General features: G+C 38.5%; 114 protein-coding genes, 2 pseudogenes and 3 riboswitches (1 of these 119 running past the window's edge). Of the genes and pseudogenes, 90 read left to right on the forward strand and 26 right to left on the reverse strand.

Annotation, left to right across the window (positions count from 1 at the left end; all coding sequences use genetic code 11):
- From HCH28_RS05475 to HCH28_RS25390, 4 genes and pseudogenes are all read left to right on the forward strand, one after another.
- Positions 1-96: the final stretch of a lipoate--protein ligase family protein gene (locus HCH28_RS05475; RefSeq protein ID WP_009370193.1), read on the forward strand. It extends 735 nt beyond the left edge of the window; 96 of the gene's 831 nt are visible here — the last part of the coding sequence; its start codon lies beyond the left edge, outside the window; it ends in the stop codon at positions 94-96.
- Positions 97-296: 200 nt separating this feature from the next.
- Positions 297-1,094, forward strand: a pseudogene (locus HCH28_RS05480) (ribonucleotide reductase N-terminal alpha domain-containing protein); the annotation flags it as partial.
- Between the two features lie 408 nt (positions 1,095-1,502).
- Positions 1,503-3,275, forward strand: a pseudogene (locus HCH28_RS05485) (vitamin B12-dependent ribonucleotide reductase); the annotation flags it as partial.
- Between the two features lie 411 nt (positions 3,276-3,686).
- Entirely contained in the window at positions 3,687-3,812 is a 126-nt protein-coding gene (locus tag HCH28_RS25390; RefSeq protein ID WP_081456929.1) for an IS3 family transposase, read from the forward strand.
- A 115-nt stretch (positions 3,813-3,927) separates the two neighbouring features.
- Here HCH28_RS25390 and HCH28_RS05495 read toward each other — a convergent pair whose 3' ends face one another.
- The gene (locus tag HCH28_RS05495) at positions 3,928-6,888 is read right to left on the reverse strand and encodes an S-layer homology domain-containing protein (RefSeq protein WP_221680149.1); all 2,961 of its coding nucleotides are present in this window, start codon (positions 6,886-6,888) and stop codon (positions 3,928-3,930) included.
- 459 nt (positions 6,889-7,347) lie between these two features.
- On the opposite strand from HCH28_RS05495, the gene HCH28_RS05500 reads away from it, so the two are divergent.
- From HCH28_RS05500 to HCH28_RS05525, 6 genes are all read left to right on the forward strand, one after another.
- The gene (locus HCH28_RS05500; RefSeq protein ID WP_221680150.1) at positions 7,348-7,824 is read left to right on the forward strand and encodes a hypothetical protein; all 477 of its coding nucleotides are present in this window, start codon (positions 7,348-7,350) and stop codon (positions 7,822-7,824) included.
- Between the two features lie 487 nt (positions 7,825-8,311).
- On the forward strand, positions 8,312-9,238 hold the full coding sequence (locus HCH28_RS05505) for an alpha/beta hydrolase fold domain-containing protein (RefSeq protein ID WP_221680151.1): 927 nt from the start codon (positions 8,312-8,314) through the stop codon (positions 9,236-9,238).
- A gap of 400 nt (positions 9,239-9,638) precedes the next feature.
- On the forward strand, positions 9,639-10,106 hold the full coding sequence (locus HCH28_RS05510; RefSeq protein ID WP_370635312.1) for a LytTR family DNA-binding domain-containing protein: 468 nt from the start codon (positions 9,639-9,641) through the stop codon (positions 10,104-10,106).
- 10 nt (positions 10,107-10,116) lie between these two features.
- Positions 10,117-10,584 carry a DUF3021 domain-containing protein gene (locus HCH28_RS05515; RefSeq protein ID WP_221680152.1) on the forward strand — a complete coding sequence of 156 codons (468 nt, stop codon included), beginning with the start codon at positions 10,117-10,119 and terminating at the stop codon, positions 10,582-10,584.
- A complete protein-coding gene (locus tag HCH28_RS05520) occupies positions 10,574-11,299 on the forward strand; it encodes an ABC transporter ATP-binding protein (RefSeq protein WP_221680153.1) in 726 nt (241 codons plus the stop codon). The genes HCH28_RS05515 and HCH28_RS05520 overlap by 11 nt, the downstream gene beginning before the upstream one ends.
- On the forward strand, positions 11,296-12,030 hold the full coding sequence (locus HCH28_RS05525; protein ID WP_221680154.1) for an ABC transporter permease: 735 nt from the start codon (positions 11,296-11,298) through the stop codon (positions 12,028-12,030). Before HCH28_RS05520 ends, HCH28_RS05525 begins: the two co-directional genes overlap by 4 nt.
- A 35-nt stretch (positions 12,031-12,065) precedes the next feature.
- Here HCH28_RS05525 and HCH28_RS05530 read toward each other — a convergent pair whose 3' ends face one another.
- Entirely contained in the window at positions 12,066-13,037 is a 972-nt protein-coding gene (locus tag HCH28_RS05530) for a DUF1385 domain-containing protein (protein WP_050779473.1), read from the reverse strand.
- 112 nt (positions 13,038-13,149) lie between these two features.
- Here HCH28_RS05530 and HCH28_RS05535 point away from each other — a divergent pair, with 112 nt between their 5' ends.
- The 13 genes from HCH28_RS05535 (at position 13,150) to accC (ending at position 21,845) form a co-directional block, all read left to right on the forward strand.
- Entirely contained in the window at positions 13,150-13,575 is a 426-nt protein-coding gene (locus HCH28_RS05535; protein ID WP_221680155.1) for a hypothetical protein, read from the forward strand.
- Positions 13,576-13,697: 122 nt separating this feature from the next.
- On the forward strand, positions 13,698-14,132 hold the full coding sequence (aroQ, locus tag HCH28_RS05540; protein ID WP_221680156.1) for a type II 3-dehydroquinate dehydratase: 435 nt from the start codon (positions 13,698-13,700) through the stop codon (positions 14,130-14,132).
- Between the two features lie 2 nt (positions 14,133-14,134).
- A complete protein-coding gene (locus tag HCH28_RS05545; RefSeq protein ID WP_221680157.1) occupies positions 14,135-15,196 on the forward strand; it encodes a M24 family metallopeptidase in 1,062 nt (353 codons plus the stop codon).
- Between the two features lie 17 nt (positions 15,197-15,213).
- Positions 15,214-15,771, forward strand: coding sequence for an elongation factor P (gene efp / locus HCH28_RS05550; RefSeq protein ID WP_004231115.1), 558 nt, complete (start codon positions 15,214-15,216; stop codon positions 15,769-15,771).
- Between the two features lie 194 nt (positions 15,772-15,965).
- Positions 15,966-16,973: an NAD(P)H-dependent flavin oxidoreductase gene (locus tag HCH28_RS05555; protein WP_221680158.1), complete on the forward strand. Its 1,008-nt coding sequence runs from the start codon at positions 15,966-15,968 to the stop codon at positions 16,971-16,973.
- A 90-nt stretch (positions 16,974-17,063) separates the two neighbouring features.
- Positions 17,064-17,273, forward strand: a complete 210-nt coding sequence (locus tag HCH28_RS05560) for a hypothetical protein (protein WP_012295089.1) — start codon at positions 17,064-17,066, stop codon at positions 17,271-17,273.
- Between the two features lie 5 nt (positions 17,274-17,278).
- The gene (locus tag HCH28_RS05565; protein ID WP_221680159.1) at positions 17,279-17,656 is read left to right on the forward strand and encodes a hypothetical protein; all 378 of its coding nucleotides are present in this window, start codon (positions 17,279-17,281) and stop codon (positions 17,654-17,656) included.
- Between the two features lie 12 nt (positions 17,657-17,668).
- Positions 17,669-18,580 (forward strand): stage III sporulation protein AE, encoded by a 912-nt coding sequence (locus HCH28_RS05570; protein WP_004231121.1) that lies wholly within the window; start codon positions 17,669-17,671, stop codon positions 18,578-18,580.
- Between the two features lies 1 nt (position 18,581).
- A complete protein-coding gene (locus HCH28_RS05575) occupies positions 18,582-18,725 on the forward strand; it encodes a hypothetical protein (protein ID WP_004231124.1) in 144 nt (47 codons plus the stop codon).
- 62 nt (positions 18,726-18,787) lie between these two features.
- Positions 18,788-19,207 carry a hypothetical protein gene (locus HCH28_RS05580; RefSeq protein ID WP_221680160.1) on the forward strand — a complete coding sequence of 140 codons (420 nt, stop codon included), beginning with the start codon at positions 18,788-18,790 and terminating at the stop codon, positions 19,205-19,207.
- Complete coding sequence (locus HCH28_RS05585) at positions 19,208-19,762, forward strand: SpoIIIAH-like family protein (RefSeq protein WP_004231131.1); 555 nt, start codon at positions 19,208-19,210, stop codon at positions 19,760-19,762.
- Between the two features lie 200 nt (positions 19,763-19,962).
- Positions 19,963-20,463 (forward strand): acetyl-CoA carboxylase biotin carboxyl carrier protein, encoded by a 501-nt coding sequence (gene accB, locus HCH28_RS05590; RefSeq protein WP_221680161.1) that lies wholly within the window; start codon positions 19,963-19,965, stop codon positions 20,461-20,463.
- 14 nt (positions 20,464-20,477) lie between these two features.
- Positions 20,478-21,845: an acetyl-CoA carboxylase biotin carboxylase subunit gene (gene accC, locus HCH28_RS05595; protein ID WP_004231135.1), complete on the forward strand. Its 1,368-nt coding sequence runs from the start codon at positions 20,478-20,480 to the stop codon at positions 21,843-21,845.
- 183 nt (positions 21,846-22,028) lie between these two features.
- Here the strand turns inward: accC and HCH28_RS05600 are convergent, their stop codons facing one another.
- Positions 22,029-22,436, reverse strand: a complete 408-nt coding sequence (locus HCH28_RS05600; protein ID WP_221680162.1) for a hypothetical protein — start codon at positions 22,434-22,436, stop codon at positions 22,029-22,031.
- Between the two features lie 103 nt (positions 22,437-22,539).
- Between HCH28_RS05600 and HCH28_RS05605 the strand changes: the two genes are divergently transcribed.
- Together HCH28_RS05605 and HCH28_RS05610 are read left to right on the forward strand one after the other, a co-directional pair.
- A complete protein-coding gene (locus tag HCH28_RS05605) occupies positions 22,540-22,866 on the forward strand; it encodes a nucleoside triphosphate pyrophosphohydrolase (RefSeq protein WP_221680163.1) in 327 nt (108 codons plus the stop codon).
- Between the two features lie 111 nt (positions 22,867-22,977).
- Positions 22,978-23,388: an Asp23/Gls24 family envelope stress response protein gene (locus tag HCH28_RS05610; protein ID WP_004231142.1), complete on the forward strand. Its 411-nt coding sequence runs from the start codon at positions 22,978-22,980 to the stop codon at positions 23,386-23,388.
- Positions 23,389-23,480: 92 nt separating this feature from the next.
- On the opposite strand, the gene HCH28_RS05615 is transcribed toward HCH28_RS05610, so the two are convergent.
- Positions 23,481-24,650, reverse strand: a complete 1,170-nt coding sequence (locus HCH28_RS05615) for an MFS transporter (RefSeq protein WP_221680164.1) — start codon at positions 24,648-24,650, stop codon at positions 23,481-23,483.
- Between the two features lie 129 nt (positions 24,651-24,779).
- Positions 24,780-25,682 carry a MerR family transcriptional regulator gene (locus tag HCH28_RS05620; RefSeq protein ID WP_004231145.1) on the reverse strand — a complete coding sequence of 301 codons (903 nt, stop codon included), beginning with the start codon at positions 25,680-25,682 and terminating at the stop codon, positions 24,780-24,782.
- A 385-nt stretch (positions 25,683-26,067) separates the two neighbouring features.
- Between HCH28_RS05620 and nusB the strand changes: the two genes are divergently transcribed.
- The 15 genes from nusB to HCH28_RS05695 all read left to right on the forward strand — a co-directional run bounded on the left by nusB (position 26,068) and on the right by HCH28_RS05695 (position 41,439).
- Complete coding sequence (nusB, locus tag HCH28_RS05625) at positions 26,068-26,451, forward strand: transcription antitermination factor NusB (RefSeq protein ID WP_004231146.1); 384 nt, start codon at positions 26,068-26,070, stop codon at positions 26,449-26,451.
- A 31-nt stretch (positions 26,452-26,482) separates the two neighbouring features.
- Positions 26,483-27,337, forward strand: coding sequence for a bifunctional methylenetetrahydrofolate dehydrogenase/methenyltetrahydrofolate cyclohydrolase FolD (folD, locus tag HCH28_RS05630; protein ID WP_221680165.1), 855 nt, complete (start codon positions 26,483-26,485; stop codon positions 27,335-27,337).
- A 129-nt stretch (positions 27,338-27,466) separates the two neighbouring features.
- Positions 27,467-28,282: an undecaprenyl-diphosphate phosphatase gene (locus HCH28_RS05635; RefSeq protein WP_221680166.1), complete on the forward strand. Its 816-nt coding sequence runs from the start codon at positions 27,467-27,469 to the stop codon at positions 28,280-28,282.
- Positions 28,283-28,512: 230 nt separating this feature from the next.
- Positions 28,513-29,871: an exodeoxyribonuclease VII large subunit gene (xseA, locus tag HCH28_RS05640; protein ID WP_221680167.1), complete on the forward strand. Its 1,359-nt coding sequence runs from the start codon at positions 28,513-28,515 to the stop codon at positions 29,869-29,871.
- Entirely contained in the window at positions 29,868-30,101 is a 234-nt protein-coding gene (gene xseB, locus HCH28_RS05645; RefSeq protein ID WP_008179899.1) for an exodeoxyribonuclease VII small subunit, read from the forward strand. Before xseA ends, xseB begins: the two co-directional genes overlap by 4 nt.
- Positions 30,102-30,104: 3 nt before the next feature.
- Complete coding sequence (locus HCH28_RS05650) at positions 30,105-30,986, forward strand: polyprenyl synthetase family protein (RefSeq protein WP_221680168.1); 882 nt, start codon at positions 30,105-30,107, stop codon at positions 30,984-30,986.
- A gap of 163 nt (positions 30,987-31,149) precedes the next feature.
- Positions 31,150-33,051, forward strand: coding sequence for a 1-deoxy-D-xylulose-5-phosphate synthase (gene dxs / locus HCH28_RS05655; RefSeq protein ID WP_221680169.1), 1,902 nt, complete (start codon positions 31,150-31,152; stop codon positions 33,049-33,051).
- Positions 33,051-33,869: a TlyA family RNA methyltransferase gene (locus tag HCH28_RS05660; RefSeq protein ID WP_221680170.1), complete on the forward strand. Its 819-nt coding sequence runs from the start codon at positions 33,051-33,053 to the stop codon at positions 33,867-33,869. The genes dxs and HCH28_RS05660 overlap by 1 nt, the downstream gene beginning before the upstream one ends.
- Positions 33,870-33,969: 100 nt before the next feature.
- On the forward strand, positions 33,970-34,419 hold the full coding sequence (ahrC, locus tag HCH28_RS05665) for a transcriptional regulator AhrC/ArgR (RefSeq protein ID WP_004231170.1): 450 nt from the start codon (positions 33,970-33,972) through the stop codon (positions 34,417-34,419).
- Positions 34,420-34,452: 33 nt separating this feature from the next.
- A complete protein-coding gene (gene recN / locus HCH28_RS05670) occupies positions 34,453-36,144 on the forward strand; it encodes a DNA repair protein RecN (RefSeq protein WP_221680171.1) in 1,692 nt (563 codons plus the stop codon).
- 122 nt (positions 36,145-36,266) lie between these two features.
- Positions 36,267-37,214: a SpoIVB peptidase S55 domain-containing protein gene (locus HCH28_RS05675; RefSeq protein ID WP_009370207.1), complete on the forward strand. Its 948-nt coding sequence runs from the start codon at positions 36,267-36,269 to the stop codon at positions 37,212-37,214.
- Between the two features lie 385 nt (positions 37,215-37,599).
- Positions 37,600-38,391: a sporulation transcription factor Spo0A gene (gene spo0A / locus HCH28_RS05680; RefSeq protein ID WP_016993890.1), complete on the forward strand. Its 792-nt coding sequence runs from the start codon at positions 37,600-37,602 to the stop codon at positions 38,389-38,391.
- Between the two features lie 298 nt (positions 38,392-38,689).
- Positions 38,690-38,869 carry a hypothetical protein gene (locus HCH28_RS05685; protein WP_221680172.1) on the forward strand — a complete coding sequence of 60 codons (180 nt, stop codon included), beginning with the start codon at positions 38,690-38,692 and terminating at the stop codon, positions 38,867-38,869.
- Between the two features lie 277 nt (positions 38,870-39,146).
- Complete coding sequence (locus tag HCH28_RS05690) at positions 39,147-40,718, forward strand: flagellar assembly protein A (protein WP_048392301.1); 1,572 nt, start codon at positions 39,147-39,149, stop codon at positions 40,716-40,718.
- Positions 40,711-41,439, forward strand: coding sequence for a glycerophosphodiester phosphodiesterase (locus tag HCH28_RS05695; RefSeq protein WP_221680173.1), 729 nt, complete (start codon positions 40,711-40,713; stop codon positions 41,437-41,439). Before HCH28_RS05690 ends, HCH28_RS05695 begins: the two co-directional genes overlap by 8 nt.
- Before the next feature lie 47 nt (positions 41,440-41,486).
- On the opposite strand, the gene HCH28_RS05700 is transcribed toward HCH28_RS05695, so the two are convergent.
- Positions 41,487-41,723 carry a DUF2627 domain-containing protein gene (locus HCH28_RS05700; protein ID WP_004231186.1) on the reverse strand — a complete coding sequence of 79 codons (237 nt, stop codon included), beginning with the start codon at positions 41,721-41,723 and terminating at the stop codon, positions 41,487-41,489.
- A 387-nt stretch (positions 41,724-42,110) separates the two neighbouring features.
- On the opposite strand from HCH28_RS05700, the gene HCH28_RS05705 reads away from it, so the two are divergent.
- From HCH28_RS05705 to HCH28_RS05750, 10 genes are all read left to right on the forward strand, one after another.
- Complete coding sequence (locus HCH28_RS05705) at positions 42,111-43,205, forward strand: Leu/Phe/Val dehydrogenase (RefSeq protein WP_048392303.1); 1,095 nt, start codon at positions 42,111-42,113, stop codon at positions 43,203-43,205.
- A 181-nt stretch (positions 43,206-43,386) separates the two neighbouring features.
- Positions 43,387-44,814 (forward strand): dihydrolipoyl dehydrogenase, encoded by a 1,428-nt coding sequence (gene lpdA, locus HCH28_RS05710; protein WP_221680174.1) that lies wholly within the window; start codon positions 43,387-43,389, stop codon positions 44,812-44,814.
- Positions 44,815-44,900: 86 nt separating this feature from the next.
- Positions 44,901-45,917, forward strand: coding sequence for a thiamine pyrophosphate-dependent dehydrogenase E1 component subunit alpha (locus HCH28_RS05715; protein WP_004231196.1), 1,017 nt, complete (start codon positions 44,901-44,903; stop codon positions 45,915-45,917).
- Positions 45,917-46,900, forward strand: a complete 984-nt coding sequence (locus HCH28_RS05720) for an alpha-ketoacid dehydrogenase subunit beta (RefSeq protein WP_221680175.1) — start codon at positions 45,917-45,919, stop codon at positions 46,898-46,900. Before HCH28_RS05715 ends, HCH28_RS05720 begins: the two co-directional genes overlap by 1 nt.
- A 170-nt stretch (positions 46,901-47,070) precedes the next feature.
- A complete protein-coding gene (locus tag HCH28_RS05725; protein WP_221680176.1) occupies positions 47,071-48,405 on the forward strand; it encodes a dihydrolipoamide acetyltransferase family protein in 1,335 nt (444 codons plus the stop codon).
- A 120-nt stretch (positions 48,406-48,525) separates the two neighbouring features.
- Entirely contained in the window at positions 48,526-50,229 is a 1,704-nt protein-coding gene (locus tag HCH28_RS05730) for a methylmalonyl-CoA mutase family protein (protein WP_221680177.1), read from the forward strand.
- Positions 50,226-52,379, forward strand: coding sequence for a methylmalonyl-CoA mutase (scpA, locus tag HCH28_RS05735; RefSeq protein WP_004231201.1), 2,154 nt, complete (start codon positions 50,226-50,228; stop codon positions 52,377-52,379). Before HCH28_RS05730 ends, scpA begins: the two co-directional genes overlap by 4 nt.
- A complete protein-coding gene (gene meaB, locus HCH28_RS05740) occupies positions 52,379-53,476 on the forward strand; it encodes a methylmalonyl Co-A mutase-associated GTPase MeaB (RefSeq protein ID WP_221680178.1) in 1,098 nt (365 codons plus the stop codon). The genes scpA and meaB overlap by 1 nt, the downstream gene beginning before the upstream one ends.
- 161 nt (positions 53,477-53,637) lie before the next feature.
- The gene (locus HCH28_RS05745) at positions 53,638-54,078 is read left to right on the forward strand and encodes a BrxA/BrxB family bacilliredoxin (protein WP_004231203.1); all 441 of its coding nucleotides are present in this window, start codon (positions 53,638-53,640) and stop codon (positions 54,076-54,078) included.
- 152 nt (positions 54,079-54,230) lie between these two features.
- Entirely contained in the window at positions 54,231-55,241 is a 1,011-nt protein-coding gene (locus tag HCH28_RS05750; RefSeq protein WP_009370217.1) for an aromatic acid exporter family protein, read from the forward strand.
- 22 nt (positions 55,242-55,263) lie between these two features.
- On the opposite strand, the gene prli42 is transcribed toward HCH28_RS05750, so the two are convergent.
- The gene (prli42, locus tag HCH28_RS05755; RefSeq protein WP_009370219.1) at positions 55,264-55,359 is read right to left on the reverse strand and encodes a stressosome-associated protein Prli42; all 96 of its coding nucleotides are present in this window, start codon (positions 55,357-55,359) and stop codon (positions 55,264-55,266) included.
- A gap of 125 nt (positions 55,360-55,484) precedes the next feature.
- Between prli42 and mce the strand changes: the two genes are divergently transcribed.
- From mce to HCH28_RS05790, 7 genes are all read left to right on the forward strand, one after another.
- Complete coding sequence (mce, locus tag HCH28_RS05760; protein WP_004231207.1) at positions 55,485-55,898, forward strand: methylmalonyl-CoA epimerase; 414 nt, start codon at positions 55,485-55,487, stop codon at positions 55,896-55,898.
- Positions 55,899-55,903: 5 nt separating this feature from the next.
- Entirely contained in the window at positions 55,904-57,451 is a 1,548-nt protein-coding gene (locus HCH28_RS05765) for an acyl-CoA carboxylase subunit beta (RefSeq protein WP_009370220.1), read from the forward strand.
- 106 nt (positions 57,452-57,557) lie between these two features.
- A complete protein-coding gene (locus HCH28_RS05770) occupies positions 57,558-58,511 on the forward strand; it encodes a hypothetical protein (RefSeq protein WP_221680179.1) in 954 nt (317 codons plus the stop codon).
- Between the two features lie 732 nt (positions 58,512-59,243).
- Complete coding sequence (locus HCH28_RS05775) at positions 59,244-60,359, forward strand: M20/M25/M40 family metallo-hydrolase (protein WP_048392312.1); 1,116 nt, start codon at positions 59,244-59,246, stop codon at positions 60,357-60,359.
- A 25-nt stretch (positions 60,360-60,384) separates the two neighbouring features.
- The gene (locus HCH28_RS05780; RefSeq protein ID WP_221680180.1) at positions 60,385-60,873 is read left to right on the forward strand and encodes a chemotaxis protein CheW; all 489 of its coding nucleotides are present in this window, start codon (positions 60,385-60,387) and stop codon (positions 60,871-60,873) included.
- A gap of 221 nt (positions 60,874-61,094) precedes the next feature.
- The gene (locus HCH28_RS05785; RefSeq protein WP_221680181.1) at positions 61,095-61,832 is read left to right on the forward strand and encodes a hypothetical protein; all 738 of its coding nucleotides are present in this window, start codon (positions 61,095-61,097) and stop codon (positions 61,830-61,832) included.
- A gap of 146 nt (positions 61,833-61,978) precedes the next feature.
- Positions 61,979-62,329, forward strand: coding sequence for a cyclic-phosphate processing receiver domain-containing protein (locus tag HCH28_RS05790; protein WP_221680182.1), 351 nt, complete (start codon positions 61,979-61,981; stop codon positions 62,327-62,329).
- Positions 62,330-62,419: 90 nt separating this feature from the next.
- On the opposite strand, the gene HCH28_RS05795 is transcribed toward HCH28_RS05790, so the two are convergent.
- The 3 genes from HCH28_RS05795 to HCH28_RS05805 are packed head-to-tail and all read right to left on the reverse strand — an operon-like array spanning position 62,420 to position 66,343.
- Entirely contained in the window at positions 62,420-62,893 is a 474-nt protein-coding gene (locus HCH28_RS05795; RefSeq protein WP_221680183.1) for a hypothetical protein, read from the reverse strand.
- Positions 62,859-65,000, reverse strand: a complete 2,142-nt coding sequence (locus tag HCH28_RS05800; RefSeq protein WP_370635318.1) for a site-specific integrase — start codon at positions 64,998-65,000, stop codon at positions 62,859-62,861. The genes HCH28_RS05795 and HCH28_RS05800 overlap by 35 nt, the downstream gene beginning before the upstream one ends.
- Before the next feature lie 2 nt (positions 65,001-65,002).
- On the reverse strand, positions 65,003-66,343 hold the full coding sequence (locus HCH28_RS05805) for a tyrosine-type recombinase/integrase (protein WP_221680184.1): 1,341 nt from the start codon (positions 66,341-66,343) through the stop codon (positions 65,003-65,005).
- A 370-nt stretch (positions 66,344-66,713) separates the two neighbouring features.
- Positions 66,714-66,803, forward strand: a riboswitch (cyclic di-GMP riboswitch).
- Positions 66,804-66,846: 43 nt separating this feature from the next.
- On the opposite strand from HCH28_RS05805, the gene HCH28_RS05810 reads away from it, so the two are divergent.
- Positions 66,847-67,728: an amidase gene (locus HCH28_RS05810; RefSeq protein ID WP_255600746.1), complete on the forward strand. Its 882-nt coding sequence runs from the start codon at positions 66,847-66,849 to the stop codon at positions 67,726-67,728.
- Positions 67,729-67,773: 45 nt separating this feature from the next.
- Here HCH28_RS05810 and nspC read toward each other — a convergent pair whose 3' ends face one another.
- From nspC to HCH28_RS05825, 3 genes are all read right to left on the reverse strand, one after another.
- Complete coding sequence (gene nspC / locus HCH28_RS05815) at positions 67,774-68,913, reverse strand: carboxynorspermidine decarboxylase (RefSeq protein WP_221680185.1); 1,140 nt, start codon at positions 68,911-68,913, stop codon at positions 67,774-67,776.
- Positions 68,910-70,139: a saccharopine dehydrogenase family protein gene (locus HCH28_RS05820; RefSeq protein WP_048392314.1), complete on the reverse strand. Its 1,230-nt coding sequence runs from the start codon at positions 70,137-70,139 to the stop codon at positions 68,910-68,912. The genes nspC and HCH28_RS05820 overlap by 4 nt, the downstream gene beginning before the upstream one ends.
- Positions 70,140-70,595: 456 nt before the next feature.
- Entirely contained in the window at positions 70,596-70,802 is a 207-nt protein-coding gene (locus tag HCH28_RS05825; protein ID WP_221680186.1) for a hypothetical protein, read from the reverse strand.
- A gap of 202 nt (positions 70,803-71,004) precedes the next feature.
- Between HCH28_RS05825 and HCH28_RS05830 the strand changes: the two genes are divergently transcribed.
- The 3 genes from HCH28_RS05830 to HCH28_RS05840 all read left to right on the forward strand — a co-directional run bounded on the left by HCH28_RS05830 (position 71,005) and on the right by HCH28_RS05840 (position 74,298).
- Positions 71,005-72,717 carry a methyl-accepting chemotaxis protein gene (locus tag HCH28_RS05830; protein ID WP_221680187.1) on the forward strand — a complete coding sequence of 571 codons (1,713 nt, stop codon included), beginning with the start codon at positions 71,005-71,007 and terminating at the stop codon, positions 72,715-72,717.
- Between the two features lie 105 nt (positions 72,718-72,822).
- On the forward strand, positions 72,823-73,551 hold the full coding sequence (locus tag HCH28_RS05835; protein ID WP_255600748.1) for a tetratricopeptide repeat protein: 729 nt from the start codon (positions 72,823-72,825) through the stop codon (positions 73,549-73,551).
- A 114-nt stretch (positions 73,552-73,665) separates the two neighbouring features.
- Positions 73,666-74,298, forward strand: coding sequence for a LysE family translocator (locus HCH28_RS05840; protein WP_004231229.1), 633 nt, complete (start codon positions 73,666-73,668; stop codon positions 74,296-74,298).
- Positions 74,299-74,328: 30 nt separating this feature from the next.
- On the opposite strand, the gene HCH28_RS05845 is transcribed toward HCH28_RS05840, so the two are convergent.
- On the reverse strand, positions 74,329-75,378 hold the full coding sequence (locus HCH28_RS05845) for a Cj0069 family protein (protein WP_221680189.1): 1,050 nt from the start codon (positions 75,376-75,378) through the stop codon (positions 74,329-74,331).
- 160 nt (positions 75,379-75,538) lie between these two features.
- A complete protein-coding gene (locus HCH28_RS05850) occupies positions 75,539-76,456 on the reverse strand; it encodes a DMT family transporter (RefSeq protein ID WP_221680190.1) in 918 nt (305 codons plus the stop codon).
- A 106-nt stretch (positions 76,457-76,562) separates the two neighbouring features.
- Between HCH28_RS05850 and HCH28_RS05855 the strand changes: the two genes are divergently transcribed.
- Positions 76,563-77,456: an AraC family transcriptional regulator gene (locus HCH28_RS05855; protein ID WP_221680191.1), complete on the forward strand. Its 894-nt coding sequence runs from the start codon at positions 76,563-76,565 to the stop codon at positions 77,454-77,456.
- Between the two features lie 98 nt (positions 77,457-77,554).
- Positions 77,555-78,598, forward strand: a complete 1,044-nt coding sequence (locus tag HCH28_RS05860) for a beta-carotene 15,15'-monooxygenase (protein WP_221680192.1) — start codon at positions 77,555-77,557, stop codon at positions 78,596-78,598.
- 337 nt (positions 78,599-78,935) lie between these two features.
- On the opposite strand, the gene HCH28_RS05865 is transcribed toward HCH28_RS05860, so the two are convergent.
- Positions 78,936-79,400: a hypothetical protein gene (locus HCH28_RS05865; RefSeq protein ID WP_221680193.1), complete on the reverse strand. Its 465-nt coding sequence runs from the start codon at positions 79,398-79,400 to the stop codon at positions 78,936-78,938.
- Positions 79,401-79,539: 139 nt separating this feature from the next.
- Between HCH28_RS05865 and HCH28_RS05870 the strand changes: the two genes are divergently transcribed.
- The 6 genes from HCH28_RS05870 to HCH28_RS24930 all read left to right on the forward strand — a co-directional run bounded on the left by HCH28_RS05870 (position 79,540) and on the right by HCH28_RS24930 (position 84,040).
- Positions 79,540-79,722: a DUF4177 domain-containing protein gene (locus HCH28_RS05870; RefSeq protein WP_221680194.1), complete on the forward strand. Its 183-nt coding sequence runs from the start codon at positions 79,540-79,542 to the stop codon at positions 79,720-79,722.
- A 193-nt stretch (positions 79,723-79,915) separates the two neighbouring features.
- The gene (gene bioD, locus HCH28_RS05875; protein WP_221680195.1) at positions 79,916-80,623 is read left to right on the forward strand and encodes a dethiobiotin synthase; all 708 of its coding nucleotides are present in this window, start codon (positions 79,916-79,918) and stop codon (positions 80,621-80,623) included.
- Complete coding sequence (gene bioA, locus HCH28_RS05880) at positions 80,604-81,980, forward strand: adenosylmethionine--8-amino-7-oxononanoate transaminase (RefSeq protein WP_221680196.1); 1,377 nt, start codon at positions 80,604-80,606, stop codon at positions 81,978-81,980. Before bioD ends, bioA begins: the two co-directional genes overlap by 20 nt.
- A complete protein-coding gene (locus HCH28_RS05885) occupies positions 81,973-82,566 on the forward strand; it encodes a biotin transporter BioY (RefSeq protein WP_221680197.1) in 594 nt (197 codons plus the stop codon). Before bioA ends, HCH28_RS05885 begins: the two co-directional genes overlap by 8 nt.
- Entirely contained in the window at positions 82,563-83,558 is a 996-nt protein-coding gene (bioB, locus tag HCH28_RS05890) for a biotin synthase BioB (protein WP_048392330.1), read from the forward strand. Before HCH28_RS05885 ends, bioB begins: the two co-directional genes overlap by 4 nt.
- A gap of 359 nt (positions 83,559-83,917) precedes the next feature.
- Positions 83,918-84,040 (forward strand): hypothetical protein, encoded by a 123-nt coding sequence (locus tag HCH28_RS24930; protein WP_004231260.1) that lies wholly within the window; start codon positions 83,918-83,920, stop codon positions 84,038-84,040.
- A gap of 43 nt (positions 84,041-84,083) precedes the next feature.
- Here HCH28_RS24930 and HCH28_RS05895 read toward each other — a convergent pair whose 3' ends face one another.
- On the reverse strand, positions 84,084-84,680 hold the full coding sequence (locus HCH28_RS05895) for a LysE family transporter (protein ID WP_369579343.1): 597 nt from the start codon (positions 84,678-84,680) through the stop codon (positions 84,084-84,086).
- Between the two features lie 104 nt (positions 84,681-84,784).
- On the opposite strand from HCH28_RS05895, the gene HCH28_RS05900 reads away from it, so the two are divergent.
- Positions 84,785-85,339 carry a helix-turn-helix domain-containing protein gene (locus tag HCH28_RS05900; protein WP_221680198.1) on the forward strand — a complete coding sequence of 185 codons (555 nt, stop codon included), beginning with the start codon at positions 84,785-84,787 and terminating at the stop codon, positions 85,337-85,339.
- 42 nt (positions 85,340-85,381) lie between these two features.
- On the opposite strand, the gene HCH28_RS05905 is transcribed toward HCH28_RS05900, so the two are convergent.
- Complete coding sequence (locus tag HCH28_RS05905) at positions 85,382-86,545, reverse strand: aminotransferase-like domain-containing protein (protein WP_004231267.1); 1,164 nt, start codon at positions 86,543-86,545, stop codon at positions 85,382-85,384.
- Between the two features lie 128 nt (positions 86,546-86,673).
- Between HCH28_RS05905 and HCH28_RS05910 the strand changes: the two genes are divergently transcribed.
- Genes HCH28_RS05910 through HCH28_RS05920 form a run of 3 tightly spaced genes read left to right on the forward strand, consistent with a single transcriptional unit; the run spans position 86,674 to position 90,135 of the window.
- On the forward strand, positions 86,674-88,071 hold the full coding sequence (locus HCH28_RS05910; protein ID WP_221680199.1) for an aminotransferase-like domain-containing protein: 1,398 nt from the start codon (positions 86,674-86,676) through the stop codon (positions 88,069-88,071).
- A 48-nt stretch (positions 88,072-88,119) separates the two neighbouring features.
- Positions 88,120-89,358 (forward strand): DNA polymerase IV, encoded by a 1,239-nt coding sequence (locus HCH28_RS05915; protein ID WP_004231271.1) that lies wholly within the window; start codon positions 88,120-88,122, stop codon positions 89,356-89,358.
- 24 nt (positions 89,359-89,382) lie between these two features.
- A complete protein-coding gene (locus HCH28_RS05920; protein ID WP_221680200.1) occupies positions 89,383-90,135 on the forward strand; it encodes an alpha/beta fold hydrolase in 753 nt (250 codons plus the stop codon).
- Positions 90,136-90,182: 47 nt separating this feature from the next.
- On the opposite strand, the gene HCH28_RS05925 is transcribed toward HCH28_RS05920, so the two are convergent.
- From HCH28_RS05925 to HCH28_RS05935, 3 genes are read right to left on the reverse strand one after another with little or no spacing between them, the layout of a single operon-like run.
- Positions 90,183-91,037, reverse strand: coding sequence for an SDR family oxidoreductase (locus HCH28_RS05925; RefSeq protein ID WP_221680201.1), 855 nt, complete (start codon positions 91,035-91,037; stop codon positions 90,183-90,185).
- A complete protein-coding gene (locus tag HCH28_RS05930) occupies positions 91,034-92,062 on the reverse strand; it encodes a polysaccharide biosynthesis protein (RefSeq protein ID WP_221680202.1) in 1,029 nt (342 codons plus the stop codon). Before HCH28_RS05930 ends, HCH28_RS05925 begins: the two co-directional genes overlap by 4 nt.
- 30 nt (positions 92,063-92,092) lie before the next feature.
- Positions 92,093-92,692 (reverse strand): glycosyltransferase family 2 protein, encoded by a 600-nt coding sequence (locus HCH28_RS05935; RefSeq protein ID WP_221680203.1) that lies wholly within the window; start codon positions 92,690-92,692, stop codon positions 92,093-92,095.
- A 258-nt stretch (positions 92,693-92,950) separates the two neighbouring features.
- On the opposite strand from HCH28_RS05935, the gene HCH28_RS05940 reads away from it, so the two are divergent.
- Entirely contained in the window at positions 92,951-94,039 is a 1,089-nt protein-coding gene (locus tag HCH28_RS05940; RefSeq protein WP_221680204.1) for a glycosyltransferase family 4 protein, read from the forward strand.
- Positions 94,040-94,157: 118 nt separating this feature from the next.
- Positions 94,158-94,598, forward strand: coding sequence for a GNAT family N-acetyltransferase (locus HCH28_RS05945; RefSeq protein WP_221680205.1), 441 nt, complete (start codon positions 94,158-94,160; stop codon positions 94,596-94,598).
- Positions 94,599-94,697: 99 nt separating this feature from the next.
- Here HCH28_RS05945 and HCH28_RS05950 read toward each other — a convergent pair whose 3' ends face one another.
- The 5 genes from HCH28_RS05950 to HCH28_RS05970 all read right to left on the reverse strand — a co-directional run bounded on the left by HCH28_RS05950 (position 94,698) and on the right by HCH28_RS05970 (position 101,012).
- Complete coding sequence (locus HCH28_RS05950; protein WP_221680206.1) at positions 94,698-98,198, reverse strand: S8 family serine peptidase; 3,501 nt, start codon at positions 98,196-98,198, stop codon at positions 94,698-94,700.
- Positions 98,199-98,377: 179 nt separating this feature from the next.
- Entirely contained in the window at positions 98,378-99,214 is an 837-nt protein-coding gene (locus HCH28_RS05955; protein WP_221680207.1) for an energy-coupling factor ABC transporter ATP-binding protein, read from the reverse strand.
- Positions 99,211-99,984, reverse strand: a complete 774-nt coding sequence (cbiQ, locus tag HCH28_RS05960; protein WP_221680208.1) for a cobalt ECF transporter T component CbiQ — start codon at positions 99,982-99,984, stop codon at positions 99,211-99,213. Before cbiQ ends, HCH28_RS05955 begins: the two co-directional genes overlap by 4 nt.
- Before the next feature lie 5 nt (positions 99,985-99,989).
- Positions 99,990-100,262, reverse strand: a complete 273-nt coding sequence (locus HCH28_RS05965) for an energy-coupling factor ABC transporter substrate-binding protein (RefSeq protein WP_009370241.1) — start codon at positions 100,260-100,262, stop codon at positions 99,990-99,992.
- Between the two features lie 3 nt (positions 100,263-100,265).
- A complete protein-coding gene (locus tag HCH28_RS05970; protein WP_004231293.1) occupies positions 100,266-101,012 on the reverse strand; it encodes an energy-coupling factor ABC transporter permease in 747 nt (248 codons plus the stop codon).
- 149 nt (positions 101,013-101,161) lie between these two features.
- Positions 101,162-101,346: riboswitch (cobalamin riboswitch) on the reverse strand.
- 250 nt (positions 101,347-101,596) lie between these two features.
- Positions 101,597-101,778, forward strand: a riboswitch (cobalamin riboswitch).
- Between the two features lie 146 nt (positions 101,779-101,924).
- Between HCH28_RS05970 and HCH28_RS05975 the strand changes: the two genes are divergently transcribed.
- From HCH28_RS05975 to HCH28_RS06045, 15 genes are read left to right on the forward strand one after another with little or no spacing between them, the layout of a single operon-like run.
- Entirely contained in the window at positions 101,925-102,296 is a 372-nt protein-coding gene (locus tag HCH28_RS05975) for a (2Fe-2S) ferredoxin domain-containing protein (protein WP_221680209.1), read from the forward strand.
- A 4-nt stretch (positions 102,297-102,300) separates the two neighbouring features.
- The gene (gene cobJ, locus HCH28_RS05980; RefSeq protein ID WP_221680210.1) at positions 102,301-103,968 is read left to right on the forward strand and encodes a precorrin-3B C(17)-methyltransferase; all 1,668 of its coding nucleotides are present in this window, start codon (positions 102,301-102,303) and stop codon (positions 103,966-103,968) included.
- Between the two features lie 14 nt (positions 103,969-103,982).
- Positions 103,983-104,990: a sirohydrochlorin chelatase gene (locus tag HCH28_RS05985; protein ID WP_221680211.1), complete on the forward strand. Its 1,008-nt coding sequence runs from the start codon at positions 103,983-103,985 to the stop codon at positions 104,988-104,990.
- Positions 104,987-105,748 carry a precorrin-6A reductase gene (cobK, locus tag HCH28_RS05990; RefSeq protein WP_221680212.1) on the forward strand — a complete coding sequence of 254 codons (762 nt, stop codon included), beginning with the start codon at positions 104,987-104,989 and terminating at the stop codon, positions 105,746-105,748. Before HCH28_RS05985 ends, cobK begins: the two co-directional genes overlap by 4 nt.
- 12 nt (positions 105,749-105,760) lie before the next feature.
- Positions 105,761-106,420 carry a precorrin-8X methylmutase gene (locus HCH28_RS05995; protein ID WP_004231303.1) on the forward strand — a complete coding sequence of 220 codons (660 nt, stop codon included), beginning with the start codon at positions 105,761-105,763 and terminating at the stop codon, positions 106,418-106,420.
- Positions 106,420-107,553, forward strand: coding sequence for a cobalt-precorrin-5B (C(1))-methyltransferase (locus HCH28_RS06000; protein ID WP_221680213.1), 1,134 nt, complete (start codon positions 106,420-106,422; stop codon positions 107,551-107,553). Before HCH28_RS05995 ends, HCH28_RS06000 begins: the two co-directional genes overlap by 1 nt.
- On the forward strand, positions 107,510-108,730 hold the full coding sequence (gene cbiE, locus HCH28_RS06005; RefSeq protein ID WP_221680214.1) for a precorrin-6y C5,15-methyltransferase (decarboxylating) subunit CbiE: 1,221 nt from the start codon (positions 107,510-107,512) through the stop codon (positions 108,728-108,730). The genes HCH28_RS06000 and cbiE overlap by 44 nt, the downstream gene beginning before the upstream one ends.
- The gene (cobI, locus tag HCH28_RS06010; protein WP_221680215.1) at positions 108,723-109,430 is read left to right on the forward strand and encodes a precorrin-2 C(20)-methyltransferase; all 708 of its coding nucleotides are present in this window, start codon (positions 108,723-108,725) and stop codon (positions 109,428-109,430) included. The genes cbiE and cobI overlap by 8 nt, the downstream gene beginning before the upstream one ends.
- A complete protein-coding gene (cobM, locus tag HCH28_RS06015) occupies positions 109,430-110,215 on the forward strand; it encodes a precorrin-4 C(11)-methyltransferase (RefSeq protein ID WP_221680216.1) in 786 nt (261 codons plus the stop codon). Before cobI ends, cobM begins: the two co-directional genes overlap by 1 nt.
- A complete protein-coding gene (locus HCH28_RS06020) occupies positions 110,208-111,329 on the forward strand; it encodes a cobalt-precorrin 5A hydrolase (protein WP_221680217.1) in 1,122 nt (373 codons plus the stop codon). The genes cobM and HCH28_RS06020 overlap by 8 nt, the downstream gene beginning before the upstream one ends.
- 11 nt (positions 111,330-111,340) lie before the next feature.
- Positions 111,341-112,708: a cobyrinic acid a,c-diamide synthase CobB gene (locus tag HCH28_RS06025; RefSeq protein ID WP_221680218.1), complete on the forward strand. Its 1,368-nt coding sequence runs from the start codon at positions 111,341-111,343 to the stop codon at positions 112,706-112,708.
- Complete coding sequence (locus tag HCH28_RS06030; RefSeq protein ID WP_221680219.1) at positions 112,701-113,339, forward strand: precorrin-2 dehydrogenase/sirohydrochlorin ferrochelatase family protein; 639 nt, start codon at positions 112,701-112,703, stop codon at positions 113,337-113,339. Before HCH28_RS06025 ends, HCH28_RS06030 begins: the two co-directional genes overlap by 8 nt.
- The gene (cobA, locus tag HCH28_RS06035; protein WP_221680220.1) at positions 113,336-114,103 is read left to right on the forward strand and encodes a uroporphyrinogen-III C-methyltransferase; all 768 of its coding nucleotides are present in this window, start codon (positions 113,336-113,338) and stop codon (positions 114,101-114,103) included. The genes HCH28_RS06030 and cobA overlap by 4 nt, the downstream gene beginning before the upstream one ends.
- A 33-nt stretch (positions 114,104-114,136) precedes the next feature.
- Positions 114,137-114,697 (forward strand): nitroreductase family protein, encoded by a 561-nt coding sequence (locus HCH28_RS06040; RefSeq protein ID WP_221680221.1) that lies wholly within the window; start codon positions 114,137-114,139, stop codon positions 114,695-114,697.
- A gap of 13 nt (positions 114,698-114,710) precedes the next feature.
- Positions 114,711-115,247: a cob(I)yrinic acid a,c-diamide adenosyltransferase gene (locus HCH28_RS06045; protein WP_009370255.1), complete on the forward strand. Its 537-nt coding sequence runs from the start codon at positions 114,711-114,713 to the stop codon at positions 115,245-115,247.
- Positions 115,248-115,343 lie beyond the last annotated feature (96 nt).

Raw genomic sequence — 115,343 nt, forward strand, 5'->3', positions numbered from 1 at the left:
TTAAAACCATTTACACTTTCTGAGGAGCAATTAGAATATGTCCGAGCTTTAGAAGAAAAAAAATATGCTTCAGATGAGTGGAACTTTAAAAAGTAAAAAATGGTATGAAAAAAATATTTTTTAACGTTCAATCCTAGTCATAACAAGTAGTTCTGAATCTATTAAAAAAAGCAAGAGTTGAATTAAAAAACTATATATAGTATCTTTTTTAAAGACATATACACAATATGTAGTGTTTAACAACACGAGATATTGTGTATTTATTTTGTAATGAAGAAAACAAGGGAGGCTAAACGATGGTACTCACAAATCATCAACCCGAAGTAAACAATCAATTTGAACAGTTAAACAAAGATATTGAACAATTCCCGCAGGTACACCCCGTAACATCTGATATGCATATTACACACAAAGGTGTATCGAGACTTGTCATGATCGATCGCTATTCGTTTAAAGACACAGAAAAGAAAACATTGAAAGCCGGCGACTTTGTTGTATTAACGGTAAAAGCTGATCCGAAATTTCCTGCACGTGGTTTAGGGACAATTCAAAAATTGGATATGTCTACAAAAACAGCAGAGATTTTGATTGAAGAAGATTATCGTAGCGCATTAGACGATCCGCAAGAGCAAGAAACGGGTGTGATTACGCGTTCAATTGACGTGTTAGAAAAGCCTCTTGAGATATTTTATGAACAAATTGCAAAACGAAATGCAACAGGCCTTGCTGCTGTTGAAAAAACACCAGAAAAACGCCAAGAGTGGTTTGAGAAATTTTATAAGCAATTAGTCTCTTTAAAATTCATCCCTGCAGGGCGAGTGATTTATGGAGCTGGTTCTGAAACAGATGTAACTTTCTTTAACTGTTATGTGATGCCATTTGTCGCTGACTCTCGTGAAGGGATTAGTGATCATCGTAAGCAAGTAATGGAAATTATGAGCCGTGGTGGCGGTGTAGGAACAAATGGTTCAACTTTACGTCCACGCAACACGCTAGCTCGTGGTGTAAACGGTAAATCATCTGGTTCTGTCTCATGGTTAGATGATATTGCGAAGCTGACTCATCTTGTCGAACAAGGTGGTAGCCGCAGAGGTAAGCATAATCTAGGTGCTTCTGCGTAAACAAACCTCGTGAATTGCTGGGAACTCTTTAACGGAAATATTGTCACTTTAATCGAGGTGGGAAATATGGATGTTTATGATGCGATACAACCACATGAAAATGTTAAAAAATGCATTATAAATGCACTGCTAGCTACAACGTAATCGGAAACGGTAAACGTGAATGCTTGAAAATAGCAGTGGGATAAAGACAATCAGCAGCCAAGCTCCTTTTAAAGGGGAAGGTTCAACGACCATCGAAAACACGCTAAGTTAGCGGAAGTGAGTAGAGTAGGAGTGAAGCCACTCCGAAGTGCGAGGGCATCTAATGAGATGTAAGATATGGTCTCAACTTCTATGGTGACATAGAGAGTGGGTGTAGCGAGCCCGCGTAAGAAATCGGCACAAATGATTATGCTAGCAGATTGGCATCCAGATATTGTGGAGTTTATTATTTCCAAAATGCAAAATCCACGTATTCTGCGTTACCTGATCGAAAACACAACGGATGAAACAATCATCCGTCTAGCCAAAGAAAAATTAAACTTCAAGCCACTTTCTATGCAAGAGGAAGCGATGTATCAAGGCATCGTGAATTATAAAAACATTGAAGGCTTAGGTGGATTTGATACAGCTATCATTCGTGAGGCTGAAAATAAATTACGTGATGGTGGCACGTACACTGTTCATAACCCAGAGTTTTTAACAGGTGCCAACATTTCTGTGACATTAACAAAAGAATTTATGGAAGCAGTTGAAAAAGACGCTGACTTCGAGCTTCGTTTCCCAGCCGTTGAAGAATATACAAAGGAAGAAATGAGCGTTTACAACACGAAATGGCATGAAGTTGGTGATGTTCGTGAATGGGAGAAAATGGGCTATAAAGTCCGCACATACCGTACAATTAAAGCAAAAGAATTATGGAATTTAATTAATGTATGTGCAACATACTCGGCAGAGCCAGGTATTTTCTTCATCGACAACGCCAATGACATGACAAATGCAAAGGCTTATGGTCAAAGTGTTGTAGCGACGAACCCATGTGGTGAGCAACCACTTGCACCATATTCTGTGTGTAACTTAGCTGCTGTGAATTTAGCACAGTTTGCGAATAAAGAAAATCAATCAGTTGATTACGAAGCACTACGTGAAACAGTTCGTGTTGGTGTTCGTATGCAGGATAATGTGATTGATGCGACACCTTACTTCTTAGAAGAAAATCGTGTACAAGCTCTTGGTGAACGTCGTGTTGGTTTAGGCGTTATGGGCTTAGCTGATTTACTGATTTACTGTGAAAAAGAATATGGTTCAGAAGCAGGTAATGCGTTAGTCGATGAAATCTTTAAAACAATCGCTGAAACTGCGTATGAGGCGTCTACAGAGCTTGCGAAAGAGCGTGGTAGCTTCCCATTCTTAGTAGGTGCTACAGACGAAGAAACAGCTCGTTTACGTAAAGCCTTTACAGAGACAGGCTTTATGCAAAAAATGCCTGCTCATATCAAAGAGCAAATTTTAGCGACTGGTATCCGAAACTCACATTTATTAACTGTTGCACCAACAGGGTCAACAGGAACAATGGTAGGGGTAGCAACAGGTCTTGAGCCATACTTCTCCTTCACGTACTATCGTTCTGGTCGTCTAGGTAAATTCATTGAAGTAAAAGCCGAAATTGTCCAAGAATATTTGAACCATCATCCAGAGGTAAATGAGCAAGAGCTTCCAGAATGGTTCGTTACAGCAATGGAGCTAAAACCAGAAGCGCATGCTGATGTGCAATGTATTATTCAAAAATGGATCGATTCCTCTATTTCTAAAACTGTAAACGCACCAAAAGGCTATACAGTACAGCAAGTTGAAAAAGTGTACGAGCGACTATATAAAGGTGGCGCTAAAGGTGGTACGGTCTATGTTGACGGTAGCCGTGATTCACAAGTACTTACACTAAAAGCAGAAGAAAATGATATGGATCAACTTTCATTTGAAGAGGAATTGGTTGAAGAACATACAAAACGTCCAGTCGTATTAGTAGATACGATTCAAGCGTTAGAGTCAACAACTGTTATTGGCTCAGACGTTGGGAATACATGCCCAGTATGCCGTAAAGGCACAGTCGAAGAAATGGGCGGCTGTAATACATGTACAAACTGTGGCGCACAGTTGAAATGTGGCCTGTAATTAATATTTTAAATTAATTTGTTGTGGCTTTGAAATAAAGTTGCGATCTATATAATTGCAAAGAAATACCTCTTTAGATATTTTATCTAAAGGGGTGTTTTTCATGTCTAACACAAACAGAACATCTAAAATTGGCTATATAACAAGAAGAATTTTTTTAGATGCAAATTACTTCAATTAAGAGACTTTTATTGAGCTACGGGGAAGCTTAGTCCAACCAAAAGAAGTGTTGTTAGATATATTAAATAAACTAAATGAAAATGATTTTGTGCAGCAATTCATTCAAGTTAGGGGTGGCACAATCAACATCATTTTATGGGTGATAACATTAAAGCAAAATAAGATTTTCCCAAGCATGTCTCGTAAAGCAACGTGTGCAGACAATGCGGCCATGGAGAATTCTTTGGCTAAATGTATTACGGAGAAGAATTAATATCCTACAAAACATTAAAGAAGAAAATAGAAAAGTATATCGATTACTATAATAATGATCGAATTAAACAAAAATTGGCCGGCATGAGTTCAGTATTTTACTGAACTTATGCCAGCCAATTAGCTGCATAAATAAAACTCTAACTTTAAGGAGTCACTACCAATACAAGCGGTCTAACATTTTTTCTTTTTGTTTTTAGCCTCTTGTATTTGGCTTTTTCTATTCTGAAAGCTGTTCTTTTCCAACTGTATCTTTTATATAAGAGTGAGAGTTTGCGGCTTCTTCAATTTCCTTGAATGCCCAATGTGTTGCTTTGACATCTGGGAAGCTTGGTTTTGTGACGCCGTTTAATGGACCACGTTCAAACATGCGATTCATCATTACGACTACTTGTGCACGTGTTAAAGCAGCATTTGGTGCAAAGCTTCCATTCTCAAGACCATTGATGATGCCTGCAGTACGGTTTGCTTCAATAATCCATTGTGCCCAGTGGTCTTTTGTATCCTTGAATGTAATCGCTGCTCCTTCTTCTACAGAAAGCTGTTTATAGTTGGCTACGACTGCCGCCATTTCAGCACGTGTGATGTTGGCATTTGTATGGAAGTTACCATTGTTATCACCATTCATAATGCCCTGTTCTTTTACAAAGGCAATTGCTCCTGCAGCACTATGGTTTTTGGCTACATCCTTAAACGGTGCTTTCTTCAATGCTTGTCCTTCTGTATAGCCTAAAATACGAGCCATCATGATCGCTACTTGTGCACGTGTAACATTCTTATCAGGACCAAATGTGCCGTTTGGGAATCCTTTAATATAAGCATCATGCTCGCTTACCTCTGGCTTTTCAAATTGAATAATGGTAAACGTACTGAACTTATCTACAGTGAAGCGTAGACCAAGCTCACCCTTTGCCATTGTGACGACTTCAGGAAAGACCACTTTTTTCTCACCATCTGAGTGTTCAATAAAGACGGCTAGTTGCTCTAAGAATCTTTGACGTGCTGCTGCTTCTGTTGGTACATTTACATCTCTTAGTGGTAGTGTTACTTGTACTGGACGACTTGGCATATTTGTTTCTATTGTCATTGGACGAGCTACCACACCCCAATCGTTACTTCGTAGTGTCTCCCGGACAACTTTTTCTACTTTAGCGCGTTCTTCAATCGCTTGACGCTCGCTTTCTTTCTTCACTGGTACTAAACGGAAGTAGAAGTTATCGTCAAGGCCTTCCATTGAGCTATGTGAAATTGCAATATGACCATTTACTGTTGAAATTTCTAGTGATAAACCATTGTCACGTAATGTTTGTAGAGATTGCTTTGGAATTTCTACTGTTACTTTATCCACCTCATCATTCACATCAGGAATGACGATACGTGCAATGTTATTGCCAATTTGTTTTGCTTTTTCTACAGTTTCTAATGCTTGCGATGGTGTGAAGTTGACGAAGTCTGTCATTTCACCATTGGCATGTTTAGTGCGCTCAATTTCCACTGTTGTTTTTTCAAGTGGATGGTTACCATCAATTTCTAATGCTACTTGGATTTTCGTTGTTGTCGAGCTTGGATTAGTTGTTGCAGGGATAGAATTTGGCGTCCATGTATCACCATTGCTACTTGATTTTTGAACCGTAAAATTAATTTTATATGTTTTTGTTGTAAATCCATCTTCTGCTGTGACAACAATTGTTGTTGTACCTGGTAAACTTGTTGCATTCGTCACAACAGCACTCGCTTTATCCTTATCTGCGACAGTCGCCATTACCTTAGGAACCATAGTAGTGTATGACGGTAATTCAACATTGTATATTTCTTTTTGAGATTCGAACTCTGCTACAGATGAGGCGTTAATAGTTAGATTACTTAATGTTGCATTATTGCTTAAAGTTGGTGTTAAATTTTTAACCGTAAAATTAATTTTGTATGTTTTTTTTGTAATCCCATCTTCAGCTGTGACAACAATTGTTGTTGTACCTGGTAAACTTGTTGCATTTGTCACAACAGCATTCGCTTTATCCTTATCTGCGACAGTTGCCATTACACCTGGAACCGTAGTAGTACCTGCTGGTAATTCTACGTTGTATATTTCCCTGTGAGATTCAAACTCTGCTACAGTTGAAGCATTAACTGTTAAGTCTCTTAATGTTGCATTATTGCTTACAGTTGGCGTTGAATTATTTTCAACATCCTCTAAAGTCTGTTCAATATTGCTATCTAAACTATAAAAATACTCAACTGTTTTAGCTTCACCAGGTTTCATGTTACCAACAGCAAAAGTTAAACTAATCTGTGAATCATTTGTTGTTTCGGCTACTTTACCGTCATCATTAAATGCAGTTGGATCAAATGGGTTGGAACTATCAATGGATGCGCGTGATTTAGAATCTGTAGACATCAAAATCAATGCATTCCCAGTAATAGGACCCTTCGATAATACAACAGATTTAGCATCATTCGGATAGTTAAATGGAACCGAATTGATAGTATCAAAATTATCATTTTTATCCGCTTCAATATCAGGATCTACAGAACGCATATAACGTACATCTAAAAGTTCTCTATCTGTCATATTCGTCATTTTAACTGTAGCTTTAAAGAATTTATCATTTGCTTTAAATGAAACAGTTTGTTCTATTTTTAATGCACCATCAGATGTTACCCCACTCGTTTTTGCTACTAAATTATCTTCTGTCGATAAATCTTCATTAGTGCTCATTAGAATCTCCATAGATCCTAAAGCATTTGCATTTAAAAATAATTTTGTGCTATCATCATTTTCTTTATAACCAACATAAAATCCTTCGTATGGACTTCCAGGTAAGAAATAATCGCCACTACTCATTGCTTCCCCACTATCAAACCCATCAGAATCTACTGTAAATCCTAAATTTTCACGTCCAGTAGGATGGAAACCTATTGGGGCTGCACTTTCCGTTCCAAACGAACCACCTTTTGAAATCCCCATCTCAATATATTTTCCTCCAAGGAAGATATCATCACCAACTTTTTCATGTCTCGCATAGGAAACATTTTCCGGAACTATCATCTCTTCAGGTTGAGATTCTTCCGGCGCTATCGGCTCTTCAATTTGTGATTCTTCTGCTCCTACAGAATTTACAGGAAACAAGCTAAGTAATAACATACAAATTGTCATTATCAATAATTCTTTGCTTTTTTTCATAACTTTTTCTCCTTTCCGAATAGGATAATGCCTCGTTTTATATTTTTTTATAATGAGGATTCATTAACAAAGTTATTATAAATAAACAAACTCTCAAATAACTCTCAAAAAAATAATGAATTTTCCTATTTAGATAGAAGAGTTTTACAAGTCTTTAATAAATACATTTAATCCATACTTATATTTGAATATGTAATCTTTTCGTGTTATTCAATAATTTATCAGATTTTTTAATTATTAAAACAATCATGAAAAATAAAAAAAGAAATCATTTCGATTGCTACTCCTTGTTTTTTTTGAGGGAATAGAGAGAGCCTATCATCTAGCTAGATTTGTAGAACGAGATGATTTTTTTGGATATTTATGTTAAATTCACTATAATGTATGTGGAGCAGGTTAGTTTATTGATTTGCTTAGATATTTTGAGTTTCATTTATTAAAGCTTAAGGAGACAAGCATATGACGTTATATTCTGTCCTAGTGGCGAACAGTTCTTTACAAACAGTTGATTGTACAGGAATTGCTGAAATAACAGTAAGAGAATTAAAAAAATTATATCCAATTACAGAGAGTACACCAACACAGCCGTGGCATCTGATGGATGATGATGCACGAGTTTTACATGCAGCAGATGAATCGGCTTTTGGAAATTTGAATATATTCCAATGGAATAATCCACCTTATGACTTAGGGCTTTATAATGAAAAATCCTTTGTATACGGCATCGAGGGAAATTGGGGTCCTCAATTTTTAGAAGATTTTTTAAGTTATTTGAAGGAACATATACAACCAGAGCAAGGAGCTGAATTAATTAGGTTTTGGGCAGGGGATTATGATAAAAAACTAAAAAGCCGTCGTATTACGATGGAAGACCTTGAATTGCATCACCTTGAAAGCTTAAAGAACGAGGAATACATACGTGTCGCTTTTGTATAGCTAACTCTGAATGATGGAACTCCACATAATAGATGCAGAGGAAAATCAAGCGTTATCAGAAGATGAGGTAGAAATTTATCAAAAGAAGTAGATAAATTATTTCAGGATGATTAATCTTAACTATCTACATGTTATCAAGACAAAATTGATTAGCCTCATTCACAGAGTGGAAGAGGTTAGAAAAGGGTATAGGTATAGTTACTCGTCTCAAATTAAAATCCAATAATATAGCGGTAGTTGGATGGAATAGATACCTAATCGAAAGCTGTCATTTTGTTTCAAAATGGCAGCTTTTTGACAACAGGAAGGTCTTTTTATTTGATGATAGATTTTGGAAGGAGTATTCTTCAAAATGTGGAATTAAAATAAAGTTCGATAAAAAAATGCATTTTACCATCATCGATACTCAGTTTTAGTGGTTTGGCACATCACTTTATTAATCATTACATGTTTGGAAACAGAATGAACAATAAAAGGAGAGAAAAACATGAGTATAGAAATTTTTAATGGAGAACGATCTGTAGAGAGTGTGCAATTTGAAAAATTATTGTTTTCACAAAGTAATAAAAAGAGCTTTTCTAGTATTGAAAATGCTCAACAATTTATTAAGCAAAGAGGAACAGAAAATATTCACCCCTATGTGATTGGGGAGGATGTCAATCTTTTAAGCGATGTGAAGGAGCAAACATTTGAGGATATGCAGGTTTTTATTTTAAATGACCAAAAGTCTTCATCACAAATGGTGATTCTTTATATACATGGTGGAGCTTGGACAAATCAACCTTTAAATTTACACTGGTTGTTCATGGATAAAATGGCACAAGCCTTAAATGCAAAAGTTATTGCGCCTATCTATCCAAAAGTACCTCATTTTAACTATCAAGATACGTACCCAAAAATGCTCAGCTTCTATAAAGAGATTCTAGCATCTATTGAAAGCTCCAATCAATTAACCATTATAGGAGATTCAGCAGGTGGAAATATAGCACTCGGTCTAATACAACAGTTGAAGCGGGACAATCTTCCTCAGCCGCAAGATATTATTTTATTGTCGGCATGTGTTGATATGAGTTTAGAAAATCCACTTATTCAGGAATATGAAGAAAACGATCCCATGTTAGCTAGTGAAGGAATGGAAGTCATAACAAAGATATGGGCAGCTAATAAAGCTCTGAAGGACCCATTGATTAGTCCTATTTACGGTGATTTTCAAGGGATTAGCAAGATTACTCATTTTATTGGGACTCACGAAAGCTTATATCCAGATGCAATACAATTTGATGAAAAGCTAACAGACCAAGGTGTTGCGATCACTACCTTTGTTTATCCTAAGATGAATCATGTGTTTGTTGTGATGCCGATCCCTGAGGCAGTGGATGCTCAACAGAAAATTATAAATATCCTAAGTAAATAATTCACAGAAAAACGTGTTTTGACCCATTCAAAATACGTTTTTTCTATGTACATTTTTAGCAAGGTTTATTTATCTGTAGATGTTTGCAGAAATCGCAGAAGGATTTTTCAAAATCAGTTGGTGTCTCAAAACAATCAATCATTGCAATTGATTTGGGAAAATATTAGAGCTTACCTCCAATATTTTAAAAGCTCCCGAATATGATGGGTGTTTTTACTGCCTTGCTAGTAAGTAAAAAAACATTCTAAGTAAGCTAAACTTGTACGTTTAACCCCTTGGATAGGCCTATCTAGAGGGGAGTTTTTTTATTGTTCAAAAAAATCTTTTAAATTGACCACTTATTCCTTGATAACGACCAGTTGTCGATAATCCATTTACAACATGTATGGAAAAATTTATAGTGAGGCGTAGAAAGGACAGTGATCATATGAAGGTGGAAGTATCGATTGACCCTACATATAAAGAACCCAAAGTAATCATTCTCACAGATAAAATGACTGATGACATTGAGCATCTTATACAAATTATTACTACGACAGCGGAAAGCACTTTATTAGCTTTCTCCCATAAAGGTGTTGAATTGATCGATAGTAAGGAGATCGTGCGTATTTATACAGAGCAAAAAAAGGTTTGTGTCCAGAGTATTCACGGTGTTTATACGGTACGTTTGCGTCTTTATGAGCTGGAGGAAAAGCTCAATCCTCAAATGTTTCTCCGTATTTCAAATGCTGAAATAGTTAATCGCTACATGATCAAGCATATGGACATTAGTAGAACAGGTACAATCGGAGTTGAATTAAAGAATGGCACGAAAACATACGCTTCTAGGCGTTATGTAAGCAAAATAAAGAAGCAATTAGGAATCTGAGGTGATAAATATGCGAAAAGACATTTTAACACGTATTATTGGTGGATTTTTGATCGGTATAGTAATGGGACAAATTGTGCAATTCTTTGTCTCGAGGGGCATAGGGCAAGGAAACTATGTTTGGGTGGTGCCAGAATTTCGTACTTACTTTACAGATGAAATAAGTGCAATTATTACTCAAATTCTATTAACGGGTGTCATAGGCATTACCTTTGCTCTTGCAGCACTTATTTTTGAAATGGCTAGCTGGGGAATGTTGAAGCAATATTTCGTCCACTTTTTCATAACGGCAATGATTTGGATACCGATTGTAACGCTACTATGGATGCCAAAAACAATAGCGAATGTTTTTTCTCTCGTAGCCAGCTTTCTCGGAACTTATATTGTGACATGGGTTTTACAATATCGATTTTCACAGCGTGACATAGAAAAAATTAATGCGATTCTGACTAATCGAGGTGAAGAGCATGATGATTAACATAATAGATTTAACAAAGCTTTATAAAGAGCGTGTAGTCGTTAATCAATTAAATTTACAAATCCATCAAGGTGAACTTTTTGCTCTTTTAGGACAAAATGGCGCTGGCAAAACAACCATAATCAAAATGTTGTGTGGGCTCCTTTCACCTACAGAGGGGGATGCCACAATAGATGGAAAAAGCATTGTGCAAAATACACAGGCTGTAAAACAAGTGATTAATATTTCGCCCCAGGAAACGACGGTTGCACCTAATTTAACGGTATATGAAAATTTATTATTATTCAGTCAGATTTATGGCTTTGAAAAAGAAAAAGCACAACAACAAGTATATGACAAAATGGCCTTATTCGGACTGACACCACATCAGCATGACAAGGCTAAGACACTATCAGGCGGCTACCAGCGTCGTTTAAGTGTAGCAATGGCCCTAATGTCAAACCCAAAGGTATTGTTCCTCGATGAACCGACTTTAGGGATGGACATACGGGCAAGGAATGATGTATGGAACACATTGAAGCGCTTAAAAGGACATGTCACGATTATTTTGACCTCCCATTATTTAGAAGAGATAGAGGCTTTGGCTGATCGTGTAGGAATTATGCATCATGGACAAATATGTGCACTAGGAACGATACAACAATTGATCACTGAAACAGGCAAGCATTCTTTAGAAGAAGTATTCTTGGAAAAAACAGAGGAGGTGTTATTGTGAGGATAGCTGCGTTTGCAACAAGGAATCATAAAGAGATTGTCCGCGATCCAATCACTTTATTATTTGGTATAGGCTTACCAATCCTTTTATTAGGCTTGTTTTCTGTTATGCAAAAAAATATGCCACTTGCTTTATATGAAATGAATAATCTAGCACCAGGCGTCATTGTATTTAGTTTTTCTTTTCTCACACTGTTTTCAGGAATGTTACTAGGAAAAGATAAAAGCTCATCCTTTTTAATGAGGATTTTTGTTTCTCCTTTGTCTGCTGCTGATTACATTTTAGGGTATATGATACCTTTACTACCAATAGCCCTGCTACAAATTTTTGTTTGTTTAGCTACCGCCATGTTATTAGGGTTGCCATTTAATAAGTCGATCCTCTTTTTAATCCTTGTACTTCTAATGATCTCACCACTCTATATTAGTTTTGGTTTATTATTTGGGACATTATTTACAGATAAGCAGGTAGGAGGGATATTTGCCATCTTTGTTAATGTGACAACTTGGTTAAGTGGAACATGGTTCGAATTAGATATGATTGGTGGAACATTTCAAAAGATTGCGCAGCATTTACCTTTCATGCACGCAGTCGATGCAGCTAGGGCTATCCTACATGCAGAGTATGCTCATGTGTTTTATTCACTTATTGTCATCATTGGTTATACGGTAATTATGACAATTCTCGCCATCTTTATGTTTAAACGGAAAATGCAAGGCCGTTCAAAATGAAAAAAGGCAGCTCCGACGTTGGGCTGCCTTTTTGATTAATCATGATTTAATGTCGCAGCGATTTCAGGTTGCTGCTCTACTTGGCGTAGCATATTAAAGGAAGCAATCGCTACTTCTACTTGATCGTCCTTTGGTTCACGAGTTGTAAGTAATTGGAGCCATAAGCCAGGGTAGCCAAGGAAGCGTAGCACTGGAATATTACGGCAGGCATTTGTCGCTTGTAAGACTTCAAATGAGATCCCCAGAACAACAGGAATTAATAGGATACGATCTAAAATACGAAGCCACAGTGGATCTGTAGGCACAAAGAAATATAAAAACATACCGACGAACACTGTAAATAATATGAAGCTACTACCGCAACGATAGTGTAGGCGTGATTGAGCTTGAACATTTTTTACGGTAATGTCTAATCCAGCTTCATAGCAATTTATCACCTTGTGCTCTGCACCATGGTACTGAAATACTCGTTTAATGAGGGGCGTTAACGAGATAAAATATAAATAGGCTAGCAGTAATAATAGTTTAATACCGCTTTCTAGTAAAATTTGTCCCGTTTTTCCTTCAATCCATTTTGAGAAAAAATCAGCTATAAAAACAGGAATTAATGTAAAGGCAAATTTTCCAAATAAAAAGGAAAGAATACCTACTACAGCAACGCCTAGTATCATTTGAAGTTTAGAGCCTTCTTCTTTATGATCTTCCTCTTCACCAGGTGCCACATCATAACGATCCCCAGCAAATTGCATGTGACGAGAGCCTAAGCCAGCGGATTCAATCAGTGCGACCACGCCTCGTACAAATGGGATTTTTTTAAGCTTTTGTAAAAAAGGTTTTTGTACTTTTTTGAAATGATAATAATCAATGGAATCATCGTTACGACGAATGGCTGTAACAGTATGTTCCTTTCCTCCGAACATCACACCCTCTAATTGTGCTTGTCCCCCGTATACAGGTGAATTGCTCAAGGCTAACACCACTCTCTTTATATATTTCAACTGTACCATTGTACTAAATTTAGTGAAAAACCTCTACCGTTACGCATAGTAAATTTTCTATATGGCTACACTAAACGTACATTTTAGGAAATAATTAGTGTGCATAAAGGAGAGGTATATGATGAAAGTAGCGACAATTACAGCACTTGTCAATGCGCTTGTTTTAGCGCTGTGCTTAAAGGGTTTACATTATTTCCATCTCATTAAATGGCATCCGATAGGGTTTTATAAAAAATGGAATTGGTTTGAAGAAAGCTCTAAATTATTTCAATGGACCTTTTTTATTTTTCTACTATTTATTATCGGCTTATTTTTATACATGACTATGCGCTATGTATATATCATTCCAGCTGTCTTTTCTTCCCTTTTATTAGGTCTGTTGGTGACCATCACATTGGAATGGATTGCTTTAGATTTACCATTACAGCTTACGTCTTTTAAAAAACTGTCAATTCCCTTTATGGTGACCGTTATTTGTTTTTTACGTTTCTTGCTTGAAACCGCCAATTTCCATCAAAAGGAACATACAGCACAAAAACAAAGTTGAAGGTACAAAATATCCCCTTCGTTTAAGGGGGTATTTATGGCACCACTAGTTGAAATTAGTTGCTGAATGCATGGTGTATGATAAAATAAATGGCAAGTACATAGAAAGAGGCGAATAGAAGCGTGAAGTTATTATGTTTGAATGGACCTAACTTAAATCGACTTGGTAAACGAGAGCCACATATTTATGGACATGAAACATTGGATGATGTTCGAGAAAATGTTCAAAATCTTGCGGCATCTTTAGGTGCTACAGTTGAATTTCGTCAATCCAATCATGAAGGGATACTAGTAGATTGGGTGCATGAAGCAGAGGATGAAAAATATGATGGTATTATCTTTAATCCTGGTGCATATACCCATACAAGCATCGCATTGCATGATGCGATAGCAGGTATTTCCGTGCCAGTTATCGAAGTACATATTTCCAATATCCACAAACGTGAGGCTTTCCGACATCATTCCTATCTTGCTCCGGCCTGCCTTGGTCAAATTTGTGGACTAGGTACGAAAGGCTATGAACTGGCACTACGTACATTTATCGAGAGGGAGAATTGATTATGTTGAAATTACAAAAGCTACGTAAAGCACTTCAAGAACAAAGCATCGATGGTATTTTAATTACGAATGGGTACAACCGTCGCTATATGACAGGTTTTACAGGGACAGCAGGCGTAGCAATTGTGTCTCAAAATGATGCTGTATTTATTACAGATTTCCGTTATACAGAGCAGGCTGCTGCACAAATTCAGGACTTCCGTATTGTCAAGCATGATGCCACAATTATTGAAGAAATTGCTACTCAAGTAAATAATATGGGTATCAAATTATTGGGCTTTGAGAAAGATACTGTAAGCTATGGCACCTATGAACTGTATAAATCGAAGATTCAAGCAGATTTAGTGCCGATTTCTGGGCTAATTGAAAAAATTCGCTTGATTAAGACGGAACAAGAGATTAATATTATTAAGGCTGCGTGTGAAATTGCAGATCACGCATTTACACATATTTTAGGCTTCATCAAGCCTGGTAAAACCGAGCTTGAAGTTTCGAATGAATTAGAATTTTTCATGCGTAAACAAGGAGCAACTCAGTCTTCGTTTGACACGATTGTTGCGTCTGGTCTTCGTTCAGCATTACCACACGGCGTTGCAACGAATAAAGTGATTGAAAAAGGCGACTTTGTTACATTAGACTTTGGTGCGCTTTATAATGGCTATATTTCGGATATCACACGTACTGTGGCTGTGGGAGAACCATCTGAAAAATTGGTAGATATGTACAATACAGTCCTTGCTTCTCAACTGTTAGCACTTGAAAAAGTGGCTCCTGGATTAACAGGCATTCAAGCGGACGCGATTGCACGTGACTACTTAAAAGAAAAAGGATATGGCGAAGCATTTGGTCATTCTTTAGGACACGGTATTGGTCTTGAAGTACATGAAGGCCCTGGCTTATCGATGCGTTCTGATACAGTGCTAGAGCCAGGTATGGCCGTGACGATTGAACCAGGTGTTTACTTACCTGGAATCGGTGGTGTCCGTATCGAGGATGATATTTTAATCACAGAAACGGGTAATGAACTACTAACACATTCGTCAAAAGAACTCATTATTTTATAAACTTTGGAGGAACACAAATGATCTCAGTAAACGATTTCCGTACAGGTCTAACAATTATTGTTGATGGCCAATTATACCGCGTGTTAGATTTCCAACACGTAAAACCAGGTAAAGGTGCTGCATTCGTACGTTCTAAATTACGTAACCTACGTAACGGCTCAGTGAATGAAAAAACATTCCGCGCTGGTGAAAAAGTTGAAAAGGCACAAATCGATAATCGTAAAATGCAATATTTATATGCACAAGGTGACGAGCATGTATTTATGGACTTGGAATCATATGAGCAAACTGAACTAGCTTCATCTGCTATTGAGTATGAATTAAAATTCCTAAAAGAAAACATGGAAGTGCATATTCAATCTTACCAAGGTGAAATGTTAGGTGTTGAATTACCAAACACTGTTCAATTAGAAGTAACAGAAACAGAACCAGGAATCAAAGGTGATACAGCTTCAGGCGGTACAAAACCTGCTACTCTTGAAACAGGTCTAATCGTACAAGTACCATTCTTCGTTAACCAAGGTGACGTTTTAATCATTAACACGGATGAAGGTTCTTACGTTTCACGTGCATAATGATCAGCCTACTCTTTTCATTAAAGAGTAGGTTTTTATTTTTTTCTTATACATATACTGTCAAATCGTTCATTTAATGTGATAATAGATAGAAGCACTAGTTAATTTTTATTGAGGTACTATCAAATTTCTATCATCAGATAGATGGTTATTACTGGTAGAATCGTTTACAATCAGAGTAAGGAGTGAAAGGTATGTTACAAACAACATTTGATATGCGATATCCAATTATACAAGCACCAATGGCAGGTGTGACATCGCCTAAATTTGTGGCGGCTTGTGCTGAGGCAGGGCTATTAGGTTCAATTGGTGCAGGTTACTTAGATGGCGAACAAACCAAGCAGTTTATTCAAGAAGTGAAGAAGTTAACGACAAAGCCCTTTGCGGTCAATTTATTTGTGCAAGAAGAACCCAAAATTGATGTCGAGGTTTTACAACAAGCCAGAATGGCACTGCAACCTTTTTACGATGAATTAGGATTATCCCCTGTACAGAGCGTAACATCAAAGGAAGTTTTTGCAGGACAGGTTCAAGCTGTGATTGAAGAAAAGGTAGCAATTTGTTCATTTACATTTGGGCTGCCATCTCCAGCAGTTCTTAAACAATTAAAAGATCATGGCGTCTATACGATTGGTACTGCAACTACATTAGAGGAAGCCATACTAGTGGAGCAAGCAGGAATGGATGCGGTTGTATTACAAGGGGGAGAGGCTGGTGGTCATCGAGGCTCTTTTACTGACCCTTTGCAATTAATTCCATTACATGACTTACTACAACAAGTAGTGGGAAAAGTTGCGATTCCGATTATAGCTGCGGGAGGCCTTGTGACCAAAGAGGATATTCAAAAGGCACTTGAAAGTGGGGCACAGGCAGTTCAAATTGGGACGGCTTTACTAGTGGCAGATGAATGCGAAATTTCGCCACTCTATAAAAATGCTGTATTGGCATCAAAGGAACAACAAACGACGATTACGCTTGCATTTACTGGTAAACCAGCAAGAGGTTTAGCAAATGATTTTACGAAACGTATGGAGGATGCGACAGTAGCACCCTATCCGCTACAAAATTATCTAACGACTACCATTCGTAAGAAAAGTGCTGAGCAAGGTAATGCGGAATACTTATCCATGTGGATGGGTGAAAATAGTCATCTCATACAGCAAAAGGATACGGTCAAAAACATTGTAAGCAAACTAATATAATTTTTAATCGTAGAAGATCTCTATACATCTGTATAGAGGTCTTTTTTTTTGAAGAGCGACATATATTGCTGTACACGAGGGGGCGTAGGAATGGAATTACAAGACGTATTAAGAGTTGCTGGAGTGGGACTAGTCGTTGCGCTTCTTCATGTTTTCTTTGATCAAACAGGGAAGAAGGAGTTTTCATTTTTCCTCTTTTTCATTGCTTACTTATATATGACAGCAGAATTACTTCGATTTTTACGTCTATTCTTTAATGAGATTTTAACCTTCTTCCAATGGCTTACCTCATCCGGGTAATGTGAATGGAAATTGTCATCGTTGCTGTTGTCATGCTGCTTTTATTATTGCTGATAAAAGAAGTTATACAGCCACTCCATGCGCTAATCAGTGTGATGTTTTCTTTTTTGCTTTTTGGCATGTTGTTCTCGACACTTTTATTGCCGTTCACCAAACAATTGTTAGAAACACTTGCGTTTTTACCTTATGCGAAGGCTATTTTAATCAGTGCAAGTATGTTCTATGTCGGGCAGTGGGTGGCATTGCTTTTGGCAGAACATAATTATAAAGTGCTCGGGAACATCGTTTTTGCTGCTGTAAAAATTGTGATTTTGCTGTATTGGTTCAAAGAATTTCTGGCTGTTCTACAGGAGGTGTCGGCCATTTTAAAAAGGCTAAACTAAGGAGCGAAGCCATTGCAGGAGCAAATATTATCGTTTTTAATCGACCCATTCTTTCTCTTGCTCAAGATGACGCTCATGCTTTGCAGCTACGTCATCATCATTTTGATTGTGAACATGCTATTACCAGAGTTTGAAAAAGGGACAAGGATACTTTTTTTTCTTATCGTTTTAGCAACAATCGGTCCTGTTGTTGTCAACTCCTTTACATTAATCGATGAAATTGCACAAGGACTAGCCCATCTATTTACAGCATTTTATCCAATTCTTACATCGAGCTTTTTATTATCCAGTAGTATTACAGCGATTGCTTCCTGGCAGCCTTTTTTACTGTTTTTTGTACAAGTCCTCACCATTATCAGTAGTAAGTGGCTTATTCCTGGCGTGCTTTTGGCCATTGTCTTTGATGTATGCAGTGTGATTGTTAAGGAAATATCCTTTACTCGAATAGCTGAATTGATTCGATTTACGATTATGAGCATCGTGTCGGCCTCAGTTATTTGCTATGTCTTACTGATGACCGCAAGCGGTGTAGCAGCATTTAGTGTCAATGCGGCTGTAGCGGAGCCCGTCAAAAAATTAATTGAAGAAAATATTCCAGTTGTAGGTTCTTTTATTGTGGATAGTTTTTCGATGTTTCAGCATATGACTCAATTTACATCTTCTCTTACAAGTATTAGCGCCTTTATTGCGGTCATTACGGTGTCTTTTATCCCAACCGTGCAGCTTGTAGTTAGTGCCTATTCTTTGAAAATGCTTGCTGCTATTTTAGAACCGATTGCCTTTGATGATATTTGTAGACTACTAGATCAAGTTAGCAAATCGCTATTTACTTTATGTGCTGTATCATTTTTAATTGCTTTTTCATTTATGTTTTCTTGTTTTTTCCTCATTGTGTTCGTACAAGTCATGGCAGGGGGGAGATAGATTGATTCTTTTATTGGCATTGCTGTTTGTCTGTCAGATTTTTGTGTTTCTAACGGATGATAAGGAAATAATTTCACTGACAAAGTTGGTCATCACGTTAGTATTTTTGCAATTGCTATTAAAGATTCCATTTATCAATTCATAGGAAGAAACAAGCGTACATACACTTGAAAAAGAGAAGATGAAAGGAGGCAATGTACAAGTGATGTGGAAAAGACACGAAAAAAAACAACGTCATTAATGGTATTAATTTTGATAGCTGCCTCCGTGGGAATTTTCATCATTTTACCTATGTATCAAACGAATTCAACAAGCGACAAAGGTTCACCACTCACAAATGAAGAAAAACTTGAGCAAACCCTGAAGGCAATGGAAGGTGTTGGGGAGGTTAAAGTCTACTTTTATTATGGAGAGATGACAGATGATCAGGATGCCAATAAACTATTCAGCCAATATTTTCGAGGGACTGAACAAGGCACGAAAAACGTGACAGGAATGCTCGTTGTTTCAGAGGGTGCTTCCGATATCTTTGTAAAAAATGAAATTCGTGCTGTCGTCAGTCAAGTGATGCAATTACCGATTCATCGAATTATTATCGTTCCAATGGAAAATAAGGAGGAAAAGTAAATGCGCGTACGTAGAAGAACAGTTTGGTTTATGACATTATTAAGTTTAGTAGCAGTCATTTCAGTGTATTATTTGGTAGATCCAGCAAAGCAATTCAATGGTCTTACTATTTTTACAGATGATACACTGCAACAAACAGCTGTCACAGGTGTTACAGATCAGGAAGCAACAAATGATATAACACAAGAAGTATCTTCACCAAGTCACTTATTTGAAGAAATGCGTATGCAGGTTAGTGATGAGAGAAGCCAACTTCGTGAACAGTTAACACAAAAGATTGCCTCAGAAGAATATTCTGCCGAAGAAAAAAATGAGGCATACAATGAAATGGATGGCCTGATTAAACGTGAATCAGCGGAAGCTATGCTTGAGATGCTTGTAAAATCATTAGGCTACTCTGATGCGTTTGTACGTGCTGAGGGAGAAAAAGTGTCGGTGACAGTGATGGCAGAGGAATTGTCAAAAGCACAAGCAAACGAAATTATTTATCTCGTAAAAACAGAGATGGAAGGCGCAAATGATGTGCAAGTCAAGTTCAGTGCAAATAATTATTAAAAAATAAAGAAAAAAATAAATTTTTAGTTAATTTATAAAAGGTTGTTATATATCAGCTTCATGAAAAGGCTTTCGCTTAGTAAAGGAAAGCCTTTTATTTTGTTCATATTTACTTAATTTTCATTTAACTATTTCAAATTGATACGAAAAAATATAGAATAGTTATTGTAGTAGATTTTAATTCATAAGGAGAGTTAGAAATGTTCAAAATTCAAGAAATTCGTGAAATTATCAAATTAGTGGATTCTTCTTCAATTGACGAGTTTGTGTATGAAGTAGATGGCGCAAAAGTAAAACTTAAAAAGAATAATGTTGTTGTTACAGAAACTGTAGCACCTAAAAAAGAAGTAGTAGCCCCTGTTGTACAACAATCTGCACCAGCAGAAGCTCCAGCAGTAACACCTGCACCAGCGAAAGAAGAAGCGCCAGCACCAGCTGCACCATCAGTTAACGACCCATCGTTACATAAAATTGTATCTCCAATGGTCGGTACTTTCTATCAAGCACCAAACCCAGATTCTCCTGCATACGTAAAAGTGGGTGACAAAGTAGGGGACGAAACAATTGTATGTATCGTAGAAGCAATGAAATTATTCAACGAAATCGAAGCAGAAGTTCAAGGGGAAATCGTTGAAATTCTAGTTAAAGATGGCGACTTAGTAGAGTACGGCCAACCATTATTCCTTGTAAAAGCTGAGTAAGGAGTGCAAAACAAATGAAAAAAGTTTTAATTGCAAACCGCGGCGAAATCGCTGTGCGTATCATTCGTGCTTGTAAAGAGTTAGGCATTCAATCGGTTGCTGTGTACTCTGAAGCAGATGCTGACGCATTACATGTGAAGTTAGCAGACGAAGCTTATTGCATCGGACCGAAGCTATCAAAAGATTCTTATCTTAGCTTCCCAGCGCTACTTAGTGTAGCTGAAAAGACAGGTGCTGATGGCATCCACCCAGGATATGGCTTCGTATCAGAAAACGCTGATTTTGCTGAAGCTTGTGAAAACGCTGGCATTAAATTTATCGGTCCATCCTCTGATTCTATTAAAATTATGGGCATCAAGGACGTTGCACGTACAACAATGGAGGCAGCAGGTGTTCCACTTGTTCCAGGTACTGGTATTGTACCAGATATCGAAACGGGTAAAGAATGGGCTGCTAAAATTGGTTACCCTGTCATCATCAAAGCAACTGCTGGTGGTGGCGGTAAAGGGATCCGTGTAGCACGTACAGAAGAAGATCTTGTAAAAGGTATTGAAATTACGCAAAAAGAGGCTGCTGCAGCATTCGGTAACCCTGGCGTATATTTAGAGAAATTTATCGAGTACTTCCGTCACTGTGAAATCCAAGTTTTAGCAGATGGCTACGGTAACGTGGTACATTTAGGCGAACGTGACTGTACGGTTCAACGTCGTATGCAGAAGTTAGTAGAGGAAGCTCCATCTCCAGCCTTATCTTCTGAGCGTCGTGCTGAAATGGGTGCGGCAGCAGTAAAAGCGGCACAGGCATGTAACTATGAAGGTGCCGGCACGATCGAGTTTATCTATGACTATCAAGAGGACAAGTTCTACTTCATGGAAATGAACACTCGTATTCAGGTTGAGCACCCAGTAACAGAAATGATTTCTGGTGTAGATCTTGTACAACAACAATTAAAAATTGCATCTGGTGAGAAGCTTCCATTCACACAAGATGATATAAAATTAAATGGTTGGGCGATTGAATGCCGTATTAACGCAGAAAATGCCTATAAAAACTTCATGCCTTCAGCAGGAACTGTTGATACGTATATAACACCAGGTGGCTATGGTGTACGTATTGATTCTGCTGTCTATGCGGGCTATACAATCCCACCATATTACGATTCAATGGTAGCAAAACTAATTGTTCATGCGGATACACGTGAAGAAGCGATTGCAAAAATGAACCGCGCTTTAAGTGAATTCGAAGTATCTGGTCCTGGAATTAATACAACCATTCCATTCCACCAAGCACTAATGAACAATGACGTCTTCAAATCAGCGCAATTCAATACGAAGTTCCTAGAAGAGAACGATGTATTGGGCGTAGCAGAAAAAGTGAAGTAAGCGTTCGCAAGTTTAAACCTCCTAGCTTTTATTAGTTAGGAGGTTTTTTATGTCTAAGCATAAATAGATAGAGGACTTACTTGCAGGTAGAAAGATCAATCATAGAAGAAAATTGATCGTTATAGAAGCTAAAACCGTTACCAATTGAAGTAATCAATAGTAAAAGAATAGTGGTGAAAAGTACTAATTTATAGATAGAAGATCGTTATCGGGTGTTAACATACCATTCTTTGTTGAATAATCTCCTATGTTTCTGTAAAGCACAGCTGTCTTTATCGCATGGCCTTCTTTCGCAAATACAAGAAGGAAAATATCTTCCCGTACATCTAAACCACTGGTACTACCTCTAAACTGTATGTCCATTGTTTCTTCAATCGTATCTTTCGTTGTATAAGGTCCAAAAATTTGCGCTTTTTCCCAATCAAAATCCGTTAATTTATTTAGTGAAACTACTGTTGTACCACTATTTGCTTCTTCCATAATATTTTTCGCAAGCATTGTATCTTCACTAGCTCTATCCCCCAAAAATAAAAAAAGCATTGTAAACATGAGGACAACTCCACCGATACTAAACAACCATTTTTGTAACATACTCTACCTCTACTTTATCTCAAATCAATTCTATATTATAGAAAGAATACTATATAATAGAAGATAGTGATAGTAATCCCCCTGAAAAGGAGTTAAACAATGGATGCCTATATATAATAAGCTAGTGAGGGATAAAGTTTTAGAAGTAATGGAAGCGAAGGGTTTATCCTATCATGCACGCATTTTAGAACCTAGTGAGCTGATAAAGGCAATAAAAGCTAAAATGATAGAAGAAGCTACAGAATTTTACGAAGCCGAGGATAAAAAAGAAAGTGTTGAAGAGCTCGCAGATATACTGGAGCTCCTTCATATGGCTATCGGTGTGATAGGAGTAAGCATTGAGGAGCTAGAAGCGATCCGTGAACACAAGAGAAAAGCTCGTGGAGGATTTGAAAAGGGAATTTATTTAATCGATGTAGCGGATCAGTAAAGTCGGTTTTAAATTAAAACGGCTTTCGACAGCCAAACCTTCCTTTTTATAGTATAATAAATGTAAGTACAGCACTTGTTTGAGATGTGTAAGGGAAAGGATGATATTTGTATGGCAGAGAAAGTAGGACAATCTTTCGTACAACCAACACCTTCTGGTAAAGAAGAGCTTGGAAAAATTGAGGTAGCGGCAGAGGTGATCGAAGTTGTGGCTGGGATTGCTGTTAATGAAGTAGAAGGCATTGCTGCAACTCGTGGAAATATTGCGACGGGTGTCGTAGAACGTTTCGGTAAAAAAGTACACAATAAAGGCATTAAATCAGGTGTAACGGAAACTGGTGAAATTGCGATTGATGTATTTTGCTCTGTGAAATATGGATATGCCATTCCTAAGGTAGCAAAAGAAGTTCAAACGCAAATCCGTCAGGCTATTTTTAATATGACGGCACTAGAAACAGCAGAAGTAAATGTGCATATTACAGGTATTCACTTTGAAAAAGAAGAAACAGTAGTGCATGAATAAAAAAGAAAAGGATTGCCCGATGATGATTCGTTCATCAAAGGGCAGTCCTTTTTATATGGATTTCTCTAGGGTGTGGATGTGTATCGCTATTATTATAATTCTATATGCTTTGGCTTTCTCCAGAATAACGCAAGTATGACGCCAAGCACCAGTACGATTGTAGCAAAGTAGTATGGATAGTTCAGATTGATATCGAACAATACACCACCTAGGATCGGGCCAAAAATATTACCAAGACTTGTAAACATAGAGTTCATTCCACCAACAAATCCTTGTTCATTTCCGGCAATTTTTGATAAATACGAAGTAACAGCAGGTCGAATTAAATCGAAGCCTACGAAAATAAAGAATGTAACGAATAAGATGGCAAAATAATGACTCACGATCGTCATGGCGAATGTTAATACTGCTGAAAGGATTAGTGAGTAACGAATAACATTAATCTCACCCATTTTCTTTGTCAGCCAATCAAATAGTATTAATTGAGCTAGTGCACCTACAATACCACTTCCTGTAATAATTATGGCAATATCCGATGGTGTAAACGCAAATTTGTGATCAACGAACAAGCTAAACAATGATTCGAATGCAGCGAGGCCAAATGATAACACGAAAATAAGAATGAATGGTATGAAGTAGAGTGGACTAAACACACGCTTGACACTACCTAACATGGATGGTGCTGCTTCTTCATTGTCTGTAGCACGTGCTGGCTCTTTTAAAAACAGGAATGACAGGATAGCTGCGAACAGACCAAGTACCCCAGCTGCATAAAATGGGACACGTGTACCAATTTCAGCCAAAAATCCACCAATCCCAGGACCGATAATAAAACCTGTGCTAATGGCTGCACTCATATAGCCAAGTGCCTTAGGGCGCTGTGCCAATGTCGTAATATCAGCTATATAGGCGGTTACGGCTGGCATAATGAAAGCTGCACTCACGCCACCTAACATACGAGAGGCAAAAAGAATTTCAACAGAACGACCAAATCCAAATAAAAACTCAGAAAGCCCAAAAATAAAAAGACCTGCAACAATCATAACTTTGCGGCCAATAGTATCAACAAGCTTACCTGCAATTGGTGATGCAATTAGTTGTGTAATGGCAAAGGCCGCCACCATATAACCAACAACAGAACCAGAAATATGCAGTTCATTCATGATGGTTGGTAAAACAGGGATGACTAAACCGATCCCTAAAAAGGCAATGAAAAGATTAGATAATAAAATAGCTAAGGTTATATTTTGCTTCTTGCTCATAAACTTCTCCTTCTAATTGTTCGCGATACATGTTTTCAATCTACTAGAATAGAATATTTCCATGTAATACGATAAACCCTATAGTAACTATAGGGTCAAAAGATTTGTTTTTATTTTTTAAAATTTTTATCAGTTTGGGAGTTCTAGTAGAGAGTTATACGAATGCGCCACTAATTTTTCGGAGCATTTTTGTGTCTCTTGTTTTTGCCTAATCTTTAATTCTACTATAAATTTCTTTTCTTGTTCCATCGTGAGCGTTGCGGGCATGTATAGCTCATACACTTGCGACTCAAATAGTTCCTGCTGAGCCAATACATGATTTCTCAATTTTTCATAAAATGAAAAATAAGTATCAGGGTCGTAAATAAAGGCAATGCATACATATTTACCGCCAGGAATAATGGTTTGTTGTATGTTTGGTGAAAGCTGCGAAAATGTGCGCTCCGTTAATAGGGGAGTGAAAATAGCATCATAAATGATGTCATTGACATCTTTATAAGGCTCTAGTGGATAAATACAACCATAACGACTGTTTAAGACACTGCCTTCCTTTTCGATGATTTTAATTAAAGTGGCATAGTATGTACTGGTGCTCGATGTGGGTGTTAATTCAGTAGTGGTTACTTGAAGAACGGGCATTGCTTCCTCTATCTGCACATAAATCTCACCGAAGACTGGGATATCAATTTGCTCTTGTAATTGCTTTTTTGTTTTCAGTAAAGTATTTTTTGCTTCGTTTAAACGTGAAATTTTTTCATTGATGCGTAGCTCCTGCTGAGCTAAAAAATCAAGCAATTCCTCAGAGGTTAATCTAAGTGCTTTTTTTATATCATCGAGCGTCACGCCGATATATTTAAGGGACTTTATAATGTCTAAATAGAATAGCTGATTGCCTTTATAATATCGATAATTGGTGAAGGTATCGATATAAGCAGGCTTAAATAAATCAATTTGATCATAATAACGTAATGTCTGAACCGATAAGTTTGAAAGTTTGGCAACCTCACCTATCGTATAATAATGTTCCTTCATAAATGGCCTCCACTAATAAAAGCTAAAAAAGTTTCGAATAGCATCAAAACGAATTTTATGCTTGCAATCCACCTAGTAAAATAGGAGAGATTTACGTTCCTTCATTTGTTGATATTGTTCTTCTCTGTCAACCATTTTAAATGTTTTTTGCAGCTAGGACATATAGCTTCATGTTGCATTGTGACACCTCTTAAGTTTTTTCTTTATTATACCATTACGAACAGGAAACATTCATTTTTGAATACTACTATTCGTTGAGAAGTGGGCTTAAACAAAAAGTTCCTTGAAAAAGGTTCAGATTATTGAAAACTTGCTTGAAATCGTGTTTCTCATGTGATTTTATGCTATTATAAACCTTAATGCCACTTAAGAAGGAGAGCTTTACATGAAACGACATGAAGCACGCGAAAAAGCGTTGCAAGTTTTGTTTCAGCTAGACAATACGGATCTAACAGTTGAAGAAGCAATGGGCCATATTAAAGGTCAACCTACCAATGCTTTCTACGAAAAGATCGTGAATGGAACAGCTGAACATTTGGAGGAAATCGATGCTACATTAGAACAGCATCTTGAAAAGTGGTCACTTGCCCGTCTACCCAAAATTGAAAGAACGGTTTTACGTTTAGCTGTATATGAATTGTTATACATGCCAGAAACACCAAAAAGAGTAGTACTAAACGAAGCAATCGAGTTATGTAAAACATTTGGCGATGATAGTTCATCTAAATTCGTCAATGGTGTACTTTCTAAATTTACAGAACAAGAATAATGTGTTGAATTGGAAGGAGTAACGAAGGTTTATGTCAAGTGCAATTATTAATGGTAAAGAGATTGGTCAAGAAATTCGTAATGCTGTAGCAGAGCGTGTCATTCGTTTGAAAGAACGAGGATTGACACCTGGTTTAGCGGTTGTGTTAGTTGGAGACAACCAGGCATCAGCTACATATGTGAGAAATAAACAAAAATCTTGTGAAGCGATTGGTATGTTTTCAGAACTCATTAAATTACCAGAAGAGACAACGCAAGAGGAATTACTAGCACAAATTGAGCTTTTAAATCAACGTGAGGATATTCATGGTATCTTAGTTCAATTACCACTCCCAAAACATATTAATGAGGATACAGTCATTGCAACGATTGCTGTCGAGAAGGATGTCGATGGATTCTCACCTGTAAGCGTTGGAAAAATGATGCTTGGCCAAGAAACATTTTTACCTTGTACACCGTTTGGCGTGATGAAGCTTCTTGAGTATTCAGGAATTGAAATCGCAGGAAAGCATGCTGTAATCGTAGGTCGTAGTCATATCGTTGGTAAACCAATGGGACAACTACTTCTACAAAAGGATGCAACGGTAACCTATACACACTCTAAAACGCCAGATTTACCTTCATTTACAAAACAAGCAGATATTTTAATTGCTGCAGTTGGACGTGCAAACTTTATTACGAAAGAGCACGTGAAAGAAGGGGCTGTTGTTATTGATGTAGGCATTAATCGCGATGACAACAATAAATTATGCGGTGACGTAAACTTTGCAGAAGTAGATGGAATTGCGTCTCATATTACGCCTGTACCAGGTGGTGTAGGACCAATGACCATCACGATGTTACTATTCAACACAGTGCAAGCAGCTGAAAATACGCTTGCAAAATAAAAAACCTTTTGAAGAAAGTCATCTCAACATTGTGTGAGGTGACTTTTTTGTTGTGTAAAATCAGAACTTTTCTTCGATTTGGTCGTCTAATGTAACGTTTGGGACATACATACTGAGGAGGAGGTTTTTATGGAAAATATCGATATGATGTTAATTGTCAAGCATATCATTATTGGACTTGTCCAAGGCTTTACAGAGCCAATTCCTGTATCGTCGAGTGGACATGTAATGATTGCTAGCGAAATGCTGGGACTAGGTGAACAGGGTTTTACTTTTGCCATCTTAACAAATACAGCTTCGTTACTCGCTATTATGTATATTTATCGTAAGGATATTGTTCGTCTGATCATTCATTTTTTCCTTTACTTGAAAACTAGAGAAAAGCGGTATAACGCGGATTTTCGCTTTGCTCTCTACATTGTCATTGGTTCAATTCCTGCTGGCGTTTTAGGGGTGTTATTAAGTGATGTGATTGCAGATAACGTAAGTATGACGACGATTGCGCTCATGCTATTTGTGACAGGGACTGCATTATGGCTAATTCGTAATATGCGTGGCAAGAAGAACGATGCAGATTTACGTGCTAAAGATGCCATCATTGTAGGGTTGGGGCAAGCAGTTGCTTTAACACCAGGCATTAGCCGTTCAGGAGCTACGATTATTTCCGCCATAGCAGTAGGGATGAAGCAGGATACAGCCTTACGTTTTTCCTTTATGCTTTATATTCCTGTAAGTTTGGGTGGGGTAATCCTTGGCATTACAGATTTTTTAGACGAGCCGAATAAAGGTGCCTTAGCTCTTCCATATGCTGCCACTTTCTTGGCAACACTCATTATGACTTATTTTGCGATGCGTTGGTTTATGGGCATTATGAAAAGTGGCAAACTTAGCTACTTTACGTATTATTGTTTTATCGTAGGAACTCTTTTATTACTATTCTATTAAAATATAAAGTCTCATAACGTATGAAGTTATGAGGCTTTGTTTGTTATTTGTCATAATATACGGTTTCTAATAGTGAGAACGTGTAGGAATGTGTTATAGTTGTTTTTCGATAGAAGAAAGACAGTCATTTTTTCTACCGAAACTGCATTTTGGCACCTCAACGACTGCAAAAAATGTTATGATAGGTGTAGTTTTGTGAAAAACTTGATTTTAGTAAAGGAGCCGAAAACATGTCCTCTGCTTCTTATTTAACAGTAAAGGCGTTAACAAAATATATTAAACGAAAATTCGATGCAGATCCACATTTGCGTGAAGTGTATGTAAAAGGTGAATTATCGAATGTGAAAATTCATCAATCCGGCCATATTTACTTTACATTAAAGGATGATGGTGCCCGAATAGCTGCGACGATGTTTAAAACAGCGGCTACGAAATTAGCGTTTGAACCAAAGGAAGGTATGCAAGTATTTATCCGAGGGGATGTAAACGTTTACGAAGGCTATGGAACCTATCAGCTATATGTACAGGAAATGCAACCGGACGGCATTGGTAGCTTATTTGTTGCCTTCAATCAATTAAAAGAGCAATTACAAAAAGAAGGTCTTTTTAAACCTGAGTGGAAACAACCGATACCAAAATTTCCTGAAAAAATTGGTGTGCTCACATCAACAACTGGTGCAGCTATACGGGATATTTGTACAACCTTAAAGAGGCGTTACCCACTTGCTGAAATTTTGATTTATCCAACCCTAGTACAAGGAGCTCAGGCTGCACCGAATATTGTGCAAAATATTCAACGGGCTAATCAAGAGGCAAGCTGTGATGTGTTGATTGTCGGGCGAGGAGGAGGCTCCATCGAGGATTTATGGGCTTTTAATGAAGAAATTGTGGCAAGAGCTATTTTTGAAAGCCGAATCCCTATTATAAGTGCGGTTGGCCATGAAACAGATACAACGATCGCCGATTATGTCGCCGATTTACGTGCACCTACTCCAACAGCTGCTGCTGAGATGGCTGTGCCAGATCAGGCGGATCTCTACCAACGAGTGCTTACGCAGAAATCACAGCTTCATCAAATGGTTAGGTCGCAACTTATGGCAGAGCGACAACGTCTAAATAAGCTCCAACAGTCTTATCCATTGTCAATGCCAGAAAGACTTTATCGGCCTTTTACAGAAAGATTGGCACAGCTTGAGTCAGGATTACAGGCAGCAATGCAAATGAGCTTGATGAAAAAAGCTACCCAACTTCAACAATTACATAGTACGGTGGAGCAACATTCACCCAAAAAGGCACTTGCTTTTCATCAGAGAGAGCTTGAAGCGCGGATCCAACAATTATCACGTGCTACAACGTATTATGTGGCAAAACAGCAACAACAATTTGAGTCAACCGTTAGAACATTAGAAGCTTTAAATCCACTGTCTATTCTAACAAGAGGATTTACAGTAGCATATAAAGATCAGCAAATGATCAAATCATCCACTGAGGTGCAAAAGCAAGATCAACTGACATTGACCTTCCATGATGGAAAGGTTGTGGCTAAAGTGACGAATATCTTGCCAAAGAATGAGGGGGAATTGTTGTGACTGAAAAACAACAAACATTTGCAGAAGCCATGACGGCACTAGAAGAAATCGTTCGCCAGTTAGAACAGGGTGATGTGCCATTGGAAAATGCGATTGATTTATACAAGCAAGGAATGGAGCTATCAAAGTTTTGCCATAGTAAGTTGCAACATGCTGAGGAGCAGCTTGTATCAATTGTCCAAGAGACTGGTGAAACAACAGCATTTGATCCACTAAAGGGAGAGAATTAGGAAATGAATGAGCCATTAAAGTACTTTATTGAAAGCAATACACCACAAATTGAAGAGACGATGTTTTCGCTTGTTGAACAAATTGATGCACCAGCAGATTTAAAGGAATCTATGCTTTATTCATTAAAGGCAGGGGGTAAACGAATTCGTCCGCTTTTTGTGTTAGCGGTACTAGAGCTTTACCGTGAAAATCTTCAGGACGGTTTGATTGTCGGTTCGGTCATTGAAATCATTCATACGTATTCTTTAATCCATGATGATCTACCAAGCATGGATAATGATGATTTCAGAAGAGGCAAGCCAACAAATCATAAAGTTTATGGAGAAGCGCTGGCTACGCTTGCTGGTGATGCATTAAACACACTGGCATTTGGCATTTTAGCTCGCATGGATATCTCTGCTGAAAAGCGTATTGAACTTGTCCAATTGCTAAGCATTGCAGCAGGTGCAGAAGGCATGGTTGGTGGTCAAGTACTAGATATGGAAGGGGAGCAACGTCAGCTTAATTTAGCTGAATTGGAACAAGTCCATGTCAATAAAACAGGTGCTTTATTGCGTTTTAGTATTGAAGCGGGAGCCGTACTTGCAGATGTATCAGCACAAGACCGTGCTACATTGAAAGAATATGCGCATCATATTGGTTTAGCTTTCCAAATTCAAGACGATATTTTAGATATTGAGGGAACGACTGAAGAACTAGGAAAAACAGCTGGAAAAGATGTCGCTAGTGATAAAAGCACTTATCCAGCCCTCTTAACCCTAGAGGGAGCGAAAGAAAAGCTTGCTGAGCATTATCAACATGCCATTAACGCACTCGATCAATTACCAATAGATGTCAGCCTATTACGTGACTTTGCTGCTTATATCGTTCATCGTAAAAACTAAGAGAAAATCAAGGCGTTGAAGGAAAAGAATATGCTAGAATAGGTGGGAACGTTTGCAATATGTAAACAATGAAGTGTTCGTACTTTTAGCATATTGATAACACTGCTATAATGGTGGAAACACAATTGCGGTGAATATTTTATTGAAAAGGTGTGTGAGAAAGGTGGATTTAAATAAAATAACTAGTCCATCCTTTTTAAAAAACTTAAATAAGAAGGAGCTTGAGCAGCTTGCCCAAGAAATTCGTACCTTCTTAATCGAAAAATGTTCTGTCACAGGTGGGCATATCGGGCCGAATTTAGGCGTAGTTGAGTTAACGATGATGCTGCATAAAATGTTTGACAGTCCTAAAGATAAGTTTTTGTGGGATGTTGGCCACCAAGCTTACGTGCATAAAATTTTAACAGGTCGTGCGAGTCAATTTGACACACTACGTCAGTTCAAAGGGCTTTGTGGATTCCCGAAGCGCGTGGAGAGTGAACATGATGAGTGGGAAACAGGTCATAGCTCGACATCTTTATCAGCAGCCATGGGTATGGCAGCAGCACGTGATATAAAAAAAGAAAACAACTTTGTTATCCCTATTATTGGAGATGGGGCTTTAACAGGGGGTATGGCACTTGAGGCATTAAATCATATTGGCCATGCAAAAACAAATATGATTGTCATCCTCAATGATAATGAAATGTCGATTGCACCAAATGTTGGCGCATTACACAATGTTTTAGGTCGTCTACGTACAGCCAAGGAATACTCAAAAGCCAAGGAAGAGCTGGAGTCACTTATTAATAAGATTCCAGTATTAGGTGGAAAGCTTGCCTCTACTGTTGAACGCGTAAAGGATAGCTTAAAATATTTAGTAGTATCTGGTGTGTTTTTTGAGGAGCTAGGTTTTAAATATCTTGGTCCAATTGATGGACATGATTTTGAAGCGCTTGAAATGACATTATCACACGCGAAAAAAGTAAAAGGGCCAGTCCTTGTTCATGTGATTACGAAAAAAGGAAAGGGCTATAAGCCAGCCGAGGATGATACAATTGGGAATTGGCATGGAACAGGTCCTTATAAAATTGAAAATGGTGCCTTTGTGAAGTCTGAGACTACTGGACCCGCTTGGAGTAGTTTAATTGCTGAGACGGTTCGTAAAATTGCTCATGAAAATGAGCGAGTGGTAACGATTACACCTGCCATGCCTGTAGGTTCAAAGCTACAAGGTATTCAACAGGACTTCCCAAATCGTTTCTTTGATGTAGGGATTGCGGAGCAACATGCGGCAACGATGGCTGCAGGATTAGCTACGCAAAAGATGAAACCATTTTTAGCGATTTATTCTACGTTCCTGCAACGTGCATATGACCAAGTTTTGCATGATATTGCTCGCCCGAATTTAAATGTCTTTATTGGTATTGATCGGGCTGGTTTAGTGGGAGCAGATGGGGAAACACATCAAGGTGTATTTGATATTGCTTTCCTTCGTCATATTCCAAACATGACAATCATGATGCCAAAGGATGAGAATGAAGGGCAACATATGGTAAAAACAGCGATTGATTATGATGGTGGTCCAATTGCACTTCGTTATCCACGTGGTAATGGAATGGGTGTGCCATTAGATGATGAGCTGATAGCTTTACCAATTGGTAGCTGGGAAGTTTTACGTGAGGGCAAAGACGCATCTATTTTGACATTTGGAACAACGATTCCAATGGCAATGGCTGCTGCTGAAATGCTTGCGCAACAAGGAATCGATATTGAAGTGGTCAATGCTCGCTTTATCAAACCGATGGATGAAGACATGCTACACTGTATATTATCTAGTCAAAAACCGATTTTAACAATTGAAGAAGCTGTTCTACAGGGTGGATTTGGTAGTGGTGTATTAGAGTTTGCTCATGACCACGGCTATTTAAATGCGTTAGTTGATCGAATGGGCATCCCAGATCAATATATTGAGCATGGCAACGTAGATCAGCTACTCGCGGAAATTCATATGACAGCAGAAGATACGGTTGCACGTATGCACGTATTACTTCAACAAAAACAGCAAGTGGGTTTGAATAAATAATGACAAAACAACCAAAAGAACGAGTAGATATTTTACTTGTAGAGCGTGGACTATGTGAAACAAGAGAAAAAGCAAAACGGTCCATTATGGCAGGCCTTGTCTTTTCAAATGAAATACGAATTGATAAGGCAGGCGAGAAAATTGCCGTCGATGCACCGCTACAAGTAAAGGGCTCAGATTTAAAATATGTGAGTCGTGGAGGCCTTAAATTAGAAAAGGCGCTACAAATTTTTGATATGTCTGTAGAAGGGAAGCTAATGCTTGACATTGGCTCCTCTACAGGTGGCTTTACAGATTGTGCCTTACAACATGGAGCAAGACATTGCTATGCACTAGATGTTGGTTCAAACCAATTAGCATGGAAAATTCGCTCCGATGAACGAGTGACAGTAATGGAGAAAACGAATTTTCGCTATACAACGGCAGCCGATTTATCAGAAGGTTTACCTGATTTTGCAACAATCGATGTTAGCTTTATTTCGTTATCACTGATTTTACCGGTATTAAAAACATTATTGCTGCCAGGCGGGGATGTTATGGCTTTGGTGAAGCCTCAGTTTGAAGCTGGGAAAGATAAAGTAGGTAAAAAAGGAATTGTGCGTGATAAAAAAGTACATTTAGAAGTTTTGGAAAAAACAGCTGCAATGGCAACTGATATTGGTTTTGTAGTAAAAGATGCTTCGTTCTCTCCAATCACAGGTGGAGAAGGGAATATTGAATTTTTATTCCATTTAGTGAATCCTATTGGACAAGAAGTGCTACCTGCATATACAGCTTTTAATGCACTCGTTGAAGAAGCGCATAATACTTTAAAATAACACGTGCTCGCTTATAGAGCCGTGTTTTTTCTTGTGCTTTTTTGTGGAAAATGGTAGTGTGATTATACACATATACAATTATTTATAAGAGGTGATTTCGTTGAATAAAGGACAACGACATATACGGATTCGGGATATTATCGCCAATCATGAAATTGAAACACAAGATGATTTAGTCGATTTTTTAAAAGAAGCAGGCTATAATGTGACACAAGCTACAGTATCACGAGATATAAAAGAGCTTCATTTAGTAAAAGTACCATTACAGGATGGGCGCTATAAATATAGCCTACCCGCAGATCAACGTTTCAATCCAGTCCAAAAATTACATCGTGCATTAGCGGATGCTTTTGTAAGTATTGATGGGGCATCACATTTTTTAGTCATGAAAGCTCTTCCAGGGAATGCGAATGCCATTGCTTCCTTACTTGACCATTTAGATTGGCCGGAAATTTTAGGTACAATTTCTGGAGATGATACCATTTTAATTATTTGTCGAAATGAAAATGAGCGTGAAAATACAAAAAATCGTTTATTAGACATGCTATAAAAAATGGTTAATTTGATTTAGAGGTGACAATTTGTGTTAAGAGAGCTTAGTATTCGAAACTTTGCCATCATTGAGGATTTGACTGTCAGCTTTTTAGAAGGCTTAACAGTTCTCACTGGGGAAACAGGTGCCGGAAAATCCATTATCATTGATGCGGTGCATTTACTTGCAGGTGGACGAGGTAACACTGAATTTATTCGTCATGGCGCAAGAAAAGCAGAATTGGGTGGCTTATTTCAAATTTCGAGTTCAGTTCATCCTGTTCTGAAAAAGTTAGAAGAAGCAGGCATTGAAATAGAAGAAGATACAATTATTTTACGTCGAGATTTGAATGATACTGGTAAAAGTATTTGCCGAGTGAATGGTAAGCTTGTGCCTTTATCGGTACTAAGAGACATTGGGGCAAGTCTCATTGATATTCATGGCCAACATGAAAATCAAGAGCTAATGGATGAAAAGCAGCACATCAATTTGCTTGATCAATTTGCAGAAGAAGAGTTGTCGCCGATTCAAAAAACCTATCGAGCGCAATACGATGAATACCGTTTGCTCAAAAAAGACTTAGCTTCGATATCCATTGATGAGCAGTTGATGGCACAACGTATCGATTTGTATCAATTTCAAATTAAAGAGTTGGACGAAGCTAATTTAAAGTTAGGTGAGGAAGACGAGCTACTAGACGAACGCCGTCGTCTGATGAATTTTAATAAAATTTTTGAACGCTCTAGTGCAGCCTATGAAGCCATTCAAGGTGAAACAAAAGGGCTTGATTGGATCGGAACGGCAATGGGTGCTTTAGAAGATGCTGCAACGGTTGATGAGCAATTCAAAGAATCATCTGAGGCAGTTACAACTGCGTTTTATGCATTACAGGATGCAGCCTATCAGGTCAAAAATGTGTTAGATGAATTAGAATTTGACCCTGCGCGTTTAAACGAGGTTGAGCAGCGATTAGCGTTGTTGCAAACTTTAAAACGCAAATATGGTTCGACAGTGGAAGAGATCTTGGCTTATTATGAAAAAATTAAAAACGAGTTAAATGAGCTGTTGAATCGTGATGAGATTTTGCAGGTGAAAGAACGACGTGTGTTAGAGATGGAAGTTGTACTCAATGAGCTGGCTAGTGAACTTTCAACTGTACGTAAAGCTGCAGCCCAACAATTGAGTGAAGCAATTATGGCAGAGCTACGTGAATTACATATGGAAAAAGCAAAATTTATTGTCAATTTCGATGAATTACCCTATTTCGACGCAAATGGGAAAGATCAAATTATCTTCTACATTTCCACAAACGTTGGGGAGCCACCAAAGTCTTTACCGAAAATTGCATCAGGCGGAGAGTTATCACGAATGATGCTAGCATTGAAAACCATTTTCTCTTCTTCCAATGGAATTACTTCCATTATATTTGATGAGGTGGATACAGGTGTTAGTGGTCGTGTTGCGCAAGCGATTGCAGAGAAAATTGCCGCAATTTCTGTTAATTCTCAAGTTTTATGTATTTCACATTTACCTCAAGTTGCAGCGATGGCTGATCATCATTACTTCATCAAAAAAGAAGTCGAACATGATCGAACGTTTACTTCCTTATCAGAAATTGATCAAGATGCTCGTATAGAGGAAGTTAGCCGTATGATGTCTGGAACTGAAATTACAGCTTTGACACTACAGCATGCCACGGAGCTTTTAAAAATGGCAGATGAACGAAAAAAACAAATGCGTTAACCATTATTCCAGAAACAGTTTCAGCTGTTTCTGGCTTTTTTCATTTTGCGCAAATATTTACCGCTTATAAGAACGTCACAACAACACATAGTAAAAAGACAAAAATGAAAAGGAGGTGTCGTATGAATCGTCATTGGCGTCAATTAGTCATTTTGCCTATGCTCATCTTTTTATTAGTGATGCCTATACAAGCTTTAGCCGCCAAAAAGCTTATACCGATGGGCGAAGCAATTGGAATTCAACTTCAATTGTCACATGTATTTGTCGCACACGATGTACTGTTAGCTTCCAATCAGTGGATGAAAGGAGGCGCAGTTATTGAAAAAATAAACGATATACCAGTAAAATCCCTTGCTGATGCCAAGCAGGCTGTGGCAAAAGATGGCCAACAGAAATGGACGATCAATAGTGAAGGCCAACAAATTACATTGGAATTACAAAACCAAGAAGCAGAGCATGTCATTTCCTTTTTAAAAGATGAAACAGATGGAGTAGGAACACTGACTTATATTGATCCAGAGACAAAAAATTACGGTGCACTAGGTCATCAAATTGTCGATTCAACCCTACAAGAAGCCCCTGTTTTTAGAGCTGGCTCCATTTTTTTAGCTTCTATTCAGCAAATCCGAAAAAGCACACCAGGCCAACCAGGCTATAAAATTTCCTCCATTGAAAAGCATCAAGAACGTCTAGGTAGTATAGATAAAAATACTATTTATGGTATTTTTGGCCGCTGGGAAGACGGTTATCAACAAAGATTACCCAAAGCGATAGAAATTATGCATGAAAAAGATATAAAAACGGGGAAAGCTGAAATCTATACAGCCATTGAAGGCAGTAAGGTGGAAACCTTTTCAATAGAAATTACCAAAGTGGAAAATGAACGCCTTGAATTTATAGTATCTGACGAGAAGCTCATTGAAAAAACAGGTGGCATTTTGCAGGGAATGAGTGGCAGTCCTATTATCCAAGACGGTCGTTTTGTCGGAGCTGTGACACATATGTTTGTGGAGGAGCCGAAAAAAGGTGCAGCGCTAACAGTAGCGGAAATGTTAAGAAGGTCTTCATAAAAAGGTATGAAAGGTAAAAATCCGTTTAAATTTCCCCAGGCAGGACAAAAGCCGCGGGAAACTACACGGATTTTTTACCCTTATTTCATCGAAACCAACATGTATTTCCGATAATTTCCTGAAGAAGGCATGATATTTAAAAAAACTGTAGTTTTATCTACTAAATTTATCTAAAATAAGTTATAAGAGCATTCGACAAGTCGCGTCATTTAGCGTAACTTGTCGATATTAAAAGAAAGTATCGGACTACATACTCATTTTTGGAAATAGAAAAGGTTTTTAAAACAAAAATGTCGAAAATTCCACAGTGTGCCAAAAACGGCATTTAGGGGTTTAGGTTATCGCTTTGAGGTGTTCAAAGCAAGTCCAGAAGGAGGAATTGAAAATGACAAAGGTAAAAGTAGCGATTGCAGATGATAATCGTGAGTTATTAAAAACAATGGAGCAGTATTTTCAAGGACATGCCGAAATAGAAATTATTGCAACTGCTTCAAATGGAAAAGTATGTCTACAAATGCTTGAGGAATTTACACCAGATATTTTACTTCTAGATATAATAATGCCTCATCTTGACGGTTTAGCTGTATTAGAGTCCATGTATCAAAATGAAAAAATGTCATCAATTCAAGTCATTATGCTAACGGCTTTTGGCCAAGAGGATGTCATGAAACAGGCGGTGGATCTAGGAGCTTCTTATTTCATGCTAAAGCCCTTTGAATTCGACCAATTGGTACAAAAGATTTTACATTGTGCTGGACAGAAGGCGACACTTCCGAAAAAGACAAGCGTATTACAACCGACAGTACCTCAAAAATTAAATCAGCATCAATTAGACAGCACGATTACAGCCATCATTAAAGAAATCGGTGTACCTGCACATATTAAAGGCTACTCCTATTTGCGTGAAGCCATTCAAATGGTCTTTGAGGATATTGAATTATTAGGATCTGTGACAAAAATTTTATATCCAGAAATCGCCAAAAAATTTAATACGACACCATCCCGTGTAGAACGTGCGATTCGTCACGCCATCGAGGTAGCCTGGAATCGTGGCAATTATGAATCCATTTCGTCAATGTTTGGCTATACAGTCCATCACTTGAAATCCAAACCAACAAATAGCGAATTCATCGCTATGATCGCAGACAAAATTCGTATTGATATGATGGCTAGCTAGTACCGATATATATCATTAACATATACAGCAATTATACTTCGCATAGTATAGCGCCTTTTTAAATCTTATTGTTTAAAGGGGCGCTTTTTTTGTTACTTGAACAAATACTGTGGAAATTTCTGTGGCTGATCTTTAATATTGAAAGCGTTAAAAGAACGTCTAAATCAGCTAAAAATACACGATATATACATGAATAGTGAATTTAAAGTCATATTCTAAAGTTGAATAATTTGAGACCTTTTCACAAACTTATAAGTGGGTGATCACAATAAAAAGTATAAATTTCCAATTAGAGGGAATGAATTCACTCGAAATCACACAGATAACAGATGAGCTATTTGAGGTGCGTTTAGTATTCGATGGTAAAATAAGTATGCAATATATGAATCGACAGCAATTGATACAACTAGGATCTACTTTCCAAATTGAAAGTAATATCAATACGAAATTAGTTAAAAAGACCTATAAAGACCTATAGTTTAGTGGGAAGCGCCCCTTGATACCTGTACTTGGAAGATGATTTATTCAAAATAGCATGATGGAATTACTTTGAATTTATCGGTAATTTTAATAAAAAGCTCAAAAACAAACAATTTATTAGTATTAAATATCTACAATTTTTTAGAAAAAATAAAATATTGTCTTATATTTTAATGATTAAGTGGTACTATTTTCTTTCTCGGTAGTGACAATGGTCTCTAAACAAATGTAAGTGGATTGTATATACTTACATATAGAGGGAAGGAGGAGGTAGCTTGATTCTAGTTCGAAATGAAAACTTCGAAATTTCTGAGGAAAATGGCAAGGTATTTATGCTTACTTTTAGCGCAGGTTTCCCATTAAAAGAATTTGATAGCATCCTACGTAGTCATCCACGACTGAAATTATCTAATTTTTCAATTTTAAAAAATGTGTTATCAACCCAGAATACCAATCCTGTTGAAATTGGACGCTGGCTTCCGAACATTGAAGCAGAAGTGGCACGTGATAAGATGTCAGCCTCTGTTTTTATATATGAAACGCATGATTATATTCAAAATAATAAAGAAAAATTAACACAACAAATCCGAGAAACACTCAATGAAAATGGAATTATACACGGCATATTAGATTTTGATATATTGAAGGCTGAACCAGGAAAAGCATTCTTAATTGCTCAAGGCGAGCAACCTATAGCAGGAATAGATGCACAAATTACATATTTACCTAAACCCGAGAGAAAGCCAGTCATTCGTGAAGACGGTAAAGCGGATTACTATGATATGAATTTTATTTCGGAAATTTCAGAAGGCTCTTGGCTAGGTGAAAAGATCCCTGCTACATTAGGTAAACCGGGGAAAAATGTGCTAGGTCAAGAAGTTGCTGCTGTACCTGGTCGAGATTATCCTATCAAATATGATACAAAATCTGCCTATGAAGTGGAAGAAGACGGAAAAATCGTCATTCGCTCGAAAATTGCTGGCGTTTTAGATGATGTCAAAGGCATGATTGGTGTAAACAGGCACCTTCCTATAAATGGTGATGTTGGAGTAGAAACAGGAAACCTTGAATTTAATGGTTCACTTAGTATTAAAGGTACAGTAACAAATGGCTATACAGTTATTGCGACTGGCGATATTTCCATTGAAGGGGCTGAGGGTGTAAGCGGTGCTAAGCTTATTAAATCCATTGAGGGTGATGTATATATTCGTGGTGGCATCTTTGGGCTTGGTTCAACAGTGGTAGAAGCAGGTGGCAATATATTTGTTAAACATGTGAATGAAGCAAATTTATTTGCAGCTAATAGTATTCATATTGGTTTTTATGCACTAGGATCCCAGCTTTCTGCTCATTCGATATATGTGGATGAACGAAAAGGGAAAATTATTGGGGGACGTGCAGTAGCTAAAAATACGATTGTGACGGCCATTTCAGGAAACCGATTAGAGCGTCGAACAGATTTAATAATAGAAAGTATTAATAAGCAGGAAAATAACACCGTGATGCAGGAAAAAGCAGCACAGCTAAAACAATTGCAAACAGAGATTTCAGCACACGAGAATAGCATGAAAAATTTATTGCCTTTTCTCAATCAAATGTCCAAAGAACAATCAGCGTCATTTGAAGTAACAAAGCAAGCCTTAACAAAATTAAAGGCAGAAGCGATTACGTTAGATCGTGAAATAAAACTATTAATGGATGAAATGCGTCATGTAGGGAAAGAAGAGATTATTGTGACAAAAGAGGCCCACCCTGGAACTTATATTCAAATTGGCAGAAAATCATCTTTATTAAGCAAAATGACGAATGGTAAATTCCTGCTAGAATTTGGTGAGTTAAATGTCTAAGGCAGCCTTTATCCCCGTTTTTGCACATCGAGGTGCTTCTGCTTATGCATTAGAGAATACCTTTCAAGCTTTTGAAAAGGCATTAGAACTAGGTGCTGATGGGATTGAACTAGATATTCATTTCTCTAAAGATGGATTACCTGTAGTGTATCATGATCCACAATTATCGAGGTTAGTAGGCACCAATAAATTGGTGAGTGATTGTACGATGGAGGAGCTTCTGCGCTTTAAACTTGGCAAGCCTTGGAGACGTCTATTTTCGTCCTATAAAATGCCAGCGTTTGAGGCAGTTTTAGCATGGGCAAATATACAGCAGATGCCGTTAAATATTGAATTAAAATCAACGATCTTGGACAATACGAGTGGGCTAATTCATTTTCTTCGAGGCTTGGCTCTGCCAAAAGGTAGTCATTTTTCATCCTTTCACTATGAGCTTTTAGAGATCGTAAAAAAGCATAGACCTGAATTTGAAACGGCCCTTATTGCAACGAAAAAAATAAAATGGGATCTTCTAACTGATTATAAGGCGGCTGATAGTGTGCATATGCATAAAAGGTACTACAAACCAAGATACTTGGAGGCCTGCATTACAAGTGAAAAAGCATGTCGTTTTTATGCTATTGATGGGACAGAACCATTTTTAACCAATCCGCATCCTTCTGTTATTGGTTGGATTACGGATTATCCTGATAAAGTCATCACATCTCAGCAACGGGTATAAAAAGAGCTATCCAGTAAGTCTTGCATGACTTATTTGGATAGCTTTTTTTATTTTTTTTGGAAGCGTGGTGCTACTTTTCCGTTTTTTCGATCGCGATGCAGTAAAAATCCAGCGAAAAACCCAAAGCCTATGACGAAGAAAATAACACCAACTACAAATTGCAGCCATAAAAATGGGAATGGTGAAATGAGCTTACCAAATAATGTATCACGCATAAATTTAATGCCACCTGCAGCCATAAGACCTGGAATAAGCATTACAATAAATGCAGCTAAACGGGCCATGTATACCCCTCCTTATTCCTATGATTAATTTTACCTGTGGATGGGGGAATGTCAAGGAAGGGTATAAACCAATATAATATTTTTAGCTAATAACATGGCAGGACAGAAAGTAGCAATTGTAACAGAATGTTTAGAAAATTCTTACTTAAATAAGAATATGTAATAATAGTTGCGAAATTGTGAATTTGTCAGTATTGTAAAAATAAGTGGAGCAATATTATCCATTACTAAACAATTTCTTCTTTAAGTATTAGGGTCTAAACACCTACTACCGAATAGGAGCTCAGAATTTGCTGAGTGAGGACGCTATGGAGATTAGATTGTTAGATAAAACTTGATTGGATGGGCATTTGGGGATGCACTTTCCAAAGCAAAGGGGCGAGTTTCATGGAAATCTTCAAGTATATGGAAAAGTATGATTACGAACAATTGGTATTTTGCCAAGATGAAGCATCAGGGTTAAAAGCGGTTATCGCTATCCATGATACAACACTTGGACCAGCACTAGGTGGAGCACGTATGTGGACGTATGCGTCGGAAGAAAATGCAATTGAAGATGCATTACGTTTAGCACGAGGAATGACTTACAAAAATGCTGCAGCTGGTTTAAACCTTGGCGGTGGAAAAACGGTCATTATTGGTGACCCATTTAAAGATAAAAACGAAGAGATGTTCCGTGCGTTAGGTCGTTTCATCCAAGGATTAAATGGCCGCTATATTACAGCTGAAGATGTAGGTACAACAGTATCGGATATGGATTTAATCCATGAAGAAACAAATTATGTAACAGGAATTTCTCCTGCATTCGGTTCTTCAGGTAACCCATCTCCAGTAACAGCTTATGGTGTTTACCGTGGTATGAAGGCAGCTGCAAAAGAAGCATTCGGTTCAGACTCACTAGAAGGATTAAAAGTTTCTGTACAGGGTCTAGGAAATGTAGCTTACAAGCTTTGCGAGTATTTACATAATGAAGGGGCAAAACTTGTTGTAACAGATATCAATCAGGCAGCTATTGATCGTGTTGTTAATGACTTCGACGCGATTGCAGTGGCACCAGATGAAATCTATGCGCAAGAAGTAGATATCTTCTCACCTTGTGCATTAGGGGCAATTTTAAATGATGAAACAATTCCGCAATTAAAAGCGAAAGTGATCGCTGGATCTGCAAATAACCAATTAAAAGATTCACGTCATGGTGACTATCTACATGAATTAGGTATTGTCTATGCACCAGATTATGTAATCAATGCTGGTGGTGTTATTAACGTTGCGGATGAATTATATGGCTATAATCGTGAACGTGCAATGAAACGCGTTGATGGCATTTATGATAGTATTGAGAAAATCTTTGCTATTTCAAAACGGGATGGCATTCCAACATATGTGGCAGCGAACCGCTTAGCGGAGGAACGTATCGCTCGCGTAGCAAAATCTCGCAGCCAATTTTTAAAAAATGAAAAAAATATTTTACACGGTCGCTAATTTACACGGTTGATACAAGAAGAGAAGTCGCATTGTCGACTTCTTCTATTTTCAACAAGAAATTGGGGTTTTAATGAAGTGAAGCTAAAGTTTTTCTAAAGCAAGCACTGACTGTTAAAAAAATCACTTGGTTATTGTTTAATAGAATCCTTTAGCACTTTTCTCAATAGGGGGAATAAACATGGCTCAAAATTATGATGTTGTCATTTTAGGTGGAGGTACAGGTGGATATGTTGCAGCCATCCGAGCTGCTCAGCTAGGCTTAAAAACAGCCATTGTAGAGCGTGAACGTTTAGGAGGTACATGCTTGCATAAAGGCTGTATTCCAAGTAAAGCCTTACTCCGAAGTGCCGAAGTATATCGTATGGCTAATAAAACAGCTAGCGAATATGGTGTCGATATTGAAGGTGTGACATTACAATTTGACAAAGTTCAAGCTAGGAAACAAGCAATCGTTGAGCAATTAAGCCAGGGTGTGAATACACTGATGAAAAAAGGCAAAATAGATGTTTATCACGGTACAGGGCGAATTTTGGGTCCATCTATTTTCTCACCTATGCCTGGTACAATATCTGTAGAAATGTCCAATGGCGATGAAAATGAAATGCTTGTACCTACGAATGTTGTCATTGCAACGGGCTCAAAGCCTCGTGGTATGGCAGGGTTAACGATAGATGGGCAATATGTGCTGAATTCAGACCACGCATTACAGTTAGAAAGTTTACCAAAGTCACTGCTAATCGTTGGTGGTGGTGTTATTGGAATTGAGTGGGCATCTATGCTATGCGATTTTGGTGTATATGTAACAGTGGTAGAATATGGTCCATCCATTTTACCAGCTGAAGATGCGGACATCGTTAAAGAAGTGACGAAACAACTTGAGAAACGAGGAGTTCGTATTGTTACGAATGCTCGCTTAGATACAAATACATTCAAAATTGAAAATGATAACGTTTTCATTTCTGCGCAAGTCAATGACAAAGAAGAAGTTTTTGAGGCTGATAAACTATTACTTTGTGTAGGACGTGAGGCGAATACGCAAGGTATTGGTCTAGAAAATACAGAGATTGAAGTGGAAAATGGCTTTATTAAGGTGAATGGTTCCTATCAAACGAAAGAGTCTCATATGTATGCCATAGGAGATGTGATTGGTGGCTTACAATTAGCGCATGTTGCTTCTCATGAGGGGCTTTCAGCTATTGAGCATATAGCAACAGGGAAAACAGAGGCATTGGATGCACTAAAAGTACCGAAATGTGTTTATTCCTATCCAGAGGTTGCTAGCATTGGATTAACAGAAAGTGCTGCTAAAGAACAAGGATTTTCATTAAAGATTGGTAAATTCCCGTTTAAGGCCATTGGTAAAGCATTAGTAAATGGAGAGACAGAAGGCTTTGTCAAAATTATTGCTGATGAAGAAACAGATGATATTTTGGGTATTCATATGGTAGGGCCTCATGTAACCGATTTAATTGGTGAAGCATCCTTAGCAAAAGTGTTAGATGCAACACCATGGGAAATTAGTCAGGCAATTCATCCACATCCATCCTTAAATGAGGTGTTAGTGGAATCTGCTCTAGCAGTGGATGATCGCGCTATCCATTTTTAATTTTCTGAATTTCATAACTAACATATCCAAATGTGGGGATATAGGATAAGATAGTTATTTCTCTATAATACGAAAGGGGTGTTCGTATGCAAGATGTTCAAATCAAACATGAAGATTTAGGTTTGTCAAATGAAGATGTACTTGCTATGTTCGAAACAATGTTAATGGCTAGAAGACTAGATGAGCGTATGTGGTTATTAAACCGTTCTGGTAAAATTCCGTTTGTAATTTCCTGCCAAGGTCAGGAGGCGGCACAGGTTGGAGCAGCCTTTGCACTTGATAAAAGTAAGGATTATATTGCACCTTATTATCGTGATATGGGTGTTGTTTTACATTTTGGTATGACACCAAGAGAACTGATGCTATCTGCGTTTGCTAAAGCAGAAGATCCAAACTCTGGGGGTCGTCAAATGCCAGGCCACTTTGGTCAAAAGAAAAATCGTATTTTAACAGGTTCATCACCTGTTACGACTCAAGTTCCACACGCAGTGGGCGTTGCACTTGCAGGACGTCTACAAAAAGAAGATTTTGTTTCTTTCGTTACGCTTGGTGAAGGTTCATCCAACCAAGGAGACTTCCATGAAGGAGCGAACTTTGCAGGTGTGCATAAGCTACCAGTCATTATTATGGTAGAAAACAATCAATATGCGATTTCTGTGCCAGTAGAGCGTCAACTTGGCTGTGCAAAAGTATCTGATCGTGGGATTGGCTACGGAATGCCAGGAGTGACCGTGGATGGGAAAAATCCGTTACAAGTATATAAAGTGGTAAAAGAGGCTGCAGATCGTGCACGTAATGGGGAAGGTCCAAGCTTAATCGAAACGGTAACATATCGTTTAACAGCCCATTCTTCAGATGATGATGACCGTCAATACCGTACGGCTGAAGATATTGCAGAAGGCAAAGCAAAGGATCCGATTGTATTATTTGAAAAGTATTTAATGGATGCTGGCGTGATGACTGACGCGATACGTACTGAAATCGAAGAGCGTGTTATGGCAGAAGTAAATGAAGCAACTGATTATGCTGAAGCGGCTCCATATGCACAACCAGAGCATGCACTTAAATATGTTTATGCACCAGTGGACGGAGGTGACATGTAATGGCAGTAATGTCTTATATTGATGCGATTACATTAGCAATGAAAGAAGAGATGGAACGTGACGAACGAGTTTTCATTTTAGGTGAGGACGTTGGTCGTAAAGGCGGTGTATTCAAAGCCACTACGGGACTATACGATCAATTTGGTGAATACCGCGTGCTTGATACACCTCTTGCAGAAAGTGCAATAGCCGGTGTAGGTATCGGTGCTGCAATGTACGGTATGCGTCCGATTGCTGAAATGCAATTTGCTGATTTTATTATGCCAGCTGTCAATCAAATCGTCTCAGAGGCAGCCAAAATACGTTACCGTTCTAATAATGACTGGACTTGTCCAATGGTCATCCGCGCACCTTTTGGCGGAGGTATTCACGGGGCACTTTATCATTCACAATCTGTTGAAGCACTTTTTGCTGGTACACCTGGTTTGAAAATTGTCATTCCATCAACACCGTATGATGCAAAAGGTTTACTGAAAGCTGCTATTCGTGATGAAGATCCGGTATTATTTTTCGAACATAAACGTGCCTATCGTTTAATTAAAGGGGAAGTACCACTAGATGATTACACATTGCCAATTGGTAAAGCAGATGTAAAACGTGAAGGAGATGACGTGACAGTCATTACCTATGGTTTAGCAGTCCACTTTGCTCTACAAGCGGCAGAACGCCTAGCTGCGGATGGTATTTCTGCTCATATCCTTGATTTGCGTACAGTTTACCCTCTGGATAAAGAAGCGATTATTGAGGCTACAAGTAAGACAGGTAAAGTATTGCTTGTCACAGAGGATAATAAAGAAGGTAGTATCATGAGTGAGGTTGCTGCAATTATTGCGGAACATTGTTTATTTGAGCTTGATGCACCAATTCAACGTCTAGCGGGACCTGATGTGCCAGCCATGCCGTATGCACCAACGATGGAAAAATATTTTATGATTAATCCTGATAAAGTGGAACGTGCTATGCGAGAACTTGCTGCGTTCTAATAGATCACAACAAGGCTGAATGAAAATATAAAAGCCTCAGACGGAACAACAGATTTTGACTTTGCACATATGAAAGTCAAAATCTGTCTATATGCCTATCTACGTTTAATGTTTTTAGCGCTACATCAGGTACAATGACGCCTAGGCTTATTTGATGGGAGGAATAAAGGATGTCGGTTCAAAATATTACAATGCCACAGCTCGGCGAAAGTGTAACAGAAGGTACAATTGAAAAATGGCTTGTAAAGCCTGGAGATACAGTTAAAAAATATGATCCATTAGCAGAGGTTGTTACAGATAAAGTAAATGCTGAAATCCCGTCATCATTTGAAGGGGTTATCACGGAGCTTCTTGCGCAAGAAGGTCAGACATTACCAGTTGGAGCAGTCGTTTGCTCGATTGAAATAGCGGGAGAAGGTGAATTACCAGCACCGCCACCTGAAAAAAAATCAACGGTAAGTACGGCTATTTTAAATGCAGGTGTTCAAAAGAAACAGGAGGCACCACAGCAGGTAGCAGCTCCAGTATCTGCACCAAAAGAGGCACGTACGGGTAAAGTACGTTATTCACCAGCTGTTCTTCGACTTGCACAGGAGCATGATATAGCTTTAGACCTTGTAACAGGTACTGGCGAGGGTGGTCGTATTACACGAAAAGACCTGTTAAAGCTAATTGAAACAGGTAATATCCCAACGGCAAATGATGTAGCACAAGCAGCTCCAACCGTTCAAACGACATCAGCAGCTCCAGCACCACAGCAACAAGTGGAAAAAGCAGCTGCACCTGTACAACCTATTCATCCAGGAGATATCGAAATTCCAGTGACGAAGATCCGTCGTGCCATTGCGAATAATATGGTGAAAAGTGTACATGAAGCGCCGCATGCTTGGATGATGATGGAAGTGGATGTAACAGATTTAGTGACTTATCGTGATAGCTTAAAGAATGAATTTAAGCAAAAAGAAGGCTTTAATCTTACATATTTCGCCTTCTTTGTAAAAGCGGTTGCTCAAGCTTTAAAGGAATTCCCAATGCTGAATTCGATGTGGGCGGAAGATAAAATCATTCAAAAACATGACATCAATATTTCGATTGCAGTAGCAACGGATGATGCCTTATTTGTACCTGTTATAAAACACGCAGATGAAAAATCCATCAAAGGAATCGCTAAAGAAATCAATGAACTGGCTATCAAAGTTCGTACAGGGAAATTAGCAATGGATGACATTACTGGTGGTACATTTACAGTGAATAATACAGGTGCATTTGGCTCTGTTCAATCAATGGGCATCATCAATTACCCACAAGCAGCAATTTTGCAAGTGGAAAGTATTGTAAAAAAACCTGTTGTTTTACCAGGTGGAATGTTTGCTGCACGTGATATTGTGAATTTATGTTTATCATTAGATCATCGTGTGCTTGATGGACTTGTCTGTGGTAAATTCCTAAATAGAGTAAAAGAAATACTCGAAAATACAAATAAATCTTCAACGTCAGTCTACTGATGACTCGTCGGAAACCTGCTGTATAAGGGTTTCCGATTTTTTTTATGCTTTTCGAGTCGCAATTTGTCATGTAGAATAACAAATAGAAACTACTAAGGGGGGAAGCTGATTAGCGTCCGCATGTCAAACAACATGAAAAATATTGAATTTGAAATACCAGCCTATTCAGACTGGCAAGATGCAGCAATCAAAGCTTTAAAAGGGAAACCATTTGAGTCACTATTCACAAAAACAAATGAAGGTGTTACACTACAGCCGCTTTACACGCAAGAAAGTTTAGTAGCTAAGCTTGGAGAAGAGCTTGATTTACAAGTTGCCACAATTCGTTCCCTACAAAATGATCAAGTATTTCAGGTGGCACAACAAATTCACGCTGATTCAAGCGAAGCTTTTTTTGTACAGCTTGAGGATAGCCTAGCTCGAGGCAATGAAGTTATTACGATTGATAGCCGAGTGAGCTTTGCTTGGACAGAAGAAGTATTGGTCAAATTAGCATCATATTTCTCAGAATATTCGTTTAAAATTACTATTGAAAATTCAAAAGACCCGTTATTAGCAGTGTTCGACAACATTCCAGTAGATCAACAAGAAGCCATTAAAGGTTACATTATTTCAAAAGACCCTATCACTTTGACTGCATTTCCGAACGTGCGCTCAGTCAGTGCAGACACAACGGTTTATCATAATGAAGGTGCTAACGCTGTACAAGAATTAGCCTATGCACTTGCATTAGCAGCCAAATTTGCAGAACAAGAAGAAAGCTTTGAAGCGTTCTCGAAGAAATTCTTTGTGTCTTTTGCCATTGATACACAATTCTTTACGGAGATTGCAAAGCTACGTGCTTTTAAAGTACTTTGGAAAGCGTTCTCATCCGCTTATGGCGTAACAGATCATGTGAAAATCCCTACTGTTGCTGAAACATCATTAAGAAGCTTTTCTAAATTAGATGTGTATGTAAATTTATTACGCTCTTCAAATGAAGCGCTTTCTGGTTTAATCGGTGGTGCTGATCTCTTTACGGTTCATCCACATGACGTGTTAACGAAGCCTACGGATCAATCCATTCGTATCGCTCGTAATGTGTCATTAATTTTAAAAGAAGAAACAAATGTCTTAAAAGTAAAAGATCCAGCAGGGGGCTCTTACTTTATCGAGTCGTTAACAGCAGATTTTGTGAAAGAAGCATGGGCATTATTTTTAGACATTCAGGCAGCTGGCGGTATCGATGACTATACAGCCTCTGGCAAGCTTGCAGAAGAAGTGGAAGTATCCTATCAAAAGCGCATCAAAGCTGCCCAAACACGTAAGCAATCATTAATTGGAACGAATATTTATGCTAATCCAGCTGATATCCTTGAACAGGATACAAATCCATTATTTGCTGATATTAAGCGTATTGCTGCTCCATTTGAGGATTTACGTGCAGACATGACAGCAGCAAATGTGAAAACAGGTATTTTAGCATTAGGATCACTAAAAAGCTCTAAACCACGCGCAGATTTTGTAGCGGGCTTCTTAAACACAGTTGGGCTTGTACCAGAAAAAAGTGAGCCAGTGACAACTGTAGAAGAGGCAGTAGCTTGGCTGAAGGCAACAGAGGCTAAGTATATAGTGATTGCAGGCAGTGATGATGATACAAAAGCATTGGTATCGGCCATTTTAGCTGAGAAACCAGCGAATGTGCTTGTAGATGTAGCAGGCAAATTTAAAGACGAAGAAGAAGCATGGTTAGCCAATGGCTTAAACGGCTTTATTTTCGCAGGACAAAACATCATTGAAAAATTACAGTCCGTGTTTGCGAGCATGAAGGAGGTCCAACGATGAGCAAGCCAAATTTTAATGCAGTAGAAATAGAAAAGGTTTTAACAGCTGAAGCACCTCAAGCGTCTGAAGACAAGTTCATGACAAATGAGGGAATTGAAATTAAAGATATTTACACAAAAGAAGATATTAAAGAGGCTAAACATCTAAATGATGTGGCGGGGATTGCACCCAACACACGTGGGCCATACCCTACTATGTATGTAGCACGTCCATGGACGGTTCGCCAATACGCTGGTTTCTCAACTGCTGAAGAATCCAATGCCTTTTACAAACGAAATTTGGCTATGGGACAAAAAGGTCTTTCTGTAGCGTTTGATTTAGCAACACATCGAGGCTATGACTCTGATCATCCACGTGTAACAGGGGATGTAGGAAAAGCTGGGGTTGCGATTGACTCAGTAGAGGATATGAAAATCCTTTTCGATCAAATCCCGTTAGACCAAATGTCTGTTTCAATGACAATGAATGGTGCGGTATTACCTGTCCTTGCGTTCTATATTGTAGCAGCAGAAGAACAAGGGGTAACGCCAGATCAATTAGCAGGTACCATTCAAAATGATATTTTAAAAGAATACATGGTGCGTAATACATACATTTACCCACCAGCTATGTCAATGAAAATCATCGCAGATATTTTTGAATATACAGCGAAGTATATGCCGAAATTTAACTCTATTTCAATTTCTGGTTACCATATTCAAGAAGCAGGCGCAACAAATGACATTGAGCTTGCCTATACATTAGCAGATGGCTTGGAGTATGTACGAACAGGATTAAAAGCAGGTATTGATATTGATGCTTTTGCACCTCGCCTATCGTTCTTCTGGGCAATTGGTATGAACTATTACATGGAAGTTGCTAAAATGCGTGCAGCACGTCGTATTTGGGCACAAATGATGTCTACATTTAACCCGAAAAATCCAAAGACATTAGCATTACGTACGCATTCCCAAACATCTGGCTGGTCATTAACTGAGCAAGATCCATTTAACAATGTTGCACGTACATTAATCGAAGCAAATGCCTCTTCGATGGGACATACGCAATCCCTTCATACGAATGCACTGGATGAAGCGATTGCACTTCCAACTGATTTCTCTGCACGTATTGCGCGTAATACACAGTTATTTTTACAAGAGGAAACAGCGATGACAAAAGTTATTGATCCATGGGGTGGTTCGTACTACGTGGAGAAATTAACAGAAGAAATTACGAAATCTGCTTGGGCGTTAATCGAAGAGATTGAAGCGCTTGGTGGTATGGCTAAAGCGATTGAAACGGGACTTCCAAAAATGAAGGTTGAGGAAGCTGCAGCAAAACGTCAAGCGAAAATTGATTCTAAAACAGAAACGATTGTTGGCGTGAATAAGTATCGCTTAGCAAAAGAAGAGCCAATCGATATTTTAGATATTGATAATACAATTGTTCGTCAAAAACAAATTGAACGTTTAGAAGCGATGAAGGCAGCTCGTGATGAAGCGGAGGTTCAAAAACATTTAGCTCGCTTAACAAAGGCGGCTCAAGATGGAGAAGAAAACCTGCTAGCGGTGGCAGTGGATGCAGCGCGCGCTCGTGCTTCTTTAGGTGAAATATCTGATGCAATTGAAGCAGTTTCTGGTCGTCATAAAGCGGTCATTCGTTCGATCTCTGGTGTTTACTCTGCAAACTTCTCTGATGAGGAGCAAATTGCGGAAGTGAAACAAATGACAGAAGAATTCCTTGAAAATGAAGGTCGTCGTCCGCGTATTTTAGTTGCTAAAATGGGACAAGATGGACATGACCGTGGTGCAAAGGTTGTCGCAACTGGTTATGCAGATTTAGGCTTTGACGTAGATATTTCTCCATTATTTATGACGCCTGCTGAGGCTGCTCAAATGGCTGTTGAAAATGATGTTCATGTTATTGGTGTGTCTTCACTAGCAGCAGGACATAAAACATTGGTGCCTGAATTGATAGCTGAGCTTGAAAAACTAGGTCGTGAAGATATTATCATTATTGTGGGTGGTGTCATACCAGCACAAGATTATGATTTCCTTTATAATGCTGGTGCAGTAGCTATTTTCGGACCAGGTACAGTGATTCCTGTATCCGCACAAAAAATAATTGAAGAAATCTACAAACGTTTAGGCTATGAGGAAGTGTCTGAATAATGGACAAAAATAAAGGAATGGAAGAAAGTGCGCTATTTGTCATGGACGGAGTAGAGGCGACTCACGACGGGATGCAATATGGTACACCCAAAAAGTTCCGAAAGAAAAAGGCAGACATTCTAAATGTAGGAGAGCTTGCACAACAAGTGCGTGCGGGCTCTCGCACACATTTATCAAAAGCCATTACCCTCATTGAAAGTTCAAACGCTACCCATAAAGTACAGGCACAAGAACTATTGCAGGAGCTTCTTCCACATACAGGCAATAGTATTCGAATTGGCATAACAGGTGTGCCTGGGGCAGGAAAAAGCTCATTCATAGAGGCTTTCGGCACTATGCTTTGTGATATGGGAAAACGAGTTGCTGTTCTTGCCATTGATCCAAGTTCTTCTCTATCGGGAGGAAGTATACTTGGCGATAAAACGCGTATGGAAGAGCTCGTGAAGAAGCCTAGTGCATTTGTGCGTCCATCGCCATCAGCAGGTACCCTAGGGGGTGTTCACAAAAAGACACGGGAAACCATGTTAGTTTGTGAGGCAGCAGGCTATGATGTGATTTTAATTGAAACAGTTGGTGTTGGACAAAGTGAAACCTATGTCCGTGGCATGGTTGACTTCTTCCTGCTTCTTGTTTTAACAGGAGCGGGGGATGAATTGCAGGGCATGAAAAAAGGCATCATGGAATTAGCAGATGCAATTGTTGTGCATAAGGCGGATGGTGATAATGTTCGTCTAGCTAAAAAAACGGTTGCAGAGTACAAACAAATTTTGCACTTTTTACAGCCAGCTACACCTGGTTGGATGTCTACTGCCATGCCTGTTAGTTCATTAGAAAAACGAGGACTTGATAAGGTGTGGGAAACAATTGGGGAATTCAAGCAAATCGTAGAAGCAAATCACTATTGGGCTACCCGACGCCAACAACAAACAAAAGAGTGGTTCCAATCGATGATTACCGATCATTTAATTGATCTATTTTATGGAAACCCGCAACGTAAAGCACAAGTACAACAGCTTGAACGTCAAATTTTAAGTGGACAGTTGACAGTTACACAAGGTGTGGATCGTTTATTTAGCGAGGAGCAGGAAGACAAGTAAACGAGTCTTATTGAAATCGTAGTAATTTCAACTGAAATGTGTTGAGCAAGTAGGTGCACAAATTGCTTGCAAACTGCTATGATAAGAGATGGATAAGCGTCAAAAACCTACTATCTGAAATATAACTAAATTGGCGCGAACTTGAAAGGAGCTATCGCTATATGAATATGGATTACGATTTATTTATGCAAGAAATTTTAAAAACAGCACGTGCTGAAATTGAGGCAGCTGGTTATGAACAATTAACAACACCAGAAGCTGTAGAAGAGGCGTTTGCTCGTCCAGGTACTACATTAGTAATGGTGAACTCAGTATGTGGTTGTGCGGGTGGTATCGCTCGTCCAGCAGCAGCACAATGCGTTCATTATGATAAACGTCCAGACCATTTAGTAACAGTGTTTGCAGGGCAAGATAAAGAAGCAACTGCAGCAGCGCGTTACCATTTTGGAGAAGATCATTTACCTTCATCACCATCATTCGTTCTATTAAAAGACGGACAAGTTGTCGCAGAAGTAGGACGCTATGAAATTGAAGGGCATGACCCAATGTCAGTTGTGACAAATTTACAAGCAAACTTTGAAGAATATTGTGACGAGCTTTAAGTCCATTCTTGCATAAGAAAAATAATTTTCAATCAAGTAGAAAAGCCTCATAGATCATGCTATCTATGTAGGCTTCCTACTGATCCTCATGTATAGATAGTTTCATTATTGTTAAAATTTTTGTAATATTGGCTAAATAATTAGCTGAATGAGTGAAGAGTACTAAAGGATGGGAGGCAGTCGGCCTGAAGAAGTTTTCAATCGGCTATCGAACTTTAAAAACAGCAATTGGTGCGGCCATCGCTATTGCCATTGCACAGTATTTTGATTTAGCCTCATATGCATCTGCTGGTATTCTAACCATATTATGTGTGCAGCCAACAAAAAAGAAATCCATTTATGCAGCCTATACACGATTGGTTGCAAGTATTGTAGCAATGCTTTTTGCCTTTGTAAGCTTTGAGTTATTTGCTTACCATCCACTTACACTAGCAGGCATGCTTATATTCTTTATACCTACCATTGTATCTTTAAAGGTTGCGGATGGATTTATCTCCAGTGTCGTAATTATTATGCATATTTACGCTGCTGAAGGTTACTCATTGACACTTGTTTATAATGAATTAGCGTTGATGGCTATCGGTTATGGAACAGGGATTGCCATTAATATGTATATGCCAGACATTCAAAAGGAATTAAATTACTACAGAGTCAAAATAGAGGAGCTATACAGTAAGATTTTTTTAGAAATTGCCAGCTATTTACGGCAAGGAGATACGTTGTGGAACGGCCAAGAAATTATCGATGCAATCAAAGCACTAGAAGAGGCTAAATCATTGGCGTTTAAAGATGTTCAAAACCATTTTACAAGACGTAAAAATGATTACTATGTATATTTCGATATGCGAGAGCAGCAGCTAGAAATTATCGAAAGAGTGCTACCCAAAGTGACGACATTACCTGTTATAGTACAAGAGGCTGAAATTGTGGCAGATTTTTTACAAGACCTAGGTGAGCATGTTCATTCGGGGAATACGGCTAGTCATTACCGTGAAAAGCTCGAACATGTTAAGCGCGATTTTTCTCAGCTTCCTTTACCACAAAGCCATGAGCAATTTATCGCTCAGGCAGCCCTCTATCAGTTTATAGAGGAAATGGACAGGTATTTAGAAATAAAGCAGTCATTTAAAGGGTTAAAGGCTAAAAAAGAGCGCCCACAGTAGTGTGGACGCCTCATGCTTTGCCTTAAATTATCATAGATAATCCGAATGCTAGAGATGAGATTAGCATAATTGCGATCATACTATAAATAACGACTTTTTGAAATTTTTTATTACTCATATGCTCGTTCGCTCCTTCTTTTCTTATAAATAGTTTAGCAAATCTGAAAAATTTCTCAAGTAGTAGAGTTTTGACAAAAAAATCTGTAAAATAGAGTATGTACCATAACAGAAGGAGATGTCACCATGGAGAAAGTAGACCATATTGGGATTGCAGTGCGCGATCTTGATGAACGCATTACATATTATACAGAAACTTTAGGCTTAAAGTTGATGAAAGTGGAAGAAGTAGAATCTCAACAGGTTCGTGTGGCATTTATCGATGCAGGGAACGTGAAAATCGAGCTATTAGAACCAATGAGTGATAAAAGTGCCATCCATGGTTTTATTGAAAAACGTGGAGAAGGAATTCATCATGTTGCGTTTGGTGTGACGGGAATTCGTGAACGAATGGCAGAGCTTCGTGAAAAAGGTGTACGTCTCTTATCCGAAGAGCCAGGGCCAGGTGCTGGAGGGGCAGAGGTTGCGTTTATGCATCCTAAATCCTCATTTGGGGTGTTATATGAATTATGTGATAAAAGTGGAAAAGGGGATAAGTGATTAGTATGGATATGTTCGACAAAATTAATGACTTGTATGACCGTAAAACGGTAATTGAACTTGGTGGTGGCTATGATCGCATCGATAAGCAGCATGAGAAGGGGAAACTTACTGCTCGTGAGCGTATAGACTTGTTGCTAGACGAAGGTACATTTTTCGAAATTAACCCATTTATTACACACCGTACAGTAGACTTCGGCATGGAAAAAATGGAGGGACCTGGTGATGGTGTCGTAACTGGCTTCGGTAAAATTAACGGACGTCCAGTATACTTATTCTCTCAAGATTTCACAGTGTTTGGTGGGGCGCTTGGTGAAATGCATGCGAAAAAAATGGCAACAGTGATGGATTTAGCTGCTAAAAATGGTACACCTTTTATCGGCATCAATGACTCAGGCGGTGCACGTATTCAAGAGGGTGTTCTTTCATTAGATGGCTATGGTCATATCTTCTACCGAAATGCCATTTATTCTGGTGTGATTCCGCAAATCTCTGTGATTATGGGACCTTGTGCTGGTGGAGCTGTTTATTCTCCAGCTATTACTGACTTCATTCTAATGGTGGATAAAACATCTCAAATGTTCATTACGGGACCTAAAGTAATCGAAACGGTAACAGGAGAGAAAATTTCTGCTGAAGATTTAGGTGGTTCAAAAGTAAATAATGCGGTCAGTGGGAATGCTCATTTCCGTGCTCCTTCTGAAGAGGCAGCGATTGATGAAATTAAAAAACTATTAAGCTACTTACCACAAAACAATAAAGAAAAGGCACCTCGTCAAGCTAGACCTGAAGGGGATGACTACCGTCCAGAAATCGTGGATACAGTGCCAATCGAAACAACACGTCCATATGATGTTCGTAAAGTTGTTGAGCAAGTAGTGGATGAAGGTTCGTTCATGGAAGTACATGCAGAGTTTGCTAAAAACGTAGTAGTCGGTTTTGCACGTATTGCTGGCGAATCAGTTGGACTTGTTTGTAACCAACCAAAAGTTCTTGCTGGTGGCTTAGATATCGATTCTTCTGATAAAGCAGCTCGTTTCATTCGTACTTGTGATGCATACAATATCCCAATCATCACATTTGAAGACGTTTCTGGCTTCTTCCCAGGCGTTAAACAAGAACATGGTGGTATTATTCGTCATGGTGCGAAAATTCTGTATGCCTATTCAGAAGCGACAGTTCCAAAAATTACAGTGATTTTACGTAAAGCTTATGGAGGCGCTTACGTTGCCTTAAACTCTAAATCTATCGGTGCTGACCTTGTATTTGCATGGCCAAATGCTGAAATTGCTGTTATGGGTGCTGCTGGCGCAGCTAACATCATTTTTGCCCGTGAAATTGCAAAATCAGATGACCCAGAAGCAACTCGTGCAGCAAAAATCGAAGAATATAAAGAGAAATTTGCTAACCCATATGTTGCAGCATCTCGCGGTATGGTAGACGACGTAATCGATCCACGAGATACACGTATCAAGCTGATTCAAGGACTTGATATGCTGTCAAACAAACATGAAACACGTCCAGAGAAAAAGCACGGTAATATTCCTCTATAATAGTAATACAAGCCTAGCAGCTCAAAAGTTGCTAGGTTTTTCATTGCCAAAAAGTGAAACATTTTTGTTTGTCATCCGTACTGATAGATAGGAGGAGTTGAGATGAATGGAATGGCAGCAATTACAAACAGAGCAAGAAAAGATTCATGCACAACTTAGAAAAGCATCTAGATTAAACGAACAAAATCAGTTAATTGATGGGCAAATTAAACATACACAACAGGAAATAGACAATCATACGGCAGCACTCCATCAAATTCGATCCAAACTTGATAAATTGGATGGTTTCTCGTTTATGAATATGATTCGTATGTGGACAGGGCAACAAGATGAACTGAGGGCAGAAAAAATTGATAAGGCGGCAGTACTTGAATTAAAGCTAAATGAAGCAAAGAAAATGCAAAAAGATTTAGCAGAGGACAACGTGCAAGTGATGAATCAGCTAGCCCAGATTGATGAAAGTGCGCTTCAGCAATCACTTCAACAGGTCTATCTTAAAAAGAAGAAGTACTTACAGATTCATGATGCAGCCCAAGCAGAAAGGCTAGAGCATTTAGCACATGAGGAAATGCTAACAAAGCAGCTCATTAGAGAAATTAAAGAGGCGGAGGAAGCGGGAGAAGTAGCTCTTACAAGGCTAGGGCAAGCAGCAGCTTCATTACATTCGGCCAATGGGTATTCCACATGGGATACATTTTTTGGTGGTGGGCTGATTGCTACGCATTTAAAGCATGATGCGCTCGATCAGTCTGAAAACTATTTACACAGTGCTCAAATTGCCTTACAACGGTTTCATAATGAATTATTAGATGTTCATGAAATGTCTACGAAATCGTTGCATATTGAAACAGATGGGTTTGTGAAGTTTGCGGATTACTTTTTTGATGATATTTTTTCAGCATGGTCTGTTCATTCTAAAATCTCAACAGCAAGGGAACAGGTCTCACGTGTTCAAGATGATGTACATAATACGATTTGGCGCTTACAGGATAAACATAATAAAGCTGTCAATTACCTACAATCATTAGACAAAGAAAAAGAGCGTATTTTCAATGACTAAGGAAAGTCTGAGATTTTTCTCAGCTTTTTCATGTTGTTGAAAAAAGATCGTGTCACTAGCAGAAAAAGACCTTTTGGCAAGGTGAGGGTGTGATTTCCGTTCCGCCAGTGTCCTTTTCAGGGGGCGTCCGATGAGCCGCTTCACTCACTGAGTTCGCTCCAGGGTCTCATCTGTGACGTTAAATCCCCTAGAAGTGACACTGACGGAACGGAAATCAACGATGTGGCAAAGTGTCTTTTCATTATCTTTCATACTAGCTAGCCGTAGCAATCAAATTAACCCATTATTTGTATAATTAGAGAAAGAATAGACTCTTAATTTCATTGCGAAGAAGTGATTAGTTACAACCCCCCTCCATAAAATGGGTAGTGAAAACCTTCACTTTATTTGAAAACCTTTGCTAAAAAGTTAACATTTTGTAGGTTGGAGTGGAAGGCTACTTGACTCCCGTGGGATAGCGAGACAGGCGAGCCCCTGCACGGAGCGGTAGCGGAGGAAGCGGCTCGGCGCTCGCCCACAGGAAAGCAAGTAGCCTGCAACGGAAACCATTTTCACCTTTCAAAAAATTCTATTGATGGTTTTGTTCTTTAACACTATGGGAAAGTCTGAGATTTTTCTCAGACTTTTTATTTTGGTAGTATTGTTCAATGATTTCAACTCTTCTGACGTTGTGCTAAAATAATACATATACTATAACGTGGAAATACACGTAAACTAAGGGAGTTTTACAACATGACAAGTCGTTTAGTAGAAGAGTTTTTTGAGCTCGTACAAATTGATTCAGAAACAAAACATGAACAACTAATAGCACCAATTCTTGTAGATAAGTTAACTGCACTTGGATTTTCAGTGATTCAAGACGATGCACATACGCGTAATGGACATGGGGCAGGTAATATTATTGCCACATTAAAGGGCACATTGGATGTAGAGCCAATCTATTTCACTTCTCATATGGATACTGTTGTTCCAGGGAAAGGCATCAAACCGTCTTTACGTGAAGATGGCTATATCGTATCAGATGGTACAACGATTTTAGGTGCCGATGATAAAGCAGGACTAGCTGCTCTATTTGAGATGGTCAAACGTTTGAAAGAGCAAAATATTGCACATGGCGATATTGAATTTATTATTACGGCTGGTGAAGAAAGTGGCCTTGTTGGCGCTAAAGAGTTAGATCCAGCGAACATTAAAGCAAAATATGGATTTGCGGTTGATAGCGATGGCAAAGTGGGGGGGATCGTGACAGCAGCACCATTCCAAGCGAAAATTTTCACAAAGATTATTGGAAAAACGGCACATGCAGGGGTTGCTCCTGAAAAGGGTATTTCTGCCATAACAGTCGCATCAAAATGCATTGCTCAAATGAAACTAGGTCGTTTAGATGAAGAAACGACAGCGAATATTGGGCGTTTTGAAGGTGGACAAGCGACAAATATTGTTTGTGACGAAGTGACAATCCTTGCAGAAGCACGCTCTATAGACAAAGCTAAATTGGATGCGCAAACAAAGCATATGCAAGATACGTTTGAACAAGTAGCTGCTTCGTTAGGCGCACGTGCAGAGGTAGAAGTGAAGCTAATGTATCCAGGCTTCCGTGTAACGGAATCTGATAAAGTAGTTCAGGTAGCTATGGCTGCTGCACGCAATATTGATCGTACACCGACACTAGGCATTTCTGGTGGAGGCTCAGATGCAAACGTCATCGCAGGCTTTGGCATTCCTACAGTTAATTTATCTGTTGGATACGAGGATATCCATACAACAAATGAAAAAATACCAGTAGAAGAACTTGAAAAATTAGCAGATTTACTAGTAGAAATCGTCAAAGAATCGGCGAAAAACTAACAGTCGAATAAGGATGTGAGACCCTATGGAAAGTGTCAAAGCAGTCGTTTTTGCTTGTGGGACAGAGGAGTATGCTGTGCCTGTGGAGCAAGCGATTTCAATTGAAAAATTAGAGCAAGTAACACCTATTCCTCATTTACCTAACTATCTTCTAGGCTTTACAAGAATTCGCGGTGAGCTTGTACCTGTTCTTGATTTTGAACGCATACTGTACAATCGTTCATCGAATACAGAAACCGCACGTATCATTGTGTTGAATACTGATGTGGTTAATTATGGATTACTTGTTACAGAAGCACGAGAAATTCTTGATTTCGATGAATCAGTACTTCAGCAATTGGGTCTAGTCAATTATAGTAAAACACGCTATTTTACTGCGGTAGCTAATCTTGAGAATCGTATGATAACATATGTTGATCCAAAAATACTGGTTAATTCATTAGAGGGCATTAGGGAAATTATCAATTATTTACACAAAATGCTTGAAAATGAAAAGGAAAACGTAGAGGCTTAAGTTTTTATTAAAAGTCAAGAATTAAAGAAAGCTTAATGCAATAACTAGGTTTTAATAAAATGTTAAACATTTTATTATGTGTAAAATGGAACTAATTATAGGTTAGTTCCATTTTTTTATATTGTAAAAATACATAGCTATTCTATGGAAAACACACATTAATAGTAGGAATTTATGTTAATGTTTAATATAGGGGATTAAATTAGAAAGAGGGCAATTTAATGAATAAAAAAAATCTACTTATCAAGAGTTACATTACTCAAAAACTAGCGTCTTACAAAAATTTTATGCTTACTGAAAAAACACCCGAATTTCAGTTAATAATTGATGAAGCTAAAGTTTTCGCTTCGCACAATTATGATGTTAAAAATGATAGGCATTCATTACTTGTTGGACCTGATATTGTAAATATGGAAGCTATACTATTTCATGAGTTCACTCATATGTATGATGTTATTAGATTTTCAACTAAAGACTCCATTAGTTATGCTCAAAATCGTGGTTATACTGAATATCATGCTGCACAAATAGAATTGTTAAAGTTGCTGAATGCCAAAAATATAGAGGATAAACTTACTTTTTCTCTACAACAGTCTATTAAAACACCTTTTGGAGAAATTACGGTATTAGATTATATATTAAAGTGTGTAGAAGAAGTTAGAGAATTAATTTTAAAAGAAATATATCCTGACAATCTTTATGAACTATCCAATACATTAGGAATAATATTTAACTACCTGGGGAGAATTTCTATTTGTCAATTATATGCGGACGACTACGACCATTTTAAAGAAAAGTTAGAGGAATTAGATTTCGCATTATCATTTTTAGGGGAAAATTCTTCAATAATAATATCTATGACAAAAGGTTTTTTATCTGACAAAGAAGTAAAAGATTTAGGTGAAATCTATTTCCCAATGGTTATTGAACTTATTAATAAATACAAGATACAGCTATAATACTTTTAAAATCCCTACCTTATTTAATTTAACCAAGATAGGGATTTACTTTTATTTGCTATTCGTAACAAGTAGTGGAAACTAATTTTTAAAAATTATATTTCACTGTGTATTTGAAACATATCGTGGGGAAAGGAATTACTATTATGATTAATGTATATGTAGATGATTTAAGAGATTGTCCGATTGGTTTTGTCGTGGCAAGAACGTTTCAAGAAGCCATTCACTTACTTGAAACTCACGAAGTAGATATACTTTCTCTTGACCATGATTTAGGAGAAGATCTACAAGGTAATCTATTGCCAACAGGTTATGACTTAGTAAAATATATTTGTGAAAAAGGATTACGGGCAAATAAAATATATATTCATACGGATAACCCTGTTGGTAGAGAGAATATGTATCAAACACTGCATGGAGCGAAACGAAGAGGTTTCATTGATTCAGATATTGAAATTTACCACTACTCTATTACCAAAAATAAATATACAGAATGAAGCAATACTAAACGATTGAACGAACAAATTGTTTAGTAAGAAAAAGAATGGACAGTCCACCACTTATTGCAAATGCCCATATTTTTAAAATTATTTGAACTGTTCAAAATGATTTGCGACCCATCTTTCTTGATTTTCAGCCACATATTGTTCAACTGCTATTAAGCGATTCACTAACTCATCTTTTGAAAGCTGCATATATTTTTTCTTAACGTTATTTACATCACGTTCAGAAGAAATCCTTCTTAATGCTGTTTCGTCAAATTTAGAAGGCATTACTGACCTTTTACGAGTGTTCTTTAATTTATAGGTTCTGCTATACTGTTGATAATATGCATGTAGTTTTTCATTACGCTTAATGGTATTCATATGGATGCCTTTTCCTTTATCATCAAAGGCTTTCGAATGCTCACTAATGTTACGATAGGTTACTGGAATTCCTTGTGCGACAAGAAAGTCAATAGTTTGTATGCCAATTGAAACAGAACGTTTCATACGTTGCTGATGTACTTTATCAAGCCACTGATGTTTATCTAAATGGATTCCTTTTGGTGATTGGTTCATAGCTACGTTCCTCTCTATACTGCTTAATTAAATCTATTTCTTTCAGTTCAATCTTCGCTTGCTTTGCCATCTCTTTCGCTTTCCGAACTTCGACCTCTAATCCCAGTTGTTTAAATCGTCTTTCCATATCTTTTGATAATTGAATGACTTCTAATAATTCATCCTCTTGATCTGGTTCGGGTATTTTTGCTTTGCAGCCCAAACATTGCATTTTAGTAGGGCAAACATAATCTGTAACACAAGTACCACCTAACACTTTATTGAATACACCAACTTTTTCTGCATGGACATCGAATTCTTTTTGTAACTCTTGTGGACTTCTTAAATACGCATCATCAATATCTACATAACTTGAAATGACATCATGTAACTCACTTACTGATTCTGCAATTTGTGTAGGTGTGGGAGCTGAATAATACCCTGTTACATTTAAATCCTTCTGATGTAGTATTTTTGCGACAATATCAATCGGCATTTTTTGACGTTGAACAGCTTCTGTCGCAAATGCATGGCGTAATAGGTGTGTTTTTACAGTTACAGCTTTTCCGTTATGCCTCTCAAATAATAATCCATGAAGTAAAAATCGAATGGAACTATATATAGCATCATTTTTTAATGCTTTACCTGCATATTGAAAATAATAAGGCATAGGTGTGGGGAATAAGTGCTTTCTTTGTTCTCTGTATGGAACACTTGGAATTCTATCGCCACCATAATGTGTTTTTAACATTTTTGATACCGTTTGAATATGTTCCATCGTTTGTTTACTTAAATAAAATTCTTCTAATGAATCTCTTCCTTTAGGAATAGCTTTATAGGAATAATGTAGTTTGTTGTTAACTTTCTTTACCTCAATACATTCTTTTGTATTATTTATTTGAAGTAATTCGTTCAATCTCGCACCTGTTGTTGTTAAAATGTCGATGGCTAATAGACCAAATGTACAAGCCACATAAAATGGTTCTACATCTATTAATAAGCCTTCTGCTTTGTCCTTGTGTAAAGTGATAAATGTTGAAGGTGTTAGTATGCCTTTCTGCCTTGAAAAAAATGGAGTGGGTTTTTGTTCGTTTTCATATTCGTATCCCCATAAAGACAAGAAATTTAAAATTTTCTCATGTTCTTCAATTGGTCTGTTTTTTAACCACACCCCTAAAACATTCTGTTCAATTAATTCATTAAACCAAAGACCTTCTGGCATTGAATCACTCTCTATTGATTCAGCACGAATAAATTCAAGGAAATAAGCATTATTTTCATCAGAATAAGTCGATTTTTTGTGTGTCGCTTGCTTTATAATAATATCTGAAAAATCCTTTTGATGGTTCAGTACAAAGGAAGGTTTGTCCCATAAACGAAAATGAAATACTTCCCCAATCCGTTTTGGTTCCGCATAAGAAAATTCAATCGGTAATGATATTAAATCGGTATCTATCACACTTATTTGTTGATGAAATGCATCTCTCAATCTCTTCATTTGATTCCATCGTAGATTTGCTTCTGCACGTATTGTTGAAAGATGTGGCACAATAGCGTCTGTTTCATCCTTACGAGTGTTTTGGGCTTGTTCTATGGCTAATTTAGTAAAGGAAAACTCTTTACTATCATATGAAAAGGGTGGTAATAAAAATTTGTTATAATATTGCTGTTCACCTGAAGGAAGGTTTTCATTAATCCACTTTTTAGTATAGTATTCAGAGGAATTATATAAACTTAGTAAACCCTTTTTCATATTGTTAGAAGAATTGACACAAATATCACCTTTCAAATATTTATATATATGGACATTTGGTTCGAAATTTGAAAATGAAGTAATGTTACATTCCTTAAAAATATCTTTCAATCTTAAATGGAGGGTTTTCAATTTATTATATATAGTTCCCACGTCATTGTTTTTGGAAAGATCAACTAATGCTATAAACAATAGTTGATCTTTCCAATCGAAAGTTAAGCAGTTCCTATACAGATATTTAAGCACCCGTTCATCCAACTTATCAATTAAAAATTCACTTCTACTATTTTGTAGGCATATTAATCGAGTATCCATTTGCCCAAGCATTTTATCGTACCATTCTGTTTTTGGTCTTAACTGCGTTGTTTCAGTCAAATTTATTCCAACCCTTCTAACAATTCTTTTAAATCTTCATCAAAGTTTTCGATAGCTGATGATTTAACAACGCTTAACTTTTGTTTTGACTTCTTAGAAGATTGCTGTTGCTTAATATAGTCCTTTTCGTTTTGCTGCATTTGCTCCAACATTTTCTCATGTGCTTCTCTATGTTTCGTTTCATCAAAATGATGCTCATACACATTCATCGTATCTGGATTTTTCCACTTCATATATTTAATCAGCTCATTTTTTCGTTGATGAATTTCTGTTTCATTTTGTGCAACATTATAAATCTCTCGTAATCGAGAAGTAACAAACCAGTGCCTTGCTTTATGTGGATTTAAACTTAGTTCATTACTTTTCATTGCTCGATTCCAGTGGTAGTACCAAGCGTGATAAGTAAGAGGTGTTCCATTTGCCGATAAAAAGATAGGGGCATCATCAGGTAGTTGTTCAAAATTCATATGATTGCTATCTAATGACTTTCTCTCCGTCTCTATGTAGTGAAATAATCGCTTAATTGTATCTTTACTAACACGTATAAACTTAATTTTTCGACCATGACTACCTTTATTGAACGTGATGAATTCTTGTTGATTTTTCCGTTGTCGATAATCTCCAACTGTTAACTCAATAATTTCTGATGCTCTTGCACCCGTTTCAAATAACATACGGACTATCACCATTTCACGAAGTGACCAACTTGCTTTTTTACCAGCTTGATATACTTGATATGGTAAATCTATATCGTCAATAATCTGTGGTTGCCACTCTTCATTGATAATTTTAAAATAGGAATCTGTTAATCTTCGATGAGGGATAGCTTCTTCTGTACCTGCAATTGAAGGCATTCTTGGCTTATCCTCTCGAACCCCCTTTAACTCATCTTTGTAGCTGTGCAAGATAGCTTGAGCATCTACTAATGGATTACTATACGGATACTGTTTTAAACGAATCATAGCCTTGTAAAAAGATTTTAATGCTGACAAAAAACGACTTATCGTATTAGGGCTTTTACTAGTTAAATTTATAAAGCGAAACGTGTCTTTATCACGAATCTTACACTTCATTTCATGCATCAAATAATCTTCAACCACAACACGTATTTTTTCTTCTGAATCATTCCATTGCACTTTCTTTCCTTGATAGTTGCTTTCTTTCTCTAACCATTTAAAAAATGGAAGTAGACAATTCAAATAGGATATTGCAGAACTTTTGTCTATTCTCCCTAAACAGTCATGGTAGTAATCTGTTAAAGGTAGAAAGGGTTGATTTTCTTTAAATACAAGTAGCCCATATTTACTTTCGATATGTTTAGGACAATATTCAAACCAATACAATTATTAACCTCCCTCAAAAAGAACGAACGTTCTTATGTTAATGTCTTTTCTCATCATTGTAAAATGTTCAGTCTTTTAACAAATCTAAATGAGAAAGACTGCCAAAATAAAAAAGCACATCACTAAAATTTGCATTTAGTAATGTGCATTTTTATTAAATGTGTAACATTATAAGTGAAACACTATTAAATAAGAGTTAATGTACAATTACTTGTACTTAATCTTACAGAGTAACTCTACGTTTTTTTTTATGTTTGAATAGTAAATTTAACCTGTATTTTGTCGTTTTTATCTGATCATACATGTGACAATTATGCATTCTACCTACAGACAAACCATTGCTAACCGCGTATGATAATGATTAAGAAAAAACTGAAAAAGGCAAACTTCATCGAAAGGGAGGGCGCCAAGCCATGAGTCTAAACACTATAATTTAGTGCATAATTGTCAGGTTGCCAGGTTCTGTTCTAGGAGCCGTGGCGAGTAGAATGGAGTTAGTTCGTATGAAGAGACAATTAAAAGTATGGACCGCACTAATCGTCCTCATGATTAGTTCATTAGCTTTATCAAGTGGAAAGGTTGATGCAATGGCTATACAGGAAAAGGCTACGTGGCTGTGGGATACATCCCTTATTATGGATGATCAAGAAAAAATATTATTATTTTTAGAACATAACGATGTTAATAAAGTTTATCTGCAAATCGATCAAGGCATAGGGAGCGATGACTATAAGCGTTTTATTAGTAACGCTTCTCACAAAGGTATTCGCATTTATGCATTGGATGGTGCTGCAAGCTGGGTTTCAGCTGAGAGTAGTCGAAGCCAAGACGAATTGTTTAATTGGTTACATACATATAATGAGAATTCAACTGAATCTGAGCAATTTTCTGGGGTTCACCTTGATGTAGAACCTTATTTAAATAGTGGATGGAGCTTACATCAAGCACAAACGATAAAAACCTATCAAACACTAATAATGAAAGCAAGTGAGAAGGCAAGTCAATTACAACTTACTTTAGAAGTAGATATGCCATTTTGGTTTGATGAAGTTCGGTATAATAACGAATTTGGAAAAGGGTTATTAGCTGATTGGGTCATTGACCATGTGGATAGTGTGACGATCATGGCCTATCGTGATGCTGCAAAAGATATTATCTCTATTGTAGAACATGAAATCGCTTATGCTTCCACTGTGAATAAATCAATTGTAATTGGTGTAGAAACAGGCGCTTCAGAAGAAGGGGAAAATATTACTTTTTATGATAATGGAGAAGCCTTTATGAATGAACAGCTTATACTTGTTCAGCAACATTTTTCAAATAAAGATGCTTTTCATGGAGTAGCCATTCATCATGTGGAGAATTGGATGACCATGCGTCCATAAAAAAAGTCCTTCCAGTGTTAAACTGGAAGGGCTTTTCTATTGGTATTAGGACAGTCGACCGCTGTAGTCCTCGAATTTAAATTCGCGAATGACTTTAATACCTTCTTCATCATTATAAGAAACGATAGATGGTAAGTTGACACCGTTAAACATATGGTTTTTCACCATAGAATAATGAGCCATATCTGTGAATACAAGACGATCACCTGGTTTTAATGGCTGTTCAAACGAATAATCGCCAATCACATCACCAGCTAGACATGTTAGTCCGCCTAAGCGATATGTGTGTGCTAATTCATTTGCTTGTCCAGAACCAATAATCATTGGACGGTAAGGCATTTCAAGTACATCAGGCATGTGACATGTTGCGGATGTATCTAAAATAGCAAGATCCATCCCGTTTTCTTGAATATCAAGCACCGTTGCTACTAAATAGCCTGTATTAAGGGCTACTGCTTCACCTGGCTCAAGATAAACAAGCAGGTTATACTTTTCTTGAATATAATTAATGATGTTCACAAGTTTTTCTACATCATAATCATCACGTGTAATATGGTGACCGCCACCGAAGTTTAACCATTTCATTTGGTGTAAAACATCACCAAATTTTTCCTCAACTACTTCAATAATACGCTCTAATGTATCCGAATTTTGTTCACACATCGCATGGAAGTGTAAGCCATCTATACCGTCAAGCTGTGATTTATCAAAGTTAGCCAATGTTGTACCAAGGCGAGAGTTTGTGTAGCAAGGATCGTAAAGCGCTGTTTCAATTTCAGAGTATTCAGGATTCACGCGAATACCACATTCAATTGTTTTACCAGCAGATTTCACTTTATCCTTGAACTGAGCCCATTGGTTAAATGAGTTAAATACGATGTGATCCACATAGCCTAGAAGCTCGTCCATTTCATGCTCAATATAAGCAGGTGCATAAACGTGAACTTCTTTGCCCATTTTTTCGTAGCCAAGACGTGCCTCATGCAGTGAGCTAGCTGTAATGCCTGCTAAATATTCCCCTACTAGTGGGAATGTTGAATGCATAGAGAAGCCTTTAAGGGCTAATAAAATGCGGCAGCCTGTTCGATCTTGAATTGATTTTAAAAGCTCAAGATTCTTTGTTAATAATCGCTCATCCACTACATAAGAAGGGGATGGAACTTTTGAAAAATCAATTGGTTTCATCGGCTTAATTCCTTTGCATCTAAATCAAGGTCTAATAATTCTGGGTTATGGCTTTCTTGCCATGGTAGACCCCATTTATTTAGTGCATCCATGAATGGATCTGGATTGAAATCTTCCACATTCCATACACCTGGTTTACGCCATTCACCGTTCATCACAAGCATTGCACCGATCATAGCTGGTACGCCAGTTGTGTAAGAAATCGCTTGTGAACCAACCTCGTTGTAGCACTCTTCGTGGTCACATACGTTGTACACATAGTACGTTTTTTCTTTGCCATCTTTTAGGCCGCGAATGATACAACCAATGTTTGTTTTACCTTTTGTACGTGGTCCAAGTGAAGCTGGATCTGGTAATACCGCTTTAAGGAAGTGGATTGGTTGAATCATTTGCCCTTCAAATTCGATTGGTTCAATTGATGTCATACCTACGTTTTCTAATACTTTTAAGTGTGTTAAGTATTTTTCAGAGAACGTCATCCAGAAGCGGATTTGTTTTAAACCTTTGATATTTTTTGCAAGTGATTCAAGCTCTTCATGGTATAGAAGGTAAATATCTTTTGGTCCGATTTCAGGTAGGTTATACACTTCTTTTTTCTCAAGTGGTGCAGTTTCAATCCACTCGCCTTCTTTCCAGTAACGACCATTCGCTGTAATTTCACGAATGTTAATTTCTGGGTTGAAGTTTGTTGCGAAATGATATCCATGATCTCCCGCATTGGCATCCACGATATCGATATAGTGGATTTCATCAAATTCATGTTTTTGTGCATGAGCTGTGAAAACGCCTGTTACACCTGGGTCAAAACCGCTTCCAAGTAATGCAGTTAAGCCAGCTTTTTCAAACTTCTCTTTATAAGCCCATTGCCATTTATATTCAAATTTTGCCGTTTCAGGTGGCTCGTAGTTTGCAGTATCCACATAGTGCACACCTGTCGCTAAGCAAGCATCCATAATCGTTAAGTCCTGATAAGGTAAAGCCACGTTAATCACTACATCTGGTCCGAAAGCTTTAATAAGCTCAATAACCTCTTCTGTATTGTCTGCGTCTACCTGTGCAGTATGAATTTTTGTTTTTCCGCCGTCTAGTTTTTCTTTTAGAGCGTCACATTTTGAAACAGTTCTACTTGCGATACAAATTTCCTCAAATACGTCCGAATTTTGAACACACTTGTGTACCACAACACTGGCAACTCCGCCAGCTCCGATAATCAATGCTTTACCCAATTGTCTACCCCCAAGTTCATATAAAGTATTGTCAAACAAGCTGATTATACAGAAAATTGATATACTACTCAATCATTGTTTTAAAATTTTCTACAAAAAATTTTATTTTTCTACAACAATTAGACGTATATGGAGGGGAATACCTCGGAAAAGAAGGGAATCATGAATAAATCTACAACGTCATTTTAGTAAAAATAGAGGGAAATAGCTGTTGTATATACCCAAATATATGGTGAAGTTTCATCACAATTCATCCTAGATTTTACGACATCAAGTAAATAATTGTCTAAATGAATGTTATGACATATAATCTCTCCCGATTGACTATTTGATTCCTGCTACTAAATCATTCCTACTGACCTTACATAAAAAAATCCCTCTACCTAGTAGGAAGGGAAGGAACAGGAACCACATTAAACGTGCTACAGGTATCTGTGTAATGGAGAATGATGCATATTATTTCAGAAAACGATTGGATACTTGTTGTTTTTGTTCCCCCCATATATAGAAGAAAACCACAAGCAAAGTACTAAAAAAACCCATCACAAGAGCATACGTACTGAGGGCTACTCCCACTTGACTTTGCATGGCATAAATAAAAATGGCCCCTATTGTTAACAAGTTTCCTGTAACAATCGATATAAGATGAAAGCGTTTATTCATAGCAAGCCCTCCTATTAGATGAATTGGTAATGCTCAGGATTTAAGATAATTAACTTCAATTATCGCACAATTCAGAACTTTTTCCAATGTTTTTATCTTACTAGAATAATTAAAGATGCTTTTTTAATACATCTTTTTGTAGTATGATGAAACACAAAAGGAATATTCATAGATTATTACAAGAAAGGGGAGAGGATGGATCGTGAAATTACGTAATTCATTAACTTTTCAACTTGGGACGATTATCGCTGGTATTTTAGTGGTGATGCTAGGGATTACTTCGTTCGCTACATACATAACTGCTTACAATAAACTTTATGATGCTGCTGGTGTTGAGGCCTATGGCTGTGCCAATATTACGACAGGTTTGATCAATCCGCAACAATTGAACAAGGCCATTCAAGGCGACAAGGCTGTACAGGAAAGCATTGGGAACGATTTGAACTGGACAACAGGTCATAAAGATATTTTCCAAACACAATATATTTTATCGTTGGATGGCACATTATTAGCGCTTGATGATCATTTGGCTGAAAAAGGTTATGCCCCTGGTGATCAATTTTATTTAGATAAAGAAGCTATTGATATGTTGCTTACACATAAGCATCCAACATACTCACAGCCTTATACTTATGCAGGGATGGACCGTTTATCTGGCTATGCCCCTATTTTTAAAGACCATGATTCCAGTAAAGAGATTATTGCTATTAGTGTCATCGACTTTGATGCCAATATCGTGAAGGAGCGAACATGGGATGTTGTACGAAATGGGATTTTAATTAGTATTTTCCCTATGCTAATTGCTTCCATCATCACAGGCTTTTTAATCCGTCGTAAAGTAAGACCGATTAGTGTGCTGATTCAGCAGGCGAAAGAAATTGCCAATGGTAATTTAGCTGTACCTGAAACAAAAATTAACAGTAAAGATGAAGTAGCGGATTTAGCCAATACATTAAATCGAATGACAGCTAATTTACAAAATATGATTATGACGATGCGATCCACTTCTAATACTTTAACGAATAACGCAGATGAAACCGCTTCCACCTTGAACGATATGAGCAATACCATTCAAGGTGTCGCCAATAATATCGAAGAGGTAACAAGTGCCGTGACGGCAGGGATGCACCATGCTGAAAATGCGACAGATGTTCTTACTTCTTTAGCGCAGGACCTTCAAAAGATTCAAAGCAATGCCAATAATAGTGCCGATAATGCTCGACAAACGATGGAATTAGCAACAGAGGGTGAGCGACTAGCAAAAGATATAAGCAATGATATGGCATTAATTCACAGCGGATCAGGTGAGGTACGACAAACAGTAGAAAACCTGGTTACATCTGCAACCAAAATTCAAACCATTACAACGTCTATTGCGAACATCGCATCACAAACAAATTTGCTAGCACTGAATGCTTCCATTGAAGCGGCTAGAGCAGGGGAGCATGGCAAAGGCTTTGCTATTGTTGCTGAGGAAGTACGGAAACTTGCTGAGCAATCTAATCAAGAGGTATTGCAAGTTGAACAGCTTATTCAGGATATAATGAAGCATGTGCAGCAGGTCATGTCATCTACGAATGATAATACGCAATATATTGAAAAGGGAACAGAGACAGTGCGTCTAACAGCACAATCTTTAGGAAATATTTCGACAGCAGTGGCTGCAACAGTAGAAGAAATGATTACCATTTCTAATGCTATGACCGCTGAAAACCAAAAATCTACACGTATTGTGCAAATGATTCAACAATTAACAGAATCTATTCGTGATATAGAAGAAACGATGAATATGATTACTGTCGCAGCACAGCAAACAACTGCAAGCATTGATGAGGTGGCACAAGGCTCTAATGAAACAAATCACATGGCACACACACTCGAACAGCATGTAAAGGCGTTTAAATTAAAAGAATAATAGAAAGATTAGGACATGTTGGCTTTTGCTTATACTACTTAAATGGTAAACTAGCAATAAGATTTTTCTTTTGCGAAGGTGAGGATTTTAATGGTGGTAAAACAAATGAACGAGCAAGTTCAACAAGTCAATGACTTATTTTTGAGTGGTCAAGTTAAGGAAAGTTATCAACTAGCTAAAGAAATATTGGGCAATGATACAGCGATCGCAGAAGAGGCCTATCAAGTCATTCAGCACCATGTGGCAATGCTAGAGGCAAATGGGTATGCAAATATGCCTCAGCCTACTGACGACATAGTGAAGCAAAGTGTGGAACGTATAGATGGCTCGTATCCAGAACGAGATGTTCTCGCAGCTTATATAGGTAGTCAGGATGATGAGCAATTTGGTAAAGTGGTCGATGAATTATTAGCGGGACCTTTAGAAGCGCAGGCTAACGCCTATTATACAATGGCGGAATATTATGTCCTTGCAAAAGAACAGGATAAGGCATCCGTACAATATGCGGAGGCAATCAAATTGCAGCCCAATAAGGCATTGTATTGGGGAGCATTTGCACAGTTTTTAAATCGTCACGAAGGTAGCCCTTATTTGGCATTAAGACTGATTGAAGAAGCAATACTTCTAGATGGAATGAATCCTCGTTGGCACTATATTCAAGGTAATATATTTTTTCAGCTAGTAGCAGCGACAAAAAATTTAAGCTATTTACCTGCCTTGGAAGAAGCATGGGAGAAAGCTAAAAAACGTTGTACAGCTAAGCAGGTCACCTTGAAATTGGATTTGGAGAAGTCAAAAGATTTGTTAGCGCAATGGAAAAAGCAAATGCTCTAACAGGTAAAAAGACATGTAACTTTTAATAATTATTTCCTTTCAAGTATAATTATGCTATAGTGAAACCATAAACGGACGTATGAAGCTTATCGATGACATGAAAGAAGTGTTTTTTTGAGTTTATATGTAGCGTATGTATTGGTAGGACTTGCCATTGCCATGCCTGTAGGAGCTATTACAGTAGAAATGACAAAGCAAGGACTCAAAAATGGTTTTATGCACGGCTGGGCTGTTGGGCTTGGTGGTATGACCATTGATATTGTATTAGTTTTTGCTCTGTATATGGGACTAGCCTCCATCCTGGCTATGCCTATGATTCAACTCCCTATGTGGATTATTGGAGCGGGCTTTTTATTTTTGTTAGGCTATGATTCTATCAAGAACGCTGACCATGATATTACATTGGCAGGAGAAAAAGTAACCAAATCGTTTTTTGCCTCTTATTTTAACGGCTTACTAGTGGCCATTTCACCTGGTAATCTCGTTTTTTGGGTCAACGTATTTGGCGTGGTGCTAGCAAAATCTTATGGACAAGGGGAGTCAACGAGCTTTTTAATTATTGCTGCTGGTGTTTTAAGTGGAATTTTACTCCACGATATCGGTTTGCTGACCATTATCTCGGTTACTCGTAAAGCTATGAATCGGAAGATGATTAGGACATTTACAATTGTCGCAGGATTCTTATTGATTGGTTTTGCTTGTTATTTTATATATGAATTTATACAAGGAATTAAGATTTATATATGAAAAGTGCGATCCCTAAAGATCGCACTTTTTTTATTGCGCAATAGCCTCAGTTTGCTCTTTTATACAAGCTAAAATTTCTTCTGCTACTTCATGCGCTAATGCTAGTTCTGAAGTAAAGCCAACACAAGAACAATTCATCTCACCTAAAATATAGCAATCCTCTCCGTCTTCATTGGTATCTAGCATAAAGTCAGCTGTCCAGATAAGCGGTAAATCATAATTACCTAGTAGGTTTGTTATTTGAGGGAGCTGCTTTAAAAAGTTTTGTACCAGCTCTTGCCAGTCTTCAGGCTTGTCATAGCGGTATTGAGCGCCAGAGAATAGAGTTGCGCTAAAGGCATCCTCGGTAGCAGCTGGTTTTTTATGTACGACATGTACGGGATGATCGCGCAACATGAATAAGCGAATTTCGCCTTCTGTAATCCTTGGAAGAAAGCGCATATCGATTAACATACCATTCGTCCCCGTAATATACTGCTCACAAAATGTCATAAAGTCGCCAAGCTGCCAATATTCTACATGATTATCTTTTGCTTCAGTACATTTGATTTGGGCATCAAGTGGCACTTCAGTGATACCCTCTGCTAGCGGTTCCACTAATTTTACACGCCAAATACCTTCTCCAGTTGAACCACGATTTTGCTTCAAAACACGCTCTGTTAAGGCTAAGGAAGTAGGGAATTGTTTTTTGAATGCTTCGATTGTGTAGTAGGCAAATGTATCATCAGGTACTAAATTTGTTGTCGTCAGTTTTGATAATACGTCTTTTGAACCATAGCTAATCATGGCGTCTGGATGTGGCATCCCTATAATGCCAGCTTGGCATAGCTCTCGTAGCATAGCAAAGTACTCTTCCTCATGCTGTAAGTTACCTGGGTTAATGCGAGATACATAGGCAACACCATATTCCTTCACGTAGTGAAAGATTTCCTGCTTTTTTGTGATATCAAAGAAGAGTACCTCTGCATCCTGTCCACGTTGCTGTAGTGCTTCTACCATTGGCATTGTATCTGGGCGATAGCCATCTGGTCCTTTATCTGTGCCGCCTTCCACCTCGAAAAAAATAACTTTTTTATCCATAAAATACCTCCTTCTATCTGTTATTATGTTCAGTATAGTAGACAAATAAGGAGAAAAGATAGATGAAATATGTAAATTTTATGTATAAATTCATATATTGCTATCTCGATAATAGGAGGTATTAACTATTAAAGTTCACAACTCTCTTAATTTTCTGTTCTTAAGGCTGCTTTTTCTGAAATACTGTGAGATATAAAATCATAAGAAGAATTAGCAATGTACCAATAAACTGATAGCCGCCAAAAGCAATTTTTAACCACCAAACACTTGTGATGACAGCCATTAATGGTTCAAGACTACCTAGTAGGCTTGACTCCTTTGGTGAAAGATAGTGCAAGCTAGCAATATAAAACCAAAAAGCGAGCATTGTCCCAAAAATAACAATAAATAAAAAATAGGCAATGGTTGAAAACGTCCAATCTGATAGATCGATAGCCCATGGTGGGTGAGCTATACTCATTACTATACCACCGATGATCATCGACCAGCCGACAACTAGTAATGAATGGAATTGCTGTAAAAGTGGGACGGCATAAATGGTATAAAATGCAACAGAAAGACCCGATAAAATACCCCACAACACAGCCATAAAAGGAACGGACAATGTTGAAAAAGAACCGTTTGTTAATAATAAAAAGGTCCCCACAAGTGTAAGTGACACAGCTATACCGTCCTGCTTTGTCAATGGACTTTGCCTCGTTAGAAAATAATAAGCCATGATAAACAGTGGTGCTAAATATTGCAATAATGTGGCTACAGCTGAATTACCAATAGCGATTGACATCATATAGGTATATTGGACAGCAAGCATACCGAGTAAGCTAAATAAAATTTGTCTAAAAGCATTTTGCTTTGTGCGCCATATGACGAAAATGGATTCATGCCGATGGGTCATTTTATAAATAGCAATTAGTAACAGACCTGCTAAAAGTAAACGACTAGAAACAAGCCAGCCGACCTCTAAATTGTCCTGCTGAAATAGTCGTTGGGCAACGGTCCCTCCGATTCCCCAGAAACTTGCTCCAAGAATAACTAGTAGAAAGCCCAGTGTGCGTTTATTTTGAATAATTTGATTCATCTGTTTACATCTCCTAAACTATCAATATAAGATGATTATAAAGTGATTAAATCCAAATAAATATCGATTTAATCCAATAAAATATCAATATATTGAGGTGTTATAGATGCCGTTAACACATATTAAAATTGCTAAGGATTTACAAGAATTAACCTTGCACGGAACGAAGGAATTTCCAGTTGCCTTGTATGAAACAATTATGCGATTAGAAAGTATGGATTTTCTACCTCTCCATTGGCATAAAGAAATACAATTTGTTTTTATAAAAAATGGATGTGCACAGTATCGAGTGGGGACGGACGTTTTTGTATTGAAGCAAGGCGAGGGGCTCTTTATTAATGCCTCCGGCTTACATGAAGCGAAACCTTATCAAATTGAACAAGCGATCGTTTATTGTGTGAATGTAGATCCAAAGTTATTGGGAGGGCATGAGGGCAGTATTTTTTTCTCAAAATATGTAGAACCGTATATTACAAGTAATCGAATACCTTATGTCAAACTAACAGGAGAGTTAGCACAGAAAATAGCAACGATTGCGGAATTAATGCGAGAGCAAACCGCTTTTTTTGAGTTAAAAGTACGGAGAGAGCTTCTATTTATTTGGGAATCCATGCTAACCCAATCCTTATTGACAGAAAAAATAATGGATTCTGCCACTATTGTGCAGCATGAACGAGCAAAAGCTATGCTAGATTTTTTACACGCACATTATCAGGAGAAAATAGCATTAGAAGATTTAGCTAGTCATGTGTATATAAGTCGCGCTGAATGTAGTCGTTTTTTTAAGAAAATAGTGGGCATGACACCGTTTACCTATTTATGCCAATATCGATTGCGCAAAAGTATAGAATTATTGAAAGGTAATGAGCGATCTATAACAGAAATAGCTGTTGATACAGGCTTTAGTACTGTCAGTTATTATATTGAAAAGTTTAAAGAATACACTGGCTATCCGCCACATGTTTATCGTAAGAAGTTTTTAAGTGTGAAAAATAATTGAACGTGAATGGAATTAGGAACATCTTTTATTCTCAAATTCTATACAAGATTAACCATTTGGCATAAAGTAAAATTATTAGTAGAGAGGGGGCATTATGAATGATGGTCTTAAAAAGTAAGCAAAATATTTGGCTAGCCTTATTATTAGTGGTATTAGCGAGTAACTATACACTCTATAATACAGGATTTGGCACATCCCTTTTACCTATCGAAACAAATGGTGTTGTCATGGGCTCATTGATTGATTGTATTGTGGTGGTGCCTGTGCTACTTATGCTTTATAAAGGAAAATTTTCATTAAAGCAAGCCATACTATTAGCTGCAGCTGGCTGTATTGCTGCACGTTTTATCATTCCAATGGAACACCTTCAGCCTTATGTGGCAGTGACATGGGCTGGCTTTGCGATTGAAGGGTCTATTATTCTAGTAGAAATTATACTAGTGGTAACTCTTGTACGATACCTGCCAAAAATCCTAGGGGAAGTGCGGAGAAGCTCTTTACCAGATCTCTTTTCATTTTCAAAGGCTGTAGAAAAACATGCTCCCAAGCATCCAGTTATTCAGATGATCTGTGCTGATTTATTAGTGCTTTATTATGGTTTCGCGAGTTGGAAAAGACAAGAACGACAAGGTTTAACGTTGCATAAAAATTCTAGCTATATCGCTTTTCAGCTCATGATTATTCATGGGATTGCTATTGAAACGATTGGTATTCACTGGTGGCTACATGAAAAGTCAATGATACTTTCCATTGTGTTGCTTGTTTTTAATATTTATTCAGTAATTTTCTTTCTTGCGGATATGCAGGCTATTCGCCTAAATCCTGTTTATGTCACAAATGATACATTGTACTTATCTCTGGGATTAATGAAACGTACTGAAATTCGTTTTGATCATATTGTTGAAATCATAGAAGACAAGGAGCGATTAGAGGGGAAATTATCAAAAGATACGATAGACTTTATAGCACGTGATTTTGGTGAGGCCTATCCGCACTTTATTTTGAAAATGAAAGAGCCTGTGGAAGTAACGTTTATGCTAGGGATCAAGAAGCACTATAGTCACATAGCCATTAAAGCAGACCAGGTTCAAGAATTTAGACAAATGCTTGCGCAAGGGATGGCAATGAGCCAACATCATTGAAATTATTGAATAGTGTCCTATATATAAATAGCTAATGTTTTGTGATAGAAACATTGGCTATTTTTTTATTGATTGACTTGAAGCAACACTCTCTGTATAAAAAGTCTTTACCTCCATAATATCTAGATCATCTTCCACTATTAAAATTTTCTCGTTCGCATATCCATCACCTTCCTATTTCAAATATACCAATTTTTGTTTGAGTTGGGAATTAGAAGATTTAGGACTCGCATAATTTTAGAATCCTTCATAACCTTTAGGTCAAAATAATCAAGAGAGTTTACTAAAAATAAATAAAGACTTCAATTTCCCATTAGAAAATGAAGTCTCTAAAAAATTAATCTAGGTGTGCGATAGCATTGAGTAGATCATCACGGATGGCCTCCCAAAATTGCTGTTGAACACTATCACTGTACGTATAAAGCTCTTTATGTTGAACATGGTCATAGATGGCAGCGATCGTTTCTTGATGAAAAGAGAGACGATGGTTTAATAGCTCTCGTTCTTCTTCAATACAAAATAGTTTATAAATATCGGATAAGCGTTCAAACTTTGCTAATTTCTGTGTCATCACTTCATATTGTGTTTGATGAAAACGCCCTACGGCAGAAGTCATGGAAATTTTTGCCCGATGCTCTGCTTGTAATGTCCGATACTCCTCTTGACGGATGGCCACACGATACCAAAATTCATAACGATTTGGTAATTCTTTTAGTTCATAGGTAAGTAATGATTTTAAAATTGAATGCACTTGTTCATATGTATCGATGATCTTCGCTGGTTCTTTAAAAATGCCAAACATACTACCACCCCCATGTAGTTTAATACTACGAGTGAAGATTAAAATCCTTTAAAATAATCATAATATTCAAAAGCGAGAACCTACTAATTATTGAAACCTTGACTCCGTAGTTACGTAAAGATTTACAGGGGGTGAGTCAATGTATGAGTATAAATTTGTACAAACACATTTAGGTAGCTTTTTTCAGGAAGCTACCTATCGGAAAACAATCGAAGAATACGCGAAGCAAGGTTGGCGTTTAGTGCAAGTATTGCCGATTGCTTATAATGGACATGGGAAACCAACAGACTATGAAATCATTTTTGAGAGATTACTATCATGACGATCAATGAACGCTAGATTCTTGCCATAAAGGGTGGGAGTTTAGCGTTTTCTTATTTTAATACAAAATTTGCTGTTTTTATTAACAAAAATAGTGTATTCAGAAAAATATAGAAATAGCATTTACAAAACAAAAATAGATGTGTTAACTTAAATAGTGTTAATAGTTAACTTAAAAGAGGGAGAGGTTAACAATGCAACATTTTTGGGTTGTCGGTACAGATACGGATGTTGGAAAAACGATTGTCACCACCATGTTGATGTATCATTTACAAAAACAAGGCTTGAAAGTTTCACCATACAAGCCTGTGCAAACAGGAGAGGTCTACGAAAACGGTCGTGGCTACTATTATCATGATACAGCCATGTATGAAAAGTATTCCTTACAAAAGCTTCAACAAGAGCACCTCAATAGCTATTCATTTAGAGAAGCTGCATCGCCACATTTTGCTGCGCAACTGGAGGGGCAGCAAATTGATGTCAATGAGCTAATATTGCGGATTCAATTATTACAAGCGTCCTATGATGTTGTGATATGTGAGGGAGCGGGTGGGCTTTTTGTTCCTTTTACTGCTCCCCATGGGAAGACGCTGCTTGATGTCATCGTCAGTAGCAAGCTGCCAGTAGTGCTTGTTACAAGGACATCCCTAGGGACGATCAATCACACATTATTAACAATAGAGGCATTGCGCGCTCGTCAAGTTGATGTTCTTGGCATAGTGTTTAACGGGGACACGGGCAGCAGTATGGAGCAAGATAATATACAAACGATTTTACAGTACCATTCCTTACCCTATGCGATTATTCCAAAGCTACAAAATTTGTCACAGTTAATGGATTTTGCTATGACGCACACCACACTGTTTGAAAGGCTTTTTAACTATGAAACAAGCATTAACTGATTTACAGCTAAGAGATTTACGTCATGTTTGGCATCCATGCTCACAAATGAAGGACTATGAAGCATTTCCACCCATCGTCATAAAAAAGGGACAAGGCGTGTGGCTTTATGACGAACATGATCAGCGTTATTTGGATGCTGTATCTTCTTGGTGGGTTAATTTATTTGGACATGCCAATCCGCGTATTAGCCAAGCTTTAAGTGAGCAAGCATTTACATTAGAGCATACGATCTTTGCTAATTTTACACATGAACCAGCCATACAGTTGGCTGAAAAATTAACAACACTCGCACCACAGGGATTACATAAAGTCTTTTTTGCCGATAATGGCTCATCTGCTATTGAAGTTGCATTGAAAATGAGTTTTCAATACCATATGCAGACAGGGAAACCAGCTAAAAAGCGCTTTCTCGCCTTGACGGATGCCTATCATGGAGAAACCATTGGTGCTTTATCCGTGGGAGGGGTAGGGCTTTACAATGAAGTTTACCAGCCTCTGTTATTAGATACTGTTCGTGCCAAAGGACCAGATTGCTTCCGCTGCCCATTTCAGGAAGATCCAGCAAGTTGTAATGCACCATGTAGTCAATTTGTCGAGGAACAACTTCAAGCTCATCATGAGGAAATCACGGCAGTTATTATTGAACCATTAATTCAGGCTGCAGCAGGTATGAAAATGTACCCGCCTGTCTATTTACAGCGCTTACGGGCATTGTGCTCACACTATGATGTGCACCTCATTGCAGATGAAATTGCAGTTGGTTTTGGTCGGACCGGTACATTGTTTGCCTGTGAACAGGCAGACATCATGCCAGATTTTATGTGTTTATCAAAGGGGCTAACAGGTGGTTATTTACCATTATCTGTTGTCTTAACGACGGAGCAAATCTATGACGCTTTTTATGATGATTACGGAACAATGAAGGCTTTTTTACATTCGCATAGCTATTCAGGCAATACATTGGCCTGTCGTGTGGCATTGGAAGTGTTAACGATGTTTCAAGAGGAACAAGTGATGGAGATGATTCAGCACAAGGGACAATACATGCGAGCGTTAGCCATGGAAGCTTTTCGTGATATGCCCTATGTGGGTGAATACCGACAAGTTGGTTTAGTGGGAGCGATTGAACTAGTGAAGAACCGGCTGACAAAAGAAGCGTTCACCATTGAGGAGCGAATCGGCTATCAAATATATCAACGGGCTTTAGCGAAAGGCTTACTCATCAGACCGCTCGGCAATGTTCTGTATTTTATGCCACCTTATATTATTTCTGAAGAGGAAATGTCCTTTATGATTCATACAACGAAAGAGACAATCGAACAATTTTTCAAGGAAAGGGGGGCTAAGATTGGGTAAGAGACATCAGACACTAGCGCTTGTCATGATTGCCATGTTCGCTGCTCTAACAGCAATCGGAGCTTTTGTTAAAATTCCATTGCCTGTCGTACCGTTTACATTACAAATTGTTTTTGTATTTTTAGCAGGCTGTTTATTGGGTAGTCGGAATGGTTTTTATAGTCAACTTGTCTATATCGGCGTGGGCTTAGTAGGCTTACCTGTTTTTACACAGGGTGGTGGTATCACATATGTCTTACAGCCAACTTTTGGTTATCTGATTGGCTTTGCCCTAGCCGCCTATGTGATTGGGCTCATTATTGAAAGAATTGAGACGCCGACGAAAAAGCATTTTATTGCAGCAACAATTATTGGGCTAGTTATCATTTATGCTGTGGCTGTTCCTTATTTGTATGTAGCATTGAATTTTTGGTTAGACATGAAATCAAGCTGGTCACATGTGTTTGTTGTCGGCTTTTTAAGTAGTATTGTCGCTGATTTTTGCTTAGCTATTACATCAGCGCTATTAGCTGAGCGCTTATATAAAGTATTTCAGTCTGCAAGAAATGTGAAATTTTCACACGTAGAGAGGGAGAATGTAATATGAATTATTACCAATTAGCACAAGAAGTAATTGCTGGGAAGATCATTAGCAATGAAGAGGCACTTGCCATATTAAATAGTGAGGATGATGAGCTATTACAGCTTATGGATGGTGCTTTTACGATTCGCCGTCATTATTATGGTAAAAAAGTTAAATTGAATATGATTATGAACGCCAAAAGCGGTTATTGCCCGGAGGATTGTGGCTATTGCTCCCAGTCCTCTAAATCAACGGCTCCTATTGAGAAATATCCATTTATTACAAAAGAGGAAATTTTAGCAGGTGCAAAACGAGCGTTTGACAATAAGATTGGGACGTATTGTATTGTAGCCAGTGGTCGTGGGCCAACACGTAAGGATGTCAATGTTGTGAGTGAGGCGGTTGCTGAAATAAAAGAAAAGTATGGCTTGAAGGTTTGTGCCTGTCTTGGCTTACTAAAAGAAGAACAGGCACAGCAACTAAAGGAAGCGGGGGTGGATCGTTACAATCATAATTTAAATACATCGGAACGTCATCATTCCTTCATCACGACCTCACATACATATGAGGATCGTGTCAATACGGTAGAGATCGTGAAAAAGCATGGAATTTCACCTTGCTCGGGTGCCATTATTGGGATGAAGGAAACAAAAGAGGATGTCGTCAATATTGCACGCGCCCTCCATCAATTGGACGCTGATTCTATTCCTGTAAACTTTTTAAATGCAATCGATGGCACAAAGCTAGAAGGGACAAAGGATTTAAATCCCCGCTATTGTTTAAAGGTTTTAGCTTTATTCCGCTATATCAATCCGACAAAGGAAATCCGTATTTCGGGTGGTCGTGAAATCAATTTAGGCTCACTACAGCCACTCGGTCTCTATGCAGCTAATAGTATTTTTGTTGGGGATTATTTAACAACAGCTGGACAGGAAGCGAATAGCGATTATCGCATGCTGGAGGATTTGGGCTTCGAAATTGAATTAACACATAAGCAAGAAGAAGTATTTTGTTAAACTTATGACATGTAAATCTACTACTACAGCAAAAACCGTACTTTTGTACGGTTTTTTGCTGTAGATGAAAAGAGACGGATAGCCGTGTAATGTAGTGGATAAAAATTGAAAAGAGAAGGAAAGACCTGACATCACTGGCTGTTTATATACCTATAAAATCAAGGTTTTCACAAATTGTTCAATGAAAGCGTTTTGAAATTGAACAGTTTGTGAAGACCTTCACATAAAGCTTTCTTTTTGAAAAAATCAGCGTAAAATAAGAATCAAGTAAGGAATTGTTATAAAACAGTTGATAAGTCGTATCACAAATTTTGGTGGTTGTTATATTACAAAAATATTGAGTGAAGGGAGCTTTTCACATGTGGGTTATTACAGTTTTTGATAAAAAGGACGTTCGAATTTTTGAGTATGCGAGCAAAAATGAGGCAACAGAAGCTTTAGCAAAATTCAAGAAAAATGCCGTTTTAACGTATACAAAATAAGTTGCTGATGAAGCAGCCCTCTACCGACAGAGGGCTGTTTTTTTTAATGTACAACAATGGAAACAGCACTGTACATTAATAATAGTGCCATGATCATGTTAAACGGTTTTCGGTATTGCTGTAGAATCTTTTGAAAAACGGAGCCACATAACGCCCAACTAAATGTACTGATTACACCTACTAGAGCTAAAAAGAAAGAGAAAAATAGATAGCTTATGTAGGATGAGTAGTAGGGTAGGATGTAAGTTGCGACAACAGTAAGACCAAATAAAATACCTTTTGGGTTAATAAATTGAACGAACGCTCCTAAAAAAAATAGGTTTCGTTTTTCTTCTTCGTTGTCGGGATCCTCTAATTCTTTGCTTGTTAAAATTTTATAAGCCAGGTACAACATATAGCCTACACCAAATATGGTTAAGGGTAATTCAATGGCAGGTAAAATGTTTAACATGACCGTGTTAAAAAAGCTACTTAAACCAATAATGATGAAAAAACCAATCCCTACACCTAAACAGAATGGAATCGTTTTCGCTAAACCATATTGTTTAGCAAAAACCATCGCCATAAAATTATTAGGGCCAGGTGTAAAACTTGTAATGATGATAAATAATAAAAAGGAAAATACAGGAAAAATAATCACCTCTTTCAAGTTGTATGATATAATGCACGAAACAGACTGTATAACGTCGGTCTTTTTATTATACAAAACGTACGTTATATTGTACATACAAGGAGGGCTTTTGGATGGAAGAAATTCATCTAGTCTTTGCGAGGAATTTAAAGGCAATTCGAGAAAGGGAGAAATTCAGCTTAGAGAAGGTTTCTCAGCTTAGTGGCGTGAGTAAAACGATGATTGGTCAAATTGAGAGGGGAGAATCCAGTCCAACTTTGACAACGATTTGGAAAATTGCAAATGGATTAAAGGTTTCGTTTACAGAGCTTATTCATCCTCCCCAACCTGAGACGGAGGTTATTCGCGGTAAAGAGATTCAAGTATTGAAGGAAGACCATGGCCGATATATGGTATATCCTCACTTTCCCTATCAAAAGGATAGTCGCTTTGAAATTTATACAATTGAAATCAAACAAAATGGAACGTTAGATGCTGAGGCTCATCGAGAAGGAACGGAGGAATATATAACCGTTTTCGATGGGGAATTAATCATCCATATTCAGGGTCAGGATTATCGATTAACAAATGGTGATGCTATACGATTTAAGGCTGACCGTCCACACACATACAGCAATCCAGGTAGTACAGTAACACGACTTAGTATGACTATTTACTATCCACATTAAAAAACGTATAAACGCTTTTCACAGCGTTTATACGTTTTCGTTTTATAAAATACTAGCTAAACGTTTAATTCCCTCACGGATGACTTCAGGTGTTGCATTTGTATAGTTAAGGCGCATTGTATTCACATTCGTTTTTGATGTATAGAATGGATCGCCAGGCACGAAGGCTACCTTTTGTTCCATCGCTTTATTGAATACATCAAGGGCCGGTGTACCGTCCTTCATTGTTGCCCAAATGAACATGCCACCCTCAGGTCGTGTATATTCAACATGGGCAGGGAAAAACTCCTGCATCGCATCAAGCATCGCATCCGACTGATTTTTATATAAAGCAATAATTTTCTTTACATGTTCTGTATAATCATTACTTGCTAAGTAATCGTAGATAACATATTGTGAAAAAATATTAGTATGAAGATCAGACGCTTGCTTTGCTGTTTCAATATGCTGCAAAAGCTCTTTGTTTTTTGTGATAATAAAGCCGAGACGCATACCTGGTGTGACCGTTTTAGAGAAAGAACCTAGTAAAATACTATTTTCTAATTTACCAGCACCGATATATGGAAGTGGCTCCCCTTGGAAACGTAGCTCCCCGTATGGATCATCCTCAATTAAAGCAACATCGTATTTTGCTACTATTTCACAAATTTGCTCACGCTTTTCTTTCGAATATGTGAGTCCTGTTGGGTTTTGGAAGTTCGGCACCGTATAAATGAATTTTACATTTGGTTGTTGTAGGGCACGCTCTAGCTCTTCTAAGTTTAGGCCATCATTTTCTAGCGTAACACCATGGAAAGTTGGCTCTGTTAAAGTAAAGGCTTGGATAGCCCCTAGGTAACCTGGCTCTTCGATGATAATGCCATCGCCTTTATTGATAAGTACTTTACCAATAAGTTCAAGCGCTTGCTGTGAACCTGTAGTAATAAAAACATCGTCAGCATGTACATCAAGTCCATGGAGACGTTGATATTTCGCGGCAATATATTCGCGCAATGGTGCATAACCCTGTGTAGATGAATATTGGAATAATCGACTGCCATTTACTGTAATAGCATGATCTACGGATGCTCTCAATGCATCAATCGGGAAAGAAATAGGGTTTGGAAGCCCACCTGCAAAGGAAATAACGTCCTCTGCATCTGTCACTTTTAAAATATTTCGAATAAATGAGGATGGTGTTTTTAAGATTCTTTCAGAATATTGCATAATTATCGGTCCTTTTTTTCTGATTTTTTAAAAATTATATCATTGTCATCGTGTGCATACAATATTATCATTGTATGCAAGACAATTAAACTATTGTATGCAAATTAAGAGAAAGAAGGGCCTAGTGAATGCCTATTAATTCATTTGACGAGTATCCAATGAGTTGGAAGCCGGATATTAGCAATATTTCTGCTCCGTTATATATAGCCATCGCACATCAGCTAGAACAAGATATCAAGGATGGAAAGCTAGTACCCGGTACAAAATTGCCACCCCAGCGTGAATTAGCTGATTTTTTAGATGTGAATTTGAGTACAATTACAAGAGCCTTTAAGCTTTGTGGCCAAAAAGGATTAATCTATGCCTCGATTGGCAGCGGTACATTCGTTTCAACAGATGCGGCTAGCAATAAAATGTTACTCCCAACCAACCATGCCACACCTATCATTGAAATGGGCTCTGTTTTACCAGATAATTTTGTTAATGATGATATTACACGCTTTATGAAGAAAATGATAAACGAACCTAGTTTTAGCATGCTATTTCAATATGGACGACCTGAGGGCAATGCATGGCAAAACGAAGCCGTGATGAAGCTACTCGAACTAGTAAATTTTCAAACAGATCAGCCAATTCTTCTAGGAGCAGGCGGACAAAATGCCATTGTAGGAACCCTTGCAGCTTTATTTCAGCCAGGCGACCGCATTGGTACAGATCCAATTACTTATGCAGGCATTAAAACAGCTGCAAATATGCTCGGTATCCAGCTTGTGGCTATCCAACAATGTCAGGGTGAAATGACAAAAGAAGGATTACTATATGCTTGTAAAAATGAGCATATCAAAGGAGTCTATGTGATCCCTGATTTTCATAACCCAACGACTCATACGATGTCAGTAGAAACAAGAAAAATGATTGCAGATGTGGCAAGACAGAAGGATTTGCTTGTGATCGAGGATGCTATCTATAGCTTTCTCAAGGAGCAACCACTTGCTCCGATTGCTTCTTATGCACCCGATAAGGTTATTTACATTGCTAGCCTATCTAAAACACTATCACCTGGTTTACGATTATCCTTCCTTGTGACACCGCCTGCGCTACGAAAAAAAATAGTGGAAACGCTCTATAATATCAACATTTCCGTTTCTCCTATCATGCTGGAGCTTGCAGCACGATTAATCCATGAAGGTGTTGCCCAAACGATATTAGAAAAACACCGAGCATATGCCAAGCAGCAAAATGCGCTTGTCGATCAGTATTTAGGGGATTATCACATATTAGGGGATGAGGAATGTATTTTTAGGTGGCTCCAATTGCCTGACAAATTTACGGGTGTTCAATTTGAATTGTTAGCTTCGAAAGCTGGTGTACAAGTCTATGCAGCGGAACGCTTTGCCGTAGGGAACACAAAGCCTGTCAATGCCGTTCGTTTAGCCATTGCAGCGCCAGAATCTCAACTTGAGCAAGCGTTAATTATTTTAAAGGACCTCCTTGAAAGTAATGGTGATTATGCATTTGTTGATTAGAGGTTATGGGGCGTATAATAAGGCTAAGAAAGAAACGAGGTGATGAACATGGCACATAAAGGGCGTGTTATTTTACATGTGGATATGAACAGTTTCTATGCTTCTGTGGAGCAAGCACATGACCCAAGTTTAAAGGGGAAGCCTATCGCAATTGCAGGGAACCCAAAGGAACGGCGTGGCATTTTAGTAACTTGTTCATATGAAGCAAGAGCGCTAGGCATTTATACAACGATGACTGTTCATGAAGCGAAGCGTAAATGTCCTGAGCTATTGTTATTACCTCCAGATTTTCAAAAGTATCGTCATGCATCTAAAGAAATGTTCACCATTCTTCGAAGCTATACACCATTAGTAGAGCCTGTTTCGATTGATGAGGGCTACTTGGATGTGACTGAGCTAAGCAAGGAACGGCATGCCTTAAGTATTGCCCAGGAAATACAAGCGCGCATTTTAGCTGAGCTGGATTTACCTTGTTCCATCGGTATTGCACCGAATAAATTTTTAGCGAAAACAGCCTCTGATATGAAGAAACCAATGGGGATTACCGTACTACGAATACGGGATATTGAACAGCAATTATGGCATCGTGAGGTTGTCAACATGCATGGGATTGGAGCAAGTACTGCTAAAAAATTAAATGCACAAGGCATCTTTACAATAGGTGATTTAGCTAAGACAGAAGAATTTAAAATGAAGCAAATTTTAGGGAAGAATGGGGTACGGCTTCGAGCAAGGGCCAATGGAGTGGATCAGCGCATGGTCGATCCTGAGGCAATCTTTGATACGAAAAGCGTTGGGAATTCAACAACATTACCAGAAGATGTAACAGATGTTCGTACACTTCATAAAACAATCGAAGGTCTATGTAAGAAAGTGGTGGAGCGTCTTGATGCCAAGCGCTTAGCAGGTTCCACTGTAAGCATTCAAATTCGTGACGCTGATTGGCATAATCATACGCGTTCGAAAACAATGTCCAATGTCCTGTATCGTTATGAAGAAATTTACGACATTGCTTGTACTTTATTTGATAAGCATTGGGATGAATCTCCTGTAAGATTACTTGGTGTAACGGTTTCCAATGTGGTGGATCGTAAAGATTATTCACAGCAATTATCGATATTTGATTTTCAAGAGCATGCGAAAGATGAACCGATTCTCAAGCTTGTCGATGAAATTGAGGGACGGTTTGGCAAGGGGATTATAAAACGTGGTGTAGATTTAGGAAAACGTTCCTCCTATCAATCACAAACGAGCTTTAGTAAAGATTTTTTAGATGACCATGAATGAGATAGAATGAAAGTAGGTGTATCTATGCAATACAAGGAGTATGGGGATGCTAACAATCCTTTCATGATGTTTATTCATGGAGGGGGCGTTGGAGGGTGGATGTGGGATCAGCAAGTTCACCATTTTTCCCATTATCACTGTGTTATACCTGAGCTAATGACACACAATCCATTTTCCATTGAACAAAGTGCGAAAGAGCTTCTTCTCCTTATTGAGAAAAACGCCAATGGGAAGCCTGTTATAGTAATTGGTTTCTCTTTAGGAGCGCAAATCGCTATTCAAATGCTAAGTCTACAGCCTAGTTTAATCGATTTTACGATCATCAATAGTGCGCTCGTGATACCCTCTCCTACAGTAGAAAGGATGCTTCAACCGTTTATTCGGCTGTCATTTCCGCTTATAAAAAATAAAACATTTGCGAAACTTCAAGCAAAAGCCCTGTACATTCAAGAAGATTATTTTGAGCGTTACTATCAAGAGAGTGCCACGATGAAAGTAGATACATTGATTCAAATTTTGCGAGAAAATATGTCGTTTTCCATCCCAGCTGACTTTAACAAAGCTCAGGGAAAGATCCTAATAACTGTGGGAGAAAAAGAGAAAAGCAACATGAGAAAATCAGCTAAAGCACTTGTGCGAAGTCATCCAAATAGCAAGGGTGTGTTATTGAAGAACATCGGTCACGGCGTCTCATTAGCCCAGCCTGCATTTTTTAATCGCTTTGTAGAGAATTGGATTAAGGATGGTCAATTACCTGAGGGGACAGTTATTCGGTAGGGAAACCCCATTACGAATCGTCATCCATAATGGAGTTGATGTATGGATCATTGAAAATAGTGAGGATATAAATCTTTATGCTGCAATATCCATTCCTTCATCTCTATCATCATTTCCTCGTAGCTAGGGACAATAAATGAAAAGTCATTTCTTGTATTTATTAATGTTTTATTGACATGGACAAGGTGATGAGGAAGAATTTTTATACTGTTGTTAAGAAAGTGCTTATTAAATAGATGCAGTAGATCGTGTTTAGAAATATTTGTCGTATTGACGAGATGATAGAGTCCTGTTAAATCTTGTTGTGCAGCACGTTCAATGGCTTTAGCCAAAGTAAGTGTTGTCACTCCCGTCCAAATAGCACCCGAATAGCCATAGACGGGACTTTTTTGTTGCATAAACCAATTGAAGAGTCCGATGCCATCCTTTTTCAAATCAGGACCAATTATAGAATTACGAAATGTTAGGTGCTTGTCGTTATTCACTTCCCCTATACCTTTGGTGCGGTCATAAATGGTTTCCCCGTCTAGTACACTATTTTCATAGTAGGGAGCACTTTTGCCTGAAAATACGCAGTCGGTACTTAGATGAATAAGCTTTGTGTGACGATTTTCAAGAAGAGATACAATGGCATGCGGTAAATAGCTATTCAGTAAAACACTTTGGGCAGGATGAGCCTCACAAGCATTGTTTAAAACACCAATACAATTAATGACGACATCTACCTCATTGTCTAGTAGTAGCGACCTTAAGAAATGGGAGTCTGTCACATCACCTGTTCGATTATTGCCATAGGGAAAAGGGGTGCGAGAGTATGTTGTTACATCATGCCCTTGTTCGCATAAATAGATCGCAATGGTATGACCAGCCATGCCTGTAGCACCGAGCACTAAAAATTTCATGGTTTTCCTCCTGTCCAATGAAGGAGCTCTTCTTGTATAAGAGGCAATGTTAATAGCTTTACTTTAATGTCAGCCACACTTAATTGTGGGGTATTGTTCGAGTTATATTCATCCGTTAATGTAATTTTTGGAGAGCCCTCATCGAGATATTTTCCATAATTTAAATCCCGATTATCCGCTGGGATTCGATAGAAATGGCCCATATCAATAGCTTTTGCCGCTTCTTCCTTCGTACATAATACTTCATACATTTTTTCTCCGTGCCGTGTTCCGATAATTTGCATGGCGTTGTTCGCTTGAAAGATCTCAAGTAAAGCCTGTGCTAAATTTTCTATTGTGGCAGCAGGTGATTTTTGCACCATAATATCCCCGTTTTGAGCATGTTTGAATGCGTACAGTACCAATTCTACCGCCTCCTCAAGGCTCATCATAAAACGTGTCATATGAGGGTCCGTAATCGTTAAAGGTTTCCCAGCCTTTATTTGTTCAATAAATAATGGGATAACAGAGCCTCGTGAAGCCATGACATTGCCGTATCTAGTGCCACAAATTAGGGTATGGTGAGGATCAACCATTCGTGACTTCGCAATAAACGTTTTTTCCATCATTGCCTTGGATATACCCATCGCATTGACGGGGTACGCGGCCTTATCTGTTGAAAGGCAAATGACTTTCTTAACACCAGCTTGAATGGCAGCTGTTAGTACGTGATCCGTTCCTAAAATATTGGTTTTCACAGCTTCTAAGGGAAAAAATTCGCAGGAGGGAACTTGCTTGAGAGCGGCGGCATGAAATACATAGTCAACATTATACATCGCATTGTGAATGCTTTGGATATCGCGGACATCTCCGATATAAAATTTGATTTTAGTATGCTGATAGTGTTTCCGCATATCATCTTGCTTTTTTTCATCCCTTGAAAAAATCCGAATTTCCTTGATATCCGTATTTAAGAATCGCTTCAATACAGCGTTCCCGAAAGAGCCCGTGCCTCCAGTAATCAATAATATTTTATCTGTAAACATTGTATAGTTCGTTACACCTCCTGCATGCTATTATTTTAATCCTCTTTGATGTAGGTCACATTCAGAGTTCTCTCTAGGGTAGTTGTACCAATAAGCAAATTCGTTAGTATATTTACTTGTCGGATTTTTATCCATCAGGGCGCAATTAAAATCCCAATCTCCTGCAATATCTTTGCGTATCGTAAATTTCGCATCTCCAATTAAACTTCTCCTGATGATCTTAAATTGCCCAGGTAAGGAATAGCGGTTGGATTCATCTTTAATAAAAGCAAAGCCATTCTTAATAATCATGTTGTAATAGTAAATATCAAATGTGCCATCCACTTGTGCAAGTACATTGCGAATAGCAGGTAAATAGTGGTCATCACTATCGATGATGGCTATATAATCTCCTGTCGCTTCTGCAATGCATCGATTGTAGGCAACACTTGCACCTAAATTCGTTGGGTGCACGATGATTTTTAAAGCCGAACAGTTTTTCTGATAATCCTGTAAAATAGCTAGCGTATTGTCTGTAGAGCCATCATCCACCACGATAATTTCATAGGCATATTCTTTAGGAATACTATCAAGCATCGTTACGATCCATTCTTCGCTATTAAATGCAGGTGATAAAAAACTAATCTTCATCTGATCCCTCCATTTCTATGTTCATTAGTAGAGTTGTTCTATGTGACTGAGTAGATCCTTTAATACAATATGCGTAGACGTAGTGCTACTGTAGGCAATTGCTTATTTTAGGGTGTTTTTAAGAGAGTCGTTTTTAGATAGAATTTTTATGTTTACTAGAGATATGGCATAAGAAAGGCGAAAATTTACTAACATAAGCACGTTTAGCAAGAGAGTTCATAAACTAGCAAGAGCGCTTTTTTTAGAAAGAGGGATACGATGACAAAAAGGATAGCATTTATTTGTAGCGTGGAATCTTACAAACTTTCGGATGCCCATATTTTCAAAGATTTGTGTCTAGTGCCTATTTTACTGGGGGAACATTTAGGCTATGAGGTCACTATTGTCACGACAGAAATGAATGAAGCTCTTCTTCAACAAGTCTTTCCCACTGTGAAATTTGAGTCTGTAGCATTTGAAGATGATTATGTGGCGAATATGAATGCCTATTTAGCCCAGCATGCAAGGGACATCGACATTGCCTTTGCTATTGGACCCTATCCATCCTATTTAGCTATTTTGAAAACCTATAAGCACTTTAATCCACATGGCAAAATTTATATGAAATTAGATGTTAATCGATTTTGGCTAAATCGATTAAAAACCTATCCCTATTTTTTAGAGTTGTTACAGCTTTGTGATCTCCTTACCTCTGAATGCATATCTATTCAAACAGTAATCAAAGACTTTTCACAATTAGATGTTAAACATATACCCAATGGTTTTTATGAACATTTTCCCACAGAGCCAGTGCCGTTTCACGAGAAAGAAAATAGAATTCTAACAGTTGGGCGATTGGATGCACCAGAGAAGCAAACAATTTTGACAGTCAAGGCATTTTTAGCAGCACAACTGCCAGATTGGGAGCTTCGTTTAGTAGGGCCGATGTCAGTCTCATTTCAAGAAGAGCTGAGACTATTGCTAGATAATCATCCGCTTGCCGCTCAAGTAACGATGGTAGGACCTATTTTTGATAAGGTAAAGCTAGAGGAGGAGTATCGCAAGGCTAAAATTTTTTGCTTAACGTCTTTAGTCGAATGCTATGCCCATGTCTTTGCGGAGGCAGCTAAAAATGGTTGCTATATCGTGACAACAGATGTGGATGGTGCTGCTGATATTACACAACAACAGCGTTTTGGTACAATCCATCCTACACATGATTGGGAGGCAATAGGTCAGACATTGCAACAAGTTGCAGCACAGGAACCATTGTTGGCAGATACTTGTGTCCAGCTTCAAGCATTTGCCCGCAAGGAATTAAATTGGAGGCAGATCGTCAAGAAGGTTGCCAATTATTTAGGTGAATAAAAGTGAATATTTTCTGGATTGAGAGGAGTATTCTTTTCTTTATACCAGTATTTCCTATATAATAAAAGCTAGTTTTATAAAGCTAGACAATCATGGGTAGACACAAGGGGAGACTAGAATGGAAATACTACAAGCAACAATGAATGAACTAGAGGACTTATCAAAACTGTTTGATGAATATCGTCAATTTTATGGAATTGAGTCAGATATAAGCAGTGCCAAGGCATTTTTACAATTACGATTAGCCTTGAAAGAATCTGTCATTTTTATCGCGCTGGTGGATGACAAGATGATTGGATTTACACAATTATATCCAACATTTTCGTCCATTGCTTTACAGCGTGCCTATATTTTAAATGATATTTATGTAACAGAAGATGCTAGAGGCCTAGGGGTGGGCAAGGCATTGATGGAAAAGGTATTTCATTATTGTGAGCAACAATCTGCTCGCTATGTCACGTTACAAACGGCGGCTGATAATGTAAATGCCCGCAAGCTTTATGAAAAGCTACAAATGAAACAAGATGAATATTGTAATTATGTTAAATATTTTATGTAAGCGAACTGGCGAGCGTTTCACCGTTGGATGAGAATGCTTCTTTCATATCCTAAAAATCCCTTAGATCGTTAGGATCTAAGGGATTTTGTTTGATTTCTTCTATTTTATTTCAAGTGTATAAGGTTGTGTGCTAGCTTTGCCATCAAACTCACTTACTTCAATATAATATTTACCCGCATCCAGCTCCACAGTACCAACCTCGGCGTCTCCAACTCCGTAAAGATCGAATGTTTTGACGGTTTTTCCATTTGCATCTAATACTCGAATAACACCATCCAACGCTTTTTCTGTTTGAAGCGAGAAGAAGACTTCGCGTTTCTGGTCGTTATTCCATTCAAAATAGTCTTTATCGCCAAATGGTATACCTGCATTTAAATATTGCGTTGCAACCCATTTCTCATCCTTTTTCACAAGAACAGATGGCTTGCTAGGTACTCCATTTACTAATTTTGAATCCACATCTTCATCCACAAGCTTATGATCAAACAATGTTAATGAATAGGGCTGAATCGATACTTGGCCAAGTCCCATGCTGTTGACTAGAATAAAATAACCTCGATCCTTCTTCGCCTTAAACGATGTATTTACATCGTTTGTACCCATCATTCCAAGTAACATTTCAAGAATATTATCACCTAGTCCAAATGGAATTTCTGTTTCCATTTCTTTGGCATCAATCTTCATATTGCCGTTCGTATCTTCGATGATAGCTCCTGCAAATTTTAAGTCTTTTTGTAGTTCCTTAGGTAGCTGAGCTAATTGTTCATTTGTAAAGGGAACCGAAGAAAGAAGCAGACTCATGACCTCGTCATTGCCTTGTTGCTTATAGTAATAATAATCTACATCATCTTGATAAATCAGGTGGTCTTTATAAGTAGTACCTGGTTGAATTTTTAGCGCTTTTGCTTCCTCATGATTGTTTGGATTGTACTCTGCTGGAATATCGCCTATTTTCTTTGTTTTCAATGTATAAGGCTCGGCAGATCGTTCTCCAGCATTGACAACTGCTACCACGTAGGTTTTGTCCTTTTTCAATGGTATAACCTTTGCATCGTCCTCGTTGCCAACTGAACCAAGTAGTAGCGCCAGTATGCCAAGATCGTTTGTTAAGGAAGAAACGGGAATTAATTCCTTTGTTTTTTCATCATATTCAAATACTGTACCTGCAGGCATTTGATTCATGCCTTTCATAAAGCTGAAGCTATAAAGAGCGTCTTCCTTCGCTTTGAATAAGAAATAATCCTCGTCATAATCTGTTTGGAAATAAGCTTTTTGATCCTCGCCTATTTCAAAGCGGATTGCCTGTTTAATGATAGGGTCAACATTTTCTAGATTGCCTGAAGCTGTAGGATTCATTAACATGCTCATCAAGCTGTCAATTTCATTAAGTTTTTTTATGTTGTTTTCTGTAAGTGGTAGTTGGCCCTCAGGGATATTTTCTTCGATCATGGCTTCATCTACAGGTAGACCATCCTCATCAGGTGGGAGGGAAACTACTTCACCTTTTAATGTGTAAGGGATCATTGATTCACTGATCGTTTCTTCTTTTTCGATGCCGCCACTAAAGAACATCTCCATAGAAAACTCGCTATTACTTTCATTAGATACACTTAAAACGTACTCTTGATCTGGAACAGCATCGATAATCATACGAACCGGTTCACCTTTTGCAGTACCATAAGCGGTCTGCATTGGATAGGCTTCTTCTTCTTCACCTTCATCATTTTCAGCTTGATCGATTTCTTCTGGTGGCACAGGATTAAAGTCATCTTTCAGATAAAGCTCCATAGAGGCAGTGACACCTGGAATTCCCGATAGATCAAATTGTAACGTCGTCGGTTTTTTGACAGAGAACGTGAAGTAATCTTGATCTTGTTGTTGATCTTTTGACAGTAATGTATAGTTTTTACCTGCTGTACTATATGGGAACTTTTTAATAGGCTCCATCGTAGACTTGTCTACTGTATCAATTGGTAAGTCCTTCGTCGTTTGTGCTGTGAAAATGTAAGTAGATTTGCCTTTTAAACTATAGCTTCCATTATGATCTTTGACACCAATGACAAGCGTTCCCTTTTGATCTGCTTTAAATAGATAACCTTCTTTTTTTCCTACGCGAACATCGTTGACATGGATAGGCTCTACATCACCAATCCCGCTATTTGGGTAGAAATATAAATCAAAGGCATAGTCGTATTTGTCAGCGCCTTTTAATGTCAATTGAGCATATTCATTTTCTTCAAGATCGACTTTATACCATTTCTTTTCGTCTTGCTGTTCAAAAGTACCTTGTTCTGTATTTAGCTTATTTTTAGTAAGGACCTTGGCGTTTTGAATGCGATCTTCCTTTGTCTCTGAATAATGCTTTGGTAATTTATTTAAATCAAATTGTAATGCTTCTACAGGGTCAACTAATCCGTGACCATAAGTAAGATCATAACCTTTCTCGCCCAAATCTTGTGCTGTCATTTCTAAAATCGCTTCTATTTGATGCGGTTTTAAAGATGGGTTTTTTGATTTAAGAAGAGAGGCGATACCTGCCACGACAGGAGAGGCCATGGATGTTCCACTAAACTTGACAAAAGAAGATCCTTTCTTCGCATCATGAACGGTACTATAAATGTCTTCACCTGGTGCAACAATATCAACAGACGGGCCGTAATTGGAGTAGCTTGATAGTTTGTTGCGTTCATTTGTTGAACCAACACTAATGACACCTTCAAAAGAAGCGGGGAAGGAATATTCATCTGTCGATTCATTTCCTGCGGCTGCCACAATTGTAATACCACTATCAATCGCTTTCTGAACGGCTTCCTTCATCAGGGGAGATTCACCATAGCCTCCTAAACTCATATTAATAACGTCAACGCCCTGCTCAATTGCATAAAGAATACCCTGTGCAATAATGAAATCATTAGCACCTTCTTTGCCGTTAAATACATCAATTGGCAGTAACTTTGCTTTCGGATTAACCCCGTGCCCACCTACGCCATTATCTTTTGCTGCGGCGATAATACCTGCCACATGTGTTCCGTGATCGCCTGAATAAGTAGTATTGGCAGGTGCTGCTGCATTATAGGGTGGGAGTACTTGTGACTTTAGATCGGGGTGTTTAAAATCTACACCAGAATCAATGACAGCAACTGTGACATCATGGTTGCCTGCTAATTCTAGTGCCTTATCCATTTGCAGTAGGTTTAAATGATACATCTCTTGTTTCTTAGGATCAGCTTCATTATTGAAAGAATGATAGACGTAGCTAGGAGACACACTAGATATCCCGTTTTGCTTTAAATAGTAAGAGACGGCTTTTTCGATTGATACGCCTTTATTTAGTTGTACAACATCATAACCTAATGAAGGAATGGAGCGGATGACCTTGGAGCCAATTTTTTTATGTACGTTTTTATCAAGACCTGAATGCTTGATAACAATTGTATCCTTACTCATCCATTTTTCTTCATTCTTCTCTGTTTGTTTTGCACTGTTTGCCAGCATGTTTTTCGCTTTATGCTGTGGTGCCTCAGCAAAGGCAGAAGCAGCAGGAACCATGAGTGCAGCGGATGCTACAACAGCGACTGATTTTTTATACCAACTTTTCAATTGTTATCTCTCCTTGGTGTTATAAATTAAGTCTCGACTATATTAATACGGACAAAGATTAGAAAAGTTTCGTAATGGAGGGAAATTTTTCTTTGCTATTTTAATTTTTGGTAGGTATAACGAAAAAACGGACAGCTAAACACGGCTTGTTTTTCGTATACCTAGCATTGTTAAAAGCTTTAAATCTGTTCTATTAATTGTTGTAACTCCTGCTTGGAACGAGGGATTTTGATATTTTCCTGCAATAGCTTCTTTTTTTGCAAAGCTATGACCATTTCAAAAATCCATGGACGTTCAAGATGCGCGCGATGTAACAATTCGTCTTCATAAAACAAGGTGATTGGATCACCGTTGTAAATGATTTTTCCAGCCTCCATAACAATGATTAGATCGGCCCATTCATAAGCGAGAGGTATGTCATGGGTTGCTAGTAAAATGGTTCTCTCACCATCCTCTAATTTGGCTAAGTATTGTAATACTTGTGTAGCATAATAATTATCAAGACCTGCTGTTGGTTCGTCTAACAAAAGGACAGAGGGCTCCATCGCTAAAACACCTGCCATTGCTACACGTTTTTTCTGACCTACGCTTAAAAAATGAATGGGTTTATCAAGCAAATCTTCCACTTCGGTTTGCGCAACGGCCCAAGCTATTTTTTCTTCCGTTTTTTCAGTAGACCAGCCGAGATTTAATGGGCCAAATGCTATATCTTGCTTGACGGTCCCTGAAAAAAGCTGATGATCTGCATTCTGAAAAACAATGCCGACTTTTTGGCGTAGGGTCTTTAAAGCTTTTCGATTATATTCCAGACCGTGGCCTTCGAATAAAATCGACCCAGCTGTAGGTTTTAAAATACCATTAAGATGCTGAAATAAGGTTGATTTTCCCGCGCCATTATGCCCGAGTATGGCGATTTTTTTACCTTTTGGAATGTCTAATGTAATATCTGATAACGCCTTCGTACCATCCGCATAGGCATAAGATAATTGGTTGAGTTTAAAATAAAACGTTGTCATGTGAAATACCCTCCGTATACGATGAGGACTAGTAAAATTGCTGCCATGCCTAGCCAATTTTTCTTGCTATAAGAGCCCATCTCTTGCCAGTAGACAGCCTCGCCTCCACGTGATTGCATGGCGTTGTTGAGCTCCCGGCTACGTTGAAACATTTCCACAAATAATGCCACAATAAGCATGGAGACAGAGCGTAGCCATTGCATCGGTGAATGATAGCCGAGACGTGCTTGCTGGGCGAGATGTATATTTTGCATACTTTCTAAAAACATAAAAATAAAACGATAGGTTAGTTCGACGAGCTCCACTAATAAAGAGGGGAGTCGCCATTGTCGTAGCACATAACATATTCCTTGTACGGAAGTGGTTAGAATTAAAAAGTATAAACAACTAATGCTGCCAAGGACAATAAAGAACAGCTGTTGCGCTGATAACACACTTGCGTTCCCAATAAAAACAGTCCAATTCCTCCATGTAAACGACCAAATATGGGCAGGGAGTGTATTCGTTGATGATGTAAAAGAAAGTAAAATAGATACAAGACTTGTTAATAAGAAAAAGCCAGGTAACAATAATAGTTTGCCATAGTATGTAAGCGGAATTTTGGCACCTAAAATGATAAAAGCACTCATTACAAAAAATGTAATGAGTGAAAGTCGTTCATCTCTCATGATGAGCGTTATGAGAAGTAATCCAAGTGAAAATATCATTTTTTCTAGCGGATGAACGGCCGCTAGCTTATTCAGATAGGCATACTTATCAATGAGTAACATAATGGTTAACCTTCTTTGTGTTTGCCACGCATATAGCCGATGAAGTAGCCAATAAAGCCAGCTCCTATAGCTGCCTGTAGCACGAATAATAAGCTTTCGATTTCACCACTTGGTGGCTCCCATAGACTTTCAAACCATGGCTCATATTCCGCATTGATTTCACCAATAGCTGCTTCTGCTTCTCCATCAGCACCACCAAATTCAGCACCTTTTTGTATGAACAAGGGAATGATGGCTAATAACACAACAATTGCTAATAACAATAAATTTTTTTTCATCTGTTAATGTGCCTCCTTTGTTGAGAAAACACGTAAAGTTTTTAGTTCGCTAATATTGTATTTTTTCAAGAAATTCATCACTATGACCGTTAAAATTCCTTCACTCACTGCTAAAGGAATTTGAGTTAAGGCAAAAATACCTGCAAACTTTGTAAAGGATGCCATAAAGCCTCCAACCTCTGAAGGAAAGGCTAGTGCTAGTTGTACAGAAGTCACAATGTATGTACCTAAATCACCAAGCATAGCTGCAAAGAATACGGCTAGTGAAAATGACAAGCCTACTTTTTGAGCACCTTTAAAGACAAAGTAAGCAATAAAAGGACCAACAATAGCCATAGAAAAGGCATTAGCCCCTAAAGTTGTAATTCCTCCATGAGCTAATAATAAAGATTGAAATAATAAAACGATTGTTCCAATTACACTCATTGCTAGAGGGCCAAAGAGTACTGTCCCAAGTCCTACACCAGTTGGGTGAGAGCAGCTACCTGTAACAGAAGGGATTTTTAAGGCGGATAGCACAAAGGCAAAGGCTCCTGAAAGCCCCAAAAGCATTTTTGTTTCAGGATTTTCATCAACGGTTTTTCGAATAGAACGCAATCCTAGAATGATAAATGGAATAGAGATGACCCACCAAAAAATAGCCCATTCGATTGGTAAAAAACCTTCCATGATATGCATGGCAAAGGCACGTTTTGGCACGATTAAAAAGGCCAGTAAAAAATAACTAAGTTTCCACCATGAAAATTTCAAAAAGCTTTCCTCCTAACTAATTAGTAGATTTTTAGAAGATTGCGTGCGTAATTAAAAAAAGCACTTCTCCACTGGTGGAAAAGTGCATAGCTAAAAAAGCAAATAACATTCTCATCTGCTAAGCCGCACACCTATCCTCGTAGGCTGAAACGATCACTTATTTTTCGGCAGGTCTCCTGGCTCTAGTTCAATGCTTTATAGGTCTTCCCATCCGTTGGACAGTGACATATTCTATAAAGCTCCCTATTACAGTGGCGGGACCGCGCCGGACTCAAACCGGCTTCCCTTTTAAGCAAAATGACAAGCACTTTGCACCGAAAAACATTCAAATTGTGAGATTTCACGACAAAGTGTAACATGAATTTCCATAAATATGCTATACCTTTTATAAATTTTTATAATTAAAGGTCAATGGCGAATATTCTGATAACGATTTATGGGCAAATTATATAGATTGTATAAATTTCATACCTAGTTCCATTCAAAATTGATAAATTTGTCATAAATTTTTAAAGAAATATTGAAATTTTAAAAAAATAAGATATGATAAAGACAGTTTTCTATTTAAAATTCTAATAAAAATTTCATATAAAACGTCAATAAGTGCTCGAATAGCTCGAGATAATAGGGAAATTGGTGAAAATCCAATACAGCCCCCGCTACTGTAATAGCTGATGAAATCGCAAAGCCACTGGTGCAAACTTGGGAAGGTGCGATAGTAAAATGAAGCTTAAGTCAGGAAACCTGCTTATTTGATTGTGCATGCAAACTTTTCGGAGGGAGAAGTTGAAGCGAAAGCGAGTACCTGTATTTCATGCTATTCGTTTTTATTTGGCTTCTACAAAACCTTTACTCTTCGTTATAGAGTAAAGGTTTTTCTTTTTCCAAAAAGCAAATGAGGGGAGACAGAAGATGACAACTTGGAATTTAGAGGGGATGAAAACACATCTCTTTATTTGCAATGGCAGTAGCTGCATGAAAAAGGATGGGGAGGAAATTACCTTAGCCATTCGAGATGAGATACAGCGGCAAGCACTCGATCAAGAAATACATACGACAAGAACGCGCTGTAATGGACGATGCAAGGATGCTTGTGTGGTAATTGCCTACCCCCAAGGGAACTGGTATCGTGTGCCATCAACAGAGCATGCTAGAACACTAGTACAAGATTTACATCATGAATCCTTATACAACGAACATGTCTTTACACTTCATGAAGGTACATTACAGCGTACTGCTCAAACAACTGCCATTAAAGGGATCGAAAAGGTGAAAGAGGGGTAACAACATGGCGCAAAAAGGAAAAATTTTCGTAGTAGGCTTTGGACCTGGAGATTTTAAGCATATTACGACACGTGCAGTAGAGGCATTACAACAAAGTGATATGATTATAGGCTACAAAACCTATGTAGAGCTGATTCAAGATTTAGTAAGTGCAAAATCGATTGTTAGTACAGGCATGACAGAAGAAGTGTCGCGTGCACAGGAAGCCGTTCGTCAAGCAGAAGCAGGGAGCATCGTCTCGGTGATTTCGAGTGGTGATGCAGGCGTCTATGGTATGGCGGGATTAGTATATGAGGTGTTAATTGAGCTAGGCTGGACAGAAGCAACAGGAATTGAAGTAGAAATTGTTCCTGGGATTTCTGCGATTAATTCATGCGCTAGCATACTTGGTGCACCCATTATGCACGATGCTTGTACAATCAGCTTGAGTGACCATCTAACACCTTGGAATTTAATTGCAAAGCGTGTCGAGGCAGCTGCAATGGCAGACTTTGTCATTGCTTTATACAATCCTAAAAGTGGTCGTCGAACAAGACAAATTGTCGAGGCTCAGCGAATTCTCTTAGAATATCGTTCGCCAGACACACCAGTAGGGCTGGTGAAAAGTGCCTATCGAGAACGTCAAGAAGTGACCATGACAACACTAGCAGAAATGCTAGAACATGATATTGGTATGCTGACAACAGTTATTATCGGGAATTCATCAACATTTTTCTATGACAATAAGATGATCACGCCACGCGGTTACCAACGTAAATATACCCTAGGTGAAGAAAAACAGCCATTACGTCCTCATCAACGTTTACGCGAAGAAAATGAACCTTGGGCAATGAACCAAGAGACAGGAACAGCGCGAAATGACTTTACGGCTGACCCTAATGCGGGACGATTTAACAAACCCAGTATAGCCGCTACGTCAAAGCCGAAAAAAACAGCTCTTGAAATGGCTACAGCGGCACTCGCAATGGTAAAAGGGACAAGCGCAGTCAAAGTAACACCGAAGCTTGTACAGCAAAAAATAGAATCTATATTTGAACTAGCAGTAAGCCCTGGAGTAGCCAATAAATTTTTTACTCCCCAGCAAATGATGACGTTAGCAGAGGTTGTTGGGGAGGAGGGGACGATGGAATACACACCAGATCATCAAATTCATTTGAAAATACCAACGACTGCCCCTGAACAGATCACAGAGAAATTACAGGAAGTAGGATTTTTATTAACCCCGATTGGTGATGTGTTATCACTGAAGGCTTGTGATTTTTGCTACGGTGAAAAGGCTGATTCGATACCATATGCAGAGGAATTACAAGAAAAACTAGGCGGTATGTCCTTACCGAAGACATTAAATATCGGCTTTAATGGCTGTGGTATGGCATGTTATCGGGCTGTATTTGATGATATTGGCATCGTCTACCGCAAAAGTAAATTTGATGTCTTTATTGGAGCAAAACCAGTCGGTCGTACGGCTCACGCAGCACAGCCTGTTGTAGAAGGGCTGGAGCCTGAGCAGCTGATTCCACTCATTACAGATATTATTGAAGAATATAAAGCAAATGCTCATCCAAATGAACGCTTATTTAAATATTTTAAACGTGTGAAAAAGATACTGCATTTTACGTATCAAGATATGTCTTCCAAAATAAAAGTAGAGCCGGCTCCGTGCGGCGACTAGTAAGGAGTAGAGAGATGAAAGCTATTTTATTTGTCGGCCATGGGAGCCGTTTAGCAGCAGGAAATGATGAGGTTCGTACATTTATCGAACAAATGACACCGCGTATTGATGAACAATTTTTAGTGGAAACTTGTTTCCTTGAATTTGCTTCACCGAACATCGAAGAAGGTATTACAAACTGTGTGAAAAAGGGAGCTACAGAGGTGCATGTAATACCAATCATTTTACTACATGCAGGCCATTCAAAACTGCATATTCCAGCGGAAATCGAGCATGCGCGTGAGCATTATCCAACGATTACCTTCACATATGGTCAAACAATTGGTATCCATGATGAAATCTTTGCCATTTTACAAGATCGCCTAGCTGAAATTGGCTTTAATTCAGAACAAGAGCAGGAAGAAACAGCGATTTTATTGATTGCACGAGGTGGCAGTGATCCATCTGCTAATGGTGATTTTTATAAGATCACACGACTTCTATGGGAAAAACTACCTGTAAAATACGTAGAAAGTGCTTTTATGGGTGTCACAGATCCACGAGTTGAAGAAGGAATTGAACGTTGTGTCAAACTAGGTGCAAAAAAAATCATCATGTTACCATACTTTTTATTCACAGGCATTTTGATGGAACGCATGCATGGTATGTGTGAGAAGTTTACTGAACTTTATCCAGATTGTGATATACAAATTGCTAACTATTTTGGCTACCATGAGCGTTTACAAAATGTTTTATTAGAGCGTATTGAACAGGCAATCAACGGTACATCAACAGGTATGCAAGATCTAGAAGATTATCGTGCCTATGCGGCAGTACATGGACATGCACATCATCATCACCATCATGATCACGATCATGGACATGCGCATCACGATCATGCGCATCATCACGATCACCATCATGACCATCACGATCATGACCATCACGATCATGACCATCACGATCATGACCATCACGATCATGACCATCACGATCATGACCATGACCATCATCATCATCATGAAGAGGAGCCGGTAAAATGATTTTCATGTTAGCAGGGACAAGTGATGCAAGGGATCTAGCCCTAGCATTACAACGTGCAGGTTATGCAGTAACCGCTACGGTCGTCACTGAATCGGCAGCCTCTAGTCTTGCTGACGTTGGCCTGCCACATTTAATCGGTAGACTGACCGCTGAGGAAATGGCGACCATCATGACCGAGCAGGGCTATCGATTGGTGGTAGATGCTTCTCATCCATTTGCGGAGGAAGCCTCTAAAAATGCGATGGCAGCGGCAGAGCAGGCAAAGATTCCTTATATTCGCTATGAAAGAGCTCATGAACATTATGCCCATCCTTTGATTACTGTTGTAAAGGATTATGAGGAGGCAGCTCAGCTAGCTGCAGAAAAACGCGGTGTCATTATGCTAACGACAGGAAGTAAAACACTCGCTACATTTACGAAGGTTTTACAGGGCTTAGAAAACACAAGAGTAATCGCTCGTATGCTTCCACGACTGGATAATATGGAAAAGTGTGAGGCACTTGGCGTGGCGCAGCGAGATATTGTGGCTATTCAAGGTCCGTTTTCAAAGGAATTAAATGAAGCTCTATTTCGTCAATACGGAGTGACGTTGATGATTACCAAAGAAAGCGGTAAAGTGGGCTCAGTTGATGAGAAGCTAGAGGCAGCTCTCGCATGCCAGATTGAAACGATTCTTATTGCACGACCAAATATACAATACGGCCAACAATATTCAACATTTGAAGAAGTATTACAGGCTGTTGAACATACAATTTAGGAGGCATTTTCCATGGATTTTAAAACAGATTTTAAACCATTAACGGTAGACCCAGATAAAATTTACGATTACAGTTTCTCTATTATTGCAGAGGAAATGGGCGAGCATGACTTCTCAGAAGATGAATGGAAAGTTGTACGTCGCATTATCCATGCGTCAGCTGATTTCGAGCTAGGCCGTAGTGTCATCATTACACCAGGTGCGATTGAAGCGGGTATCAAGTCCATTCTTGCAGGACGTCATGTCATAGCAGATGTGCAAATGATTGAAAGTGGCTCTGGTAAAAAGCGTTTCCAAAAACATGGTGGCGATTTGCATTGCTATATTGCGGATGAAGATGTGTCAATAGAAGCGAAAAAACAAAATACAACACGTGCCATTATTTCGATGCAAAAGGCATCAAAATTACATGAAGGTGGTATTTATGCCATTGGTAATGCACCAACTGCATTGCTGGAATTGATTCGATTAATTAAAGAAGGGCTAGCAAAACCAGATTTAATTATCGGTATGCCTGTTGGTTTTGTGTCAGCAGCTGAGTCAAAAGAAGAGCTGCTTAAACTAGAAGGGATTCCGTACATTACAAATGTTGGTCGTAAAGGCGGTAGTACAGTGACGGTTGCTGCTTTAAATGCCATCTCACTTTTAGCGGACGAACAGGCGAAAAAATAATGGAGCGGAAGCCAAAAAAGGACCCCAAGGACATGCGTCACGGTTATACGACGGGAGCCTGTGCAACTGCTGTATCAAAGGCTGCACTGCTTGCCCTTATTACTAAGGAGGAGCAAGAGACAAGCACGATTCATTTACCTATTGGTCGAGATGTAACCTTTACAATTGAAAAATGCATATTTGAAGAAAATGCTGTCAGCTGTGAAACGATTAAAGATGCTGGTGATGATCCTGATGCGACCCATCAGGCACTCATCGTTGGCACAGTGAGCTGGGCAGATACACCTGGGATTCATTTAGATGGAGGTATTGGCGTCGGGCGTGTCACAAAGCCTGGCCTGCCAGTGCCTGTCGGAGAGGCAGCCATTAATCCTGTACCCCGTAAAATGATTTATAGCACGATCCAAGGTGTGTTGGACGAATTTCACATTACTCGAGGCGTGAATGTGGTGATTTCTGTACCTAAGGGAGAGGAGATTGCTAAAAAAACGTTAAATGGACGACTCGGTATACTTGGGGGCATCTCAATCTTAGGCACAAGGGGAACCGTCGTGCCTTTTTCGAGTTCTGCTTATATGGCCAGTATTGTCCAAGCCATCAGTGTAGCGAAAGAGGCTGGCTGTGAGCATTTAGTCGTGACAACAGGTGGACGAAGTGAGAAGTTTGCGATGAAACAATATCCACATCTAGCAGAAGAAGCATTTATTGAAATGGGTGACTTTGTAGGTTTTACATTAAAGCATTGTAAGCGTTTAGGCATCAAACAAGTTTCTCTCGTTGGGATGATGGGGAAATTTTCTAAAGTCGCACAAGGTGTCATGATGGTGCATTCCAAAAGTGCAGCAATCGATTTTAATTTTTTAGCACAACTGGCAGAGGATATAGGGGCAGATAGAGAAACGATAGCACAAGTTCTAGAGGCAAATACAGCTTCACAAGTAGGTGAGATGATGATGGAAAAGGGCTATGATGCGTTCTTCCATCATTTATGTGAGGCTTGCTGCTATTCCTCTATCCATCATATTAAGGGCGGTTTAACGCTTTCCACATCGATCTATTCGATGCAGGGACAATTATTAGGAAGGGCTGATGACATTGCATCGATCGATGAAGTTGATTGGGATCGGGGATAACGGATTAGCAAGCTTATTACCGCAATACCTTCAGTGGATTGAAGACTGTGAGGTACTTGTTGGTGGTGAGCGAGTACTTGATTTTTTCCCAGACTTTAGAGGTGAAAAAATCCTGATAAAAGGAGGTCTTTCAACACTTGTTGAAAGATTGGCTGAAGAAACAAGAAATACCGTGATTCTTGCATCTGGAGATCCATTATTTTATGGCATCGGAGGCTATTTAGCAAAAAAGCTACAAATAGAGGTTTATCCATATATGAGTTCGGTCCAGCTGGCCTTTGCGAAAATGGGAGAGAGCTGGCAGGATGCTTACGTAACGAGTATTCATGGACGACCAATGAAGGGCTTGGCACAGCGAATTGATGGCAAAAAGAAAGTAGCACTTTTAACAGATGCAGAGAATAGTCCGAATGCTCTCGCTCAATATTTAAAGCATTTTGGTATGACGGAATATCGTGCGTTTGTAGCCGAAAATTTACAGGGCGAAAACGAAAAAAGTGGCTGGTACTCGCTCGATGAAATGGAAGTTACTCATTTTTCTCCTTTAAATGTCGTGATTTTAAAACAAACAATAGCACCGAAACGCTACACACTTGGGATTGATGATGAAGAATTTTCACAACGAAAGCCAGATAAAGGACTTATTACGAAGAAAGAAATTCGAGTTTTAAGTTTGCAAGCCATGCAGCTTCAACAGGATAGCGTTATTTGGGATATTGGCACATGTACGGGATCCATGGCCATTGAGGCAGGTAAGCTTGCTCCGGAGGGACAGGTTTTTGCCGTAGAAAAAAATGCCCCTGATTTAGACAATTGTCTTCAAAATCAACAAAGGTTTCGAGTTGATATAACGGCTATCCATAGTAAAGCACCAGAGGGTTTAGACAACTTTCCAGACCCTGATGCCATTTTCATCGGTGGCACTGGTGGTGAAATGGTTGAGTTACTGCAATTATGCTGTCAGCGTTTAAAGCAAAATGGGCGCATTGTCTTAAATGCGGCGACTATTGAAAATTTATATAAAGCCGTTGAGGCATTTAAAGCTTGTGGTTTTGCTGTTGACATTTTACAGGCTCAGCTTGCACGCAGTAAACCAATTTTAGATATGACACGCTTTGTGCCATTAAATCCAATATACATTATTTCCGCTTATCGAAAGGAAGAAAATCATGAGTAATCTAGGAATTTTATATGGCTTGGGCGTTGGTCCTGGCGATCCAGAATTAATTACAGTAAAGGCATTTCGAGTGATTCAAGAATCACCTGTTATTGCTTACCCAAAAAAGCTAAAAGGCAGTAAAAGCTATGCCCATCGTATTGTAGATGTATATATTAATCCAGACGAAAAAGACATGCTTGGTCTTGTATTCCCAATGACGAAAGATGAGGCTGTTCTAGAACGTGAATGGACAAAGTCAGTAGAACTTGTCTACGAAAAATTACAAGCAGGCAAAGATGTAGCCTTTGTTACAGAGGGCGACCCATTATTGTATAGTACGTTTATTCATATGATGAAGCTAATGCAGGATAAGCATCCAGATGTCGAAATTCGCACGGTACCAGGGATTTCTTCATTTAATGGATCTGCATCGCGCTTAGGTATTGCGTTAGCGGATGGTGATGACCGTGTTGCGATTATACCTGCGTATGACAATTACGAAGCGATGCGTGAAGCGATTGAAACGCATGATGCTGTTGTCTTTATTAAAGTGGCGAAAGTAATTGATTTAATGCTTGAAGTGCTACGCGATTTAGATTTATTAGATAAAGCATCCGTGGTGACAAAGGTAACATCTGATGAAGAAATCATTTGGGATGTGCGTGAGTTGGATGGTGTCGATTTAGAATATTTAACATTAATGGTGGTGCGTAAATAATGAAGAAAATCTATATTGTCGGCGCTGGTCCTGGTGATCCAGATTTAATTACAGTCAAAGGTTTACATATGTTACAAACAGCGGACGTTGTCATGTATACAGATTCTTTAGTGAGTGAGGACCTTATTGCGAAAGCTAGGCCAGATGCGGAGGTCATTCGTACAGCTGGTATGCATTTGGAGGAAATGGTTGCTGTGATGGTGGACCGGGTCAATACTGGTAAAACAGTGGCACGTATGCATACAGGGGACCCAGCGATGTATGGTGCCATTATGGAGCAAGTTGCACTATTAAAAAAGGAAGGCATTGGGTATGAAGTCATTCCAGGAGTTAGCTCTGTATTTGCATCGGCCGCTGCTATCGGAGCTGAGCTAACAATTCCTGATCTAACCCAAACCCTTATTCTAACACGTGCAGAGGGGCGCACACCTGTACCAGAATTTGAAAAGCTGCGTGATTTAGCGAGCCACCATTGTACAATTGCCTTATTCCTTAGTGCAACGCTGACGAAGAAAATTGTTAAAGAGCTACAAAGTGCTGGTTGGGCTGATGACACGCCTGTAGCAGTTATTCAACGTGCTTCATGGCCCGATCAAAAAATCGTACGAACGACTTTAATCGAATTAGATGAAGCGATGCGTGTGAATGGTATTCGTAAGCATGCGATGATTTTAGCGGGCTGGGCATTAGACCCGAACATTCATGATAAAGATCAATATCGTTCGAAGTTATATGATGCAAGCTTTACACATGGCTTTAGAAAAGGTGTGAAGACAAGTGATTGAGTTACAAGAGGGTGTGTTACCAGAGGTTGATCAACGTAATCCTTATGCAGTGGTAGCCATTACGAAGCATGGTGTCCAAATAGGACGTCGTCTGCAGCAAACCTTTGCAGCAAGTGATTTATATTATATGAGTAAATTTGAACAAGGCGATGAAGAAGAAAAGCATATTCAACTATTTACAGGAACAGTGCGCCTGCTATTGCCAACACTATTTAAGCAATATAAAGGGTTGATCTTAATTATTTCACTAGGGGCAGTTGTACGAATGATTGCGCCGATTTTAAAGGATAAAAAGACAGACCCTGGTGTTGTGGTGATTGATGATCGAGGGGAAAATGTTATTAGCGTATTATCAGGGCATTTAGGTGGTGCCAATGAGCTAACACACGAGGTGGCAGCTGCACTTGGTGCAAATCCGATTATTACAACGGCTTCTGATGTGCAAAAGACGATTCCAGTTGATTTATTTGGAGCCCGCTTTGGCTGGGTATGGGATAGTGCGGATAAATTGACACCAGTTAGTGCATCTGTTGTAAATGAGGAACATGTAGCCATTGTACAGGAAACAGGCGAACGGGATTGGTGGATGCGTGATACACCGATGCCAGAGCAAATTAAGATCTATCCGTCCACACAGGCAGCTATCCAAGCAACTCCCCATGCCACATTATTAATAACAGATCGAATCATTGAACCTGAAGAAGAGGTTCTTCTAGAAAACGGTGTTATTTATCGACCAAAATCCATTGTATTAGGAATGGGCTGTAACCGTGGTACATCGTTAGAGGAAATTGAACAAGTAATCGATGAAACCTTGGCAGAGCTAAAGCTTTCAAAAAAAAGTGTGAAAGCCTTATGCACGATTGATTTGAAGAAAGATGAGCAATGTTTCTTAGAAATTACGAAGAAATATGATTGGGAGTTCGTTACGTATACACCGGATGAATTAAATGAAATCGAATTTCCATCACCCTCTGAAACAGTCTTTCAATATACAGGCGCATACGGCGTGAGCGAACCAGCAGCTATGCGCTATGCACAGGTTCCATCACTTCTATTAGAGAAGAAAAAATCGGGTAATGCTACGATTTCAGTTGCTAGATACCTATTTTAAGGAGGAAGTCCATGCAAACAAATCGCTTTGTACTAGCTGGTACGGGTAGTGGGGTAGGCAAAACTACTTTTACCATTGGACTGATGAAGGCACTACAAAACAAAGGAAACGTGGTGCAGGGCTTTAAATGCGGTCCTGATTATATCGATCCAACCTATCATACAGCTGTAACGGGCAGAGTATCACGTAATATTGATAGCTGGATGTTTTCACACGAAGCAGTACGTGATATTGTGGCACGTGCAAGTATAGATGCAGATGTGTCCATTATTGAAGGTGTGATGGGCTTTTATGACGGTAAAAGCCCTTTATCTGATGCTGGGTCTGCTGCTGATATTAGCGTAGTGACAGAGAGCCCTGTTATTTTAATCGTCAATTGCGCTAGCATGGCACGTAGCGTAGCAGCAGTTGTGAAAGGCTTCCAATTACTATCAGATAAGCCGAATATCGTTGGTGTTATTGCGAACCAGGTTGGTAGTGTTGGTCATTACGAAATTGCGAAGGCAGCTATTGAACAAGAATGCGGCATTCCTGTTATTGGCTACTTAAAGCGTGAGGAAGGGATTGGTATCCCGAGTCGTCATTTAGGGTTAGTACCTGCTATTGAAAGAGGAGAGCTAGATTCATTTTTTGATAAACTAGGGAACCTGATGGCAGAAACAATTGATTTGGACCAATTAATACATTTAACAAAGGCTCCTATCTTGCAAGAATCAGGCCATTTATTTAGGGAGGAGCCTTCACGAAATATTTGTATAGCGGTTGCAAGAGATGCAGCTTTTAATTTTTATTATGAAGAAAACTTGGCTTTGTTACGTGCGAAAGGTGCGACACTACAGTTTTTCTCACCGCTTGCGAATGAGCCTGTACCAGCTGAAGCTGATGGCTTGTATATTGGTGGTGGCTTTCCTGAGGAATTTGCAGAGTCACTTGCTACAAATACAGTCGTTAAAGACTCTATTCGTCAAGTCATTGCGAAAGGTCTTCCAACATTAGCTGAATGTGGAGGCTTTATGTATTTAACAGAGGCCATTACAAATAGCCATGGCGACCGCTATGACATGGTAGGGGTAATTCCTGGAGAAGTGGCGATGCAAACAAAACTAGCAGCACTTGGTTATCGTGAAATTTTTGGCACAGCTGATAATTTCTTAATTGGCGCTGAGGAACAAGCGAAGGGCCATGAGTTCCATTATTCCAAATATAGTGGTTCTCACAATACAGCAGCCTATGAAACGATTGGTCGTTTTGGCAAAAAGAAAGAAGGCTATCAAGAAGGAAATTTAGTGGCTGGCTATACTCATTTCCATTTTGTATCAAACCCAAAGCTAGTTGACAATTGGTTAACAGCTTGTAAGAAGGTGAAAAGTAATGACTAATTATTTTCCTATTCATATCAATCTAGAATATAAAACAGTAGTGATTGTAGGCGGCGGTCACGTGGCAACGCAGAAGGTAGCAACCCTGTTACCAGCAAAGGCAAACATCGTCATTGTTAGTCCAACCTTACATGACACATTACAGTCATTTGCTGAGTCAGGGCAAATTACTTGGAAGCAAAAGGAATTTGAACCTCGTGATTTAGATGACGCCATTCTCATTATCGCTGCAACGAATGTGACAGCAGTTAACGAAGCCGTTCAAGAAGCAGCACAGCATTGGCAATTAATCAACCGAACAGATAAACAAAGTGAAAGTGATTTTATTACGCCTGCTACTGTTCGCCGTGGTCCATTGGTGGTCACTGTTTCGACATCGGGAGCAAGCCCAAGTCTAGCCCGCAAGATTAAAGCAGATTTAGAAGAGCAATTCGATGATGCTTATGATGACTATGTATGCTTTTTACAGCAAGCTCGATTAATGATTGCTGCTAAGTATGATAAAGGTCCACAAAGACGTGCGGCATTACAAGCATTGCTAGAGCCAAACATCCTTGAATGGACACGTCAGGGTGAGATCGATCGACGAGAAGCATATTTACAACAACTATTGATGGGAGCAACGCAATGAAGGATGGAATCGTATATATCGTGGGAGCAGGTCCTGGCGATCCGAAGCTCATTACTGTGTATGGACTGGAATGTATTCAAAAGGCTGATGTAATTGCTTATGACCGTCTTGTAAATCCTAAATTGCTTGATTTTGCAAAAAAGGATGCTGAGCTCGTTTATTGTGGCAAATTACCTGGGAAGCATCATCTCATTCAAGAGGAAATAAATGCATTACTCGTTGAAAAAGCACAAGAAGGTAAAATTGTTACACGCCTAAAAGGTGGCGATCCCTTTGTTTTTGGACGTGGCGCTGAGGAAGCTGAAATAGTAAAAAATCATGGCATTGCCTATGAAATCGTACCGGGGATTACAGCAGGAATTGCAGCTCCTGCATACGCAGGAATTCCAGTTACACATAGAGACTTCGCGACAAGCTTTGCCCTTGTAACTGGACATGGTCGTGAAGAAAAAGGACAAGATTTTTTAAATTGGCCCGCATTGGCTACGGGTATAGATACCGTTGCCTTTTATATGAGCGTTGGTAATATTGCCTACATTGCTCGAAAATTAATCGAAAATGGACGGAAGGCAACAACGCCAGTAGCGGTCATTGAGTGGGGAACAACTGCTCAGCAACGCACGATTACAGGGCCGCTAGATGAGATAGCCAGCATCATTGAGCGTGAAGGGTACCATAACCCTTCTATGATTGTTGTTGGCGAGGTTGTCAAGGTACGGGAAAAAATTCAATGGTTTGAAGAGCAAGGTCTTACCTTTTCATAATCATTTCTTATAAGCGCACAAGGAGGAAGCACTATGACTGTCATTGAAGCATTAAAAAAACGTCGAGCAATTCGTAATTACACGACACAACCAGTAGAGAAAGAAAAAATTGAGCAAATTTTACAGGCAGCAACCTATGCACCAAATGACCGGATGCGTGAGCCCTGGCATTTTTATGTCGTTCAAGATGAAGCCATGAAGCGTTATGAAGAAATGGCAAGTGCATATTTACAAGAACGCTTTCCCACGAAGCCAAATTTAGTGGAAAGTTCATTAAAGGTTGTACAAACAACCCCTGTAGCCATTGTGGTGACAGCTGACATAGTAGAGGGGGACACAGATGCGACAGAAGATAATGTCTTTGCTGTATGTAGTGCCATTATGTCTATGTGGTTGACAGCAGAGGAGCTAGGTCTTGGCTTTGTTTGGCGTACACGTGGTGTTGGCCTCGTACATGATCCTCGTATGCATACGTTTATTGGTGCAAGCGACGCTCAAAAAGTAGTCGGTACAATATTTATTGGCTACCCACAGGAGCAAGAACAAACCGACAAGAAACGAACGCCGTTTGCAGAAAAGACAACATGGCTGTAAGGAGGCTATCAGCATGGCAAGAAAAGGCTTGTTTTTAGTATATACAGGTGAAGGTAAGGGCAAAACGACAGCATCTCTTGGTGTTACATTGCGTGCAGTTGGTCGAGGCTTAAATGTGCGTTATCTGCAGTTTATCAAATCCCCAGAACGTACTTATGGAGAGCAAATTGCCCTTCGTAAGCTAGGCGTAGAAATGGAACAGATGGGCATAGGTTTTACATGGACAAAAACACCTGAGGAGCATCGTGCTGCATTAGCCAAGGCTTGGAAAAAAACGAAGGCAGCTCTACAGGATGACAGCATTGATTTATTGGTCTTAGATGAACTGAACAATGCTCTAGCGATCACCAAGTTTCCAATCGATGATGTCCTTCCTCTAGCAGAAGTCATCGAGGCAATCCAACAGCGCCCTTCAACAATGCATTTGGTTGTCACAGGACGAAGTGCGAATCCGGCCTTACTAGCAATGGCTGATTTAGTGTCAACCATTGAGGCGACAAAGCATTATTATGATGAAGGGATTCCAGCGGTGAAAGGGCTCGAATTTTAAAGCCCTTTACAATTGCTGGATGAAAAATACCCGCGGAGCGAAGGTAAATACCCGCGCTTCGCCATAGAATACCCGCGGAACGCAGGGAATTACTTG

It is taken from the genome of Lysinibacillus sp. K60, assembly GCF_019731275.1.
Lineage (GTDB): Bacteria > Bacillota > Bacilli > Bacillales_A > Planococcaceae > Lysinibacillus > Lysinibacillus capsici.

What these genes read in the sequence shown, in the direction of transcription:
- lpdA (WP_221680174.1), top strand. Translation starts at nt 43,387, where the DNA reads ATGGCTCAAAATTATGATGTTGTCATTTTAGGTGGAGGTACAGGTGGA.
- HCH28_RS05930 (WP_221680202.1), bottom strand. Translation starts at nt 92,062, where the DNA reads ATGTTTACAGATAAAATATTATTGATTACTGGAGGCACGGGCTCTTTC.
- HCH28_RS05600 (WP_221680162.1), bottom strand. Translation starts at nt 22,436, where the DNA reads ATGTTACAAAAATGGTTGTTTAGTATCGGTGGAGTTGTCCTCATGTTT.
- HCH28_RS05515 (WP_221680152.1), top strand. Translation starts at nt 10,117, where the DNA reads ATGCGAAAAGACATTTTAACACGTATTATTGGTGGATTTTTGATCGGT.
- HCH28_RS05985 (WP_221680211.1), top strand. Translation starts at nt 103,983, where the DNA reads ATGAAAGCTATTTTATTTGTCGGCCATGGGAGCCGTTTAGCAGCAGGA.
- HCH28_RS05845 (WP_221680189.1), bottom strand. Translation starts at nt 75,378, where the DNA reads ATGGATAAAAAAGTTATTTTTTTCGAGGTGGAAGGCGGCACAGATAAA.
- HCH28_RS05505 (WP_221680151.1), top strand. Translation starts at nt 8,312, where the DNA reads ATGAGTATAGAAATTTTTAATGGAGAACGATCTGTAGAGAGTGTGCAA.
- HCH28_RS05530 (WP_050779473.1), bottom strand. Translation starts at nt 13,037, where the DNA reads ATGGTACAGTTGAAATATATAAAGAGAGTGGTGTTAGCCTTGAGCAAT.
- HCH28_RS05925 (WP_221680201.1), bottom strand. Translation starts at nt 91,037, where the DNA reads ATGAAATTTTTAGTGCTCGGTGCTACAGGCATGGCTGGTCATACCATT.
- HCH28_RS05585 (WP_004231131.1), top strand. Translation starts at nt 19,208, where the DNA reads ATGCGCGTACGTAGAAGAACAGTTTGGTTTATGACATTATTAAGTTTA.
- HCH28_RS05995 (WP_004231303.1), top strand. Translation starts at nt 105,761, where the DNA reads ATGGATTTTAAAACAGATTTTAAACCATTAACGGTAGACCCAGATAAA.
- HCH28_RS05835 (WP_255600748.1), top strand. Translation starts at nt 72,823, where the DNA reads ATGAACGAGCAAGTTCAACAAGTCAATGACTTATTTTTGAGTGGTCAA.
- HCH28_RS05685 (WP_221680172.1), top strand. Translation starts at nt 38,690, where the DNA reads ATGAATTCACTCGAAATCACACAGATAACAGATGAGCTATTTGAGGTG.
- HCH28_RS05920 (WP_221680200.1), top strand. Translation starts at nt 89,383, where the DNA reads ATGCAATACAAGGAGTATGGGGATGCTAACAATCCTTTCATGATGTTT.
- HCH28_RS05615 (WP_221680164.1), bottom strand. Translation starts at nt 24,650, where the DNA reads ATGAGCAAGAAGCAAAATATAACCTTAGCTATTTTATTATCTAATCTT.
- HCH28_RS05725 (WP_221680176.1), top strand. Translation starts at nt 47,071, where the DNA reads ATGTCGGTTCAAAATATTACAATGCCACAGCTCGGCGAAAGTGTAACA.
- HCH28_RS05945 (WP_221680205.1), top strand. Translation starts at nt 94,158, where the DNA reads ATGGAAATACTACAAGCAACAATGAATGAACTAGAGGACTTATCAAAA.
- HCH28_RS05720 (WP_221680175.1), top strand. Translation starts at nt 45,917, where the DNA reads ATGGCAGTAATGTCTTATATTGATGCGATTACATTAGCAATGAAAGAA.
- xseA (WP_221680167.1), top strand. Translation starts at nt 28,513, where the DNA reads ATGTCCTCTGCTTCTTATTTAACAGTAAAGGCGTTAACAAAATATATT.
- HCH28_RS05565 (WP_221680159.1), top strand. Translation starts at nt 17,279, where the DNA reads ATGGAAATTGTCATCGTTGCTGTTGTCATGCTGCTTTTATTATTGCTG.
- HCH28_RS05940 (WP_221680204.1), top strand. Translation starts at nt 92,951, where the DNA reads ATGACAAAAAGGATAGCATTTATTTGTAGCGTGGAATCTTACAAACTT.
- HCH28_RS05545 (WP_221680157.1), top strand. Translation starts at nt 14,135, where the DNA reads ATGTTGAAATTACAAAAGCTACGTAAAGCACTTCAAGAACAAAGCATC.
- HCH28_RS05695 (WP_221680173.1), top strand. Translation starts at nt 40,711, where the DNA reads ATGTCTAAGGCAGCCTTTATCCCCGTTTTTGCACATCGAGGTGCTTCT.
- HCH28_RS05500 (WP_221680150.1), top strand. Translation starts at nt 7,348, where the DNA reads ATGACGTTATATTCTGTCCTAGTGGCGAACAGTTCTTTACAAACAGTT.
- spo0A (WP_016993890.1), top strand. Translation starts at nt 37,600, where the DNA reads ATGACAAAGGTAAAAGTAGCGATTGCAGATGATAATCGTGAGTTATTA.
- HCH28_RS05975 (WP_221680209.1), top strand. Translation starts at nt 101,925, where the DNA reads ATGACAACTTGGAATTTAGAGGGGATGAAAACACATCTCTTTATTTGC.
- HCH28_RS05915 (WP_004231271.1), top strand. Translation starts at nt 88,120, where the DNA reads ATGGCACATAAAGGGCGTGTTATTTTACATGTGGATATGAACAGTTTC.
- HCH28_RS05535 (WP_221680155.1), top strand. Translation starts at nt 13,150, where the DNA reads ATGAAAGTAGCGACAATTACAGCACTTGTCAATGCGCTTGTTTTAGCG.
- bioB (WP_048392330.1), top strand. Translation starts at nt 82,563, where the DNA reads ATGAATTATTACCAATTAGCACAAGAAGTAATTGCTGGGAAGATCATT.
- HCH28_RS05620 (WP_004231145.1), bottom strand. Translation starts at nt 25,682, where the DNA reads ATGAAGGAACATTATTATACGATAGGTGAGGTTGCCAAACTTTCAAAC.
- HCH28_RS05715 (WP_004231196.1), top strand. Translation starts at nt 44,901, where the DNA reads ATGCAAGATGTTCAAATCAAACATGAAGATTTAGGTTTGTCAAATGAA.
- HCH28_RS05870 (WP_221680194.1), top strand. Translation starts at nt 79,540, where the DNA reads ATGTATGAGTATAAATTTGTACAAACACATTTAGGTAGCTTTTTTCAG.
- HCH28_RS05765 (WP_009370220.1), top strand. Translation starts at nt 55,904, where the DNA reads ATGGATATGTTCGACAAAATTAATGACTTGTATGACCGTAAAACGGTA.
- HCH28_RS05825 (WP_221680186.1), bottom strand. Translation starts at nt 70,802, where the DNA reads ATGAATAAACGCTTTCATCTTATATCGATTGTTACAGGAAACTTGTTA.
- nspC (WP_221680185.1), bottom strand. Translation starts at nt 68,913, where the DNA reads ATGAAACCAATTGATTTTTCAAAAGTTCCATCCCCTTCTTATGTAGTG.
- HCH28_RS06045 (WP_009370255.1), top strand. Translation starts at nt 114,711, where the DNA reads ATGGCAAGAAAAGGCTTGTTTTTAGTATATACAGGTGAAGGTAAGGGC.
- HCH28_RS05605 (WP_221680163.1), top strand. Translation starts at nt 22,540, where the DNA reads ATGCCTATATATAATAAGCTAGTGAGGGATAAAGTTTTAGAAGTAATG.
- nusB (WP_004231146.1), top strand. Translation starts at nt 26,068, where the DNA reads ATGAAACGACATGAAGCACGCGAAAAAGCGTTGCAAGTTTTGTTTCAG.
- cbiQ (WP_221680208.1), bottom strand. Translation starts at nt 99,984, where the DNA reads ATGTTACTCATTGATAAGTATGCCTATCTGAATAAGCTAGCGGCCGTT.
- HCH28_RS05855 (WP_221680191.1), top strand. Translation starts at nt 76,563, where the DNA reads ATGCCGTTAACACATATTAAAATTGCTAAGGATTTACAAGAATTAACC.
- HCH28_RS05775 (WP_048392312.1), top strand. Translation starts at nt 59,244, where the DNA reads ATGACAAGTCGTTTAGTAGAAGAGTTTTTTGAGCTCGTACAAATTGAT.
- HCH28_RS05955 (WP_221680207.1), bottom strand. Translation starts at nt 99,214, where the DNA reads ATGACAACGTTTTATTTTAAACTCAACCAATTATCTTATGCCTATGCG.
- cobI (WP_221680215.1), top strand. Translation starts at nt 108,723, where the DNA reads ATGAGTAATCTAGGAATTTTATATGGCTTGGGCGTTGGTCCTGGCGAT.
- HCH28_RS05795 (WP_221680183.1), bottom strand. Translation starts at nt 62,893, where the DNA reads ATGAACCAATCACCAAAAGGAATCCATTTAGATAAACATCAGTGGCTT.
- prli42 (WP_009370219.1), bottom strand. Translation starts at nt 55,359, where the DNA reads ATGAGTAATAAAAAATTTCAAAAAGTCGTTATTTATAGTATGATCGCA.
- HCH28_RS06040 (WP_221680221.1), top strand. Translation starts at nt 114,137, where the DNA reads ATGACTGTCATTGAAGCATTAAAAAAACGTCGAGCAATTCGTAATTAC.
- HCH28_RS05675 (WP_009370207.1), top strand. Translation starts at nt 36,267, where the DNA reads ATGAATCGTCATTGGCGTCAATTAGTCATTTTGCCTATGCTCATCTTT.
- HCH28_RS05850 (WP_221680190.1), bottom strand. Translation starts at nt 76,456, where the DNA reads ATGAATCAAATTATTCAAAATAAACGCACACTGGGCTTTCTACTAGTT.
- HCH28_RS05865 (WP_221680193.1), bottom strand. Translation starts at nt 79,400, where the DNA reads ATGTTTGGCATTTTTAAAGAACCAGCGAAGATCATCGATACATATGAA.
- folD (WP_221680165.1), top strand. Translation starts at nt 26,483, where the DNA reads ATGTCAAGTGCAATTATTAATGGTAAAGAGATTGGTCAAGAAATTCGT.
- HCH28_RS05730 (WP_221680177.1), top strand. Translation starts at nt 48,526, where the DNA reads ATGTCAAACAACATGAAAAATATTGAATTTGAAATACCAGCCTATTCA.
- scpA (WP_004231201.1), top strand. Translation starts at nt 50,226, where the DNA reads ATGAGCAAGCCAAATTTTAATGCAGTAGAAATAGAAAAGGTTTTAACA.
- HCH28_RS05770 (WP_221680179.1), top strand. Translation starts at nt 57,558, where the DNA reads ATGGAATGGCAGCAATTACAAACAGAGCAAGAAAAGATTCATGCACAA.
- HCH28_RS24930 (WP_004231260.1), top strand. Translation starts at nt 83,918, where the DNA reads ATGTGGGTTATTACAGTTTTTGATAAAAAGGACGTTCGAATTTTTGAG.
- HCH28_RS05745 (WP_004231203.1), top strand. Translation starts at nt 53,638, where the DNA reads ATGAATATGGATTACGATTTATTTATGCAAGAAATTTTAAAAACAGCA.
- mce (WP_004231207.1), top strand. Translation starts at nt 55,485, where the DNA reads ATGGAGAAAGTAGACCATATTGGGATTGCAGTGCGCGATCTTGATGAA.
- accC (WP_004231135.1), top strand. Translation starts at nt 20,478, where the DNA reads ATGAAAAAAGTTTTAATTGCAAACCGCGGCGAAATCGCTGTGCGTATC.
- HCH28_RS06025 (WP_221680218.1), top strand. Translation starts at nt 111,341, where the DNA reads ATGCAAACAAATCGCTTTGTACTAGCTGGTACGGGTAGTGGGGTAGGC.
- HCH28_RS05650 (WP_221680168.1), top strand. Translation starts at nt 30,105, where the DNA reads ATGAATGAGCCATTAAAGTACTTTATTGAAAGCAATACACCACAAATT.
- cobM (WP_221680216.1), top strand. Translation starts at nt 109,430, where the DNA reads ATGAAGAAAATCTATATTGTCGGCGCTGGTCCTGGTGATCCAGATTTA.
- accB (WP_221680161.1), top strand. Translation starts at nt 19,963, where the DNA reads ATGTTCAAAATTCAAGAAATTCGTGAAATTATCAAATTAGTGGATTCT.
- HCH28_RS05910 (WP_221680199.1), top strand. Translation starts at nt 86,674, where the DNA reads ATGCCTATTAATTCATTTGACGAGTATCCAATGAGTTGGAAGCCGGAT.
- HCH28_RS05700 (WP_004231186.1), bottom strand. Translation starts at nt 41,723, where the DNA reads ATGGCCCGTTTAGCTGCATTTATTGTAATGCTTATTCCAGGTCTTATG.
- cbiE (WP_221680214.1), top strand. Translation starts at nt 107,510, where the DNA reads ATGACATTGCATCGATCGATGAAGTTGATTGGGATCGGGGATAACGGA.
- HCH28_RS05555 (WP_221680158.1), top strand. Translation starts at nt 15,966, where the DNA reads ATGTTACAAACAACATTTGATATGCGATATCCAATTATACAAGCACCA.
- HCH28_RS05610 (WP_004231142.1), top strand. Translation starts at nt 22,978, where the DNA reads ATGGCAGAGAAAGTAGGACAATCTTTCGTACAACCAACACCTTCTGGT.
- HCH28_RS05660 (WP_221680170.1), top strand. Translation starts at nt 33,051, where the DNA reads ATGACAAAACAACCAAAAGAACGAGTAGATATTTTACTTGTAGAGCGT.
- HCH28_RS05785 (WP_221680181.1), top strand. Translation starts at nt 61,095, where the DNA reads ATGAATAAAAAAAATCTACTTATCAAGAGTTACATTACTCAAAAACTA.
- HCH28_RS05495 (WP_221680149.1), bottom strand. Translation starts at nt 6,888, where the DNA reads ATGAAAAAAAGCAAAGAATTATTGATAATGACAATTTGTATGTTATTA.
- bioD (WP_221680195.1), top strand. Translation starts at nt 79,916, where the DNA reads ATGCAACATTTTTGGGTTGTCGGTACAGATACGGATGTTGGAAAAACG.
- cobK (WP_221680212.1), top strand. Translation starts at nt 104,987, where the DNA reads ATGATTTTCATGTTAGCAGGGACAAGTGATGCAAGGGATCTAGCCCTA.
- HCH28_RS05635 (WP_221680166.1), top strand. Translation starts at nt 27,467, where the DNA reads ATGGAAAATATCGATATGATGTTAATTGTCAAGCATATCATTATTGGA.
- bioA (WP_221680196.1), top strand. Translation starts at nt 80,604, where the DNA reads ATGAAACAAGCATTAACTGATTTACAGCTAAGAGATTTACGTCATGTT.
- HCH28_RS05965 (WP_009370241.1), bottom strand. Translation starts at nt 100,262, where the DNA reads ATGAAAAAAAATTTATTGTTATTAGCAATTGTTGTGTTATTAGCCATC.
- efp (WP_004231115.1), top strand. Translation starts at nt 15,214, where the DNA reads ATGATCTCAGTAAACGATTTCCGTACAGGTCTAACAATTATTGTTGAT.
- cobJ (WP_221680210.1), top strand. Translation starts at nt 102,301, where the DNA reads ATGGCGCAAAAAGGAAAAATTTTCGTAGTAGGCTTTGGACCTGGAGAT.
- HCH28_RS06030 (WP_221680219.1), top strand. Translation starts at nt 112,701, where the DNA reads ATGACTAATTATTTTCCTATTCATATCAATCTAGAATATAAAACAGTA.
- HCH28_RS05860 (WP_221680192.1), top strand. Translation starts at nt 77,555, where the DNA reads ATGATGGTCTTAAAAAGTAAGCAAAATATTTGGCTAGCCTTATTATTA.
- HCH28_RS06000 (WP_221680213.1), top strand. Translation starts at nt 106,420, where the DNA reads ATGGAGCGGAAGCCAAAAAAGGACCCCAAGGACATGCGTCACGGTTAT.
- HCH28_RS05810 (WP_255600746.1), top strand. Translation starts at nt 66,847, where the DNA reads ATGAAGAGACAATTAAAAGTATGGACCGCACTAATCGTCCTCATGATT.
- HCH28_RS05560 (WP_012295089.1), top strand. Translation starts at nt 17,064, where the DNA reads ATGGAATTACAAGACGTATTAAGAGTTGCTGGAGTGGGACTAGTCGTT.
- HCH28_RS05900 (WP_221680198.1), top strand. Translation starts at nt 84,785, where the DNA reads ATGGAAGAAATTCATCTAGTCTTTGCGAGGAATTTAAAGGCAATTCGA.
- HCH28_RS05780 (WP_221680180.1), top strand. Translation starts at nt 60,385, where the DNA reads ATGGAAAGTGTCAAAGCAGTCGTTTTTGCTTGTGGGACAGAGGAGTAT.
- HCH28_RS05935 (WP_221680203.1), bottom strand. Translation starts at nt 92,692, where the DNA reads ATGAAGATTAGTTTTTTATCACCTGCATTTAATAGCGAAGAATGGATC.
- meaB (WP_221680178.1), top strand. Translation starts at nt 52,379, where the DNA reads ATGGACAAAAATAAAGGAATGGAAGAAAGTGCGCTATTTGTCATGGAC.
- HCH28_RS05520 (WP_221680153.1), top strand. Translation starts at nt 10,574, where the DNA reads ATGATGATTAACATAATAGATTTAACAAAGCTTTATAAAGAGCGTGTA.
- HCH28_RS05905 (WP_004231267.1), bottom strand. Translation starts at nt 86,545, where the DNA reads ATGCAATATTCTGAAAGAATCTTAAAAACACCATCCTCATTTATTCGA.
- cobA (WP_221680220.1), top strand. Translation starts at nt 113,336, where the DNA reads ATGAAGGATGGAATCGTATATATCGTGGGAGCAGGTCCTGGCGATCCG.
- HCH28_RS05790 (WP_221680182.1), top strand. Translation starts at nt 61,979, where the DNA reads ATGATTAATGTATATGTAGATGATTTAAGAGATTGTCCGATTGGTTTT.
- HCH28_RS25390 (WP_081456929.1), top strand. Translation starts at nt 3,687, where the DNA reads ATGTATTACGGAGAAGAATTAATATCCTACAAAACATTAAAGAAGAAA.
- HCH28_RS05705 (WP_048392303.1), top strand. Translation starts at nt 42,111, where the DNA reads ATGGAAATCTTCAAGTATATGGAAAAGTATGATTACGAACAATTGGTA.